The sequence below is a fragment of the Yersinia massiliensis CCUG 53443 genome (assembly GCF_000312485.1).
Classification (GTDB): Bacteria; Pseudomonadota; Gammaproteobacteria; order Enterobacterales; family Enterobacteriaceae; genus Yersinia; species Yersinia massiliensis.
In genome coordinates this window covers 1,355,905-1,471,247 of sequence record NZ_HE997643.1, presented here as the reverse complement: position 1 = coordinate 1,471,247, position 115,343 = coordinate 1,355,905, and the positions used below count along the sequence as shown (strand labels likewise).

The window sequence follows — 115,343 nt, the reverse complement described above, 5'->3', positions numbered from 1 at the left end:
CTCGCTCGGCATCCATGCCTCGCGTCCTACCTTCTCTCTTCATTCGGCAGCTCAAATGTGCTTTAAACATCAAGGTCAAAACCAAGGGTCTTGACGTTGAGCGCAATCAGGAATATTGCCGACAAAGATTGCAGGCCGAATGAGCCGCATGGACGCGGCGAAAGGGGCTGTCGAGCTGGGAGCGAGTCAGCGCCGGTTCGATAAGCCGGCAAGCTGTAGGAGGTTTACCCGCAGGGCAATATTTCGCGCAAAGGCGCGGGTGTTGGGCCGCCGCCCTGCGGCCCGACTCGGTTGAGGCTACAAGGGTAAAGTAGCCACAGAACGCCTATCAACCGAAACCAGATCCGATTCTCAACCGAAACCAGACCCAATCCTCATCCGTGCGAAAAAAAATAATCCCCCCTCTCCAGTAAAGTTCCCCCCCTTAATGCCGATAACACATTTAATTAGGCGTCTTGTGATTTGGCGTACCCGTATTTTGACATACCTATGTTTTGACGTACTTATGAAGGGACAACATGTTTAAGCGTATGAAAGTGGTCACCAGCCTGCTGCTGGTGTTAGTGCTATTTGGTGCCTTACAGCTGGTTTCCAGCGGGCTTTTCTTCAACTCCCTGAAAAATGACAAAGAAAACTTCGAAGTTTTGCAAGTTATCCGTCAGCAACAATCAGTGTTGAACGAGAGCTGGGTAAATCTGCTGCAAACACGTAATACACTGAACCGCGCCGGCATCCGCTACATGATGGATGTTAACCACACCGGCAGTGGTCCAACGGTCAATGATCTGTTGGCTTCCGCAAAAGGGACTCTGGGTGTGGCAGCCGACCGTTTTAAAAACTATGAGCAAATTCCGCAAGATAGCCAACAAAGTGCAGAATCGGCGAAAAAATTAAAACAAACCTATGACCAATATTTTGGTGCGTTGACTGAGCTTATCCAATTGATGGAAGCCGGCAAAATCAATGAATTCTTCGATCAGCCGACCTCAAGCTTCCAAAATGCGTTCGAGCAAGATTACAACACCTACCTGACACAGAATGACCGTTTGTATGCCTCCGCAGTGGAAGATAGCAACCAGTCCTTCAGTTTTGCGATGGGTGTGATTGTGACGGTGCTGATTGCCGTGTTAGCCGTCATTATCATTGTGTGGCTGGGGATGCAGCACATCTTAATTAACCCGCTGAAACATTTGATTGAGCACATCAAACATATCGCCAACGGGGATTTAACTCAGACCATTGAGGTGCATAGCCGCAATGAAATGGGCACCTTGGCCGCCAGTTTGAAACACATGCAAACTGAGTTGGCGACGACCGTCAATGACGTCCGTTTAGGGGCTGATGCCATTTACAGCGGCGCTTCTGAAATCGCTGCGGGTAACAATGATCTGTCTGCTCGTACCGAAGAGCAAGCGGCATCGCTGGAAGAGACCGCAGCTAGCATGGAACAGCTAACGGCGACCGTGAAACAGAATGCGGAAAATGCCCGTCAGGCTAGCCAATTGGCATTGAGTGCCTCAGAAACTGCACAAAAAGGCGGGAAAGTCGTCGCGAATGTGGTGCAAACCATGCATGAGATCGCCGGTAGTTCGCAGAAAATTGCAGACATTACCAGTGTTATCGACGGCATTGCCTTCCAAACCAATATTCTGGCATTGAATGCTGCTGTTGAAGCAGCCCGTGCGGGTGAGCAAGGTCGCGGTTTTGCCGTAGTCGCCGGTGAAGTGCGTAACTTGGCACAACGCAGTGCGCAAGCCGCAAAAGAAATTAAAGGCTTAATTGAAGACTCCGTTAGCCGTGTCGATATGGGTTCAGTACTGGTCGAAAGCGCCGGTGAAACCATGGGCGATATCGTTAATGCGGTCACTCGCGTCACCGACATCATGGGCGAAATCGCTTCCGCCTCGGATGAACAAAGTCGCGGCATTGATCAAGTGGGTCAGGCGGTTACTGAAATGGACCGTGTGACGCAACAAAACGCCTCTTTGGTGGAAGAGTCAGCCTCTGCCGCCGCCGCACTGGAAGAGCAAGCCAGCATGTTAACCCAATCCATGTCGGTATTTGTTCTCCGTATGGAGAGTGCAAGTAACACCAAAAATGTCAAAAAAACCAAGCAACCGACGCAGGAATTGAGCGGCTCTGCGAAAAAAACACTGGGAAGTGACCTGCAAGATAACTGGGAAACTTTCTAGATAAAACCCTACAACCCTTCATCGCTGAAATGGACGGGCTGTGACCTGCTAATTCAATGATGCTGGGTAGATAAAATAAATAAAGCCGGCCAACGAGCCGGCTGAGAAGAGGTTACGATGTTTAGCCGAATCCGGATTTCTACCAGCTTTTTCCTGTTATTGATCTTAATTTGCACGATCCAATTAATTTCGAGTGGTCTGTCATTCACGGCTTTTCGCTCAGATTACCAAAACTTAAATCGTGTGGATCTCAGTAGTCAGCAACGGGATGCGTTAAGCCTCAGTTGGGTATCCTTACTTCAAGCGCGTAATACCTTAAACCGAGCGGGGACTCGTTCGGCTCTCAAAGTTCCTCAGGAGCAAGTTAATGCATTAATGGGCAATGCACGTAGCTCATTGCAGAAAGCGGATCTTTATTTCAATCAATTTTTGGCAGTACCACGGCTGGATGAAAGTGATACCGGCGGTGAATTACTGGAAGCGACCAAAAACAGTTATCAGAATCTACGCGTCTCGCTACGGCAGTTAATCGATTTTCTGGAGGCCGGTAATTTACAAGCGTTTATGGACCAGCCAACACAGAAAACACAAGATTTATTCGAAGCGGATTTCTTGCAGTACTTGCAATACGCCAATGAAGTGATTGCAGAAGCGGGCACGGAGAATCAGCAGGCTTATCATCTCTCGATGTGGATATTTGGTGGCGCAATTTTGATGGTGATCGCGATGGCGATTTCGTCACTTATCTGGCTGCGAACCATGTTTGTTAACCCACTGAAGATCATGCGCTCTCACTTTGACCGCATCGCACAGGGCGATTTATCGGGTCAAATTGATGTGTCTGGCCGCAACGAAATTAGTCAGATGTTTGCCAGTTTACGCACCATGCAGCACTCACTTATCACCACGGTGAGCCACGTTCGTGACGGTACGCAATCCATGTTGACGGGCATTCAAGAAATTTCGGCTGGCAACAATGATTTGTCGGCGAGAACTGAACAGCAAGCCGCTTCATTGGAGCAAACGGCCGCCAGTATGGAGCAACTGACCGCGACGGTGAAACAGAACGCGGATAACGCGCGTCAAGCCACGCAACTGGCGCAAAATGCCTCGGGTACGGCGGCAAAAGGGGGCGAGTTAGCGGGCAGTGTTGTCACCACCATGCATGCTATCGAAACCAGTTCGAAGAAGATTGGTGCCATCATCAGTGTGATTGATGGTATTGCCTTCCAGACCAACATACTGGCACTAAATGCCGCGGTTGAAGCGGCACGAGCGGGCGAACAGGGGCGTGGTTTTGCCGTTGTTGCGGGTGAAGTTCGCAATTTAGCCCAGCGCAGTGCGCAAGCAGCAAAAGAAATTAAAGTGTTGATCGAAGAATCGGTCAGCCGTGTGAGCCAGGGGTCCACTCTGGTCGAAAATGCGGGGACTACCATGGAAGAGATCGTTCGCTCAGTGACTCGGGTTACCGACATTATGGGTGAAATCGCTTCCGCTTCGGATGAACAGAGCCGAGGAATTGAGCAGGTTTCACTCGCGGTAACACAAATGGATCAGGTCACTCAGCAAAACGCCGCATTAGTGGAAGAGGCTGCGGCTGCGGCTAACGCATTGGAAGAGCAGGCAAGTTTGCTCTCCCATGCAGTGTCTGTTTTTCGTTTGGAGCAGGATAGCGACGACGGGGAGGGGCACGCAGCAGTGAGCAGTGGTAAGCAACCAGTTGTGAAGGAAATCCCAGATTGTCAAACGGCGTAACGAAGACGGTATTGTGGGGTGAAACTGGATGAAACCTTCACCCCAAGAATCTGGATCGATTCTGACCCAGATGATTCAGCGGCTCCCGCTGTCGGATGTCCACTTCCGGCGCATTTGCCAACTTATTTATCAACGGGCCGGTATTGTACTGGCCGATCATAAACGAGAAATGGTCTATAACCGCTTAGTTAGGCGGTTGAGATTGCTGGATATTAACGATTTTGGTCAATATTTAGCGTTGTTAGAAAGTGATCCGAACAGTGCAGAGTGGCAGGCGTTTGTTAATGCGCTGACCACTAACCTGACGGCCTTTTTCCGTGAGGCGCACCATTTTCCGATTCTGGCTGAACATGCACGCCAGCGGTCGGGAACTTATTCGGTCTGGAGCACGGCGGCATCGACGGGTGAAGAACCTTATTCTATTGCCATGACATTAAGTGATGCACTAGGAAATCGTTCGGGCGCTTGCCAAGTCATTGCCAGTGACATCGATACGCAAGTTTTAGATAAAGCAGTGAGCGGCGTCTATCGGCAAGATGAGTTGCGTTCATTGTCGGCGCAACAGATGCAACGCTACTTCTTGCGTGGCACTGGCCCGCATCAGGGCATGGTGCGGGTGCGGCCAGATCTGGCCAATATGATTCAGTTCCAGCAGCTAAATCTGTTGGCACCGGATTGGGCATTGCCAGGCCAGTTTGATGCAATCTTTTGTCGTAACGTGATGATTTATTTTGATAAAGAAACGCAGGAGCGCATTCTGCGTCGCTTTGTCCCTTTGCTAAAACCCGGCGGCCTGATGTTTGCAGGTCATTCGGAGAATTTCAGTCAAATTAGTCGGGAATTCTATTTGCGCGGGCAGACCGTTTATGGGCTGACCAAGGAGAGGTGATGAGTAAAATCAGAGTATTGTGCGTTGATGATTCTGCATTGATGCGTCAGTTGATGACAGAGATTATTAACAGTCACCCAGATATGGAAATGGTTGCTGCTGCACCCGATCCTTTGGTCGCCCGCGATTTGATCAAAAAATTCAATCCACAGGTTTTGACGCTCGACGTTGAAATGCCACGTATGGATGGGTTGGATTTCCTTGAGAAACTGATGCGTTTGCGGCCAATGCCGGTGGTGATGGTGTCATCATTAACCGGTAAAAATTCTGAGATAACCATGCGAGCGCTGGAATTGGGGGCCATCGATTTTGTCACCAAACCGCAATTGGGGATCAGAGAGGGGATGCTGGCATACAGCGAGTTGATTGCGGAGAAAATCCGCACAGCAGCGAAAGCCCGTTTACCACAGCGAGGCCCAGAACACGCGCCAGTGATGCTAACGCATACCCCGCTGCTCAGTAGCGAAAAGTTGATCGCTATCGGGGCTTCGACTGGGGGAACCGAAGCCATTCGTACCGTGTTACAGCCATTACCGCCGACCAGCCCAGCACTGTTGATCACTCAGCATATGCCACCGGGTTTTACCCGTTCATTTGCCGAGCGGCTCAATAAGTTATGCCAGATTACGGTGAAAGAAGCAGAAGACGGTGAACGGGTATTGCCCGGACACGCCTATATTGCACCCGGTGATCGGCACATGGAACTGGCACGTAGTGGGGCAAACTATCAAGTACGCATCCATGACGGGCCTGCTGTGAATCGCCATCGTCCTTCGGTCGATGTGCTATTTCGATCCGTGGCGCAGTATGCGGGGCGAAATGCGGTTGGCGTGATCCTGACGGGGATGGGAAATGACGGTGCCGCCGGTTTATTGGAAATGCATCGGGCAGGGGCTTATACCATCGCGCAAAACGAAGCCAGTTGTGTGGTCTTCGGCATGCCGCGTGAAGCCATCGGCATGGGCGGTGTCAATGAAATACTGGATTTGAACCAAATAAGCCAACGTATGTTGGCGCAGATTAGTAGTGGTCAAGCCCTACGTATATAAAGCGACTTTGGGCATTCATTTTCTTCCGATGAAAATCGGGTGTAGATATTAATCGCTCAGCGTTGGGCAACAAACTTTAGGAGTCGGTATGGCGGATAAGAATCTCAGATTTTTGGTGGTAGACGATTTTTCGACCATGCGTCGTATTGTCCGAAACCTGCTAAAAGAGTTGGGTTTTAATAATGTGGAAGAAGCGGAAGATGGCGTCGACGCATTGAATAAATTACGCGCGGGTGGTTTTGATTTTGTGGTTTCTGACTGGAACATGCCGAACATGGACGGCTTGGATCTGCTGAAAACGATTCGTGCTGATGGTGCTCTGGGCGCTTTGCCGGTTTTGATGGTCACCGCTGAAGCGAAAAAAGAGAACATCATTGCAGCAGCACAAGCGGGTGCCAGTGGTTATGTAGTGAAACCTTTCACTGCCGCGACCTTGGAAGAGAAGCTCAATAAGATTTTTGAAAAGTTGGGTATGTAAGGAGGCGGAATGAATAACCATCAAATGCCTGCATCAGATGCGGCATCAGCCAGTGATATTATTAGCCGTATCGGTAGCCTCACACGGATGCTACGGGACAGCTTACGTGAATTAGGTCTGGATCAAGCCATTGCTCAGGCGGCGGAAGCAATTCCTGACGCGCGTGATCGCTTGGACTACGTGGTCCATATGACGGCGCAAGCCGCTGAAAGAGCGCTGAACTGCGTTGAAGCAGCGCAGCCACGCCAGAATGAATTGGAGTCATCAGCGAAAGCGCTTAAAGTTCGTTGGGATGAATGGTTTGCTAATCCAATCGAGCTTTCTGATGCACGTTCTTTGGTCACGGATACCCGTGATTATCTGGATGTCGTGCCACAACATACTGCTTTTACCAACGCACAATTGTTGGAAATCATGATGGCGCAGGATTTCCAAGACCTCACCGGTCAGGTCATTAAGCGCATGATGGATGTGGTGCAAGAAATTGAGAAGCAACTGTTGATGGTGCTGATGGAAAATATTCCCGATATGCCGTCAAAACCGCAGAAATCCACTGATAGCCTACTCAATGGGCCGCAGATGGATAAAAACGGTGCCGGTGTCATTGCCAGCCAAGATCAAGTTGACGATCTGTTGGACAGCTTAGGTTTCTAAGTCGACTAAAGATAATAGAGGCATACAGATGAGAGGAGACTCTCATCTGTATGCTTTCTTATTTCATCAATCGCCCGCCAAATGTCTCACACCAGCCCATGACCTGCTAATGAACGCGGGTAAGTATTGCTCATCCACGAAATAACCCACTAATTACAGCGTTGTTCCATCCATAGGCTTATGGAATGTTTGGCATGCTTAGCATCAATTTTTGTCTCTTATCCATTTCCCTGATACGGAACGCTCACAGAACAGGACCCATTATGCTGAATAGGAATAGTGGCGGTGTCTGAAGATAGCGATCTGGAAAAAAGCGAGGAACCCACAGCCCACAAGCTGGAGAAGGCTCGCGAAAAAGGCCAGATCCCGCGCTCGCGCGAACTGACCTCGATGCTGATGCTCGGGGCCGGTTTGGCGATCCTGTGGGTTTCAGGGGAATCCATGGCGCGACAACTGGCGGCCATGATTGCCCAAGGCCTGCATTTTGATCATGGCGTGGTCACGAATGACAAACAGATGTTGCGGCAAATTGGCATGTTGCTGCGCCAAACGTTAATCGCACTGCTACCGATATTTGCTGGTTTGGTGATAGTGGCCATTTCGGTGCCGATGCTGTTGGGCGGCGTGCTGTTTAGCGGTGAATCAATCAAGTTTGACCTGAAACGGATGAGCCTTATTTCAGGCTTAAAAAGGATGTTTTCAAGCCAAGCGTTGGCTGAGTTACTCAAAGCAATATTGAAGGCGACGTTAGTCGGCTGGGTGACCGGTATTTTCCTCTGGCACAACTGGCCAGACATTATGCGTTTGATGGCGGCGCCACCGGTGGCGGCATTAGGGGATGCCCTGCACCTGATTATTCTCTGCGGGCTGGTGGTGGTACTCGGCCTGACGCCGATGGTCGGCTTTGACGTGTTTTACCAAATCACCAGCAATATCAAAAAATTGCGTATGACCAAGCAAGAGATACGTGATGAGTTTAAAGATCAAGAAGGTGACCCCCATGTGAAAGGGCGCATTCGTCAGCAACAACGGGCGATGGCCCGTCGGCGCATGATGGCGGATGTCCCGAAAGCCGATGTGATTGTCACCAACCCGACGCATTACGCCGTGGCGCTGCAATACAACGAGGCAAAAATGAGTGCGCCGAAAGTGTTGGCGAAAGGGGCGGGCGCGGTGGCACTGCGTATTCGTGAGTTAGGCGCAGAAAACCGCATTCCTTTATTAGAAGCGCCACCGTTGGCGAGGGCATTATTCCGCCACAGCGAAGTCGGTCAACATATTCCCGCCACCCTTTATGCGGCGGTCGCGGAAGTGCTTGCTTGGGTCTATCAACTGAAACGTTGGAAGCGAGAAGGTGGGCTAATCCCGAAAAAACCTGAACATCTGCCAGTGCCGGAAGCACTGGATTTTGCAACAGAGAGTGAGACTGACTAATGGCAAATTTGGCCGCCCTGCTTCGTTTACCGAGCAATTTTAAAGATACGCAGTGGCAAATCCTTGCGGGCCCGATACTGATCTTACTGATCTTGTCGATGATGGTATTGCCGCTGCCTCCCTTCGTGCTTGATTTGCTGTTTACCTTCAATATTGCGCTGTCCATCATGGTATTGCTGGTGGCGATGTTTACCCAGCGCACGCTTGATTTTGCCGCATTCCCGACCATTTTGCTGTTCTCAACTTTACTCCGTTTATCCCTGAACGTGGCCTCGACGCGTATCATTCTGATGGATGGTCATACGGGGGCCGGCGCAGCAGGTCGTGTGGTTGAGGCCTTTGGTCACTTCTTGGTTGGCGGTAATTTTGCCATCGGTATTGTCGTTTTCATCATCTTGGTCATCATCAACTTTATGGTTATTACCAAGGGGGCGGGGCGTATTGCCGAAGTGGGCGCACGCTTTGTCCTTGATGGAATGCCCGGCAAGCAGATGGCAATCGATGCGGACTTAAATGCTGGCTTGATTGGTGAAGATGAAGCGAAAAAGCGCCGTTCTGATGTGACGCAAGAGGCCGATTTCTACGGCTCGATGGACGGGGCCAGTAAATTTGTCCGCGGGGATGCGATTGCGGGCTTAATGATCATGGTCATTAACGTGGTCGGTGGCCTATTGGTGGGGGTGCTTCAGCACAACATGGCTGTCGGTCACGCCGCAGAAACCTATACGTTATTGACCATCGGTGATGGTCTGGTGGCGCAAATTCCGGCCTTGGTTATTTCAACCGCAGCCGGTGTTATCGTCACCCGCGTGAGTACCGATCAGGACGTTGGCCAGCAAATGGTCACCCAGCTATTCAATAACCCACGGGTGATGGTATTGAGTGCCAGCGTATTGGGTTTACTGGGCTTAGTCCCCGGAATGCCAAACTTTGTCTTCCTGCTGTTCACCGCGGCATTGCTGGCATTAGCTTGGCGGCTGCGTGGCAATCAAGAAAAACCGGCCGCGACGGCAGACTCGCCGGTGGTACAGGATCAGCAACAAGCGACGGAAGCCACTTGGTCAGATGTTCAGTTGGAAGACCCACTGGGGATGGAAGTGGGCTATCGCCTGATCCCGATGGTGGATTTCCAGCAAAATGGCGAACTCTTGGGGCGCATCCGCAGTATCCGTAAAAAGTTTGCCCAAGAGATGGGGTATCTGCCTCCGGTGGTGCATATCCGCGATAATCTGGAACTGCCACCCGCCAGCTATCGGATATTAATGAAAGGGGTGGAGATTGGCAGCGGCGAAGCCCATCCTGGCCGTTGGCTGGCGATCAACCCAGGCAATGCGGTGGGGACGTTACCGGGTGAGGCCACCCATGATCCCGCTTTCGGTTTGGCTGCGGTATGGATCGAGAGTGCATTGCGTGAACAGGCGCAAATTCAAGGCTTTACGGTGGTGGAAGCCAGTACAGTGGTGGCAACACACCTGAATCATTTGATTAGCCAATATGCCAGCGAATTGTTTGGCCGTCAGGAAACGCAGCAATTGCTGGATCGCGTCGCCCAAGATATGCCGAAACTGACGGAAGATTTCATTCCCGGTGTTGTGACACTCACCACGTTGCACAAAGTGCTGCAAAACCTGCTGATGGAGCGAGTGTCCATTCGCGATATGCGCACCATTATTGAGACATTGGCAGAGCATGCGCCAAATCAAACAGACCCTTACGAATTAACGGCGGTGGTCCGTGTGGCTTTAGGCCGTTCTATCGCGCAGCAGTGGTTCCCAGGGACTGGCGAAATTCAGGTTATTGGCTTGGACGCGGCATTAGAGCGTTTGTTGTTACAAGCACTGCAAGGTGGCAGCGGTTTAGAACCGGGTTTGGCTGATCGATTGCTCGAACAATCTAAACAAGCCCTGCAACGCCAAGAAATGCTGGGTGCGCCGCCGGTGCTGCTGGTGAACCACGCACTGCGTGCATTATTGGCCCGTTTCCTGCGTCGTAGCCTGCCGCAAATGGTGGTGCTGTCTAATCTGGAAATTGGCGATAATCGCCAAATTCGTATGACTTCAACCATAGGAGCGGCTTAATGCTAATTCGCCTCTCGCGCATTATCGTCGGCGGGGTATTGACGGTTTGCTTATTACCGCTCAATGCCGCGGCTTCAGGAACATGGGTGGCAGATGATATCGGGGTGACGCAAAGTTCGCGCGGTGTGGCGACCTCGGCTAAACCGCTACACTCACCCGTGGCGCTGGCTCAAGAGAATGCGCGTATCGTCTCGGTGGGCTGGCGCTACCAATTGATGTCAGCAGCGCCAGATGGCTTGCAGGTTAAATTATGCACCCCAACCCGTTGTATGCCACTCGAGGGGGGGAGTGGGCAAAGCCGAGGGCTTGCCGGTGAACCCGCGGCGACGCAACTGACTTTTGTCTACTTTATCGCGGGCAAAGGTCGGGTTAATCCGCCGCTGCAAGTGATCAGTAACCAAGTTCTGGTTAATTATCGATAAAACCATAAAGGGTGAAAGCAAGTCATACAATAGTTGTAGGGATAATGATCCCATCCCATTTCAGCGGCTCGTACGGTCTGCGTCATGGACAGCGCGAGTGCGCCACCGACCAGCAACCCCCACAATACATTCATTTTCCGGTTTTTCATCTGAGTTTTCTCCGTCTGGATACTGAGCACAGTTGCTCAGTCACAGCAGAGTAACGCGCTGTCCATCAAGAGAAAAAACTCATTTTTGAGACGAGGGGGAGTTAACGTGATAAAGGCGTGTAGCGAAAGAGGTGGTTTAGCCGACACAGAGACTAATCCCGCGATGCGGCAATCAATCTCAGTGAGCAATAACTCTATTTTATAAATCAAAATCTTACGGCAGGGAATTAAACGCCGATTTTACGACCCAGTAGACTGGCGCCTTTCGCCTGGCCATCAGGGCCATACAATGACTGGCCATGACGCGTATTGAGGATAGCCAGCGCCTGCGTATTATGCTCAATGTGTTGCTGTAGTAATAACCCGTTGTGCAGATTGCTGTACTGCAGACCCTCCGCTAACTGCAACATACGCTGCCATCTTTCAGCGAGCGCCGGATGACGAGGGTAGGGTGCATGCACCTTAACGTCAGTTTCAGTCGTGAGACGGGTTTGATCCAGATAAGCGAGTGTGGCTAAGATTGAACTTTTTTGTTCAGTCACCCCTTGCAGCACGATACCCTGAATCCGACCGGCGCACAGTAATTGTTGCTCTTGCGCGACAACAGCCGTCAGTGATTCTAGCAGTTCCAATTGCTGGTCTAGGTTGATCTGTAATCTTTCCACCACCACGTATCCTTTTACGATTAAGACGGTTTTTGACGACTAGCTATTTTTAAGGTCATCGGCGACATTTTTTAGCAGGGCATCAGCAATTTTACCGGTATCCATGGTCAGTTGGCCGGTACGGATGGCCTCTTTCAATGTTTCTACACGTTCAACATTGATATCCTGACCCGCCGGTTGCATCAGTTTTGCCTGCGCATCACTCAATTTAACCTCTGTACCACTCACTGCTGTTTTTGTCTGGGCAGAAGGCTTACGCGTTTGCTGCGCAATGTCACTGATTTCCCGTGCTTGCACTTTAGTTGCTGGTGATAGCGGTTGAGTGCGTTCAATACTCATTTTATGTTGCTCCCTTTCGAGCGGGATTGGCGTTTGTTGGCCCGCGAAACTTTTATTTTTCAGCCACTATTTTCAGCCGTTATCTTTCAGCGAAAAATGGCGGGATTATCACGGTTTACGGTGCCTGTAATAGGGTCTGGCATAGCCGTAAATAGCTGCATACTAGGGTTATCGGCAAAGGTTAAAAAAACTTTAATCACGATAGCTAAACAGGTTCACATTGAGCGTCTTCAACGTGCGGTTAAACTCAGCAAGCTTACCTGAGTCAATGATTCAGGTGACTATACGCGGCAAAAACGACGCCGCAAACAAGGCTACAAGTTTTAATTCGAACCGTCATAAGATAATGCGAACCGTCATAACATAATACGAATAGTGCCATCCTCGCCCACCACGCCATTCACGATCTGGCCTGATGGCATGCGCACGCGAACATTATCTTTAATGGCCGCATTATTCATCGCCTTACCATTACTGTTGACGTTGAAACCATCACCTTGCGCAAGCACCTGCACGTCTTGCCCCGATTTGATGATCCATAAACGGCGCAGCATATTACGGGTGATGGGTTGGCCCGCATTAACATGCCGCAAGCTCACCGCACCTTGTGCAAACTGCGGCTCCAGTAAGGCACCGGGCGGCAAGGTATCTAATCGACCTTGTTTCATTTCAATATCTTGCGGGGTAATTTTAGCCCCTGCCGCCAATGGGCGGCTTGCCACCGCATAGCGCCCACTGACTTGCACTTGTGTTTGGATAAAGCGCCGTACGCCATCGCAACGGACCGACAGACTGATATTGCCCCATGGCCGAGCATTGGTTGGCAGCGTGATTTCAGGCATTTCACACTGTGGCCATTGGCTCTGCGGCGTTTTGATGATGACTTTCACCTGGCTGTCTTTGTCAGGGTATTGCTGCTGGAAGAACTGATTGACCTGCACAGATAGGTCAGCCGCCATCGCGACCTGCGCGAATGCCGGACTCACCAGCAGTAGCCCCCACATAAATGTTTTGGCGTACTTGCTTGTTATCACCATCACTTTCTTCCCCGCCATTGCCATCGAGTCAAATCACGCTCTGCCTTTTTCCACGTAATCGTTCTTTTGATCGCCTGTTCGTACTTTTGATCACTAGTGTACCCGTACCTTCATCAGGTTAAGGGGATAAATAGCGACGCATTTTGCTCTTATTCTGGCGATAGGCTTCCCTGTACGGCGTTTATGCTGTCGACTCCAAATTTTAACCTTGCGGGGGGACTATGCTCGACAAACTGGACGGTGCTCTACGTTTTCAACAAGAGGCGCTGAACTTGCGCGCTCAACGGCAGGAGATCCTGTCGTCCAACATTGCGAACGCGGATACACCCGGCTTTCAGGCACGTGATATCGATTTCTCCAGCCAACTGAAAAAGGTGATGGAGCAAGGACGTGTTAGCGGAACAGGGGTGTCGCTCAGTTTAACGTCAGCCCGTCATATCCCAGCAAGTACGGTCCAACCGCCCGACTTGGATCTGCTATTCCGTGTGCCGGATCAACCATCAATGGATGGCAACACCGTCGATATGGACCGCGAACGTACTAATTTTGCCGATAACAGCCTGAAATATCAGACTGATTTGACTGTCATTAGCAGCCAAATCAAAGGGATGTTGTCAGTGTTACAACAAGGATAAGACGGATGTCTTTACTGAATATTTTTGATATTGCCGGTTCAGCATTATCCGCGCAATCGCAACGATTGAACGTTAGCGCCAGCAACATGGCAAACGCCGACAGTGTGACTGGCCCAGATGGTCAGCCTTACCGCGCTAAGCAAGTGGTGTTTCAGGTCGCCGCGCAACCGGGGCAAGAAACCGGTGGTGTGCGCGTGTCGCAAGTCATTGATGACCCCGCACCGGATCGTTTGGTGTTTCAACCCGGTAACCCATTGGCTGATGCCAAGGGTTATGTGCGTATGCCAAACGTGGATGTGACTGGCGAGATGGTCAACACCATTTCCGCTTCACGCAGCTATCAGGCCAACGTTGAAGTCCTGAATACCACCAAATCTCTGATGCTAAAGACGCTGACACTGGGTCAATAACAGGAGCCTATATAGATGGCCATTACCAATTCTTTGACCGAAAGCGATTACGGTGTTAACAGCGCCAATAGTGCTAATGCCAACTCGCCGAGTGGCAGCACCAGTCAGGATCTGCAAAACAGTTTCCTTACGCTGTTGGTGGCACAGTTAAAAAATCAGGACCCGACCAACCCAATGCAAAACAACGAGTTGACGACGCAGCTTGCGCAGATCAACACCGTCAGTGGCATTGAAAAGTTGAATACCACTCTGGGCTCTATTTCCGGCCAAATTGACAACAGCCAGTCCTTGCAGGCCAGCAGCCTGATTGGTCACGGCGTCATGATCCCGGGCAACACCATTTTAACGGGGAGTAAAGATGACGTGGTGACCACGACGCCATTTGGTGTCGAGCTGGATCGTGCGGCCGACAAAGTGACGGCGACCATCAGCGACAAAAATGGTCAGGTGGTTCGTACCATTGAGATCGGCAAGCTAACAGCGGGTGTCCATGCCTTTACTTGGGATGGCTCATTGGATGCGGGTGGTAATGCACCCGATGGTGCCTACACCGTGGCGATTACCGCCAGCAATGGCAATGAATCACTGGTGACGACACCCCTGAGTTATGCCGTGGTCAATGGCGTCACTCGTGGTAGTGACGGTGCCAAGTTGGACCTCGGTATGGCAGGCACCATCACCATGGATAAAGTCCGGCAGATTCTGTAAGTCAGTTATTCATCTTTAGCAGCAGTAAAACCAACACGATGGTGAGACAAGGATTTGTACCGACTTGCCCTCAATTTTAAAAGCAGCATTTGATATGTCATCAATGCTCAAGGTCTTTAACGGACCCCAAATCTAACGGAGAAGAAAATGGGCTTTTCTCAAGCAGTCAGCGGTTTGAACGCAGCATCCAGTAACTTGGATGTGATCGGTAACAATATCGCCAACTCGGCAACGGCAGGTTTTAAAGCCGGCTCAGTTTCTTTTGCCGATATGTTTGCCGGTTCTCAGACGGGGATGGGCGTAAAAGTGGCGGGGATCACCCAAGACTTTAACGACGGTACTGCCACCACCACTAACCGTCGTTTGGACTTGGCCATCAGCCAAAACGGTTTCTTCCGGATGCAAGACAGCAGCGGCGGTGTGTTCTTTGCCCGTAACGGTCAGTTTAAACTGGATGCGAATCGCAACATCATCAATATGCAAGGTCTGAGCCTGACCGGCTACCCAGCAACCGGTACACCGCCAACGATACAACAGGGCGCGAACCCAGTTCCGCTGTCTATCCCGCAGGACATGATCCCAGCGAAAGCCACCACTTCCGGCAATATGGTGGCGAACCTAACGTCAACCCACGATATTGTGCCAACCACCCCAGCATTTGATCCCGATAAGCCGGATACCTATAGCTTTGTGAACAACATGACCACCTACGATACCTTGGGTAACCGCCATGAGATCAATGTGTTCTATGTGAAGCGTACGGAAAGCTCCACCACCGGTAACTCTTGGGATGTTTATACCCGTGATAGCAGCGCAAATCCGGCGCAAGTGGCAGCACTACGTGGCTCCATGCAGTTTGACACCAATGGCGCGCTGCAAAGTGTGACCAACGGGGCGAACCCACCGAGCACCACGGACTTCACTTTCACAATCCCTATCGGCGTGGTCAATGGCGCAACAGCCCCAGCGTTTACACTGAGCGTGGCGGGGACTAAGCAGCAAAATACCGGTACCGATAGCATTGTGACGCAAAACCAGACCGGCTATGCGGCGGGTGAATTCACGGGCTTCCAAATCAACAATGATGGTTCGGTGGTCGGCACCTATTCAAACCAGCAGACCCAATTGTTGGGCCAAATCGTGATGGCTAACTTTGCTAACCCTGAAGGGCTGTCATCAGAAGGCGACAACGTGTGGCGCGAAACGCTGGCTTCCGGTAACCCCATGCTGGGCACCGCGGGCGGCGGCGGTTTCGGTACCTTGACCAGTGGCGCACTGGAATCCTCTAACGTGGATTTGAGTAAAGAACTGGTGAATATGATTGTGGCGCAACGTAACTATCAGTCCAACGCGCAGACCATCAAAACCCAAGATCAGATCTTACAAACTCTGGTTAACCTGCGTTAATCGTACTGACGGGATAAGTTCATGGATCACGCAATCTATACCGCGATGGGCGCGGCGCGGCAGTCGCTGGATCAGCAGGCGGTGACGGCAAACAATTTGGCTAACGCCGCTACGCCGGGTTTCCGTGCGCAGTTGTCCGCCATGCGCGCTGTGCCTATCGACGGGCCGAGTATGGCGACCCGCACCATGGTGGTGGCATCCACCCCCGGCGTGGATATCAGCCAAGGGACGATTAATTTTAGTGGTCGCCCGCTAGATGTGGCGTTGCAGCAAGATGGCTATCTGGCGGTGCAACTGCCGGATGGCACGGAAGCCTATACCCGCAACGGGAACATTCAAATTTCGCCTGAAGGGCAGATGACGGTGCAGGGTTACCCGCTGATGGGCGACAACGGCCCGATCGACGTGCCACCGCAAGCGGCGGTCACCATTGCGGCAGATGGCACCATCTCAGCACTGAACGCCGGTGATTCACCCAATACCATTGCGCAATTGGGGCAGATCAAACGGGTTCGGGCATCGGCGGGTGAAGTGATGCATGGCGATGATGGCTTATTTCATCTGACACCCGAAACACAGCAGGCGCGTGGTGCACAGTTAGCGAATGACCCGCTGATTAAAATCATGCCGGGTGTGCTAGAAGGCAGCAACGTGAAAGCGGTTGAAGCCATGGCAGACATGATTGCCAATGCCCGCAGTTTCGAAATGCAGATGAAAGTGATCCACAGCGTGGATGAAAACGAACAGCGCGCTAATCAACTGTTAGCAATGGGCTAAGCGCGCAGGCGCAGAGGAATAAACTGATGATCCGATCATTATGGATTGCCAAAACCGGCTTGGATGCACAGCAAACCAACATGGATGTTATCGCCAACAACTTGGCAAACGTCAGCACCAATGGTTTTAAACGCCAGCGTGCGGTATTTGAAGATTTGCTGTACCAAACGATGCGCCAACCGGGAGCACAATCCTCCGAACAGACCACCTTGCCATCGGGTTTACAGATTGGTACGGGGGTTCGTCCGGTGGCGACAGAGCGTTTGCACAGCCAAGGCAACCTGTCCAAGACCGATAACACCAAAGATATTGCTATCAAAGGTGAGGGGTTCTTTCAGGTGCAGATGCCTGATGGCACCAATGCTTATACCCGCGACGGCTCATTCCAAGTTGACCAAAATGGTCAGTTGGTAACCGCCGGCGGCTTCCAAGTGCAACCCGCCATTACCATTCCGGCGAATGCCTTGAGCATGACGGTAGGCCGTGACGGGATAGTGAGTGTCACCTTGCAAGGGCAGACTGCCACGCAGCAAGTGGGGCAACTGACCCTGACCACGTTCATCAACAACAGTGGTCTGGAAAGCATCGGTGAAAACCTGTACCAAGAAACCGCCAGTTCCGGTGCACCAAATGAAACTACGCCGGGCTTGAATGGCGGCGGGTTGCTGTATCAGGGCTATGTTGAAACCTCTAACGTCAATGTGGCGGAAGAGTTGGTCAATATGATCCAGACCCAACGTGCCTATGAAATCAACAGTAAGGCGGTTTCAACTTCCGACCAGATGTTGCAAAAACTGACCCAGTTGTAAATCCGCTTTCGGGGGGCCAGCACGCCCCCTGATTGCTGTAGAACAATGAGTATTCGAGGCTAAGCTCGTTCGCCTCCAACCGGTTACAGGACTGAAAATCAGAGATGGACAGAAAGCCGCTGCGCAAATCAGGTGGATTGAAATGGGTCTGCATGCCATTAACGGCCATGCTACTCAATGGCTGCGCGTATATTCCGCATAAACCACTGGTGGATGGCACAACGTCTGCACAGCCGGCACCGGCCAGTGCGCCATTACCCAATGGCTCTATTTTTCAGGCTGCTCAGCCGATGAACTATGGCTATCAGCCGCTGTTCGAAGACCGCCGACCACGTAATGTCGGTGACACGCTGACCATTACCTTGCAAGAAAATGTCAGTGCCAGTAAGAGTTCGTCGGCCAATGCGAGCCGCAATGGCTCCAGTTCATTTGCGGTCGCCACCGCCCCGCGTTATTTGCAGGGCTTATTGGGTAATGCCCGCGCCGACATGGATATTGCCGGTGATAACACCTTTGGCGGCAAAGGTGGCGCAAACGCCAATAACACCTTCAATGGCACCATCACCGTCACCGTCAATCAAGTGCTGGCGAACGGCAACTTGCATGTCGTCGGTGAAAAACAGATCGCGATTAATCAGGGCACCGAATTTATCCGCTTCTCTGGGGTCGTTAACCCACGCACCATCAGCGGTAGCAATACAGTGACCTCCACACAGGTCGCTGATGCACGCATCGAGTATGTGGGCAATGGTTATATCAATGAAGCGCAAACCATGGGCTGGTTGCAGCGGTTCTTCCTTAATATCTCGCCGTACTAAGAGGTCCATCCATGCGTAAACCGTCACTTGTCACATTCTTTATTACGCTGCTCTCGCTGGTGTGGATGCCCGCGCAAGCCGAGCGTATTCGCGATTTGGTGACCGTTCAGGGAGTGCGTGATAACGCGTTGATCGGTTATGGCTTGGTGGTGGGTTTAGATGGCTCCGGTGACCAAACCATGCAGACGCCATTTACCACGCAAAGCCTCAGCAATATGTTGTCGCAACTGGGGATTACCGTGCCGCCTGGCACCAACATGCAGCTTAAAAACGTGGCTGCGGTGATGGTCACGGCGAAGTTACCGGCCTTTTCTCGGGCAGGGCAAACCATCGATGTGGTGGTGTCCTCCATGGGGAACGCCAAAAGCATCCGTGGCGGCACATTGCTGATGACGCCATTGAAAGGGGTGGATAATCAGGTTTATGCCTTGGCGCAAGGTAACGTCTTGGTCGGTGGTGCTGGCGCATCATCGGGCGGCAGCAGCGTGCAAGTCAACCAATTGACCGGCGGGCGCATCAGTAACGGTGCCACTATCGAGCGAGAACTGCCGACGACCTTTGGCACTGATGGCGTGATTAATCTTCAACTGAACACCGAAGATTTCACCATGGCGCAGCAGGTGAGTGATGCCATCAACCGCCAACGTGGTTTCGGCTCTGCCACGGCGATTGATGCGCGTACCATTCAGGTACTCGTGCCGCGTGGCAACAGTTCGCAAGTGCGCTTCTTGGCTGATATCCAAAATATACCGGTGAATGTGGATGCCGGAGACGCCAAAGTGATCATCAACTCCCGTACCGGTTCTGTCGTCATGAACCGCAATGTGGTGTTGGACTCCTGCGCGGTGGCGCAAGGGAACTTGTCGGTGGTGGTGGATAAACAAAATATCGTCAGCCAGCCGGATACACCTTTCGGCGGCGGCCAGACCGTAGTAACGCCGAACACCCAAATTTCTGTTCAGCAGCAAGGTGGCGTGTTGCAGCGTGTGAATGCCAGCCCGAATCTGAATAACGTGGTTCGTGCCTTGAATTCACTTGGGGCGACACCTATCGATTTAATGTCCATCTTGCAGGCGATGCAAAGCGCTGGCTGCTTACGGGCTAAATTGGAAATTATCTGATGAGCGATTTGATGGCGATGTCTGGGGCGGCTTATGACGCCCAATCACTGAATGCGTTGAAGCGTGATGCGGCCAAAGATCCCGAGGGCAACCTGAAAAAGGTGGCTCAGCAGGTGGAGGGGATGTTTGTGCAGATGATGCTGAAAAGCATGCGCGCCGCTTTGCCGCAAGATGGCGTGATGAACAGTGATCAGACTCGGCTTTATACCTCCCTTTATGACCAGCAGATAGCACAACAAATGTCGGTTAAGGGGTTAGGGTTAGCCGACATGATGGTGGAGCAGCTTTCAGGTACCACGTCGCCAAGTGAAACCGCAGGCACCGTGCCAATGGTGCTGGATAACGAAGTCTTGCAAACCTTACCGGCGCAGGCGTTGGAACAAATGGTCAGGCGGGCCATACCGACTCCGCCGGCCAGCGGTGGGATGTCCTTACCGCAAGGCCCCGGTAATTTCGTGGCACGGTTGTCGATTCCCGCCCAAATTGCCAGTCAGCAAAGTGGCATACCTCATCAACTGATTATGGCGCAGGCGGCACTCGAATCCGGTTGGGGCCAACGTGAAATCCCGACCGCTGATGGCAAATCCAGCTACAACGTCTTTGGCATCAAAGCAGGTAGTAACTGGGATGGGCCAGTGAGTGAAATTACCACCACTGAATATGAGCAAGGCGTGGCGACAAAAACCAAGGCGCGTTTCCGTGTTTATGGTTCTTACGTCGAGGCGGTCAGCGATTATGTCAAATTGCTGACCCAGAACCCGCGCTACGCCCATGTGGCAGCAGCACAAAGCCCTGAGCAGGGCGCACATGCACTGCAAAAAGCGGGCTATGCGACCGATCCACAATATGCGCAAAAATTGGTCAGCGTGATTCAGCAGATGAAGAATGCGGGCGATCAAGCAGTGAAAGCCTACAGCAGCGATTTAACCAATCTCTTCTAATGGGCTAGGTGACGGGCCATTTTGGATTGGGCCGTGCTCGGCCCCCATCATAACGGCGGCGAGTACGACTTTACTCATTGGATTGATTGACAATAACACCCATATTTTTATTCAAGTTTCTCTCTAACCGGTCGATAACTAATACAGGCTGTGCGGGGGCTTAGGTTTCCTCAGGCAGTATCCCAATATTAATCATTGCAGGTACGCGACATCAATCGCCTGCGGTAAAAGGATTTCTTCATGTCCAATAGTTTAATGAATACTGCGATGAGTGGTCTGAGCGCAGCGCAATATGCCCTGAGCACCGTCAGTAATAACATTACCAATTTCCAAGTGGCGGGCTATAACCGCCAAAACGCCATTTTTGCGCAAAATGGTGGGACGCTCAGCGCCGCCGGTTTTGTCGGCAACGGCGTCACCGTAACCGGTGTGAACCGCGAATATAATGCCTTCATTACCAACCAATTACGTTCTTCTCAGACGCAAAGCAGTGGGTTAACGACTTATTATCAGCAAATTTCGCAAATCGATAACTTGCTGTCGAACTCCTCCAATAACCTCTCTGTCACCATGCAGGACTTCTTTAGTAATCTGCAAAATCTGGTGAGTAACGCGGGCGACGATGCGGCGCGTAAAACGGTATTGGGTAAGGCTGAAGGGTTGGTGAACCAGTTCCAGAATGCGGATAAATATCTGCGCGATATGGACACTGGCGTGAATCAAAAAATCACCGAAAGTGTCACCAAAATTAATAACTACGCCGAGCAAATTGCGAAGTTAAATGACCAAATTACTCGTTTGCGCGGTAGCAGTGGCAGTGAGCCGAATGCTTTGCTTGACCAACGTGACCAATTGGTGACTGAGTTAAACCAGATTGTCGGTGTCACCGTGACCCAACAAGACGGCGATGCTTACAACGTCTCCTTTGCCAACGGTTTGCCTTTGGTGCAAGGCCAGACTTCGCACAAAATTGAAGCGATTCCCTCTAGCAGTGATGCTACGCGGCTAACGATTGGCTATAAGTACGGCAGCGGTGAACTGATGGAAGTAGATGAAAGCCGCTTGGCAACAGGGAGCCTTGGCGGGACGTTGAAATTCCGTAGTGAAGCGCTGGATAGCGCGCGCAATCAGTTAGGTCAATTGGCTTTGGCCATGGCCGATAGCTTCAACACGCAACATAAAGCCGGTTTTGATATCAATGGCGATCCCGGTGAAAACTTCTTCAGTTTTGCCGAGCCAAACGTGTTGAAAAACACGAAAAATCAGGGTGATGCCAACCTGACCGTGGCCTATACCGATACCTCGAAAGTCAAAGCCAGTGATTACAGTGTTGAGTTTGACGGCACCAACTGGCAGGTGACTCGCTTGTCTGATAACACCAAAGTGCCGGCTAATCCCGTGGTGGATGGCAGTGGTAACACCACCGGTTTGAGTTTCGATGGTCTAAACGTCAGCATTGATAACGGTGTTAATGGCCCACAAGCCAAAGATAAGTTTTTGGTGAAAACCGTGTCGAATGTCGCAGCTAACTTGCAGGTTGATATTACCGATTCCAGCAAGATAGCGGCAGCAGGCACGGCCGATGGCGGTGAAAGTGACAACGTGAATGCGAAAGCGTTATTGAATCTGCAAACGTTGAAGCTGGTTGATGGCAAAGCCACGCTATCGGGCGCGTATGCAGGTCTTGTCAGTAATGTGGGTAACCAAACGAATACGGCGAAAACCAACAGTGCGGCGCAAGCCAATATTGTGACCCAGTTGACGGCTGAACAGCAGTCTATCTCGGGCGTGAACTTGGATGAAGAGTACGGCGATCTTCAGCGTTTCCAACAATATTATTTGGCGAATGCGCAAGTGATTCAAACGGCGTCAACGCTGTTTAATGCCTTACTGGATCTACGTTAAGTTTTTGCCTGCGGTGCATTCATTGTGCCGCGACTTATTTTATTTTAGTTGAGTCAGCATGAGTCTTGGGGCCATTCAATTGATGAGGCAGCCCCATGAACTGACTGAACGGTGACGACAAGGAACTGACATTGTGCGCTTAAGTACTAGCATGATTTATCAGCAAAATATGCAGGGCGTCACGAATGCCCAATCACTCTGGATGCAATCCGGCCAGCAGCTTTCCACCGGTAAGCGTGTGGTTAACCCATCAGATGATCCGATGGCAGCTTCACAAGCGGTGATGGTGTCGCAAGCGCAATCGGAAAATAACCAATACACGTTGGCGCGTAGTTTTGCTCGTAATGAACTGTCACAGGAAACCAAAACGCTGGAGCAGGTGACCAGTACCATTCAGTCAATCCAAAGCATCATTATCAGCGCGAAAACCGATATCTTGAGTGATGATGACCGAGCCTCTTATGCCACTCAGTTACAGGGTTTAAAAGACCAGTTGCTGAATCAGGCTAACTCCACTAATGGCAACGGTCGCTACACTTTCGCTGCCTTTAAAAGTGACAAGCCGCCATTCGTGGTTAGCGCCACAGGTGAGGTCACTTATCAAGGCGGAGACGTCACGATTGAGCAAAAGGTTGATGCGAGCCGTTCGATGACAGTTGGGCATACAGGCACCAGTGTGTTTATGGCGCTGACCAGCAATGCTAAACCCGAACCTGATGATGCTGGTGGTAATCCGGTTGCGTCTGAAGCCAATATTTTCAATACCATTGATACCGTCTTAAAATCACTGAAAGTGCCTCTCGAGGGCGCAACCGACGCCGTGAAAGAGCAGGCGCAAGCGGATATGGACAAAGGTATTCGCGGCATGGCTAACTCGTTGAACAATGTGTTGTCTGTTCAGGCTGAAGTGGGGACTCAACTGCAAGAGTTGGACAATCTTGATAGCTTGGGCAATGACCGTACTTTGAGCAACAAACAGCGGTTAAGTGACTTGGTGGATGTGGATTGGACGTCAGCCATTTCTTCTTACGTGATGCAGCAGGCGGCATTGCAGGCGTCTTACACCACCTTTACCAATATGCAGGGTATGTCGTTGTTCCAACTGAATAAATAACCTGTCTTTCACCTGTGGCCCGGTCTTTCACCTGTGGGCCACAGGTGCTCTCCTCGCCGTTCTCATCTTAATCAAACGTCAATAGGCAGTCATAATCGATTCGTCGATGGGAATTCGTTGACGGGATTTAGTGCGCCATTCCGCTTAATACCCCTGCCAGCCGGTCAAAGAATTGAGCAAAGAGGTTCTCGGAAAATGGCGCGAGTAGCGGCATGGTTAACCCTAATGTCAGAATGCCGACGGTGAGGGTCAACGGGAAACCGATCACGAACACCGACAGTTGTGGCGTCATGCGGTTGAGCATCCCTAAGGCTAAGTTCAGGGTTAACAGCAGGGTAATGAGCGGCAAAGCCAGCATCATGCCACTCATAAAGATTAACGATCCCGCTTGGGTTAAGGCCAGGAAACCGTTGCCGTTGAGCGGTTCGAATTGAATCGGCAAGGTATGGAAGCTGTCAGCCAGTAATGAAATCAGCCACAAGTGACCATCGAAGGTCAGAAATAGCAGCATCGCTAAGAGGTTAAGTAGCCGAGCCAAAACTGGCATATTTGGCCCGCCAGAGGGGTCGAAGAAGGTGGCGAATGATAGCCCCATCTGTAAACCAATCACTTCGCCCGCCAGACGAATGGCCGCAAAGGCAAATTGCATGGTCAACCCAATCGCGACACCAATCAGGACTTGCTGAATGGCGACCCAAACTGCGCCACTGGACACCAACGGGATATTCACCGGCGGCAGGGCGGGTGCAATGAGAAAGGTGATTAATACCGCCAAGCCAACTTTCACTTTGCGGTTGATCTGCTTTTCGCTGAGCACGGGCGCGGTGGTGATCAGCGCCAGCACGCGAATCAGAGGCCAGAAATACTGACTGACTAAAACACTGAGCTGGGTGGTGTCGAGGGAGAGCATCTTGAAAATGCTAGCCTATCAACGTGGGCAGGCTGGTGAACAGGTTACGCATATAGTCCAGTATCAAGCTCAGCATCCACGGGCCCGCGATCACCATTGTGGTGAAAACCGCCAAGATTTTCGGGATGAAAGACAGTGTCATCTCGTTAATCTGTGTTGCCGCCTGCAATAGACTGACAATCAAACCGCTTATCAGGGCAGCGAGCAATAATGGCGCGGCCAATGCTAGGGCTATCTTCATTGCCTCGACGCCGAGGGCCATTACCGATTCAGGTGTCATAGTGTTTCTGCCTTTCGCCTAACAAGATGAATAAAAAGTCAAAATAGCGTCAATACTTCGCGTGGCAGGAAGGCAGTCCACGCAGCGGTCATGTGAAATCTAGCGGCTCATTTCCGGCTGGAAGCCGTTTAGCGCTTAGGTATAGAAACTTTGCGCCAGTGACCCCAGTAACAGTTGCCAGCCATCGACCAAGACAAAGAGCATGAGCTTGAACGGCAATGAAATACTGGCCGGTGGCACCATCATCATCCCCAGTGCCATCAGCACACTGGCGACCACGAGGTCGATAATGAGGAAAGGGATAAAAACGGTAAAACCGATCTGGAAGGCGGTTTTCAACTCACTGGTGACATAGGCGGGCAGTAAAATGCGCATCGGCACCACTTCTGGCCCTTCCAACGGCGGCAAATTGGCTAAACGGGCATACAGCGCCAAGTCTGACTCGCGGGTTTGGCGCAACATAAATTCACGCAGCGGTTGCGAGCCTTTATCCATCGCCACTTCCATACTGATCTTGTCCTGACTGAAGGGCAGATAAGCATCCTGATACACCTTATCGAACACCGGCGACATAATAAAAAAGGTCAGAAACAGCGCCAGCCCGAGCATCACCTGATTGGGTGGCGCGGAAGGGGTGCCTAATGCGTTACGCAACAAACCCAGCACAATGATGATGCGGGTGAAACTGGTCATCATCAGTAAGGCAGCTGGCAGGAAACTTAACGTGGTAATAAAAACCAGTGTCTGGACGGGCAACGACCAGCTTTGCCCACCATTGGCCAATGGCTGGCTGATGATCCCAGGAAGCTGCGCAAAGACGGCTGGAGAGCAGAGTAAGGTTAGCAGCAGCAGGGGGAGTTTATTGATGAGCAGGCGGAGTAACGTCATGCCGATTTTTCCGGATGTTTCAATTTCTTGCCAAAGAGATGGCTGTTCAGGAGCTGGCGAAAGTCCGCAGGTTTGGTGCTGTGAGTGGACGATGGATCGCTGGCAGACGTTATCTGTGATTCGTCCACCGGTGGGCGAGCCAATGTATGCAATGGTGTGACTTGTTGCGCGGTAACGCCCAAGACCAGCCACGTGTTATCCACTTCGACGATCACCACCCGTTCCCGTTGTCCAACCTGACAACTGGCTTTCACATTTAATAACTTATTATTGCGCGCTTGCGGCGCAAAACCGAGACGCCGCACCAGCCAAGCGGCGCACAAGATCAGCAACAAAATGCCGCCTAACACACTGCCGACTTGCGTCAATATCGAGCCGGGGGGCAGTGCGGGGGCAGTTTGCTGCACCGCAACACCTGGATGGCTGGCCGCAAAACCGGTTGCTGGCACTTGTGGTGACGTGACCGGCGCATCGGCCGTCTGCGCGGCAGTCATTAGCGGCTCAGGCGACGCATACGCTCAGATGGCGTAATGATATCGGTAATACGGACGCCGTATTTATCCTGCACCACCACGACTTCACCCTGAGCAATCAGATAGCCGTTAATTAAGATATCCAGCGGTTCACCGGCCAAACCATCGAGCGATACCACTGAGCCTTGTGACAAGCGCAGCAGTTCTTTGATGGTCATTTTGGTGCGGCCCAGCTCAACCGTCAGCTTAACGGGGATATCCAAAATCAAATCGATATCTTGCAGGTTGCCCAAGGCGTCCGGCGCGTCCAGTGATTTAAATACGCCTTCGGTGGTGGCGGCGGGTTTCTCCATCGCCTGCTGCTCATTAAACGCATCAGCCCACAGATCGTCCACGGATTCCTTTCCATCGTCAGACGGAAGCTTAGGGTCACTCATTGGGCTGTTCCTCATCTAGAGCATTCAAAATAGGGTTAATCAAATGTTCAACACGCAGGGCATATTGCCCGTTTAATGTCCCGTACTGACTGGTCAGTACCGGTACGCCGTCGACATGGCCAATCAGTCTGTCTGGTTTATCGATGGGTAATACATCGCCGGGCTGTAGCTTGAGTATCTGCGACAGTCTCAGCGGGATATCAACAAAATTAGCCACCAATTCCAGCTCAGAATGTTGCACTTGCTTGACCAGCGTTTCACGCCAATGGGAGTCTTCCTGACGGGAGTTTTCCAGTGGCGGATTGGTCAGCAGTTCACGCAACGGTTCGATCATGGCAAAGGGGATACAGATATTAAATTCACCGCTCAACGCACCAATCTCGACATGGAAAGGGGTCGAAACCACAATGTCGTTCGGGGAGGTGGTGATATTGGTAAATTTGACCTGAATTTCTGAACGGACGTATTCCACATCGATCTTGTAGATAGGTGCCCAAGCATCACGGTAAGCATCCAGCGCCAGCCGTAACATGCGATTAATCACCCGTTGCTCGGTATGGGTGAATTCACGACCTTCCACTTTCGTCGGGAAACGGCCATCACCACCAAATAAGTTATCCACCGCAATAAACACCAAACTCGGGGCGAACACGAATAACGCCGTACCGCGCAAAGGTTTGAGGTGGATCAAGTTGAGATTGGTGGGCACCGGCAGGTTACGGGCAAAATCATGGTAGGGCTGAATTTTAATCGGGCCGACCGTGATATCTGGGCTGCGGCGTAACAGGTTAAATAACCCCATCCGGAACTGGCGAGCAAATCGCTCATTGATGATCTCCAGCGCATGCAGTCGCTCACGCACCACACGTCGCTGGGTTGTCGGATCATAAGGTTTGACGTCGGTGTCATTACCGGTCACTGCCGTCGGTTCTTCACCGCCGCTGTCACCGTTTAACAGTGCGTCAATCTCTGCTTGTGAAAGAATGCTATCGCCCATAATGATTATCGCAGTATAAATGCGGTAAACAGCACATCGCTGACTACCTGATTAGGTTGGCCTTTAACCATTGGCGGGCTAAGTACGTTTTTGATTTCACCGACTAAACGCTGTTTACCTTCTTCATTAGACAGGCTGTCAGCAGACTGGCGAGAGAGCAACAACAGCAAGCGGCTGCGCACTTCCGGCAGATAGTCATTGAGTTTGGCGCGAGTGGTATCGTCGGGCAGTCTTAGCGTCAATCCGATATACAGCACACGATCCAGATTGTTATCTGGCGTGATGAGATTGACCGTAAAAGTCTCTAGCGGCATGAATACCGGGATAACAGGCGCCGCTTTAGCGGTGGTAGGTTTGCTTTTATTGAGCAACCACCAGCTATAACCGCCGCCCGCAGAGGCTGCCACAGCAATCAGCACCAGCAGGATGACCCAGATCGAACTCTTACGCTTAGCCGGGAAAGTATTTTCAGACATGGAGAAGACAAATTCCTGTTTCGGTATCAAACCGGTGGATCACGATAATAGCGAGGCGCAAATCACGCCTCGCTATCCGAATTATTACTGATGATTATCCCGCGTATCCTTTCTGCCAATAGGCTGAATAGGTGGCGAAAAACGGCCTAACTTGCCCGTTTGTCACTATTTGGCGAAACTCCCATCCCTTTTAGGCGAAAATATCAACACCGCCCGAGCCGTTAGCCAACGCTTGCAAGGATGCAGGGGTGACTAATGGTGTGCTGGCAAGGGCATCGGTCGAGGCGGTCTCACCGTATGCAGGTTGATTGCGTGAAGCGAAACTTTGCTGATTTTGTTGGCTCTGCTGCTGAGCCTGTTGCCACTGTCCTTCACTGCCGACACTGCTCTGGCCCAGTTGAATACCGCTTTCAGCCAAAGCACTGCGTAAGCTCGGCATGGCGGCTTCAAGGGCGGCGCGAACTTGGCTATGAGCAGAGGCAAAGTGGAGCTGAGCTTGGTTATCTTCCATTTTCAAACTGATCTGCAATGCACCCAACTCCTGCGGATTTAAGCGCAGCTCGGCGCTCTGTTGGCCATTACGGCTAAACATTACCACCTGTTGCCCCAGCGATTGTTGCCACTCTTGGCTACCCAGTTGAGCACTTAAATGGCCGCTAACTGGCGCATTCACTAACGTGCTGGTGGGGGTCGCAATCACTGGGCTGGAGACGGGCGGTAACACTGCTGTGGTCGCGGAGGCGCTGACAAAGGTTTTCTCCAGCGTAGAGGTGGCGGTGACGGCGGTGTCAACCTGCGCGGCGAGCGGCGCGACTTTAGCGGTTTGCGCGCTATCGCCATTTTGCGCGGTCAAACGTGCCAACTTATCTTGTGCCGTTTTGGTTTTTGCCGTGCTGGCTAACAGCGGATCGCTGCTGGCTGTTTTATCACTTTTCACATTACCGGCCGTGGCGATGGTACTGCCGATCAGTGCGGCTAAGCCTTTATCTTGTGATGTCAAACTGGTGAGCGCAGCCAACTCTTGTTTAGTGCTGGTTTTACTGCCGCTCAGGCCGTTGCCCTCAGTGAGTGCTGCTTTTTGCCCCTGATTGGCAGAACCTAGCGTGGTGGCGACCTGATGGGGCAGCATCGCGAGCAAGGTTTGCAGTGCGCTCAGATCGCCTTTATCCGCGGTTTTATCCTGCGCGCTATCATCGGCAAGCGTGGTCGCTTTGGTATTTGCCGCGTCACCAGTTTGCCCTGCATGGGTTAATCCTGCTGGCAGAGTGGCGCTAATGTCGCCCAAGGCAGCTAACAATTGATTCAGTTTGCTGTTACCGGTGCTGGATTTTCCACCGTCAACATCTGCGATGAGATCGGTCTTGGCGGCCAGAGATGATTTCAAGGCTGAGGCATCAAGGGCGGTCAGTTCTTTACCCAGTTGATCGCCTAACAGTTTGGCAAAATCAGCCGGCAGCCCGGCGTCAGTAAAGAGCGCCGCAATTGAGGAAGACGCTGCGGCACCTTCCGTTTCACTGGTTGTCGCAGCGGCAGGCAGTAGGGACAGATTCATGAATTAAGACTCCTTTGTGAGGCGCGCTGGGCGAACTCATCCATCAGTTTTTGATCTAAACGGTTTTCCTGTAGGCGCTGAGTGGTTTCAGCACGCTCTTGCAAGGTTTCAAACGCGTTTAGCCGTTGCTGCTTTTCTTGCCAATGTTTCACTGCCTGTTCCACTTTGACGTTCCACTGGGCTAACTGGTGGCGATGCTGCTCAATGGCCTGTTCAAGTGTCTGAATAAATTGCTGATAATTTTGCCAACTGGAGGAGGCCATCCCGTTACACAGCGTGTCATTCAATTTCACGCGATACTCATCCTGATAAGACAGCAACATCGTGAGTTGCTGCTCAGCATTATGGTAAGACAAGCGAACCTGCCCTAGCTGAGTGGTGGCCTGCTCGACGGCCTTTTGAGCCAGATCGCGCAGGGTAACGAGAGGTGATTGACTTTTCATCGTGTTCCTCATTTATCCCCATCGTATTTGACACCACGGGGCTGTTGACGATATTCACTGCCCCCCTGCCTGCGCCGCTAATATCTTGGGGCATACAGCAGGGGGCTACGGCTCGAATCACGAGCGATTAGCCGGGAAACAAGCTCTTAAGGTGCTGGCAGGCATCTTCGTAACTGCTACGTTCATACATCCCTTGCTGCAAGAAGATTTCCATTTGCGGATAGAGCGCAATGGCTTTATCCAGTAATGGATCACTCCCGGCGGCATAAGCGCCAACACTGACTAAATCACGGTTACGCTGATAACTGGCGAGTAACTGTTTGAACTGGCGAACTTGGCTGTAGTGGTTCTCATCGATCAGAGCGGTCATGGCACGGCTGATTGAGGCTTCAATGTCGATGGCCGGATAATGGCCGGACTCAGCCAAACGGCGTGATAACACCACGTGCCCATCAAGAATGGCGCGCGCGGAATCAGCAATCGGATCTTGTTGGTCATCGCCTTCGGTTAACACGGTATAAAATGCGGTGATAGAACCGCCGCCACTGACACCGTTACCGGCTCGTTCTACCAGCGCGGGTAATTTGGCGAAGACAGACGGTGGATACCCTTTGGTGGCCGGCGGTTCACCGATAGCCAGCGCGATTTCACGTTGCGCCATGGCGTAGCGGGTCAAGGAATCCATAATCAGCAAAACATGCTGGCCGCGATCGCGGAAATCTTCGGCGATGCGGGTGGCATAGGCGGCACCTTGCATCCGTAGCAAGGGCGAAACATCGGCAGGGGCGGCAATCACCACTGAACGAGCGCGGCCTTCTGTGCCTAAGATGTTCTCGATAAAATCTTTAACTTCGCGGCCACGTTCACCAATCAAGCCCACCACAATCACATCGGCTTGGGTATAGCGAGCCATCATGCCTAACAACACACTTTTACCGACGCCAGAACCGGCGAACAAACCCATGCGCTGCCCACGACCCACGGTCAATAACGCATTAATGGTGCGCACGCCGACATCCAAAACTTGCTCAATGGCGGTACGTTGCAAAGGGTTAATTGGTGGGGTGATCAGCGGGGCGCGATAGCCGGTTTCCGGTGCGGGCAAACCATCGAGGGGTTTTGCGCTACCATCCAGCACCCGACCGAGCAATTCAGGGCCAAGGGGTAATTGTTTACTGGCAGAGGCTCCGCTGGTGGTGATGCGCGCATAGACTCTGGCGCCGGGCACAATGCCCTCGACCTCTTCCAGTGGCATCAAAAACAGGTGTTGGCCGTTAAAGCCGACGACTTCGCTCTCCACTTCCTGCACTTCACCGTTATCGTGGCGTTCAATCAGACAGGTTGCCCCCAAGGGCAGTTGCAATCCCGTGGCCTCAAGCACCAAACCGGTTGCACGCGTTAACCGCCCGTAGCGGCGAATCGTGGTTGATTGACCGATGCGCTCTTCAAATTTATCCAAAGAGGCTAACCAACGACCTAAACGGGCGGTCATCATAATTCTCCCGGCGCAGCCAGACGGCACAATTCATGCCAGCGGGTGGCGAGGCTAGCATCCAAATCACCTTCTTCGGCGCTGACTTTACAGCCGCCCGGATGAATTTGGCTGTCACCGAGTAAACGCCAGCCGTTAAGGCTCAGAGTGGAGCCTAAACGTTGCTCCACCACGGCCAAATCTTGCGGATTGACCCGCAGTTGCGGTTTACCGGCAAACATCGGTTCTTGCTGAATCAATTGCTGGATTTGAGCCAGTAACGCCGTGCCATCACAAATGGCCGGTTGCCCCAAGATTTGTTTCGCGGCAGCCAACGCCATCTGCATTAACCGTGAGGCGATAACACTGTCCAGTGCATCAAGGGTGCTTTGGAAGTCGTTCACCAGCATTTGCCAATGTTCGGTCATCGGGGCCAGTTCTTTCTGCGCATCGGCCAGCGCCTGCTGACGACCTTCCTCCAGACCGGTTTGATAGCCTTTATCCAGCCCCTCTTGCAACCCTTTAGCAAACCCTTGTTGCCGACCTTGTTTCTCGGCTTCGAGTTGCAGATTCATCAGCTTCTGTTGCTCATCCACCTCGGAAGAGGCGGGGACATCGGTACTTGGCTCATCGGTAAAGAGCATGCTGATATCCGGCGCTTGAACCGCCGGAGGGGTTTCTGATTGGCTAGCAAAGTCGTTGAGCGACCAAGGTTGCCAAGGCAGGGAATTAATCCGATCAGACATAGATATCCTCGCCACCGCCAATGACTATCTCGCCGCTCTCCGCAAGACGACGGACGATAAGCAAGATGGCTTTTTGTTCGTTCTCGACCAGCGACATCCGGACTGGCCCACGGGTGGCCAAATCGTCGCGCAGGATTTCGGCCGCACGTAGTGACATGTTGCTGAGGAAACGTTCGCGCAGCGCCTGATCGGCCCCTTTCAATGCGACCAACAGCGATTCGTTGTCGATTTCTTGCAGCAAACGCTGAATGCTGCGGTCGTCGACACTGACCAAGTTCTCGAACAGGAACATTTCGTCGATAATCTTCTGTGCCAGCTCGCCGTCGTATTCGCGCACGGCTTCCATAACCGTTTCTTCCTGCTGCGTTTTCATCAGGTTGATAATCTCTGCCGCGGTGCGGATACCGCCCATTTTGCTGCGTTTGAGATTTTGACCATCCAGCAGGTTGTTCAGCACTTCCGTCAACTCAGCCAAGGCGGTAGGTTGAACACCACCAAAGGTAGCGATACGGAGCATGACATCGTTGCGCAGACGTTCGTCAAACAGGGCCAAGATATCGGCGGCCTGAGCACGTTTTAGATGAACCAAGATGGTGGCGATGATCTGCGGATGTTCGTCGCGGATCAGGTCGGCGGCCATCTGTGGTTCCATAAAGTTGAGCGTTTCCATGCCGCTGGTGGTTTCGCGCGACTCCAGAATATCTTCCAACAAGCTGGAAGCCCGTTCTTCGCCCAAGGCTTTGATCAGCACGGTGCGTAGGTAGTCGCTGGCGTTAACACTCAATGCCGCATATTGTTCGGCGTCATCCTCAAACTCAGCCAAGACATCAACCAATTGCTGATGAGAAACCTGACGCATACTGGCCATGGTGGTACTGAGTTGCTGTACTTCGCGCGAGGAAAGATGCTTAAACACCTCGGCGGCATGGTCTTCACCCAGTGTCATCAGCATGATGGCGCTTTTTTCAGTTCCGGTCAGGCTCATTGGTCATTACTCATCCATTGACGGATAACCAACGCGACAATACGTGGGTCTTTATCCGCAAGTTCGCGTATACGCTGGGCCTGAACCTCAGCACTGACTCGCTGTTGATTCTTCTTACGTAGGGCCAGCTCTTCTTTGGTTTGTTTCACATTTTCCGCAGTCTGAGCGGTTTGAACGATGTTATTGACCGACGCCGCTGCTTTATCCGCCAGTTGTTTCTTGGTGAGCATTGGGCGCACCAATTTGCGCCACAGGATCCATGCCACCAGTAAAATCAGCAGATAGCGACCGGCATTGAGTAATTGATCAAAGAATGACTGCTGCTGCCAGAAGGGCAGTGAACTGCCGCTCATATCGTCGGTGGCGTTAAATGGTGTGTTGACCACATTGAGCGTGTCACCACGGTCAGTGGAGTAACCCATCGCCTCACGCGTCAGTGATTCCACCTGCGCCAATTGATCTTTTGTCAATGGAACGGGTTTGCCCGCTTTATCACTGCCGTAATTGACGACAACCGCGACAGATAAACGCTGCACCATGCCCGCTTGCTGTTGGGTATGGCGGATGGTACGGTCAACTTCGAAGTTAGTCGTTTGGTCGTGACGGCTATTGCTCGAGGTCGCGGTCGAACGTGCTGCGGTGGTCGCAGGGCGATTTGCTGCATTGTTCGCTGCGGCACCTGCGCCAGCAGCACCGGCGGCAGGGGCGGCTTGAGGCACTTCAATCGGTGCCACTGGCGTCGCCGAGGGTTGATTCGATAAGGCACCCGGCACACCACCGACATTGGTACCGCCGAGTTGCTCGCTGCTGCTCACTTGCTGCGAACGCACTGCCCCTTGGTTAGCGGCCTGATTCGGTTTGTACTCTTCGTCGGTCTGTTCGCGGCTAGCAAAATCAACTTGGGCAGTGACCTGCGCATGGACATTGCCATTGCCAACCATCGGCGCAAGGATAGTTTCGATGCGGCGTTGGAAACGGTTTTCGACTTCATTGGTAAATTTGAGCTGAGCGGCATTTAAATCACGCCCAGCACTGTCGGATTGCGTGAGCAAACGACCTGTTTGGTCCACAACCGTCACATTCGCGGGAGGTAAACCGGCCACACTGCTCGACACCATATAAACGATAGCGTTGATCTGGCCATCATCGAGTGCTCGGCCTGGCTGTAATGCAAGGGTGACGGACGCCGTCGGGGATTTTTGTTCACGGACAAACAGTGATGGTTTTGGCATCGCCAAATGAACGCGTACATTCATCACTGGCCCAAGCGTGCCGATGGTGCGGCTAAGTTCACCTTCCAATGCCCGTTGGTAGTTAACCTGCTCACTGAATTGGCTAATGCCGAATTTTTCTTGGTCCAGCAATTCAAATCCGACCGCACCACCTTTCGGTAGACCTTGCTGCGCGAGACGCAGACGAGTTTCATGGACCTTTTCTGCGGGGATCAGTAATGCTCCGCCATTATCAGCGAAGCGATAAGGGATATTTAATTGCGTGAGTTGCGTAACGATATCGCCACCGTCACGATCACTGAGATTACTATAAAGGACGCGGTAATCAGGGCTTTTCGCCCATAACATCAGCGCGACAATAATCGCGACAGCCGCCGCTGCTGCAATCAGCAGTGGAATTTTTGGATTCGCGCGTAGGCGTGCCAGCGTTGTCGTAAAAGCATTATCACGATTTTCACCGCCAGTTATTGAGGCATTCATACACGTCCTTGGCCAAGCTGAACAACGTTTGAGTTAGTATTTTTTATATAATCAGTGTGTTGGAACAAAACAGACTCCCAATTGCTGTGAGCAATAAAGCATCAATAGCTGTTCTCCCCCTTTTATGGGCATGCCATTATTTGCTGTAAGCCATCAATTCGATGGGCCAATAAGCCGATACTTTTGGGTCTATTTAGCCGCTTTAGCGCAAAAATGATGTGTTAGGGTGTCATCCTGAAAATAGTGATATGCAACAGGTCGTGCGTAGCGGCACTTGCTCACTCACTTGCCACGTTTTCATTTGTCTTATCGGGATATCTGCCTGATCAGGCGATTGACCAGCTATCTATCGGGGATGAACATGTCTGTTCAAGGTATTGAAGGGGTGTTACAGCAGTTGCAGGTCACGGCATTACAGGCTTCAGGTTCGGCAAAAACATTGCCAGCAGAAGCGGGATTTGCCAGTGAATTAAAAGCAGCCATCGGTAAAATCAGTGAAACCCAGCAGCATGCCCGCACGCAGGCCCAGAATTTTGAATTGGGTGTACCGGGTGTGGGTTTGAATGATGTGATGGTGGATATGCAAAAGTCATCGGTCTCTTTGCAACTGGGTATTCAGGTGCGCAATAAGCTGGTTGCCGCTTATCAAGATGTGATGAATATGGGCGTGTAAGACAGCACTTTTCCCTGAGATTATTCGGTTTCGTTTGATAACGCCCATAAATAGAGCGATGCGGTTGTGCCATAGGGCGCATAGCGGCGGCGGTATCTTTCGAAACGTTCCCGTGGCAGCGTTTTATGGCGATATAAGTTCATCATGCCACGGCGGATGGCTAGGTCGCCCCAACTGAGTACGTCCGGGCGGCAAAGCGAGGATATCAATAGCATTTCTGCGGTCCAAACACCCACGCCATTGAGGCTCGATAACTGGGCAATCACGTCATTATCGGGTAACTGCGCAATGGCGGATAAATCCAGCGACCCATTCAGTGCCGCTTCCGCTGCGCCCTTAATGTATCCGGCCTTCCTCATCGTCATACCACACCCTTGAATGGCTTCTGCGGATGCTGCTGCCACTGTCATCGGGGTCACGGTTCCCAGTAATGCCACCAAACGCGCATTGACAGTGAGCGCCGCTTTAACCGAGATCTGTTGGTCAACGATATTGCGGATCAATGCCGCAAATAAATCAGGGGACAGCGGGCGGGCTAGCATACCCAAACGGTCAATCGCGGCGGCCATCTTTTTATCGCGCCGCTTGAGATGATTAATTTCTGTTTCACCGTAGCTGTAGAACACGTATTCACTCCAGTCAGTGCCTGCGGAAAACTCAATGCGATCCAAAAAATAAAGAGGGCGCTATCAAATATAGCGCCACTTTATCACACTAACTCTCCGTTTCTTGCTTTCTAGGCTGTCGCGGCCAGTTTGATATCCTGATGACCTATTCTTTGCAGTAAAACTGAGACATCAATATTATCTATTTTATCCGCTTGGAGATGGGCAAGGGCATATTCGTGCCAAATGCCCGATTGCAGGAACAAAATAAACAGCTCACGATCGAGATGATTTTCATTCACCATGTTAACCATGATATTCAATGCTTCAGATAATAGCTTCCCTGGCTTATAAGGCCGATCGGCTGCCGTGAGTGCTTCAAATACATCAGCGATGGCCATCATCCGAACGGGAATACTCATTTGTTTATACGTGAGCTGGTAAGGGTAACCTTTTCCATCCATACGTTCATGATGCCCACCCGCGATAATGGGCACATTGGACATGGTACGCGGGAACGGTAATTTGTTTAGCATCACTATGGTCTGCATGATGTGTTCGTTAATTTTATAACGATCTTCATCCGTCAGTGTTCCACGGCGAATGCTGAGGTTATATATCTCCCCACGGTTATAAAGGAACGTCGGTTCCTGAACTTTGAAACCATCATATTCTGGACGCTTATTTTTATCGTCGCGGTAAATAATATGCTCTTCTTTATCGGCCAACATCGGTTCTTGTACCGGTAAGGGAGAGGTGCTCTGCCGTGCTTTACGAACACGTTCTTCATGGGCGATGCCAGCGTTATCATCTAATGTGCGCGTCCAATGGTAACCCGCAATTTGCTGAATGCGTGCAATGGCCTCATCAGACATAAATTCGCCGCCAATATTACAATGGGCGATAAAGTAAAAATCGTCATCCAACTGGCGTAATTCGTCAGCCAGTCTTTGTTGCTCAGTTTCACTGGCCTCTGCGGTGGTATGACTGCGCAAGAAGGCGATTTCTTTCTCGCGTTTTAAGACTTCAAAGCGCATCCGTACCTCATGGATGCGATCATAAATTAACTCCAGTTTTGTGGATTTATCGACCACAAATTCAGGCGTCGTTATCTTGCCGCAATCATGTAACCAGCAAGCGGTATGCAGTTCTTCCCACTCATCTTCTGAGAGATTAAATTGGGCGAATGGCCCTTCTTTGATATTAATTGCGGCGCGAGCCAGCATTTTGGTGATTTCAGGTACACGCTGGCAATGCCCGCCGGTATAAGCACTCTTGGCGTCTATTGCACCCGCAATCAGTTCAATGAACGCGTTAAGTAAGTTTTTCTGTTCCTGCAACAGACGCTGAGTTTCTACTGATACCGACAAACTACCGACGAGTGCATTAACCAATTGAATTTTTGAACGCTCACGATCCGCATTTAAGACATAAGGATTAAATAATAGTAAGAAGCCTAATAGTTGGTCATCATGCGTTTTCATCGGCACAGCGACAAAGCGTAACGGTAAATAGGGTTGCAGGAAATCTTGTAGCTGGTTAAAAATATTATCTTTGTTGAGGGTGCCAGTGATGGTCTTTCCATCCAATACTGGCTTGAAAGCGGCGAAGTTATCTTTTTCGACTTGTAATGAAGACATTTCAGCAACCGGAATATTATCACCATTCCAGCGAAATGCTGTCGGCGTAAAGGTATCGGCTTTTTTATCCGCGAGGAAAATAATCCCGCCGGTCATACCTGCTATTTCGGTTGTTTCACTTAATAATCCCTGCATTTGACGATAGAAATTGCTTTCTGATGTCAGCATGTTGCCCATAGAAATAAACTGTTTCAGGGTCGACTTCATTTTTGACATGGATTTGTGTAATTCATCGACTTCTTCAATGGCCGATTGCTCACGTTCATGCTCTTCGAAATATAAGTTACTGATGGCATCGGCATCTTGACGCAACCGAATAAGAGGTTTGGATATTTTCCTTGAGAAATACCAAACGATCGGCAAACTGAGCAGTAATAGTATAAAAGCGATAAAAGTGGCATGGTTACGAATTGAATTCGCATCGGCCGTCAAATAGCTGGCGGGGGTGGCAATCACTAGCTGGTAAGCATTGCCGTTGTTATTAATGTCGACAATAGAACCAAACCATTGCTGATTTTTCGCTTCAAACATAATACTGCCGGTATTGCTATTCTTTGGCGTACTCGTGCCTGTTTGTGTGTCTAGCAATACTTGTAATACTGGGGGTTGATTATCTGCATGGGCCGTTTCAGCGGGATTCCCCTTGGGTTTTGGCAAGCTAGCAATGACTTCGCCGCGGGAGTTAATAATAATCGCTTGGCTGCTCGGCGGCAGATTTTGTTTGATTAAAAACTGAGACAATGACGCGAGAGAAACATCTAATCCAATAATCGATTGCTTATTTTCAGCTTGGCGACTATAGGTAAAACCGGCCTCGCCTGTACCTTTAAAAATATAAATAGGGGAGGTGATGAGCGTGGGACTTTCGGAGGCCATAATAAACCAATCACGCCGCCGAGGGTCATAGTTATCATTATCTCTTGGCATAACGGCAATAACTTGCTGTTGTTTATTCAGATAAATAAATCGTTTTTCCGGCATGCTATCCAGAAAACGATTACTTTGAATCATCCATTCGGCTTCTTCAGGGGCGTGAAATAATAAGCGGTTGGCTTCAGTCAAGCGCCTAAGCATAAACAGATCGCCATTAGGATAAGCACTGTAAACGGCGCTGGCATAATCATTCTGTTGCAGCACTTCGATAAACTTACTGACAAAAGCCATTCTCTGTTCCAGTGTGGATAATTCTGTAATCTGCATACTGGCGAGAAGGTTAACTGACATCATCATGGGACGAGTAACCGCATCTAATTCAGCCGCAATGGCTGTTCCCGTTTTTTGATACTGACGGTTAGTGCTGACCTCAGTTAACTTAGTCAACTGACTATGGTTAAAGGCAATAATCACAGTACCAATTGAAACAATCAATAGTGTAAATAGCGCCGCAATTTGGATGTGCAAAGGATAGCGATTTTTTATTCCAGACAGTTTGGTTAGCATCATAGCCATCCCGACGTTTATTTTTTCATCAATAGTAATCATAGAATGAGCGGACATAATCATCATTTTGTTGATGTATTCAGTATAATTAATCTAATTGTATGATTTAAAAGTCTTTGTTAAAGGCTAAGACTAAATTTCTGGATGAAAATACTAACCATACTCTGAAAAAAGAATGATTTAACGTGCGGAATATCTAAAAGCAGTATTTAGCAGTACAGATAGGAAGGTGAAAGGGATTCTAAACAGCTCAGTTGAGGGGGATATAGCGATATTATTGAGTAGGTTAAATATTTTTATAAGGTGTTAAATGCTTGAGTGTCGTGACTCATGCCGACCCTAAGTTAGGCGCGTGTAAATTTAGATATTCATGATAATCATCTGAGGGAGAATCATTATCTGCCGTCAGTATGCGGTGATGCCCGCGAATCGCTGTTGGTGCAAAACCAAAACGTTTGCGAAAACGCTCGGCAAAGCGTGATGCACTTTCATATCCCACTTGGCTGGCAATTAAAGAAATTGGCCAATCTGTGCCTTGTAACAAACGCAGGGCGCTAGTCATACGGACATCAATCATTAAATCACGTAACAGTATATTTTCCGCCGCGAGCTTTCGCCGTAACACCACCTCACTCATTGCCATATGATTTGCCACTTCAGATGCAGACCATATTTTGTGCGGATCAATCGCCAAACAACGGCGCACCTTTTCACTGAGTGTATTGCCATCATTCAGTTTAAATTTCACGCCACGTTCGGCTAACCACAGCAGTAATTCAAGCATCCTGTGCCTGACAATAGTGGGGGGGATATCTCCAATATCTGAGATAGCCTTAAAGGTATTACTGAAAGTATTGACAAATTCGGGGGCTAAATTTCGCATAGCTAACACCCCTGGAACGCGCTTAAGCCCAGCAGAAAGGGGGTGATTAGCAAAGGTGGCTATCAAACGTGGGTCACAACGAAGTTGGTGACTGAAAAATAGACCGTCATCAGATAAACCATTAATTACATCAATCGTTTGTCCGCTACTGACTGCGACAACTTCACCCGCTTGGACAATACACTCCTGATTATCCCAGCGGATTATCTTATGCCCACGGTTAACCATAATGAGAAGTGGCATCTCAATATAGACTGAAGTAAGTAGTAGTTCCGTGTGTTGAATAACATGTGCTGAGCTACCCACACCCGGACAAAAATTAATCGTACGTTCCATCGATATTCATTTCACAATATTGTCCTGAGAATATCTTTACGCTTTGAATGGCAGACTGGCAACTCATTTTAATAGAAAATTTATAGTAACTGACTACTTAGCGAAAAGATTTAAGGCTAATGATAATAGCCAGTTCGACATGATGAGTACGATTATCAATACGCTGTCATGCTAAATTAATCCTATACTAAAAACAGCTCTATACTAAAAGCAATCTCATACTAAAGACAGTATTATGCTCAAATCAGCACATGTTAATAGAATGACAAAGAAAATTAATTGCCATGTTAATAATTGCAATTGCATATGGTGTTAAGCAAAGAATCAATATTTAAGATTCAGTGACCCACCGATTACTGTGTTTCACCCAATAGCAAAGCATGGTCAGGGAACTGGCCATAAGTATTATTAACCACTTGTTGTCGGGTAGATTGCCCCACTAATTCACTCAACGCATCAAGCCGTTGTTGTAATAAACGCTTAATCTCGACTTCATTATCTAAAATAGCCTTTAACTTATCTCGCAATAAATCTTGTAATACCTGAGATGTGCATGAGGATATGGTGATATTAGCGGTACTTTCAACCGCTTTAAGATAAGTCATTTCCAGATCAACCAGCGCATCCCAGTTACCCTCGGTCGCCAGCATTAACATTTGCTCACTGAGGGTTAGGATTTGTTGATATTCGGACAAAAGATGCTGGTGACGTTCCATTCAATGGGGTCCTAGTTGGGTTGATAATTGGGGCCAATCTGCCGCCAAGCATCCGCAATATTCTCGAGTAAGGCAGCGACTTCATTAATTGCCTGTTCGTCATTATGCAAATTAGCGTACAGTAAACGGCGTGACATATAGTCGTATAGGGCGGATAAATTCTGCGCTAGTTCACCCCCTTTCTCCATATCTAGCCCTGCACTTAGTCCATTATCAATGATGTTAATTGCTTTAGAAAGGGCAGCTCCTTTGGCCGGAATATCGCCTTGATTCATCAAGATACGCGCTCGAACCAGGGCGCTTTGCGCCCCGTCGAAGAGCATCACGATCAGTTGATGAGGACTGGCGCTCATGACACCACTTTCCATTCCTACCTGGGCATAAGCTTGAACCCCTGAGCGACTGTACATGCTCTATCCTTTATGAAGAAAATTGCTGCGTTAAGAAGTTACCGGTATTGGTTAATGAACTGACCAATTTATCTAATTGGGTAAATTGCGCTTTATAGCGTTCAATCGTGGCATTAATGCTGTCAGTGGTTGATTCAACCTGTTTTTCTAATGATTTTAATGACTTATTAATGCCGTCTGTGGCTGTTTTCAATGTGCCTTTGGTGCTATCTAACGCCGTATTTAGCAGGTTATCCATCTGAGTGGCGAAACCCGTGGTTTTACCGTCGCCGACAAAAAAGGCTGTTACGTTGTTAGGCTGGTCAGTTAACGCCTTATCCAGTTTTTTCGAGTCGATAACTAATTTGCCATCAAGATCTTGAGTAATACCCATTGCAGCTAAGGTTTTCACATCACCTGATTGGGCTGAAGCTAATTGGCTTTTTAATTGCGTTTGAATGTTGCGCAATGTGCCATCACCCACCAATGCACCGTTACTGGTGGATTGATCTTTGCCCGCCTCTACAGCCGTATATTTAGTTAAAGAGGCAAATGTTGTCTGCAATGAGTTATAAGCATCGACAAATGTTTGAATGGCTGCTTTGGTTGCGGTGGAGTCACGCGTCACCGTCAGCTGTTCTGGTTCATCTTTTTTAGTGAGCGCTTTGAGTGTCAGGGTCACACCTTGTGGCGCATCGGTAATCGTATTGCTTTGGCGAGTGATGGCGACCCCATTAACGGTCAGTGTTGCATCTTCCGCTTTGACTTTTTGGGTTAACGCACCGCTGCCGCCGCTTGTACTTGGCGTGTAATTTAGGAAATTATTTAAGGTATCGTCACCCGAAACACTGACGGTCATTTCAGATTTCGTCCCTGTCTCCTTGGATGTCAACGCCAGATAATAGGTATTATCATCTGCTTTCATGATACTGGCAGTGACGCTACCTTCTTGCTTATTGATCGCATCGCGAATACCGGTCAATGAGGTCTGTTCGCTGGTCAATTTAACTTCCAGCGGTTCTTTCTGACCCGGTTGAGTAATAGTGATCGTCCGGTTGTCATTACTATTACCCAACTTATCTGTTGTGTTTGGCACATCAGAAGAGAGTAAGGATTGTGCTTTAGCCAGATTGGTCACTTCAATCGTGTAATTGCCTGCTGTTGCGCCACTGGTGGTGGTTGCAGCAAAAGCAGTATTAGTGCTGCTGATCGAGGTCGTGGCCAGAGTATCGGCTTTTCTTAGTGCTGCAGAGGCAGTTTCGACTTTAGCTAACGCGCTTTGTAACACACCATAGGCTGTGAGCTTACCTTTATAACTGGTCTGCTGGTTAGTTAATGGTGTCAAACGAGTCTGCTCTGAGGCACTTAATTGATCGAGTAACGTGCCCAAGTTCATGTTTGAACCGATACCCACCGAACTAATACTTGCCATGTCTAATCCTTAATATTCAAGTGTCGTTACAGGGGTTATCGGCCAAGAAGTGGAAAAGTTTACACATAAAATAGAATTTATGATGGCTGGAATAACGGGGGATAACAGGGGGCTATTTAGGCTATTGAATAGAGCAATAATTAAAGAAGAGATAAAGAATAATTTGAGCGAAATTTAAAATTATTTCAAAGAATGGCTAAAGGTTCCTTAAAGAGCGCCGATACAAGTTGTGACGGTGATGAAGCCGTGGGCAGTAAGCCCAAACCATAACCCAACAGCATTTAAGGAATAATATTATGGCGGTAATTAACACTAATATTCTGTCTCTGACGACTCAGAACAATATGAACAAATCTCAGTCTGCCTTAGGCTCCGCCATTGAGCGTTTGTCTTCAGGTCAGCGTATTAACAGTGCGAAAGATGATGCAGCGGGTCAAGCCATCGCTAACCGTTTCACTTCTAACATCAAGGGCCTGACTCAGGCTTCTCGTAACGCTAACGACGGCATCTCTCTGGCACAAACCACTGAAGGTGCGTTGGGTGAAATAAACAACAACTTGCAACGTGTACGTGAACTGAGCGTTCAGGCTGCAACTGGCTCTAACTCATCTTCTGACCTGAAATCAATCCAAGACGAAATCCAACAACGTCTGGACGAAATCGACCGTGTATCTGACCAAACTCAGTTCAACGGCGTGAAAGTTCTGGCTGGCAACAGCAGCATGAAAGTTCAAGTTGGTGCTAACGATGGCGAAACTATCAGCATCAATCTGGAAAAAATTGACTCAAAAAGCTTGGGCATGCAAGGCTTCAACGTTGATGGCGCTAAACAAGCCTCTGTTGATGATCTGACTTCTCAGTTTAAAGCGACCGGTACTAACAACTTTGATGTTGGCGGTGTAGCTTATGCTACCGATATCAACAGCGGCGCAGTAACCAAAGCGGGTGCAGCACAATATATTGATGCAGGTACCGGTGCATTCTCTGGCACAGCGACTGCAGCTAACACAGCTTCAACAGTCTACACCACTACCGCCACTGCGGGTGCTGAAGCAACTTCTATTGCTGCCGCTTCTGTCGGTAAAGCTGTTGGTGATAAATTCACTGCACAAGGCATGGAATTTACTGTTAAAACTGCTGCTGATGCTAATGGTAACGGTGTTTTCAGTGCGACTGTCGATGGTAAAAGCGTTGACTTCACAACGACTGCAAGTACTGCACCTGGCGGTACTGCTGCCGAAGTGAAAACTTCAAGTGCATTGTTCACTTCAGTTGTTGGTGGCGGTTTAACCACTAAAGCAGCTGAAAGCAACCGTGCTGCAACCTTAGCGGACTTGGATTTACAAGGCGCGACCAAAACAGGCAGTACTTTGACTGTTAACGGTACCGTGTATACCGCTAACGCTAAAGGTGATGAAATCACCAATGCTGCTGGCAAAGTAATGTACATGTCTCGTACTGCTAATGGCAACACAACGCTGATCAACGAAGATGCTGCTGCATCTCAGAAATCAACTGAAAACCAACTGGCGACCGTTGATAAAGCGTTGGCACAAGTTGATGCTCTGCGTAGTGGTCTGGGTGCGGTACAAAACCGCTTTGATTCAGCGATTACCAACCTGGGTAATACCATCAACAACCTGACTTCAGCACGTAGCCGCATCCAAGATGCTGATTACTCAACTGAAGTGTCTAACATGAGCCGTGCACAGATTCTGCAACAAGCAGGTACTTCTGTATTGGCACAGGCTAATCAGGTTCCACAGACTGTACTATCTCTGCTGCGTTAATTAGTTTATCGCGCTATATCAATGAGGCGGCATCTACTGCCGCCTCATTATTCTAAATAAATTATTGTGACAGATTAATTTATTTAGCATAAAAGCATTCGATCTAGGGTTAATACTGAGGCTTGCTGGTGAAAGAACTTAGCGTAGTACGACCTGTCTATGTCGAAAATTTCAGCTGCATAGGTGCATCTTGTCGTGATCACTGTTGTAAACGCTGGATAATCACGCTGGATAAAAATACGTACCGTAAGTACGCTAAAAGCCAAAATCCGGATATTAAAAGAATTGCTGTTACTAATATTGCGGTCAACAGAACGAGTGTTGCTAATTGGGCCACAATAAAACTCAATGATCAAGGGAACTGCCCTTATTTGGATGTAGACCAACTCTGCGGTATTTATAAACGCTTAGGTAAAGATGCACTCAGTGATACTTGTACTGTATATCCTAGAACGGAAAATATTTATAAACAGGAAAAACGGCAAAGTTTGAACATCTCTTGCCCTGAAGCTGCATCTCAGGTGTTACTGAATCCAAATAGTTTAAAGATGGATGTTCTGATTGAGGAAAATAAAGCTTTTTTTCAAGCATCGGAACTTAATGCAGAAGGCAATTTGATTAACCTTTTCTGCGCTAATCTATTCATGCAAGATCAGGTTTGTATAGAAGAAAGTTTATACAGCATGGCCTCTTTTCTGCTTTTTTATCAAAAGTTAGAGGGCGATATCAATCATAAGCTGCCTTATATGGAATCAGGTTATGAAGGGTTACTGCAAAAACTTGAATCCGGTGAGATTATCGGGTGTTTAGAACATCTGCCTTTTAATGGGGAGCTGCAGTGGCAGCTTTTAATCAGGTTACAAAATTTCATCACCAAAACGCCGGGTTATCGAGGTCGGGAAACGATGTCGCGGTATTTAAATAATCTGATTGCTTACCTTGTTGTTGATTTCAACGCTGAGGGGGCTAGCGATAAAATGAAAGAGTTAAGTCGCATTTGGCAAGATGATGCGAGCCTGTTTTTTGCTGAACATCCGCATATTCTGCGTAACTACTTTCTCTATGTATTACATCATGACCAATTTGCAATAAATGATAATATTCCTTTATTGAAGCATTTTTATTTAATTATGGTTGATTTTTTCTTTATTCGTTCATTGATCAGTATCTATGTGAAAGAGAATAAAATGTTAACCGAAGATGTCATTGTGGATATCTTCTATTCTTACCATGCATTTAGCCAGCATAGTACCGGTGTTAAGAATCAATTTATTGAAGAAATTGATAAAGTGAAAGTGAATGACGACCTTTCTTCGTTGCAATTATTGATATAGCGCGTAAAGCAAGAAACGCAAAATTTATACGAATAAAGGCAGAATTAAGTCGATAAAAAAGAGGTTCCAAAGCCGATTACGCGGGGCATAAGCCAAATAGCCGCCTTTTTATAGGTCTATTCAGCCGATTGCCCGACAGACCTGACAGGATAATGGTACGACTCTCTTACCCTTAGGTGCCTGTCTAGTGAGCGATTTGTATACCGCCGAAGGCGTGATCGACAAAAATTCCCTCTGGCAACGCTATGTTCCGCTGGTTCGCCATGAAGCATTGCGTTTGCAGGTACGCCTGCCAGCCAGTGTGGAATTGGATGACTTGTTGCAGGCTGGGGGTATTGGTCTGCTAAATGCTGTCGAGCGTTATGACGCTTTGCAAGGAACTGCGTTTACCACATATGCGGTGCAGCGTATCCGTGGCGCGATGTTGGATGAATTGCGTAGCCGAGATTGGGCACCGCGCAGTGTACGGCGTAATGCCCGCGAAGTTGCCAGCGCGATGCAACAAGTTGAACAGCGTGTTGGGCGCCCAGCCACAGAGCAAGAAGTGGCAAAAACGCTTGATATTGATTTGGCGGAGTATCGTCAGATCTTGTTGGACACCAATAATAGCCAGCTTTTTTCCTACGATGAATGGCGAGAAGAGCATGGTGAAAGTGTCGAGCCGATGTTGGAAGGGCATGAAGATGCCAATCCGTTACAACATTTATTGGAAGGAAATCTGCGCCAGCGCGTTATTGAAGCGATCGAGGCCTTGCCGGAACGTGAAAAAATGGTGTTGACGCTGTATTACCAAGAAGAGCTGAACCTGAAAGAAATAGGAGCAGTGCTTGAAGTTGGGGAATCCCGCGTCAGCCAACTGCATAGTCAGGCGATAAAACGTTTACGCGCCCGCCTGAATAACGATTCTTAATTCACTTTGGTTCAGCGATATCACAGTGATTAACTTTATTAATGCAGGTCTTCTCATGCCAGGACTTCAGCTTAAAAAGCGGCCACTGAGCCGTTATTTAAAAGATTATAAGCACGGCCAAACTCATTGCTCACATTGCAACAAACAACTAGACCGTATGGCACTGGTTTTTCGCGGACAAATTATTAATAAAGAAGCGATTGCCGGCATGGACCAACCGATCGATGATCAAGTGTGGTCAAAACTTCAGCATGAATTAACTGCATTGTGCCGTTTTTGCAGTGAAATATATTGCAATAGCACACCTGGCTATTTTGATATTATGGCGTTCAAGCAGTACTTATTTGAGCAAACAGAGATGAGTCATAGCACTGTTCGCGAATATGTTGTGCGTTTACGACGTTTAGATGAAATGTTGGTTGCAACTAACTATCCAGCAGAAAAATTTGCTGCAGAAACCATGCACCAGCGTATTATTGATGAGTTGCCGAATGCCGCACATAATAATTATCGTATTGCTTTGCGTAAATATGATCAGTATTTAGCATGGCAAAAAAATTACTAATTTCTGGCATAACAGCACATTGTGAGTTGAGAAAACTCTGTATTTTAACGAGTGAAACTCATGATATAAAAAGTCATTGTTGATTTATTGATTTTAATGATACGGCGCTCAGTAAAGTCCATCTTTACTGGGCATTTTAATGCCCAATTTTTGTTGCCCCCCAAACCGCAAGCGCAGTGATTATCGTTATTCCCGCCTATATCCTGTCAGTGTTCGTTTGCTGAAAATGACTTCTTGTTGCTTTATGACACCTTGAATTTTATTGAGTATCGGTTATTTATCCTACGATTTATCTCATCTCCCTGTGTTATTTGCGACTAACATCTATAATAAAATCAGTGATTATTGGAGTGACATCTGATAAATCTATGTGATTACAATTGTTCATTAATTCTCAGGGGGGCTCGTGACGCTTCAACATAAACTGGCGCAATTTCCGCGACTGGATCTGGTCGGCAATGTTACGCCATTAGAAAAACTCTCCCGTTTGTCCGATTACCTTGGCCGTGAGATTTATATCAAGCGTGATGATGTGACGCCGCTCGCTTTAGGCGGTAACAAACTGCGGAAGTTGGAGTTTTTGGCCGCAGATGCATTGAGTCAGGGGGCAGACACACTGGTGACGGCGGGAGCGATTCAGTCTAATCATGTGCGGCAAACAGCAGCAGTGGCGGCTAAACTCGGGCTACATTGTGTCGCATTACTTGAGAATCCGATTGGCACCTCAGCGGAAAATTATCTCACCAACGGCAATCGATTGCTGTTGGACTTGTTCAATGTTGAGGTGGTGATGTGTGATGCATTGCATTCACCTAACCAACAATTAGCCGAAGTGGCAACACGACTAGAAGCTCAAGGTTTCCGCCCTTACGTGGTACCGGTTGGCGGTTCTAATGCCTTAGGTGCGCTGGGGTATGTGCAGTGTGCGCTCGAGATAGCAGACCAATCTGCCGGAAATGTTGCTTTTAGCACCGTTGTTGTGGCCTCGGGTAGTGCAGGTACTCATGCTGGGCTAGCGGTCGGTTTACAACAGCTTTTACCCGATGCTGAATTAATTGGTGTTACGGTTTCGCGCAAAGCTGATGAGCAACGACCGAAGGTGACGCAAATCCAGCAAGAATTGGCGACATCTTTAGGATTAACAGGTCCGCAAGCAAAGATAACTTTGTGGGATGATTATTTTGGCCCGAAATATGGCATGCCAAATGAAGAAGGATTGGCAGCAATTGCACTATTAGCTCGCTTAGAAGGAATATTGTTGGATCCGGTTTATACCGGTAAAGCGATGGCGGGATTACTGGATGGCCTGACACTGAATAAGTTTCGTGGTAATGGCCCGATTCTGTTTATTCACACCGGTGGGGCGCCGGCACTCTTTGCTTATCACCCGCAAGTGTAGCCATTCGCTATGGCTTATTCCATTTGTGGCTATGCATATTAGTTTATAATTCTTTATTTCATTAATAGCACTGTTAAAGTGCTGATTATCAAAAATAAACGTGACAGTCGGGGTATTTATGGGTTTTTCAATTGTACGTCGTCGAGTGGTTCTGGGGATGGTGGCGGTTGCACTCGCAACAGGCCTGAATGTGCAGTCTTATGCAGCGGAAAATCTGTTGAATCAGGTTAAAGAACGAGGCACGTTGGTTGTTGGGCTTGAGGGGACTTACCCGCCATTCAGCTTCCAAGGGGAAGATGGCAAACTCACCGGTTTTGAAGTGGATTTTGCTAATGCATTGGCAGAACACATGGGCGTTAAAGCCAAGATCACCCCAACAAAATGGGATGGGATGCTAGCGTCACTGGAGTCAAAACGCATTGATGTGGCCATCAACCAGGTCACTATTTCAGATGAACGTAAGAAAAAATACGATTTCTCAACCCCTTATACCATTTCGGGTATTCAGGTGTTGACCAAAAAAGGGAACGAAGGCCGTTTCAATAAGCCTGAAGATCTGGAAGGTAAAAAAGTCGGTGTCGGTTTGGGCAGTAACTACGAACAGTGGTTACGCGACAACCTGAAAGGCGTTGATATTCGCACTTATGATGATGACCCAACTAAGTATCAAGATCTGCGTGTAGGCCGTACGGATGCAATTTTGGTTGACCGTTTGGCCGCATTGGATTTGGTGAAGAAAACCAACGATACATTGGCCGTTGCTGGCCCAGCATTTGCTCGTCAGGAATCAGGGGTTGCTTTGCGTAAAGATAATCCTGAATTGTTAGCGGCAATCAACAAGGCCATCGCTGAGATGCAAACCGACGGGACATTGGCCAAGATTTCTGAGAAGTATTTTGGTGCGGATGTAACTAAATAATGTCTGACAGTATTCAATTGGTGCTGGATTCAGCACCATTTTTATTGAAAGGTGCGTGGCTCACCCTCCAGCTTAGTCTGGGGGGGATGTTTTTTGGCCTGGCACTGGGTTTTATGTTGGCAATGATGCGGCTGTCGAGTTTCTTGCCGTTCTCACTGTTATCCCGCTTTTATGTTTCGATCTTTCGCGGCACCCCCTTAATTGCTCAGTTGTTCATGATTTATTATGGGTTGCCGCAGTTTGGTATTGAATTAGACCCGATGCCGGCGGCCTTGATCGGTCTATCACTGAATACCGCAGCCTATACGTCAGAAACATTAAGGGCCGCGATTTCATCAATTGAAAAAGGGCAATGGGAAGCGGCTGCAAGTATCGGGATGACACGCTGGCAAACACTTTATCGTGTGATATTGCCGCAAGCAGGGCGCACTGCGTTACCGCCATTGGGAAACAGTTTTATTGGTTTGGTCAAAGACACGTCTTTGGCGGCCACCATTCAAGTTCCCGAACTTTTCCGCCAAGCGCAGTTAGTTACTTCCCGCACACTGGAAGTTTTCACCATGTATTTGGCAGCATCATTGATTTACTGGATTATGGCGACGTTGCTGTCAGCATTACAAAACCGGCTGGAAGCCCATGTTAATCGTCAGGATCAGGAGTAGCCATGAGTACCATCGACGTTAAAAAACTGACCAAACAGTTTAAAGGTCAACAGGTGCTGCACGGTATCGATCTTGAAGTGAATAGCGGTGAAGTGGTTGCCATCATCGGGCCGAGTGGTTCGGGCAAAACCACCTTATTGCGCAGTATTAATCTGCTGGAGATCCCTGATTCAGGGATTATTCGGGTCGGTGATATTGAGATTGATGGCAGCATTCCTATCAGCAAACAACAACGCCAAGTGCGTGCGCTGCGTCAGCAGGTTGGGTTTGTATTCCAGAGCTTCAATTTGTTTCCACACCGTTCGGTGCTGGAGAACATTATTGAAGGGCCAGTCATTGTGAAAGGCGAAAAACGAGAGTCGGCTGAAAAGCGTGCTCGTGAGTTATTGGCCAAGGTGGGATTAAGTGGTAAGGAAGAGGCTTATCCGCGCCGTTTATCCGGTGGGCAGCAGCAACGAGTCGCGATAGCGCGGGCGTTGGCAATGCAGCCTCAGGTGATTTTGTTTGATGAGCCAACATCTGCGTTGGATCCTGAGTTAGTGGGGGAGGTATTAAATACTATCCGCGCACTGGCAGAGGAAAAACGCACCATGGTTATTGTGACCCATGAAATGAGTTTTGCCCGCGATGTGGCTGATAGGGCAATTTTTATGGATCATGGGCGTATCGTTGAACAAGGCCCGGCGAAAACGTTGTTTGCCCATCCGCAACACGAACGAACTCGTCAATTTCTTGATAAATTCTTGAATAATCACTAGTTAATCGTGTTTTCATCGAACGAATCTTAGTGATAAAAGGGGGCATTTTTGCCCCCTTTTTACCCTCTTAACGAAGCCCGTTAGTGCTTATATGAAGGCTTCGAGTTTCAGACGATGAGCAGTGGTTTTAACTTCTTTCATGCGCCCATGACCGGGTAAAACTTTTTGTTCAACAGTCACTAATCCGGCTTTTTTTAGTATAGCCACATCGCGGGTGACGGCACTGCGATCTCTCTTTAAACGTGTTGAGAGGGAGGTAATAGAGCCTGGGTACATTTTTACCATCCGCAGCAGGACGATACGTGCGGCGCTTAACACTCGCACCATCTCTAAGGGATCTTCGAAGGTAATCGTGTGTTCTGCCGGTAGTGCTTTTCCTGCATCTGCCAAGGCGGCGAGTTGTTTACCTCGCGTGAAAAAATCAGCTTCCGTTGCCGTTTTGATGACGAGCTTATCCATTAACTTCTCCTTAATGAAGTCCAATCCTTTTGAAAGCAATCCTCTATCTGGTCAAAGCTAATAAAATCAACTGGTTCAATGCCACCCAAGTAGTGGCGGTGATGAAAACCATGAGCATTGTCATAGCCGATGACACGGCCATTATCACCCTGTGATAAACGATGATTGATATACGCTAAATTATAACGAGTGATCTCACCGTATTGATCCGCCCATATCTCACGACGCAATTGACCGTTGCCACGTCGATTCGCAATTTTATGGATTTCATCGATAATTTTCTTATCAGCCATGAGTATAATAATCACCTCTGTGGGTTGTTGTACACAATATCTTCACTCAGAAGAAAGCTAGGGTCGTTAACATTTCGGATTTTTTCTTGAATTAATAATGGGTTAATTGCATCAGCATACGCAAGAGGGCCTGATGAACGATGCGCAGCGTTCCCAAAAGAAAAAGACTGCGTTGCGGTGTTACAAGGACGTCATGCGATCTATCTCGGGGAATAAATTGCAAAGAGGGGAGCATTGCTGGGAATCATGGCAGAAACAAAAGGCCCTAATGGGCCTTCATACTACTGAAAAACACCGATGACTCGATCTGGTACGGTGAGGACAGGTAGAGGAGTAAAGCGTCCGCGCCAAGGATGGCGCGGCTCGAGCCATCAGGGATGATTTTACGGCGTCTTTACGAACTGCTTGTCCTCTCCGCAATAGGCACTCTGTTAGCTATCTCAAGGCCCTGACGGGCCTTTTATTTATAAATGCGGGCAAAGAAGAACGTTAACCGATAGTCATTAGGCTGGCATTCCCCCCAGCCGCAGCGGTATTCACGCTCAATGAGTGTTCAATTAGCAGGCGTTCCAGCATGATGTTTGTTTCGCCACGAGCAAAGCCTTGTACCGAGACAATCGGCCCATCGATTTGTGCAATCTGCTCACACAGAATGCGTAACTGATCAGCATCACCATGGTAAATAACAGCGTCGAAGGCGATATTCGCGGTTTGCCAGTTTTGGGTGAGCGTAATACGTGATTGCACCACCGCGGGTAATTGGCGTAACAGATCTTTTTGTACACCATCCCCTGACCACAAAACCTCACTCCCGACAGCCAATACGGCGGCCAATTGTACCAAGGTATCCGCTTCGTTATCTGCCAGACACAAAACACGCTCACGGGGCAGCAGTGCATAGGTGTTGCGTTCACCGGTTGGTCCCGGTAGCAGCCGAACAGTGCCCCCTTGCGCCAATTCGCCAAGTCGCTGTATCAACAGGGCTGACTCATGCTTCTGCTCACTCATCCATTGTTGCAGTGCATGATGGGCGGTTTGCAGTGTCTCGCGACCGGTGACATTCGCCGTCTGTTCAATGTCCTGACGTGCCAATGTATTCGTCACCGCATCGTCTGGGCGATGAGACAGTAAGCGATACAGATAGAGTGGGCCACCGGCTTTCGGCCCTGTCCCTGATAAGCCTTCGCCACCGAAAGGTTGCACGCCAACCACGGCCCCCACCATATTTCGGTTAACGTAGAGGTTACCCACCTTGGCTTTTTCAGTCACATGGGCAATGGTTTCATCAATACGGGTGTGAATACCTAAGGTCAAACCATAACCTGACGCATTGATTTGATCGACCAACGCGCCGAGATTCTGACGTTGGAAACGCACGACATGCAGCACCGGCCCGAAGATCTCTTTTTGCAGCTCATCAAAGCTGTCCAATTCAATCAATGTCGGCTTGATGAAGGTCCCACGTTGCCATTCTTGCTCATCTTGCGTATCTGGTCTGGCAGCCTGATAAACTGTGCGCCCCTTGGCACGCATCGCTTGAATATGGCGCTCAATACCTGTTTTCGCTTCGGCATCGATCACTGGCCCGATATCGGTCGACAGACGCTCTGGATTACCCATCCGGCATTCCGCCATCGCGCCGCGTAACATCTTTAAGGTGTGATCGGCGACATCATCTTGTAGGCAGAGAATACGTAGAGCGGAGCAACGTTGGCCCGCGCTGTCGAAGGCCGATGCAACAACATCGGTCACCACTTGTTCGGTCAGTGCTGATGAGTCGACGATCATGGCATTTAAACCACCGGTTTCAGCAATGAGTGGCGTCGGTCGGCCTTGTGGATCAAGTCTGCCTGCGATACTACGTTGCAAAATGGCGGCGACTTCAGTCGAGCCCGTGAACATCACGCCACGAACACGATTATCGTTGACTAGTGTTGCCCCGACGCTATCACCTTGGCCTGGTAGCAGTTGCAAGACGCCTTGTGGAATACCGGCTTCCAGCAAGATACGCACCGCTTGAGCCGCTATCAGCGGAGTCTGTTCTGCCGGTTTTGCTAGCACACTATTGCCGGCGGCCAGTGCGGCGGCGATTTGACCGGTAAAGATAGCCAGCGGGAAGTTCCATGGGCTGATACAAACCACAGGACCCAGTGGGCGGTGGCTGTCGTTAGCGAAATTGTCGCGCACTAAGCCAGCGTAGTAATGAAGGAAATCGACCGCCTCACGAACTTCGGCAATGGCATTACTGAAGGTTTTGCCTGCTTCGCGCACCAATATCCCCATCAGGGTTTGCATCTGCGTTTCCATCAACTCAGCGGCACGGACCAAAATGGCGGCGCGCTCAGCCGGTGGAGTTGCAAACCAAATTGCCCCGGCACTGGCGGCAGCATCTAAGGCGCGGCTAGCCTCAGCTTCCGTTGCTTCGCGAACATAGCCGACAATATCTTTCGGTTCTGCTGGGTTGATGACCGGCTGTTCCGGTGAGTTTTCAAGTTCAGAGCCGCCATCAAGCTCAGCATCAATGATGGGTTCTGCTCGCCACACTTGGCTGGCACTGGTCAACAACGCGCTGGAGAGTGAGGCTAGACGGTGCTCGTTAGCCAAATCTAAGCCGCTGGAGTTGGCCCTTTCTTGACCATATAGCTCACGCGGCAAAGGAATACGTGGATGAGGTAAACCGAGCTGCCCCTCATTTGCTGCAATGCTTTCTACGGCGCCGACAGGGTCCGCGACAAGTTCATCCAGTGGCAATGTGGCATCTGCAATACGATTGACAAATGAGGTATTCGCGCCGTTTTCCAGCAGGCGACGAACCAAATAGGCCAGCAAGGTTTCGTGGGTACCTACTGGCGCATAAATACGGCATGGACGGTTAAGTTTGCCCTCGGCAACTTTCCCGACAACTTGCTCATATAAGGGCTCACCCATCCCATGTAGGCATTGGAACTCATACTGACCAGGATAGTAATTTTGCCCAGCAAGATGGTAGATGGCCGATAAGGTATGCGCGTTATGTGTCGCAAATTGTGGATAAATTAGGCTAGGGACGGCGAGCAGTTTGCGGGCACAGGCCAGATAGGAGATATCGGTATACACTTTGCGGGTATACACCGGATAACCTTCTAAACCGTCCACTTGAGCGCGTTTAATTTCACTGTCCCAATAAGCACCTTTAACCAAACGGATCATCAGGCGACGGCGGCTACGCTGAGCCATATCAATCACGGCATCAATGGTTGCCGGACAACGCTTTTGGTAGGCTTGAATCACGAAACCAATGCCATTCCAACCGGCCAGTTTCGGCTCAAAGCAGAGTTTTTCCAGCAGGTCGAGTGAAATTTCCAGACGATCGGCTTCTTCCGCATCAATATTAATCCCAATGTCATACTGACGCGCTTGCAAGGTGAGTGACAGTAATCGAGGATAAAGCTCGTCCATCACCCGTTGATATTGGGCGCGGCTATAGCGAGGGTGAAGGGCGGAGAGTTTGATTGAGATCCCCGGCCCTTCATAGATTCCTCGGCCATTTGAGGCTTTACCAATGGCATGGATGGCTTGCTGATACGAGAGTAAATACGCCTGTGCATCCGCTTCAGTGAGCGCAGCCTCACCCAACATATCGTAGGAGTAGCGGAACCCTTTATCTTCCAGCTTTCGGGCATTTGCCAATGCTTCCGCGATAGTTTCACCGGTGACGAATTGTTCGCCCATCAGGCGCATTGCCATATCCACGCCTTTGCGGATCAGCGGTTCGCCCCCTTTCCCAATAATGCGGTTCAATGAACTGGATAGTTTCACCTCATTGTGGGTAGAAACCAGACGGCCGGTGAACAGTAAACCCCATGTGGCGGCATTGACGAACATTGATGGGCTACGACCCAGATGAGAGTGCCAGTTGCCGTTGCTAATTTTATCGCGGATCAAGGCGTCACGAGTTGGTTTGTCGGGGATACGCAGCAAGGCTTCAGCAAGGCACATCAGCGCCACGCCTTCTTGTGAAGAGAGCGAAAATTCTTGCAGCAAGCCTTGCACGATACCGGCGCGGCCATTGGCACTTTTTTGGTTACGCAGCTTTTCAGCAATGGAATAGGCGAGTGAATGGGTTGCCTGTGCTAAATCGGCCGGTAAACGTGCTTGCTCCAACAACATGGGGATCGCTTCAGTTTCTGGGCGACGATAGGCTGCTGTGATCGCGGCGCGGGTGACCGATTGCGGTAAAACTTGTTCGGCAAAATCTAAAAATGGCTGGTGGGCGCTATCAACGACTTGCGGCATAATGTCGTCCGTTTCAAGTAACGCAGTCACCTGTGTTGAGGGAAGCTCCGGTAATTCACTGCCACTCTCCAGCCGTTCTAAATAGTTAAAAATGGCTTGCTTGATCAGCCAGTGCGGTGTGCGGTCAATATGCTGTGCTGCCGCCTTAATTCGGTCGCGTGTGGCTTCATCCAGTTTCACGCCCATTGTGGTGCTCGCCATGCTGTCTGGCTCCTTATATAAGGGATTATGATTTTATTGCAGACAATATCAGGCATGTTGCAACTTTGTGCAACCGTGTTAAATCGGTTGTGTGAATGAACTGTGAATTTAGTCTTGTTTTTAACAATTAGTATGAAGGGGAAATAATTAAAATATTACGCATCAGGCTTACGGATGCTCATAATAATAGGCTTTGTAGGGGATTAACCTTGGGTATCACTCATTTTTATCGGATGAGTGTAACTTCCGACATCGCTTAATGTGATGTGGAGTGAATTTATTGTAAAAAAAATGTTTATTTTGTTGTGGGCGAAGAAAGTCCTCCACTAGGATAGCAACCCTAAGATAGCCATTCGCTTGCAAATAGTTGTGCTGATAGCTTATCTGAGAATCAACGCTTGTCCTTGGTGCAACTTAGTGTCACGTTCCGACCGCCAGAGATAAACAAGACGCCGCACTCAGAAAGCAGAACGAAAAACTGCGGGACATATTAAAACGATAATACGCACTATGGAGACGTTGCATGACCATGAATACACCGATGTTGGTGACTTTTTTAGTTTACATTTTTGGGATGATATTGATTGGCTTAATTGCTTACCGGGCGACCAATAACTTTGATGATTATATTTTAGGTGGACGAAGTTTAGGCAGTGTCGTCACGGCATTATCTGCTGGCGCATCTGATATGAGTGGCTGGTTATTGATGGGATTACCAGGCGCGATTTTCCTGTCAGGTATTTCGGAGAGTTGGATAGCCATTGGTCTGACGATCGGCGCTTATCTTAACTGGAAGCTGGTCGCAGGGCGGTTACGGGTACATACCGAAGTCAATAACAATGCACTGACATTGCCGGATTACTTCACTAGCCGCTTTGAAGATAAGAGTAAATTACTGCGGGTGATATCCGCCGTGGTTATCTTGGTCTTCTTCACGATTTATTGTGCTTCAGGGATTGTGGCCGGCGCGCGCTTATTTGAAAGCACCTTCGATATGAGCTACGGCACGGCATTGTGGGCAGGCGCTGCGGCAACCATCATTTACACCTTCATCGGCGGGTTCTTGGCGGTCAGTTGGACGGATACGGTCCAAGCGACGTTGATGATTTTCGCACTGATACTCACCCCCGTTATTGTGATTCTGGCGGTAGGGGGCATTGATACCTCGGTTATGGTGATTGCGGCGAAAAATCCAGCCAATATCGATATGTTTAAAGGGCTGAATCTGGTGGCCATTCTCTCATTGCTCGGTTGGGGCTTGGGTTATTTTGGTCAGCCACATATTTTAGCGCGCTTTATGGCGGCAGACTCACATCGCACCATTCGTAGTGCACGCCGCATCAGTATGACTTGGATGGTTCTGTGTTTGGCAGGGACTATTGCCGTGGGTTTCTTTGGTATCGCTTATTTTGAAAACAATCCGCAACAAGCGGGGAATGTGACGCAAAATAGTGAGCGTGTCTTCATTGAATTAGCCAAACTGCTGTTCAACCCATGGATTGCCGGTATTTTGCTATCAGCCATTCTGGCGGCGGTGATGAGTACGTTAAGTTGCCAACTGTTGGTGTGTTCAAGCGCATTAACTGAGGATTTGTATAAGCCATTCCTGCGTAAAAAAGCCAGCCAGAAAGAATTGGTCTGGGTAGGCCGTGCCATGGTGCTGTTGGTGGCATTAATTGCGATTGCGTTAGCCGCAAATCCTGAAAACCGAGTGTTGGGATTGGTTAGCTATGCATGGGCAGGCTTTGGCGCGGCATTTGGTCCAGTGGTGCTCATCTCCGTAACCTGGTCACGCATGACCCGTAATGGCGCGTTGGCTGGCATGCTGGTCGGGGCTATCACGGTGATTGTCTGGAAACAGTACGCTTGGTTGGGCCTGTACGAAATTATCCCTGGTTTCATCTTGGCGTGTATCGCGATTGTGGTGGTGAGTTTGATGGGCAAAACACCGAACAATACGATCACTGACCGTTTCAACAGTGCAGAGGCAGAGTTTAAGACCGTTTAATTATTGGCCTTCACGTTGACTTAATCAGCCCTCTGCTTAGTTAGCAGAGGGCTTTTTTTTGCAAAAAATCTCACCTTAATCGATGACAAGGCAAATGGGTATCTTGATGAATTTACGTGGTAACTACCGCGATGAAACAATTTGCCACACTTTGATTAACAATATTCTTACTCGTTCTATTGAATTTCTTTTTGACAGAATGATAATCACTATCGTTTTCAGTTTTACTTTTCTTTACGTTAATTGACATTCATTGTCATCGCTGATTGATCTCCATACCTATCGCAGGGGTTTCTGGCATGTTCGTCCCATTTCTTATTATGTTTCGCGAAGGGCTAGAGGCGGCACTGATTGTTAGCCTGATCGCCAGCTACCTTAAACGTACTCAGCGTGGCCAATGGATGGGGGCCGTTTGGATTGGCGTCATCACCGCTGCGGCACTCTGTCTTGCTATCGGTATTTTTATTAATGAAACCACGGGCGAGTTCCCACAAAAACAGCAAGAACTGTTTGAAGGGATTATCGCGGTGGTGGCAGTTTGCATATTAACCTATATGGTTTTTTGGATGCGTAAGGTCTCCAAATCGGTAAAGACGCATTTAGAAGGTGCCATCGACAGTGCGCTCAACTCTGGCCGTCGTCAGGGATGGGCCTTGGTGGCAATGGTGTTCTTTGCCGTCGCCCGTGAAGGACTTGAATCGGTGTTCTTCTTACTGGCGGCTTTCCAGCAAGATGTCGGAATAGGTGCACCTATCGGCGCCATTCTAGGATTGGCCTGCGCCATTTTGGTGGGTATGGCTATCTACTGGGGCGGGATTAAGTTGCATCTGGCCAGTTTCTTCAAATGGACCAGCCTATTTATTCTGTTTGTCGCCGCAGGGCTTGCAGCCGGTGCCATTAGAGCCTTCCATGAAGCGGGTTTGTGGAACCACTTCCAAGATATCGCTTTTGATCTGACTAATGTGCTCTCTACGCACACATTACTCGGCACCTTCCTCGAAGGTATGTTCGGCTATCAAGAAGCCCCAACAGTCAGTGAAGTCGCCGTTTACTTTATCTATCTGATTCCGGCATTGATCTTATTTTTCCTTCCACCACGCGCCACGACGGCTTCAGCCGCATCTGCTGCGCGGAAAATTAACCAATAATTCAGGGATTCATCACATGTCTAACCGGTTCTTCCGTCGCACCGCCATGCAAGCTGCGTTACTGGCACTGCCTGTTTTTGCTATCAGCGCACAGGCTGCTGATATCCCACAAGTTAAAATCACGGTCAATGATAAGCAGTGTGAGCCAATGGCACTGACTATCCCTGCCGGTAAAACGCAATTTATTGTTCATAATGTTAGCCAGAAAGGGTTGGAGTGGGAGATCCTTAAAGGGGTGATGGTGGTTGAAGAGCGTGAAAATATCGCCCCTGGTTTCACGCAAAAAATGACGGCTAACTTGGAGCCGGGCGAATATGACATGACCTGCGGTTTGCTGAGCAATCCGAAAGGCAAATTAACTGTGACCGCCGCCGCGGGTGCTGACACAGCGGTAAAACCGGATGCAATGGCATTAGTCGGGCCAATTGCAGAGTACAAAGTGTATGTCACTCAAGAAGTGGCCCAATTAGTTACTCAAACTAAAGCCTTCACCGATGCAGTGAAAAAAGGTGATCTGGCGTTGGCCCGTCAACTGTATGCGCCAACGCGCCAACATTACGAGCGTATCGAACCCATTGCTGAACTGTTCTCTGATTTAGATGGCAGCATTGATGCCCGTGAAGATGATTTTGAGCAAAAAGCAGCTGACCCGAAATTTACCGGTTTCCATCGTTTAGAAAAAATCTTGTTTGGCGACAACACCACCAAGGGCGCGGATAAATTTGCTGATCAGCTCTATCAAGACACCTTAGAACTGCAAAAACGCATTACCGGTCTGACGTTCGCACCGAATAAAGTGGTGGGCGGGGCTGCGGGGCTAATCGAAGAGGTTGCGGCCAGTAAAATCAGTGGTGAAGAAGACCGTTACAGCCGGACGGATTTGTGGGATTTCCAAGCTAACGTTGATGGCGCACAGAAGATTGTCAATCTGCTGCGGCCGCTGCTAGAAAAAGCGGATAAGCCTTTGCTGGAAAAAATTGATGCCAATTTCAAAACCGTTGATAGCGTGTTGGCAAAATATCGCACCAAAGAGGGCTATGAGTCCTACGAGAAGTTAACGGATGCCGATCGCAACGCAATGAAAGGGCCGATTACCGCACTGGCGGAAGACCTTGCTCAACTGCGCGGCGTATTAGGTTTGGATTGAGGCGTCAACGATGAGTAAGAAAACCGGCCCAGAACAGGGGCCGTATCCACAGGATAGCGGGGCGGCGCTTCCGTCCCGTCGGCGTTTATTGTTGGGTATGGGCGTGATGAGTGGCGCGTTGGCGCTCGGTGGCGCTAAAGTGGCGCGGGCCGCTGATTGCCCTGCGCCTGAGGCACAGCCTGCTCAAGATGAACGTTGGCAGAAACAACCTTTCTACGGTCAGCATCAATCCGGTGTGTTAACCCCTCAGCAGGCAGCAATGATGCTGGTGGCCTTTGATGTCTTAGCGACAGACAAAGCCGGGCTGACTCGCTTATTCAAGCTGCTAACAGAACGCATCGCCTTTTTAACCGCAGGCGGACATGCGCCATCGGTGAATGCCAAGTTGCCGCCGTTAGACTCGGGCATTATGGGGCCAGAAATTTATCCCGATAACCTGACGATGACGGTGTCAGTGGGTGACTCACTGTTTGATGAGCGCTTTGGCTTGCAAGGGCAGAAACCGCAGCGTTTGCAGCGAATGACGCGTTTTCCAAATGATTCACTGGATGCCGCCTTGTGCCATGGTGATGTCCTGCTGCAAATTTGCGCCAACACCAATGAAACGGTGATTCATGCGCTGCGCGATATCATTAAGCACACGCCAGATCTGCTCAGTGTCCGCTGGAAGCGTGAAGGCTTTATTTCTGCTCATGCGGCGCGCAGTAAAGGAAAAGAAACACCCATCAATTTATTAGGCTTTAAAGATGGGACTGCAAACCCGAAAACCAGTGATAAGCCGTTAATCAATCAGGTGGTTTGGGTGCAGGATAATGCGGGTGAACCGGCTTGGGCGATCGGGGGAAGCTATCAGGCGGCACGTATTATCCGCTTCAAAGTCGAGTTTTGGGATCGCACACCATTACAGGAACAACAAACCATTTTTGGTCGCGATAAGCACAGTGGTGCGCCGTTGGGAATGGTACATGAGCATGATGAGCCCGATTACACTCAAGACCCTAATGGCGAGACCATCAAACTGGATGCGCATATTCGTCTGGCAAATCCTCGAACCGCAGAAACCCAGAATAACCTGATGTTACGCCGTGGCTACAGCTATTCTTTGGGCGTGTCCAATTCGGGGCAACTGGACATGGGGCTATTGTTTGTTTGCTACCAGTCTGATTTGGAAAAAGCGTTCCTGACGGTACAAAAACGGCTGAATGGAGAGGCGCTGGAAGAGTATGTGAAACCGATTGGTGGGGGGTATTTCTTCGTCTTACCCGGTGTAGTAGATGCCAATCACTATCTGGCCCAAGGCTTGCTCAGCGCTTAAACCTGCTCCGCGACTAGTATATTGCCATCACATCAGCACCGCACTCACGCGGTGCTTTTTCATCAAATCAACAGATTAACTCTTCAGTTTGGCCGTAATTTTTGCCACATGCTCACCTTGGAAACGGGCGATAGCCAACTCTTCCGCGCTAGGATGACGAGAGCCATCTCCACCCGCAATCGTGGTTGCCCCATAAGGTGTACCACCCCGGGTCTGTGAAACATCAAATAACTCTTTAGCACCGTAACCGATAGGCACAATGATAAAACCGTGATGGGCCAGCGTCGTCCACGTAGACGTAATCGTATGTTCTTGACCGCCACCGGTACCGGTTGAGGAGAATACACTCGCGACTTTACCGTACAGTGCGCCGGACGCCCACAAGCCGCCGGTTTGATCGAGGAATGTGCGCATTTGCCCTGCCATGTTACCAAAGCGAGTTGGCGTACCAAAAATGATGCCATCGTAGTCAGCTAATTCTTGCGGGGTCGCAACCGGAGCTTGCTGGTTGGTTTTACCGCCAGCATTGGCAAACGCATCGGCAGGCATGGTTTCTGGCACGCGCTTTATCGTTACGTCAACACCACTGACTTTTTTTGCCCCTTCGGCTATCGCACCGGCAAGTGTCTCGATATGTCCATACATGGAATAATAAAGTACTAAAATTTTCGCCATCTCGTTTTACTCCAATCAAATATATTGAATAACGCTGATGATGTAATCATAGTCGCTGCTAATGACACCTAATAACCATACGCCAATATAGGCAGGCTGCAACTTTGCACCCTAAGGATTTTAAATCATGGGGGAATATAGATAGGGCATATTGATATTATTGGGGGAAACATCTTGACTCACGCTATTGCGCTTCAATAGGGGGCATTCATTAAGGGCAGTGTTTGAGCCGCCCTTAATATTGGGTTGCTATCACAGATTACGTAACTTCTTTTGCAGGCGTTTTTGCTGCCAGCGCTCTACCCAATTCCCCAGCAAGAACGTATTTATCGCCCTTAATCCTAATGGGATGCCTAGCCCAAGAACGACCCACCATGCCCACATATAACTCGGAGAGGTGAACCAGTTAATGGTAAATAAAACCGCACACAAAATAACAGCACGCAGTAATTGACGGAAGAAAGCCATTTCATTTTCAACAGCATCACGTGCATCAAGCACGCGCTGGTCAACGGCATCAGCCGGTGACTCTTGCTGCTGGCTAACACCAGGCGTATACAACTCACTCACTTTCAGATCTAACACCGCGGCAATAGCACTTAACGTTTCAAGACTCGCTTGCTCGCCATTTTCAATCCGTTGAATTGTGCGCACACTGAGACTACAAAGTTCAGCTAACTGCTCTTGCGACCAAGCTCGTGCCTGCCGTAACTCACGAATACGATAAAGATTCATATAAAGCTCCCATGGGGGTTATTGGCGTCCCCCAAACCTACGCTCAAGCATTCGACACTACCACGACAGCAACCCGACAATAACGTGACATCTTTCTGACACCAGACGTACTAGGGGTTAACGATGTTTGTACGTCGTTCCTGCGCTAGATTTACCCCACCCGTTATGGCTTTTATCACAGTTGCGAGGGCGAAATATTGACAAAACTCAGAGCGGTCAATATCTTAAATTAAAGTAAAACTCCATTTTTATTATTTATTTGGAGTTTTATTTTCACCTAAAAACCCCATATGCCTTTGTCTGAATGATTGATTAATAGGGAATGCAGAAAATGACCCAGATATACCGTCAATATAAGAAAAAGTGGCGAACAAAAGTAGCTCTGTTTAGCGCACTGACTCTATTGGTGAGTTTATCCTTGCCACATGCGAGTGCACAAAGCTACCCAGATGTTCCAGTTCCCTTTAAAAATGGCACAGGCGCGCGGGTCGATAACAGTCTGTACGTTGGCCTAGGCAGTGCGGGCCAAGCATGGTTTCGCCTTGATACCAACAACATTGGCCAAGGCTGGCAGAAAATAGCTGACTTTCCTGGGCAACCACGTGAACAGGCCGTCACCGTGACGCTTGGGGGGAAATTGTATGTTTTTGGTGGTGTCGGTAAAAGCAGCGCTAATGACACACAGGTGCGTGCGCTGAATGATGTTTACCAATTCGACCCACAGACGAATCATTGGCAGTCATTAGCAACTCGAGCGCCTCGGGGGCTAGTGGGAGCCGCGGCTACCACGCTGGACGGGACGCAGGCGATACTGTTGGGGGGCGTCAATAAAGCGATATTTGACGGTTATTTCGCAGATCTGGCGGGCGCTGGAGATAACGAAGCCCAGAAAAAAGCGGTCATTAATGCGTATTTTGATCAGGCACCGGCTGATTATTTCTACAGCCACGATGTGCTTATTTATGAACCGCAAAAGAATCAGTGGAAAAATGGAGGGCAGGTGCCCTTTTTAGGCACGGCAGGGTCCGCTCTCACTAATAGGGATAACCGTTTGATACTGATTAACGGTGAAATAAAACCGGGATTACGGACATCAGCGGTGTGGCAGGGTGAAAAACAGGGAACAACATTCGCGTGGCGGTCACTCGTAGATTTGGTGGGGCCACAAAAAGGCAGCATACAAGAAGGGTTAGCGGGAGCATTTTCTGGCACCAGTCATGACGCCGTCTTGGTCGCCGGTGGGGCTAACTTCCCTGGCGCTAAAAAACAGTTCGATGCGGGTCAACTCTACGCACACCAAGGATTGAAAAAACAGTGGCAACAAGCCGTGTACGCGCTGGTGGATAACCAGTGGCAGCGGGTTGGCGAATTGCCCCAGCCTCTTGGTTACGGTGTCTCTATTCAGGGAAATGATAAAGTGATCCTTATCGGCGGAGAAACCACGGATGGCGTTGCGACGTCTGCGGTGACTCAAATGACTTGGCAAGGCAACAAACTGCACATGGAGTCACTGCCCTAGGTGGCAGGATCATCGCAAGATATTAGTGATGGCTGAATAGGAAGGGAGCGGCGTCAGAGTGACCTGACGCCGGATACAATTAACGATTATGCGTGTCGTACAGATGGCTTTTACGCTTCTTCAACGTGATATATCCGATGGTCAGAATCACAAACCATAATGGTGTGACTATCAGCGCCTGACGGGTATCGCTTTCCAAGGTTAGCAGCACTAAGACAAAGGCGAAGAACGCCATGCAGATCCAGGACATAACAATACCGGCTGGCATTTTATAGATAGATTTCTTATGCAAGGCTGGACGTCTTTTGCGATAAACCAGATAAGAGCAAAGGATAATGGTCCAAACGAACATAAAGAGAATGGCTGAAACGGTGGTTACTAACGTAAAGACCGTCATGACATTTGGGATCAAATAAATCAGCACTACACCGCCCAATAGGCAGATGCATGAGAAGGTCAGGCCGGAAGCAGGTACGGATCGACGAGATAATTTACCAAATTGTTTTGGCGCATCACCTTCTTTCGCTAACCCAAACAGCATACGGCTGGTGGAGAATACACCGCTGTTGGCTGAAGAGGCTGCAGAGGTTAACACCACAAAGTTGATCACGCTGGCCGCAGCGGGAAGCCCGACGAGGACAAATAACTCAACAAACGGGCTTTTATCGGCGACGACTGAACTCCAAGGGGTCACGGACATAATCATAATCAATGAGAATACGTAGAACATGATTATGCGGATAGGAATGGAGTTGATGGCGCGTGGTAAAACCACTTCAGGATCTTTAGTTTCTGCGGCAGTTGTCCCGACAAGCTCAATACCCACAAAGGCAAAAACAGCTATCTGGAAGCCAGCAAAGAAGCCACTAATCCCTTTCGGGAACATCCCACCATCATTCCATAAATGCGTAAATGACGCTGTCACGCCTGACGGAGATTGATAGCTCATTAACACCATGGTCAAGCCAGCGAAGATTAGCGCCACAATGGCCACAATCTTAATCATGGCGAACCAGAACTCCATCTCACCGAACATTTTTACCGTGGCTAAATTCAGTGATAGCAGCAGTAAAACTACTAATAGAGAGGCGACCCATTGGGAGAAACCAGGGAACCAGAATTGAGCATACGCGGTTATGGCGACGACATCGGCAATACCGGTGATTACCCAGCAAAACCAGTAGGTCCAGCCAGTGAAAAAACCAGCCCACGGCCCGAGCAAGTCTGCGGCAAAGTCACTGAATGACTTATATTTTAGATTCGATAGCAACAGTTCGCCCATTGCTCGCATCACGAAAAACAGCATAAAACCGATTATCATATAAACGAATATGATCGACGGCCCGGCAAGGCTGATGGTTTTACCCGATCCCATAAACAACCCAGTACCTATGGCACCGCCGATAGCAATCAGTTGAATATGGCGGTTGGAGAGATTCCTTTGAAGGTGCTCTTCAGGTTCTGGCAAAGGTTCTGCCACTATCTTGGATTGGTCTACCATCTTTCCCATTCCCTCTTCCTGTATTTGTGAAGTTGTTGAGCTCTATGTTGGCTCTTAGGTTTATTTGTCTGTCTGTCTGTCTGTCTGTCTGTCTGTCTGTCTGTCTGATTTTTTCTTGTTTTACAGTATAATTTGCGAATTATTTAATGTATTCGCAACAATAATTACACAATACTCATCATTTTCCAGTGTTTATATTTTGCACACTGAAATTTGTTAAGTTCATCACAGCGGATGGAATTACAACATGAACTTACTCAACTAACAATAATCGTCAGTAAGAGATGAATAATTAATCTGAAGAAAAGGAAGTCATGTAGGATAAAAAGAAAAATACGACGAAGTGTTTGACAGCTAAGGTTAACAGGAGAATAATTATCGCCGTTGGGTCGTTAGCTCAGTTGGTAGAGCAGTTGACTCTTAATCAATTGGTCGCAGGTTCGAACCCTGCACGACCCACCAACGAAATCAATGAGTTAGATTTGATTTTTGACTTAAAGTAGATTTAGGCGACATATTAGATATCTCTCCCATTTGTTGACTTAAATTCGCCTATAAATATTTACTCTCTCTGAATTCACCTTTCTTTAATTATCTTTTTAATAAATCTCCGGTTCTGGAAAAATAGTTATTGGGATATCTGTCATTATTCTATTTCGGAAAAATCAAATAATGAAAAACTATCGAGATAATACCGTTTATAAAATTGCCACGAATTGAATAGCAAAGGCCCGCATCATCGGGCCTTCTAGTTGGCATTTTGCTATTGAAAAATGAAATGAATGAAACCGATAACCAGCAGTAGAAACGCAGTATATTGTAAGTAGTAAGCAGACATTGTTCTCATATTGACCCCCTTGACGTGATTACATTTAAACAAGCAATATCTGCGCCATTATCTAATCCTCTGATAAATGGTGTTTTTTGTTTTTGTGTCAATGTATCCATGCCCTGAATAAGGGCGAGGGCACCATTAAGGGGCGCTATTGTGAGTAAAGGTCGCATGAGATATCCGGGGAGTTAGCCTCCCCAAGAATGGATATACAAATTGAAATTATGACGTGGAGATAAAGCGAGGTTTATTCTGGTTTTTTAGCGGACAGCAAGAATATCATTGGACGTTCTTTCTCTTCATCTAATGCAGGGCAATCAGCAATTTGTTTTGCTGTCGGTCCCCATTCTTCTAGATGCGTGATAACAAAACCTTGTTTGACCAAAAGATTAATATAAGTCCCTAACGTTCGGTGTTGTTTGATAACACCTTCTGCCAACCAGTTTGTGACTCTTTCACCTTCAGCCTGATAGCTATTAACAGGCCATGATTGTTGTTCATCATCAGTCATTAGCCAATCTGGACGCTTGGGGGCAGTGTAGATAGGATGTTCTGCGGAAAAAACAAAACTGCCGCCTGGTAATAGCGCATCGTAAATCTTAGCGAACAGAGCAGGTAGTGCTTTTATATAGTGCAAAGTCAGGGAGCTATAGGCTAAGTGGTACACTTGTTGCGGTAGATTCACATTTTCCAAATCTTCTTGCCGATAGGTAATGTTTTCATCTGTGGCCATTTCTTTAGCGCGGTTTAACATTTTTTCGGAGACATCTAGCCCTAAAATTTCTGTTGCGCCTTGCGTATGCGCATATCGGCAAAACCAGCCGTAGCCACAACCTAAATCAACGACTTTTCTTCCTGACAGTGGCGGTAGGATTTTACAGATTGCGGGCCATTCAGGTGCGCCTTCTAATCCATCGACTGAACGCCTCAATTTGGCATAGCCTGAAAAAAAAGCCTGATTATCATAAATATTCTGAGTCATATATCTTCCTCGTGACATGAGTCTTTATTTACTTATTAAAAAGCGGAGATAGTTTAGCATTTACCCAACCAGATTAAATGAGCCAAGTTAAACGATAAATGCTATTTCACTTCTAATACTGAGTTGTTAGCGCAAGTTAAAATAGTTGTTAACATTAACGTCTGACTCTTCAAATTCATTAATACGAATTCTGGACAAGATTAATATTAATCCTATTATGTTATTTATCTTGAAATAGGCTAAACTTTGTACAGTGCGATTAGCGTGTTGTTAACCGTTCTGGTTTTTCAAAGACTGATAAAGCATGCATGTTTTGCTAGTGCAAATAGTCATTCCCATAGATGAAGGTGCTTTATCCCTGACTAGATGCTTCTCTTGAAGGAGATAGCGATGACTCCCGTACAAATACTGATTATTCTGGTACTAACAATTTTTGCATTGTACCGTCAGTCGGTCAGCCACGAGGTGTTGTTAGGTCCAGCTCGCTTTAAATGGGCTTGGGTTTATGGGATGGTCGGGTTGGTAGTGGGTGGCACATATATGCCAGCTACCATGACTTCCTGGTTAGTCTTAGGTAGCGGTGTATTATTTAGTATTGTCATTGGTATTTTACAAGGCCGCCTTATTGAGATCTGGCGCGAACCGGATGGACGTATTTTTTGTAAAGGAACACCACTGACGATCACTTTGTTTATGCTGCTTGTTGGATCTAAATGGATTATTGGTACATTGCAATACCTTTATAATCGGCCAACTGAACAAGGTGGTTTTGGCGAAATTTTGATTATGATTGCGGTAATGGCCGCATTTCAGGTTGAAATTATCAGACGCCGCAGCCGAGCTTTATATCCAGATAATCCGATTGACTCATTGCCGGAAGGACGTTAAAAAACGAACTCTTAGCTAACAGTCTAGTGGGGACTGTTAGCTAATCTCAGGAGTGTGTTGATTTTGAAGTGTTAATCGACAATAAAAAGTTTAGCGCCTGATACTGTGGAGGAGCGGTGCGCTTCTGCGTTATCTGCAACCTGATAGCTCATACCCGCTTTTAAAATAAAAGTCCGACCATCATCCAATTCAGTGCTCATTTCGCCGTCAAGACACAATAAAATATGCCCTTTAGAGCACCAATGGTCAGCCACGTATCCTGCGCTGTATTCCACCATGCGTACTCTTATATTGCCAAAGTGCTGTGTTTGCCAGTAGGCAACGCCATGATCCCCGTCATGTTTGGTTTTCGCAATTGTTGACCAATCAGTGATACCAAACGGAATGTCCACTATATTCATTTAAGCCTCATTATCGATACGGATCTATCAGCACCCTATTTGCGCAGCGTTAAAAGTAATACACAGTGTATTAGCTTATTGCCAGCCCAACTTTTTTAAAGTAAGTCATACTATGGGTTGTAAGGTAAAAATGGAGATTACAATAATATGAAAAACCTAACTATTTTCCAGTTTTTTCATTGGTACTATCCTGATGGCGGCAATTTATGGCAGGAGGTCTCTGACCGCGCGGAACATCTTAGTCAGCTTGGCATTAATTTTGTTTGGCTTCCTCCTGCCTATAAAGGTGCTTCAGGAGGTTATTCCGTTGGGTATGATACCTATGATTTGTTTGATTTAGGCGAGTTTGACCAGAAGGGAACTCGGGCGACAAAATATGGCGATAAAGAAGGCCTGCTTCATGCGATTGACCGGCTAAAAGAAATGGAGATAAAAGTCCTTTTTGATGTGGTGTTTAACCATAAAATGGGTGCAGATGAAAAAGAGGATGTCAGTGTTCATAGAGTTAACCCTGAAAACCGCACTGAAATTGACGAAGAAATTATAGATGCACAGGCTTACACGCGTTTTACATTTCCTGGACGCCAACAAACTTACTCATCCTTTATTTGGGATAAACAGTGCTTTACTGGTGTTGATTATATTGAAGAGCCATCAGATGAGGGGATTTTTAAAATCATAAATGATTATAGTGATGAGGGTTGGAATACCGAGGTTGATGATGAATTAGGTAACTTTGATTATCTGATGGGAGCCGATATTGAATTTCGTAATCCTGCGGTAAAGGAGGAACTAAAGTATTGGGGCGAGTGGTTGCTTAACACATTACCTATTGATGGTTTTCGCTTAGATGCCGTAAAACATATTCCCGCATGGTTCTATAAAGAGTGGATTGAGCATGTACGAAATCAATCAGAACGAGACTTAATGGTTATTGCCGAATATTGGTCACCTGATATCGAAAAGTTACAGCAATATATTGCTCAGACCGAGGGTAATGCCATGTTATTTGATGTGGCTTTGCATCACAATTTTCATGATGCGTCTAAACAAAGTGAAGAGTATGACCTGACCCAAATATTCAGTGGAACTTTAATCGAAGTTGATCCATTTCATACCATCACATTAGTCGCGAATCATGATACTCAACCCCTCCAATCACTCGAAGCGCCAGTAGAACCGTGGTTCAAACCACTAGCCTATGCATTGATTCTCATGCGTGAGCAAGGCATTCCCTGCGTTTTCTACCCAGATCTCTTCGGTGCGAGTTATGAGGATAATGGTGATGATGGTGGTACATATCAAATAGAAATGCCGATTGTTGGTGAACTGGAAAAGTTAATTCAAGCTAGGCAACGTTTTGCCCATGGAGCACAAACAGATTATTTTGATGATAAGAACTGTATCGCGTTTGTTCGCACTGGTACGGAGGAAGACCCCGGTTGTGTCGTTATTCTTTCTAATGGTGCGGAAAATGAAAAGGAAATTACTCTTGGAGAAGGGTTCCCTAATAAAGAATTTGCTGATTATTTAGGGCGTCATACCGCTATTATTACGACTGATGAAGCTGGGGTAGCAGTATTTCCAGTCAATGGTGGGAGTGTGAGTCTTTGGGTACTCAAAGAGTATTTGCAATAAATAGTTTCAATCAACTTTTTAGACCCTGTGATAAGATTACACACTCTAAAACTGTAGGTATTCAATCATGGTCTTTGTCATTCTTTGGTTTGCTATTGCAGCGCTCAGCGAATATTTAGTATGGGGATACCCGTTGTTGGCGGTATCTTTAGCACTATTATTTGTGATTGTGGGTGGATATTGGGTCTACAGAATTAGGAAAATTCAGGTCAGTGACGAACCTTCCGATGAACGAAGGTCCAAGGCTATCAGCAATCTCAATCTCACCTTTTCAGTGGTCATGTTAGCGATTCACGCACTCGTATTATTGTTGTTGCGTTGAGCCATCTTGTTTTTATGGCGTAGCTTGCTTGCCATCAACTATGCCATAGATTCCAAGTAGATATGAGTATCCAGGCAGCCACAATCCAACATACAACAGCAGCGCTCAAAGCGAACGATAAGCGCAAATGGTCAATAAAAAAATAAAGTGATATCAAATAGATAAAGTAAGGGATGATGGCCCACAGACCAAAAATGATCGTCATCCGCAATGCTTCAATACTTCGCTCATTCCCAACAATATAGTGTGCGATGAGGGCGAAGGTAGGAAACAACGGAATTAGCCCGGCAATATAGTAATTACGCGTCTTCGATAATATTCCGATCAGTACCACAACACAGGCACCAATCACTGCTTTTAGCAATAATCCCATCGCACTCTCGAACAATGAAAAAGAAACTGCCGATTGAATATACTTCCATGAAATTTATGAAGTTTATTGATTCGGCAGCACAGTGATTTTGGGTGTCACATGATATGTATAAGCTATTGACGATAGCCGTTTTTGATTTGAGCAACTGTATTCGTAAAAACTTCAGCTTGAGCAGCGTCTTCAATACCGGCAATAGAACGTTCGATATTTAAGATGACTTTCCCAGCATCGGCTTGGCCGATTGCTTTTAACAGCAAGGTCAATGTTGCTTTCAAGCAGGCTACTTCGTTCGCTAAAGTTTCTGGATCTGCAGAAGTGGTATAGTCTGGATTACTCATTTTTTTTCCTGAAGTGACAACATGTAATGCACATTTAGCCGCATTATTAAACAATCCTCGGATTATACCATAAACTGATAGTTTGCTTTGATAACAAGTGCGCAATCTTTTATTGATAGCTCAGATTCTGACCGACTCTATGACTTGACAAGGTGATGCTCGCCGGTAGTCGTCTCTTCATCTAAGTTATTATCTTAATAAAGTTAGTTATGTTCATAAAAACCATGTCGTTTTGCACAAATAAAACTAACGAAAGACCCAAAGACTAAAAGTGAATGAGTGATAAACAATAAATAAGTAAAACTAAGACTAATCCCTAGCAGTCATTTCACATGATCACGAGTTGTATCAATATGTTGTGTATTTTAAATGTAAGTTTAACGCTTTCAATGAAAACAATTATTTTTTGCTTGAATAGTTTGTCGCGGCAAGAAAAATCTTAAAAAAACTATTTTTTGAGTCAGGTGGGTAATTGATATGTCTGCAAATTTATGTACATAGTTAAAATGTTGATGAAATTAATATATGTCAAACAATATAGATAGGAATTTGCAATTTTTCTGTATTCATTATTTGTTCGAAAACAAGTAATATCATTCCAGTAAACGAAACTTGATTAGGTTACTCCCTTATTTTGGAGAATTTTCTTTGATTAGCGTTCTTCTTGTTGATGACCACGAACTGGTGCGCGCAGGGATACGACGCATTCTAGAAGATATCAAGGGTATCAAGGTGGCGGGTGAAATGCAGTGTGGTGAAGATGCGGTGAAATGGTGCCGTAGCCATGTTGTTGATATTGTGTTGATGGACATGAACATGCCCGGCATTGGAGGGTTGGAAGCAACACGTAAAATTTTACGTTTCTCTCCGGATACTAAAGTTATCATGCTAACCATTCATACGGAAAATCCGTTGCCAGCGAAAGTGATGCAAGCAGGCGCTGGTGGGTATTTAAGTAAAGGGGCAGCCCCCCAAGATGTTGTTAACGCTATTCGTGCGGTTCATTCAGGACAACGCTATATTGCCTCGGATATCGCCCAGCAGATGGCTTTGAGTCAATTAGAGCCCCCCGCTGAAACACCGTTTAGTTGTTTGTCAGAGCGTGAGTTGCAAATTATGCTAATGATAACGAAAGGCCAGAAGGTTAATGAGATTTCTGAGCAACTTCATCTGAGTCCAAAGACAGTAAATAGCTATCGTTATCGGATGTTTAGTAAGCTAAATATCAGTGGTGATGTTGAATTGACACATTTGGCTATCCGCCATGGTCTTTTTAACGCGGAGATGTTATCTAATAGTGACTGATTGTTTTGATTCTAAAGAGTTTTTAAAAACTGTCACCAGCCAGCCTGGCGTTTATCGTATGTATGATAAAACGGGGACAGTCATTTATGTTGGTAAAGCCAAAGACCTCAAAAAGCGTCTAACGAGTTATTTTCGCGCTCAAGTAGCGAGTCGTAAAACAGAGACTTTGGTCAAGAATATTGCTCAAATAGACGTGACTGTGACTCATACGGAAACAGAAGCGCTCCTGCTTGAGCATAATTACATCAAGCTTTATCAGCCTCGCTACAATGTTTTGTTGCGGGACGATAAGTCGTACCCACTTATTTTTTTGAGTGCAGATACGCACCCACGTCTGGCTATCCATCGCGGAGCGAAGCATGAAAAAGGGGAGTACTTCGGGCCATTTCCGAACTCCTATGCTGTGCGTGAAACATTGGCATTACTACAAAAACTATTTCCTGTCAGGCAATGTGAGAACAGTGTTTATCGAAATCGCTCTCGGCCATGTTTGCAATACCAAATAGGGCGTTGTTCTGGGCCGTGTGTCACTGGGTTGGTAAGTGATGAGGAATATCAGCGTCAGGTCAATTATGTGCGCTTGTTCCTATCAGGCAAAGATCAGCAAGTTTTAACCCAACTGATTTCTCGCATGGAAGAGGCCAGCAAATCACTACAATTTGAAGATGCTGCACGTATTCGTGACCAGATACAAGCTGTACGGCGTGTGACTGAGCAGCAGTTTGTTTCCGGTGATAGTGAGGACCTTGATGTTATTGGGGTTGCGTTTGATGCCGGATTAGCCTGTGTTCACGTACTATTTATTCGACAAGGAAAAGTGCTGGGCAGTCGAAGCTACTTTCCAAAAGTCCCCGCTGGGACAGAACTTAATGAAGTCGTTCAGACATTCGTGGGCCAGTTCTACTTACAAGGAAGCCAAGGACGTACCTTGCCGGGGGAGATCTTGCTGGACTTTACTCTTGCGGATAAGGATTTGTTGGCATCATCTCTTTCTGAGTTGGCCGGTAGAAAGATTCAGATCCAAAATCGTCCCCGAGGGGATCGAGCTCGCTATCTGAAACTTGCTCGCACAAATGCTTCTACGGCATTGATTACCCGTTTGTCACAGCAGTCAACTATTCATCAACGAATGAAAGAGTTAGCCAAAATTCTTAATCTCGATGAAATCAATCGTATGGAGTGTTTTGACATTAGTCATACGATGGGAGAGCAAACGGTCGCATCTTGCGTTGTATTTGATGCAAATGGGCCTGTACGTTCAGAATATAGGCGCTACAATATTAGTGGTATTACGCCTGGTGATGATTATGCAGCAATGTCTCAGGTACTTAAGCGTCGATATGGCAAGGCATTAGATGAGAAAAAAATTCCTGACGTTATTTTTATTGATGGTGGGAAAGGTCAGTTATCTCAGGCTTTTGATGTTTTTGCCGAGCTTAATGTACCGTGGGATAAGCAAAAACCATTATTGGTTGGAGTTGCAAAGGGGAGCGATCGGAAAGCGGGATTGGAAACATTATTTTTGGAAGCAGAGGGGGAGGGTTTTTCATTACCACCAGACTCGCCTGCGTTGCATCTTATCCAACATATCCGCGATGACTCTCACAACCACGCAATAACCGGACACAGGCAGCGTCGTTCTAAAGTAAAAAATACCAGTGCGTTAGAAATGATAGAGGGGATCGGTCCAAAAAGACGGCAAATATTGCTGAAATATATGGGCGGGTTACAGCCTTTACTCAACGCAAGCGTCGAGGAAATTGCAAAAGTGCCGAGTATTTCACAAGCATTGGCAGAAAAAATCTACAATGCATTGAAACACTGAGGCTAATGTTGCACCATACTCATAATGTCCACACCAGCCAGATAGTTATCGTAGCATTATGCAATTGAATATACCGACTTGGCTTACCCTGTTTCGTGTAGTACTCATCCCATTTTTCGTATTGGCGTTTTATCTGCCATTCGTATGGGCTCCGATGGTTTGTGCCATTATTTTTGTTATTGCTGCGGCAACCGATTGGTTTGATGGATTTTTAGCGCGCCGTTGGAAGCAAACAACCCGCTTTGGGGCTTTCCTTGATCCTGTTGCGGATAAGGTTATGGTTGCAATTGCGCTAGTATTAGTCGCTGAGCATTATCATGTTTGGTGGATTACATTACCGGCTGCAACCATGATAGCGCGTGAGATTATCATTTCGTCTCTCCGTGAATGGATGGCTGAACTCGGTAAACGTAGTAGCGTCGCGGTTTCATGGATTGGTAAAGTTAAAACAACGGCTCAAATGGGGTCACTTGTTGGTTTGCTTTGGCGGCCAGACTATAATATTGAGCTCGCCAGTTTTGTGCTTCTTTACATCGCTGCGGTACTGACTTTCTGGTCTATGTTCCAATATTTAAACGCGGCGTGGAAAGATTTGGTCGAACCTTGATCGAAGCGCCGTAAAAAGCAGCAAACGAACGCATTACTCTGATAATTTTATTGACTCAGTGCGTCAGGTAAGTAGAATGCATCGCATCAGACGGCAGCAACAAATTGTCGAAAGATAGCAAAAGAATCAGTAAGTTCTGATGTTGCGGGAATAGCTCAGTTGGTAGAGCACGACCTTGCCAAGGTCGGGGTCGCGAGTTCGAGTCTCGTTTCCCGCTCCAAATTAATAGGTTGGCTTTATGCGAACCTAAGCTGTAAAGGCAAAGAAGAATAAGGCGCGTTGGCAGAGTGGCCATGCTACGGATTGCAAATCCGTCTACCTCGGTTCGACTCCGGGACGCGCCTCCAGTTTTCCAGAGCCCGGGTGGTGAAATCGGTAGACACAAGGGATTTAAAATCCCTCGGCTTATGGCTGTGCGGGTTCAAGTCCCGCCCCGGGCACCATGGAAAATATTCTAAGTAAAACAAAGTAGTATGAGTATGTCGTTAACCGCCGAGAGGCGGTTTTTTTGTGCCTGAAATCACATTCCTAAGATGTTCCTAACATCATTTCCTAACATGATTTTGGCAATCTGAATAAAAACTCATTTTTTCTGACCGCCCACCACTGGCACGATTTCTGTTTTTCTGTCATATCGCGCCGTTTGTCCCATGTTTTTATGCCCTGATATTGCCTATTTCTCACTGAGCGAACCCTCAAGCTCAGAAACACCTTTAGCTTTCAGGTCATGGAATGTGAAATTAAAATCCAATTCCGGATGAGTCTCTTTTGCTGCTTCTCTGGCTTTGCGCATCGGCTATTAAAATCGATGCGTATATATCGCAGTCCTGTTCTTTGGCGAATGAGGTAGACACTGCTGATACCTGTCTGTAAGGGCAGGGACTCTGCCTGCGTGATAGCATCGCGTAATCGTACTCAGGACATTATTGCAACAATAGTTGATGCTCCTCCGAACGCTGTGGAACGTATCTATGTTATTGAGAAAATTCCTACACAAGCCCACCTTGCCTCTGATGTTCATAAATCAAACAAAAGTGAATAATAAGTACATTAGATTTGAGTGACTTTTTCGAAGCAAGTGTTTGAAAAATGAATTTGTCATTAAAGTCCCTAATTCATTATTGGCTTAACTTCGTATCTGCGATACATAGGAATCTTAGATGAAAAAGCAATTAGCCTGGCTAGCTGTATTGTCTTCTTTAATTGTGGGAACTACTGCAGTACAGGCTACAGTCCCAACAGCAGAATTAAAAGTAACCGGCTCACTAAGCGTACCATCTTGCACAATTAATGTGCCAGACAGCGGTGTCTATGATCTTGGTGCTATAGGCCCATCTCAGATTAAGTCAGGCACAGCAACTACTGCCTTGCCAGCAATAAGTAAAAACTGGGTGATAAACTGTGACGGTATGACCTACTTGAATGTAAAACCAGTAGATAATCGGGTAGGAACGGCAAGTGTTGTGGATAGCGCATACTTTGGCTTAGGTAATGTTAATGGTGATGGTAAAATTGGTTATTACAGTTTAGCGATGTCTAATGGCATGGTTGACGGTAAGGCATCCAATTTATTCATTACCGATACTGGTAATTTCACTGCAAGCAACGCTTCAGTAGGCTTGAATAGCGATAACTCTGTTTCTGCTGGTTGGGCTGCGAGCAGCAGCACTCAGGCTGCAGGTAAAGTTTTTAGTGCTGACTTTATGGTTATACCAGTATTAGCTGGCACTGCCCATATGAAAGGCACAATCACTGAAGAGACTAAGATTGACGGTTCTACGACGATGAATTTTGCCTTTGGTATCTAGCATCGCAATATAGTTAGTGATTATCGCTACGCAATACAGTCTTATCTGTATGTACTGAGCCATATTCTTATGTGTTATCAATTTCACTATCCGTTATGAAATCATCACGGATAACCATTTAAAGGCTCATTTTGGTGGGCCTTTTCTGTTTTAGCCCACCAGTCTCCAATCAACGCCACACACATTACTCCGCATGAGTGGCTGCATTGGTGGGCAAAATTCAGTAAACCACTTCACGTCCTTATTGATGCGAACTATCTGCGCATCATTCGTTAGCCCCAGATCTATCGAATCACTAGGGTTACTGCCTTTTAAAATGTGATAAGCGCTTCGACATAAAAATTTTAGATCTTTATCATTATGAAGAATATTTTCGAGTGTTATGTTTTATTACCTCGATACATTTATCGCTTTGAACCATTGTTTCGTTTTAAATTAAGTTAAATTCAATGCTCACATATATCATCTAATTAATATTAAATATCAAGTTAAATAAGATAATTAAATCATACTCATAATTAAAAATGTGTTTTTAATTCAACTCATAAATATTTAATTTACACAAATATTAAGTTAAATCATTAAGTATCCAACCATTCTTTGTAGTTGATGAGTAATAATCAATCTAGAATATGTGTAATGTATATTTTTATAGCTAATATACTAATCCTACGTATTGTTTCTTGCGTAAGATATTTTTCTTCTTTTACACGGTTCCTTAATAATTACTTGCATGGGGTTTAATATGATTTGCAATAATAAGTTTAGTAAAGTATTTAAAATGCCTTTATTCGATTCCGAAATGAAATATCATATATCAAAACGTGGTTATATAGATTTGACTATAAAAAGAATGAGAGTGATTTTTCAGGAGAAATTAATTCACAATGACATGTGGCTTGGCCAGAGAAATGAATATGAATTCAATAGTTTGTGTGAAAATATAGGCTTGATCGGTGCTTTTGATCATTCATTAGCAATATCGATATCTTCCCATATGATTTGTGGGAATGTTATGTTCACGCAGTCTGATAATATTCAGATGGATAAGTATCATGATGAAGTAAATAATTTGAATTGCATATATTCTATGTGCTGTTCAGAAATTGCCAATGGCACTAACGTAAAGAATTTGGAAACTACGGTAACTTATGATCATAAACAAAAAAATTTGTTGCTCCACTCTCCTAGCCCTGGTTCATGTAAGTTTTGGATAGGGAATGCCCTATATACGGCATCTGTGGGAATGGTATTAGCAAGACTTATCGTTAATGGTATCGATCATGGACCTCATTGGTTTCGAGTTCCATTAAGAGATAAGGACGATGGGGTATTATTCCCTGGTATAAATATAATTTCCGTAGGCCCCGAGGGCGGAATGCACGGAATACAGATGGCTGCAATCCGATTTAATCAAGTCAGTATACCTCTCGATGCTATGTTGCAACGCTATTCGAGTATATGTGAGGAAGGGAAATATCATTGTGAAATGGAGGAACCACAGCGCTATATAAATTTATTTGAGACTTTTTTACAAGAAAGGCTTATTCCTTTATATATGTTAATTAAATCGTCAGCAACTGCACTTAATATCACATTTAGATACGCTCAAAATAGGATTATATCCCATGAGCCAATATGTAAAAAATTAATTATGGAGCCACTTTTCTGTCAACGACTTTATCCTGAGTTATTAAAGTCAGCAATGATTATGATCTTAGGTAAAATAATTATCAGAGGGTTTGAAAATTCTTGGGGGAATAAAAGCACGTATAAAGATCTGCAAATTTTAGCTTCAGCCGGGAAATATATTGGTACATCACTAGGTTTAGATGTTCTACGTGAGTGCCGCTTAATGTGCGGAGCATTAGGATTTCATCATTATAATAAAATTATTACATTACAGGTCGATGCAGAAGCTGCATTAACTTATGCGGGTGAAAACTCAGTAATGTCATACCAGATTGCAAAGCATATGGTTAGAAAAAAACGATTTAATAATTCTATGGTTGTTCCTGTCAATCTTGCTCAAGAGGTCGAAAAGAAAGTCGTCGCTGATTGCCAACAAAACCCATTATCACATGCTGCTGCGCAAGTATTATCATACTCTTATGGATTGGATTTGGTTATTCAGGAAGTGCAAAGTTCTGGCGTATTAGAGAATGAGCTATTATTAGACTTAATTGATGTATTATCTCCGTATCTATCTGAGACTTCAAATCCTCCTGTTCCTACAGTAAAGAAAATAACCGATTTAGTTAATCTTATTTCACCGCCATCTGAGCTAGTAACAGCACCAATAGTTAGAGCAGACTACGCAGATACATTTACTTCTGAACTATATATTGAATGATATAACGTCATATTTATTCGACTCGTATTTACTAATTCCTGTAGGAGTTACACTATGAATGTAAATAATTCAAATGCAAATATGCTTGATGATAAAGTTAAATCGCAAAAAGTGAGGAGAGCGATAGCTAACCACTGCAAAAAATTGGAGGAGCGGTACAGTATATTAAAACACCAGAGTGCTCTTGGGGTTGGTATTTTATCTTTTGTTATTGGAGTCCTTGTTGTCAGTTCATTATGTTATCTTAATGGATACATTGCATGGTGGGCTTGTATTATAATTAATGCTCTTTGCCTTTCTGTAGCACATGAACTTGAACATGACTTAATTCATAATCTATATTTTAAAAAGAATCGTGTTATGCAGAATGCAATGATGTTCTTAGTTTGGATAGTTCGTCCTAGTACTGCAAACCCTTGGGTTAGGCGAAAAATTCATTTAAGGCATCACCAAATGCCAGGAACTTATGAAGATTTAGAAGAGCGGTTACTGTCTAATGGTCAGCGCTGGGGGTTGCTAAGATTATGGATGATTAGTGATTTTATTGTTGCAGTCGGTGTGTTGATAATACAGGCTAAATCGTGGAAAGAAAGGAGGGAGTTATTTAAGAAGGCATGCAAAGCCTTTTTCCCCCTCGCGCTTCTACATTCATTAATTGTATATTCATTTATTTTATTTCACTTGATAAACTTCGCATCGTCCTTGTTCGGTGTGACAATTATGTGGTCTGAGTTGACGTTAAAAATATTCAATATTATCGATATAATGATGGTGGTAATTATCGCACCCAATATCCTATGGGCGTTTTGTTTACATTTCGTAAGTTCAAACATGCATTATTATGGTGATAATGAAAGTGGTAATGTTATTCAGGAAACTCAGGTTCTAAACCATTGGTGGTTTTGGCCGTTTAACCTATTTTGTTTTAACTTTGGAAGTACCCATGCAATACATCATTTTGTGGTAAATGAGCCTTTCTATATCCGACAACTATCAGCACCATTTGCACATAAAGTGATGAAAGATAAAGGAGTGAGATTTAATGATGTTAAAACATTTAACCGGTCAAATAGATGGGGCAATAAGCCATTAAGTAATGAACTGGATTCATATTAAGCTAATAGTTTTACTTCAAGTCCGGAGCCCACTCCTCTTATTTAGAAGGGGAGTGGGCATCAGTAATGTTCTGTATTCAGATATCGTAGGTATCTTCACCTTTTTCATTAAAGATAATAACTAATAGAATGTTATTGCGGTAATGAAATTATTCGCGATTAAAATAGCAGGAAATTTGCCAGCATCATAGTGAGGATACCTCCAATAGCCGGAATTAATGTTCGTCTCACTATCATAAACGGCGAACATTCACCTGCTTTGCTGACGGCTATGATGATACCTGCTACCGGAGAAATTGAGCGGCCCATACCTGCCATTAATTGCATAGGAAGAATCATGCTAACAGCTTCTTGACCGAATTTACTCGCGATTGATGGAGCCATTCCCGAGAAGGAGAAAAAGGCAGCGACACCAGAGCCGGTTAATACTGCCGTGACACCAACCAGTAGTGTCATTAGAACGGTCATGCTGGCGAAACCAAAACCTGCGTTTTGCACTGATACCAGTAAATAGTCGATAGCACCAATTTTTTGCATCCCTTGAGCATAGATGTCAGCACAAACCAGTAAGGAGACAATACTGGTAAACATGCTCCCCATACCTTTGAAGAAGACTTGCACCCCTTTACAACATTCTCGGAAATCACGTTTGACTAAAAGATCACAGATAAACGCCGTCAATGTACCGATGATCATCGCGGTGACCACATCTATTTTTATGCTATCAATAAATAGCGGACTGAATATTAATACCAGTGCAACTGGGAATATAGGTAACAACGCGTAGAAAGTCGGTACACGAATTTCGTCTTTACTTTCGTCACTGATCGTCTCTCGAATGACGACGATGTGACCATCCTTTTTATCGTAATATTTAGCGGTAAAGAAAACCAATACGGAAACCACCAACATCACAGCAATTGCAACTGGCATTTGGTAATGGACAAAATAAATTGCGGTTTCCATTCCTGCATGTTTTGCCGCGAGGTTAGCTGTCCCCACAGCAGGGCCAAGATCCATGAATGCACAAAGTCCAATCATTGATGCTGCTGCGGCTTTACTGACACCAAGACGAACTAATACTGGGAAGAAAGTGACCAACAGCAACATCGCTAATCCAGCAGCGCTAGAAATTGCAACATGTAACAACTGAGCACAAATATAACCAATGGCTAAAATAAGATAGGGTGCTTTGATGAGCTGGAGAGGACGAATGCATGCATTAACCATGGCATTTGACGCTTTAATATGGTCCATATAGCTTGCAAAGCCGCCTGCCGCCATAATGATCAAGCCGATGCCTGCCACTTGAGTCGATAGCGAGTTTTTAGCAAAAGCGAAGATATCAACCCAAACTGAACCCGTTGATTTTGCTTTATCATATAAGATGCTGTTCTCTGGATAAAAAATAGCAGTGATAGTCAGTAAAGAAATACCGGCTAACAGCAATACTGTTTGAGGTTGGTAGTTTTTGATAATTAACCATGCAGCAATGATAGTTATCACTATTGCGACTATAAATGCAATCATGAGATTAGCCCTTTTATTTATTTTATTCGGGTGAAAAAACACGGTTAAATAAAATGTTACAGATAGCTCCCAAGTGAATTGATCAATCTGATTGTCCTTATGTAATGCAGTCATAGTAGAAGTAAGGAATCAGTGAAAGAATGAGAAAATAGTTTTCTCACCGTAAATTGTGCGCAGCGTCTCATTCTTTGAAATTTATAGTTACACCAAATAATATTATCATTGAAGCAGTGCATTGCTTGATCGTTAACAAGGCGTCATACCGAGAATATATTTATTATTTTAGTCATAAAATCAGTGTTAAAAGGAGTAACTAATGAAAATTAATAATTTATTGACACTTGAGAAATATATTTTACAAACTACCCAACTAGATTCATTAACAGATTCTGAGTGTCGTTTAGATGCCTATATACAGATTCATTTCAATGAGTTGCCTTTTCATGGCATTATCGACCTTGCACGTAATGCGATGGTAAGCAAAGCCACTGTTGGCCGATTTCTGAATAAATTAGGGTTTACAGGTTATTCGGCTTTTAAACGTGAGCTTGAAAAAACATTGTCACAACAAAAATTAGTACCGCCATTCGAACTAGTATCTCGAGCCAATGAGAGAGCGAAGGTTACTACAGAGGAAATTGTTTCTGATTTTAATAAAAATGTGACAATGTTGTTTGAGAATTTTAAAAATAATATTGATATCGAGAGTTTGGATGAATTTATTAGCCTCATTCTAGATACAGATAGGCATCTCTATGTCATAGGCCCTTCTTCATCTCATGCGATGGCTAAACACTTCACGACTTTGGTTAAATATTTTAGAGACAGTGTGACACTTCTCTCAGTGGATGTTGGCGATTTACCTAAGGATTTACTGAATTTATCCAGTAGAGATGTTCTGATCACTTTTTCATATTATCGTTTTAACCGAGTCGTCATTCGAGTGACAGAATGGTTCCGTAGAAAGGATGCAGTCGTAGTACTGATAACCAATTCTGAATCGAATCCCTATGGCAAATTTTGTAATCTACAATTTGTATTACCAAGTGATGTCCAATCAGTTTTTAAAAGCAGGATAATTAGCTTCTTTTTTATCGAATTAGTCCTGCATTTGGCCTATGAAAAAGGCGAAGGAGAAGGGAATTTTGAGCAATTGGAAGAGCTATTTGTATTTTTCGAACTCTTCTCGCCACTACCGAAATAAAGGGACTAAACACCCCCAAGCGATGCTTAGGGGATACTTATCTTTTCAATCAGATAGATAACGTATTGACTTTAGCTGTGGAATCAAAGAATGCTACAGTTTCATCCACTAATGCGTCGTTACACCCTAGATAAGAAGATGGGTCGCAAGCAGCAATAAGTTCCTCCTCAGTTAGAAACTCACGAATCTGAGTATTATTTAATACTAACTGCTCTAAGTTTTGGGTTCCGTCAGCCGTATTTAATAATTTTTTCATTAAATTATAACCCTGATCTCGACCAATTTTGTCAGCCAGTTTCATTGCTACTGATTCTGACATAATAAAATATTTAGAGGTGCTGAAGTTGTCATTCATTCTTTCTTTATCAACGACTAAATGAGTGATGAGGCGGCAGGCGCGATCGAGACTGGTGGAGAGACTTAACGCTGATTCAGGCAGTAGTGTCCAGTTGAGTACACGCATCGATGCTGCACGTACATCCTGTTGGTCGAGTAGATTGGTTGCACCAGAGGCATACATCCAGCCCATACGGGATAGTGTTTGAATCATATTACTGGCACGAGGATTCGTTTTGTGCGGCATTGTACTGGAACCACCGCCGCCTTCTCCTTCCCTAAGTTCGCCCAAGGATGGTCTTCCCATGGTTTCAACATCATTCGCTATCCGACAAAGAGTACCGTGTACTAAAGCAAAAAACTGGACGACTTGTACGACATTATCCTGACTGGCATTCATCATCCCAATGGGAGCAGATAAGCCTAATGCTTTCATTAGGTTATTTCTAGTTTCTATGCCGTTATGACCAACGGAAGCGAGGTTACCGACTGCGCCACCAAATAAGCCTGTGATAGCTGTGGGATAGAGATTATCAAGACGATGAATATTACGAGTTATCTCATTAAGATAACTGCTGACCTGCAATCCCCAAGTGGTTGCAGAGGCATCTACAGAATTGGTTCTGGCAACCATGACGGTGGCTTTATGAGCAAGAGCCATGGTTTTAAGACTTGCACCCAACTCAATCAATTGGCCTCGCACTAACAGCAACGTCTGTTTTATTCTCATCGCAAGCGCAGAGTCTAATAAGTCCTGAGTAGTACAACCCCAATGTAGATATTTTTTTACCAGAGGTGTACCCGCATCGGTTATTTGGTCGACTAATGGTTTTATCGCCATTCCAACTGAACGTGTTTCTGTTGCTAGACGCTGCCAATCAACATCTAACGATTGACAGGTTGTGACAATATCTTTTGCAGCCTGAGCTGGGATGATATCTAATTCGGCTTGCACGCAGGCTACTGCCATTTCAAACTCCAACCAGCAGCGAATCAAATTTTCATCGGACCATACTTGTTTCATTTCAGGTTGAGTGAACAAGGATGAATACAGTTCTGAATCAAATACCGAACTAAGGCTACCCCGCATTATGGACTCCAAAATTAGTAGATGAACAATATCAGTGAGTTATTTCAACTTATATCCGTTTGATAATGGAAATTCTGGTCTAGTTTTCTAGATATAAAAATGAGAATATGTATTTCCCTTGTGTTAACTCTACCTAATGGTTAAAAATGTGATGAGCTTAACATAAAGCACTTACTTTAATATTTTCAAATGAATGATGAAAGATAATTACTTAATTTTTATTTATTGGTTGCTTTTATAATTTCAAATATTCTGAGGTGAAACTAATTTAGCTTGGTATTTTTGTGTATATTGTCACATTTTAAAATGAGAAATTATTATTCCCATATATCGCTTTTCTTATTGCTATTAACAATGTCCAGGATAAATGTATTTTTATCAACTTATCAGTTTGGAGTTTCTAACTGGGGCGATTTATACGATTTTAATTATAGGTAAATTATGAAAATTAAAACAATACCGATTATTATTTTAACTTGTATGAGCTCATCAGCATTAGCGATGAATGTATATAAAGATGATAAAACGACACTGGATATTTATGGCCGTTTAGAATATCAGTTTGCGCATGGAGATTCTTCATTTGCTGGAGATGATGTTCGAAATCAGTTAGGTGGGCGTTTAGGGATTTATGTCACGAGAGATCTTTCATTACTTGAAGATACTAAAATTATTGGTCGTCTAGAATGGCAACTACGTACTGAGAAAAATGATAATAAGACAAAAGATAGAGATCTAGATGCTCGTTATGCATGGCTCGGTATATCCCATGCTCGCTATGGTGACTTAATTGGTGGTCGTACTCAAAATCCGTTATACCAGGTGATGAGAATGACTGATAAATATAAGAATTTTACGCCAAATGTTTATAACTACGGTATTAGCTCAATTGACACATCATATCAATATAACCGTCAGGATGGCACTCTCCAATGGAATGGCCAATTTGACGGGCATCAGATTCAAATAGCCTATGTTGCCGGTAATGCTAACAGTGATAATGAAGGGCTTGATAATGGTGTGATGCTTAGCTATCGAAAAATGTTCAAGTTAGGTGATCTTAAAATAACCCCAGCCCTTGCTGCCAGCGAGTTTAAACGTAAAGACAACCCGCAAAAAATACCCACCGATGGTCGCAAGAAACATCAGCAGGTGATGGGTGGGGTGCAGCTTGATTATAATGCTATGTCTCTTGCGGTAACCGCGGGAAAAATGTCTATTGAACGTGACAATAAGCCTGACAATGATTATATCAGCTTTGATTCAGTAGTTTCGTATCAGTTTAATCATATTAAAGTTTTAGGCGGATATAGTTTCCTAGATGAAGATGGAAAGGATATATATGAAAAAGAGGGATGGCGGGCTGAAGCCCAATTAGCGGTGGCCAAAAATGCATATCTATCGCTGACCTATGACAAAGTGCTTGCGAACAATAATCTGAAAATTAATGATGATGCGATTGTTCTTGGGCTAAGGTACGACTTCTGAGGATAAAGAAAATGAATAAATTAATCATGTTGTTCGCGTGCAGCTTAATCACAATAGCGAGTGCTCAGGCTGACTCTATTACATCATCTGCGCCTCAAGCCAAATTAGAAGGTGAAAGGAAGACTTTTGCGCTCTATGGCAATTCGTACATGCATTACAACAACCATGTGAATACCCGACTTCGGGACCTAAGCCGTTCGTTGCTACCCGATAAGGCTAAAGGGTATATGTTTCGGGGTGTCACTATTTCTAGCGGCCAATTAGGCTGGCACATTCCCAATCTAAGTTTCCAAAATTCGCTTCAAAAATGGGATGTTGTTATATTGCAGGGCAACTCTATGGAACCCATCTCGGCCAAAACAGAGGTGCGCCAATACTTCGTTGATTCTGCCAGTCTTATGGCGGATACCGCGCACAAAGCGGGCTCTAAAGTTGTGTATTTTATGACTTGGGCGAATAAAGATAAAAAAGAGCAAACTGATAAATTGGCCAAAGCCTATATTGATATAGCCAGTAAAACAGGTGGATATGTTGCGCCTGTTGGTTTAGCTTTTAGCCGTACGGTCGAGACTCATCCAGAAATAGAGTTATATCATAGCGATGGCAGCCATCCTTCTTTAGCAGGGACTTATCTGGCATCTTGTGTGCTGTTTGCGACCATTTATGATCAATCACCCGTTGGTGGCGGATTACCGGTAGATAGCAATATGACAGAAGAAACCGCGCGTGCTTTACAGCAGATTGCTTGGGAGACGGTAACCTCGTTCCGTCAACAAGGAAAATAGTTCTAACAACCCAGCGTCTTCTTAAAAGATATCCTCCTTATCAATATCAGTTAAGGGGGATTTTTTACGTATAAACCTCATGCATATTTTAGTTCAATGTTACGCTCCCTCATATAAGGACTGTTCGTTTTTTTAGATGCCAGTAATAACATCTTCGCTACATTTCTTTCGTTATGGCTTAATACGATTAGAAATTAGGCAAAGACTAATTATTTGAGGTCATGTTGCTGAACAGCACCGATATCGTTGATGTTGCCGCATGCACGACGAGAGTTAGAGTAGAGAGTATGGTCTTTTTTAGTGATAATCTCTACAAAAATTGAGTTATATTGTAATAATATTCTGCTGAAGAGTTAAAGTGGAGATAATTATTTCTTCTTGTCAGCAACGAACCTAAATTGTATAAGAATTATCAATTAGCCGATCCGGTACACTATGTCATATGGATTGTAGAGGCGATGACATCTAACACTAAAATATTATTTGTTTTCTATTTATTCTTCATTAATATTCAACCGGTCAATTAAGAAGTATTTTATACAATATGCATAATTTTTTTATTTCTCTATTAAAGCAGAGGTTTTTCAATGGAGAGGGATCTAGGAATAGTTAAAGCTCGGCATTCTTTAGATAAGCAGCACATCAAGTTAACTTATGTCACTCATTTCTATTGTAATCAAGGGAATATGGGGTCTGTAGAGTCATTGTTGAATGAGTATGAGTCTTATCCAGATGATATTAAAGATGCCGTAGAGTTCGTCATTGTGGATGATTGTTCGCCACTAGACTACGACATCAAAGATTATGACCTCAATTTTACCTGGCTTAGGATAACAAGTGACATTCAATGGAACCAAGCGGGAGCCAGAAATCTGGGTGTTTTGTATGCTAAATCAGACAAAATTATTATCACCGATTTAGATTGCTTACTACCTGAAGATACTATGCGCTATCTGGTTAATGCTCGTAATCCGAGGCGTTCGTTATTCCGCATTTATCGGACAGATGACAAAACGGGTAAAGCTTATCGCGGCCATCCTAATTTGTTCTTTATGTCCAGAGCTCGATTTTTTAGGCTGTATGGATACGATGAGGAATTCGCGGGGCATTATGGATCCGAAGATTATCGATTTGTGAAGTTCCATAAAGACCACGGCACAACGCCGCGATACTTGCCAAAAAAATACCGTTGCATTGAACGTAATGTCGATAGGAAGAATAGCTATCACTCCCTGACACGCGATTTGACGCATAATGCACCGATTGATGATCGTAAAAAAAATGAAATAGCACGATTTGGTGCGGAACATGGTCACAGCAGAATCTTTCTTAACTTTAATTGGGAAATCAAAAAAGTGCATTCCCGCCTTTTGAGCATCCCTGAGCGGAAGATATGGTGGCGACCACTGTGGTGGTTCCGTTATTTGTTCAGATCGCTGGCGGCATAGCTTTAATTGTCGACTATATGGGTAGGATTCTCGATGAGAATATATTGGTTATTCCCCACAGGCTATTAATCTTCAGTGAGTAATTTATGAATTCAGTTGCCTCAAGACCTGGTTTACCCACGATGCATCGTCATGTGGCTGGCTTGTCGTGTGCCACCGCATTTTTGCTCGGTATTGGGTTACCGACGTCGAATTTCCTCATGAATCTCTCTTTGGTGTTGGCACTCATCTGCGTGTTGCTTAATCGCGATACGCGTTATGTGAAAACATTAGCGAAAAACCCGTTGATATGGTTGCCTGCGGTAACCTTCCTACTACTTGCGATATCTCTGCTCTGGCATCACAATTTGTACGGTAATGTGATGGTGAGTAAGTATCTTAAATTATTATATATATTGCCGTTAGCACTGTTCTTTTTACTTTCTCGTTCATTGGTCGGTTATTTTGTAAAAGGATTCTTACTGGCAAATGCCGTTATTCTCGCGGCAAGCCTATGGGTAGGGCTTCTTCATCTACCGCTAGGTGAAATTAACCCACTGAATCCTCATGTGTTTAAGTTGCAAATCACTCATAATTTCTTTATGGCCTTAGCGGCAGTGATGTGGCTTTCTCTTGCATTTAAGCATCAAGGAATCAAGCGCGGCTGTTATGGTCTTCTGGTTGTACTGGCTATCTATAATGTCGTGTTTATGGTGCAAGGTAGAACGGGTTATGTGGCGCTGGCCGCGGCTTTTGGTGTGTGGGGGATATTGTCACTATCAGTCCGTCAGCGTTTAGGGATGGTGGTTTGTGTCCTGATGATCGGTGCCATTATTGTCTTTGTCCCAAACCGAGCTGTTGAGCGGGTGGAACGCGGGATGGCAGAGGTTAAGGTCTGTTTAGCTGCCTCGCAGGGTAATGCCGATCTTTCGTGCGATAGCTCAATGGGGCTACGGACTCAATTTATCATTGAGTCAGTGAAACTCATTAAGGAAGCGCCCTTATTGGGGCATGGAGCGGGGGGCTTTTGGTTCCCGAACCCACAAATTGGCTATAGCATCAATCCGCATAATGAATATCTGATGCAAACTGTTCAATTAGGTGTCGTGGGACTTGCGCTATTCTTGGGATGGATGTGGTGTTATTTCCGTGCTGCTTGGCGTTTACCGCAAGAAACGAGAAGCATATTTATCGCGTTACTTGCCAGTTATATGATCAGCCATCTGTTTAATTCATTTTTACTCGATTCTTCGGAAGGGCATCTATTCGTCATTCTGACGGCAATCTTATGCCGCTACTCCGTGTTATCACTGCAAAGTGATCCAATAAAACAAGAGTAACAAACAATAAAAAGCCCTCAATTCTGAGGGCTAAACATTAGCGGTTGGCTTTATCATCCGCCTCATCGATTAAACCATTGGCTATCTTGCTAGCCTTAAGATAACGAGAAGTGCCTAAAATTTCGTTAAGTGTGTCTCGCACACTGGAGAGAAATTGATCGTTATCGGACTCATTCGCGCATTCAACCATTAGTGCGACAAGCAAAGCTTCATGGGCGATCAGATGATCTTCACCAGGTAAGTTTGCATCGGATTCACCTTGCTGAGCGCGAACAGATGTTTGATTAAGTGATGACATAAAACTCCTTATTTAATAATTGAATAACCACCTATCACTATAGCGATGTTTGCATTTATTGCTATGACAGATGAGATTTCTGCCATAGCAGCCATAACAAATAATGTGATAGTTATGCTTAATCCCTTATTCCATCGATGCTATTTTACCCTCACTTCATCTAAATACGCGTTCACTGCACCGGCCGATAAATACGGACTGCCGCTGTTAGGCGTAAAGTTCGCTGTGCCAACTCTTCCGCCGCGCCTGCATATTGTTCAACCATCGCCGCATTTTGATGCGTCATTTGGTCTAACTGACCAATTGATTGGCTAATTTGGCCAAGTGCTTGTGTCTGTTCATGCGTCGAGGTGCTAATTTCACTGATTAGAGTGGAAACTTGGCCTGCTTGTTTAACGATATTGTCCATCGTAGCACCTGCATTTTGTACCAAGGCACTACCATCGCGAACCCGTTCCACACTGGTTTCAATTAAGTGTTTGATCTCTTTCGCCGCTGTTGACGATCGCTGCGCTAAATGGCGAACTTCACTCGCCACTACGGCAAAGCCTCGGCCTTGCTCACCCGCGCGGGCAGCTTCAACGGCAGCATTAAGTGCCAGAATATTGGTCTGGAAGGCGATACCCTCTATCACACTGATGATATCGACAATACGATGGCTTGAGTCATTGATAGTCCCCATGGTTTCAATCACTTGATGCATCAACTCGCTGCCTTTTTCCGCTGCGTGGCTGCTCATTGCCGCTAATGAGGTTGTTTCATTTGCGCTATTAGCACTGTTTTGTACTGTTACAACGAGTTGCTCTGTCGCACTAACAATATGTTGCAAGTTCGCTGTCGCTTGCTCCGTTCGGACTTTAAGCTCTCGGTTTCCTGCGGCAATTTCACTACTAGCGGTATTGATACCATCGACTTGACCACTGACATCGTCGGTCAATGAGCGAAGATTAAGGCCTAATTGATTCACGCTACGCATCAAATAGCCAATTTCATCGACACGGTTAAGCTGCACATAATCACCAGCCTGCCCGGAAGAGACATCTTGAGCTTGTTGTAAAATTGCGGCGATAGGCTGTGCAACCTGCCGCTCCAACCAAAATGACGTGATGATGCTGCTAGCAACCGTCACTACCCCTAGCGTCAACAAGGGGATCCCTGTTATGCCCATCGCGCCTGCAGTGATTGTGGGAAGGAGGGCTGCGACCAATAATGCTCCGCGCAACCGCCAGCGTAGCGGCAGCGTTTGGAACAGCGACATCCACGAGAGCCAACCCGTGCGAACAATCAATCCACGATATAAACCGATACGGCGCTGTTTTGCCTTGCCAGAGTTAAAATCGGCATATAGCGCATCAGCTTGCTTAACTTCGTCACGGGTTGGTGCAATACGTACTGATATATAACCGTTTAATCGGCCGTTATGGCGCAAAGGGGTGGCATTGGCTCGCACCCAATAATAGTCGCCATTTCGACGACGGTTCTTCACCAGAGATGACCAAGACAGGCCCGCATTCAAAGTCTGCCACATATCAGCAAAAGCGCCGGGCGGCATATCGGGGTGGCGCACGATATTGTGCGGCTGCCCTTGCAAGTCCTGATATTCAAAACCACTTGCACGAACAAACGCGGCGTTCGCATAGACGATATTTCCGCGAGTATCGGTGGTGGATTGCAGGGTGGTATCGCGATCAATGGGATACTCCTGCCGAGTGACAGGTTTGTTTACTCTCATAAAAACCTCAGAATATTGGGGGAGTTCCCGAATAACAGGTGAATACAATAATTGCTTAGGGTAATCGGCCTCGTAAGTTAAAACTTTATACTTAGATTAAATAAATTATTGGTGCGCTATAAATGTGATTAATATTAGTGCTGCTGCACTTTTTTGGGGCATTTTGATTATTCTGTTTATTAATGTCCATATGAATATAATTATTGTTTTTAGTTATTAATTATAGTTGGGTGAAATAAAGTTAATCAATAAATTGCTTAAATAACATGTGGTTAGTTTTTTTCATCTTAGTGTGATACATTGTGGAATGATGAGATTGATGAATGAGTTTTATAACATGGTGAAATTCTCATCTCTAATGAGAAATAGATGAATAGCTTTTGCCAAGAAGTTGCATAACATGAGGTAAGTGGTTTTTTTATTTATCACTTTTGTTAATGATGAATATTGTATTAACTATTTATTACAGCGGTATTGGCGTCAGTCTAATCAGCATAGGAAAAGTAATCCCCATTTTTGTGGGGATTAAAATAATAAAAAATATAAATGTTATTTTTATATGAGTTTGTAACAGTTATTCCTTTCTGTATCCACCCATAAGCCCCTTGTGCTACGACACAACGCTATTATGGTTTTTTTTCAATCCTTCAATTTTCATCAAAAAATCATAGATTGGCGACAAACGTCTAAAATCTTTGCTTAAGATATCAACCAGTTGATTTGAAAATAGCGGCTCCATATCGTGATGATGGCTGATGAGTGCCCATGACTTTTTGTTGTACCACGTCGCCAGTTCTTGAGGTTGATCCTTGATAAGCGGGCGCTTATAGCTTTCACCTTCGATTAAAAAGTTCGGATGGATACATTCAGCAATCTTAAGAAAATCTGCAGGAGCACGTATCAACTGTTGCCTAAACAGGTCCATCGTCGCGCGTGAGGCGCTGTAATAGCCCAGTCCATAGCGCCACCAATCGGGGCCAAATTCAAAAAAATAAGTGGGTGCATCCGTCCAGTTCTTACGCGATCGTTTAAATGTCAGCCAAATGTTGCTGCGATAGAGTGATTTGTCATGAGAGAAGCGAGTATCCCGATTCATACGGGAAATGGTTTTGCCAATCGCTGGCCGAATCTCAAAAAGCTCATCAATCGCCATCATATCGGTACCCAAATCAGTCACCAGTTTTCGCATCGGTAGCAACAGATGTTGCTCATAAATATCACGATGTTCCTCGAACCACTCCTTGGTGTTGTTTTGCGCTATTTGCTGTAAGAACGTCAGCCCCTGCTGAGTAAAACCGGTGAATCCAGCCATGATGTCCCTTCCTGTATATAAATAAATTATGATTTGCTGTATATGCATACAGTTTAGGCTGTAAAAGGGTGACTGAAAAGTACTCTGTTGGTTTTTGGGCTAGTATCTTGTTTACGATGGTGTGAAATGGGACGCCAAGGCGATTGTCTGTGGGGTCAGTATGGGACGATGCCATTTAATTATAATTAATAGCTAAATATTTATATTGAATTATAGGTATTACTTATTAATTCCTCTATTGTTGGTTTTTACGGCGATTTCTCGCTATACGGCCTGCTGCCTGAGTTCAGTCTGCTTCGCGCAGCACTATTTAGGGCCCAACTCGCGTTCATTGGCATCGTCATCAATAAAAAGGATTAAGAATGAAATTAGAAACATTGTCTATTCATGCCGGTTATTCGCCAGATCCCACGACTAAAGCTGTTGCAGTGCCTATCTATCAGACTTCTTCATTCGCCTTTGATGATACCCAGCATGGTGCTGATTTATTTGATTTAAAAGTTGCGGGTAATATTTACTCGCGAATTATGAACCCGACGAATGACGTGTTGGAGCAAAGAGTCGCGGCTCTGGAGGGGGGGATTGCAGCGTTAGCCGTGGCCTCCGGTATGGCCGCGATCACTTATGCGATTCAAACCATTGCAGAGGTCGGCGATAATATCGTCTCGGTGGCAAAATTATATGGTGGCACATACAACCTACTCGCCCATACCTTGCCTCGTTATGGGATTGAAACTCGTTTTGCCGATCATGACGATATTGATGCATTGGAGGCATTGATTGATGACCGAACAAAAGCGGTATTCTGTGAATCGATTGGAAACCCTGCGGGCAACATTGTCGATTTACAAAAATTAGCGGATGCCGCGCATCGTCATGGCGTCCCGCTGATTGTCGATAATACCGTCGCGACCCCCATTTTGTGCCGACCTTTCGAACATGGCGCTGATATTGTCGTTCATTCATTGACCAAATATATTGGCGGCCATGGCTCCAGCATTGGCGGTATTGTGGTGGATTCCGGTAAATTCCCTTGGGCTCAATATCCCGAGCGTTTCGCTCAATTAAATACACCTGATTTGTCTTATCACGGTGTCACCTATACCGAGCAATTTGGTGCGGCTGCCTATATTGGCCGCTGCCGAGTGGTCCCTTTACGAAATACCGGTGCTGCGCTATCACCGTTTAATGCATTTTTGATTTTGCAGGGACTTGAAACGTTGGCATTGCGTATGGCACGTCATACTGAAAATGCGCTTAAAGTTGCCGAGTATTTACGTGCCCATCCACAAGTCAGTTGGGTGAAATATGCAGGGCTACCCGATCATCCTGAGCATGATTTGGCGCAGCGTTATTTCGGCGGGAAGCCCGCGTCCATTTTGTCATTCGGTATCCATGGGGGCCAAGCTGCGGGTAGCAAGTTTATCGATGCGCTGAATTTGATCGTGCGATTGGTGAATATTGGCGATGCTAAATCGTTGGCATGCCATCCTGCCTCAACAACGCATCGTCAGCTCAATGATGAAGAGTTAGTTAAAGCCGGCGTGCCAAGAGATATGGTGCGGTTGTCGATCGGAATCGAGCATATTGACGACATTATTGATGATCTTGCTCAGGCATTAGCAAAAGCAAAATAACGTTATTATCGATAAAAAGGCCGGTAACTTGCGAGATACCGGCCATGTTGAACATGGAAATAGGATTATTGTGCAGCCAAGGTTGCCGCAATCACTTTCGCGTAAGGCGTGGTAGGGCGACCAATGAGTTTGCTCAAGGTATGGCTGTCATCGAATAAGCCACCTTTGGCCGCGCCAGCATCCGAATCTGCCAGCAAGCTGGCGAAAACATCGGGTAATCCAGCACCAATCAATGCTTGTCGGAAGTCAGCTTCTGACAAATCTTGATAGATGACGGGTTTGCCTGATTGACGAGCAATTTCCGCTGAGAACTCAGCTAACGTATAGCTGTCATCCCCGGCTAATTCATAAACTTTGCCGGCCTGGTTATCCTTTGTCAGTACGGCGGCGGCGGCTTGCGCATAGTCTTCACGTGTGGCCGAAGCAATACGTCCATTCCCTACAGCGCCAATAAATGCACCGTGAGCCAAGGCGGGCGCAATACTGGCAGCATAGTTTTCGGTATACCAGCCGTTACGTAACAGCACGACGGGTAGGCCAGAATCTTGAAGCAATGCTTCTGTTGCGCGGTGCTCTTCACCTAACCCTAACGTCGATTTATCGGCATGAAGTAAGCTGGTATAAGCCAATAATTTAACCTTTGCCCGTTTGGCCGCTTCGATTACCGCTGTGTGTTGTGCTACACGCTGACCTACTTCACTGGATGAGATTAGCAGCAGTTTATCCACACCTTGAAACGCGCTATCCAACGTAGACGGTTGGCTATAATCCGCTTTGCGTACTTGAACACCTAACGCGGCTAAATCACGGGCTTTTTCAGGGCTACGGACTGCTGCAATGATTTCACTGGCGGGTACTTTTTGGAGTAATGCATTGATAACAAGGCGACCCAATTGGCCAGTGGCTCCGGTGACTGCGATCATAATAAGACTCCTGATTGATGTTATGGAATAGATGACAGATTTTTTGTGTTGGCAGGTCATTCAGTGCTGACATCGCGCTCACCAAAAAATCGCCCTTAAGATCATCATATGCGATATACTAACTATAAGTAAGTACTCACCTAAAGGTTAGTATAAAATAATGAGACCACAAGATTTGAACAACAATCTTTCATTTCCAGAACAAGTTCGCCGCGGTGAGTTGCTCAATGCTGACTGCCCATCAAGAGAGGTTCTCAAACGCGTCACAAGCCGTTGGGGGGTATTGGTGCTGATTGCTTTGAGCAATGAAACCCTGCGTTTTAGTGCGTTAAGGCGAAAGATTGGGGGCGTCAGTGAGAAAATGTTGGCGCAAACACTGCAAAATCTTGAAGAGGACGGTTTTGTCGAACGTATCGCTTATCCGGTGGTGCCGCCGCATGTGGAATATAAATTGACGCAACTAGGTAAAGAAATCCAAGTGCAAATCGAGGGGTTGACGGTTTGGCTTGAAGATAACCTGCATCGCATTATGGAACAGAGACAGCAGCGGTCAGAAATGCCTTCAACCGCTGCCGGTTCCCGATAGCCATGTGATCACGCATGGCGAGTCTTTGGGATGCGCGCCCTACAAGGTTTTCAATGCTTCGACCGATTCTATCGCCATGGAAGGGATAAACTCAGTAACGCTGTACTCGGCAACGGCGTTAAAGGGATCTTCTGCCAATACCTTATCCAGTTGGTCGTGCTCAATGCTTTTTACTAAAATGATGCCACCGGTGCGGGGCACTTTACGACCCGAGGCGATAAACACACCTTGTGCATAGTATTTTTTTAACCAGTCTTTATGGCTTTCGGCCAGTGCTTCCACCACATCGATGGGTTTATGGTAAGTCAAGCTAACAACAAACATGTGAAACTCCTCAGAGTGAATGTCGCTTTAAGATAGCGCCTTGCCCCTTAGGCAGCATCAATAAAATGCTAAATTCTTAAGCATTATCTCAAGTCATTTTGCGATAGCTAAATTCTGTCTATGGAAAGCAATATTGCTTCGTTCGTTTTTTGTACTATTTATCGTCTACTCTTATATAACCTGCTCTGTCCATTTGATTGAATCGTCGAGGTGACAATGGTTAAGATATTGGCATGGCTTAACGTGCTTCCCCTAGGTCCATTAGGGCGTGTAGAAGAGAGTGACGCTCCAGTGGCTGAGGCCGATGGTGCACATTTACTTGAAACGATAAATGCCATTGGTGGGATATATGGCATTGAATTTATTCATCATTGAGGCTATTCACTGCTCGCTAATGGGGGAACTCCGTGCTGCGGTGGCTACCCTGATGATAATCAAGATCTAAGCAACAGGTTACGGGCAGATAAGCGGCTGGCCGTAACCTGTTATTCGATCGACGTATCGTCCTTAACGATAGGCAGATAGGGCATCCCGTATGCCAATGCGTTGGATAGTCTGTAATTGTTCGGTCATTTGATCCGCCAGTTGCGGAATTTGATTAAGGTCCTGTCCCCAATGATGGTTATCCGCTAAGACCTGTTGCACCAGATCTTGTATGGGCAATAAACCAGCATCGACGTCTCGCCATAGCGAGGCAAAGCAAGTCAGCCAGTATTCATCATCCTGCAATGGGAAATCCTCATTCCCACGTTTACCGCGATAGAACATCAGCAACGCAGCGAAAGCAAATGTTAGCCGTGGTGGTAATGTCCCATTCACCTGCTGGCTGGTCAGTAATTGGGGCAAAATGCGCGTACGGAATTTTGTCATGCTATTGAGGGCAATCGAGAGCAACTGGTGTTGGATAAAGGGATTGCGAAAACGGCTCTGTACCGCTTGGGCAAAGGTCTGTAGTTCATTGCGAGGCAAATCCAATACTGGAATGATTTCTTCACTCATCAGTTGCGCGACAAATTGACTGATTTGCTCATCGGCCATCGCTTCGCCAACTGTGTTTAACCCCGCTAGATAAGCAATAGGCACCAAGGCCGTATGTGCACCATTAAGGATGGCGACCTTGCGTTCCTTGTAAGGCTTTATATCATCGACGATACGAATATTTAACGGGTATTTATCCAGTTTTAATGTTTGTGCTAATGACTGTGGTCCCTGAATGACAAAAAGATAAAAGTGTTCGGCGGTGGCTAAAAATGCGTCGTGATAACCTAATTGCGTTTCCAATGTTTTCGCTTCGTCGCGGGGATAACCGGTGACGATGCGGTCCACTAATGTGGAACAAAAAGTATTGTGCTGTACTAACCATTGGCTGAAAGCATCACCTAACTGCCATTGTTCGGCGTAACGCAGTACCAATTTCTGTAGTGCCTCACCGTTATAATCGATTAACTCACAAGGCAACAGCACCCAACCTTTATCTGCCGCGCCAGAAAAATGCTGGAAACGTTCGTACAGTAATCGGGTCAATTTTGCCGGATAACTGGCAGGTGGCGCATCACTGAAGTTATCCTCGGCCAAATAACTGATGCCGGCTTCAGTGGTATTGGAGAAAACCCAGCGAATGTTTTCATCGTGAGCGAGGGCCAGATAGTGCTCGAAATCCTCATAAAGATTAATTTCGCGGTTAACCGATCGAATGATACGCGCGTCACTGACCTTCTCACCTTGTTCGTCCAAGCCTCGAATAACCGTGGTGTATAAACCATCCTGAGTATCGAGTGATGGCGGAAAGCCACTGTTAATTGGACGGACAATAACAATACCGGCATCGAGGTCGGTATGCTCATTCAAGAGATCAATTTGCCAGTCAACAAAGGCGCGTAGGAAGTTCCCTTCACCAAATTGAATGATTTTATCGGGATGATGGCGGCCCGGAAAGTCATGGCGATTTAACGTTAGCATGGTGCATATCCTCAGGAGTAGGGTGGTCAGAACTGAATGACGCCTTTGATAAGATCTTTGTTTTTCACCACTTGTTGCTCATAAATATCGGCCAGCGTATTGAATTCAAAGCGGTGTGTGAGGATCATATCGGCCGACAATTTGCCTGCTGCCATTAGTTTCCCGACTTTGGCGAAGTCTTCGAAGGTGGCATTGCGACTGCCCATCATGGTGGTTTCTTTTTTGTGGAAATCAGGATCAGGGAAACTGAGATCACCTTTGAACAAACCAACAAAAACGATGCTACCGCCGTGGCGAATAAAGTTGACGGTGTTATTCATGGCACGTTGATTACCGGTGGCATCAATCACTTTTAGTGGCAGCATGCCGGAGAATTGTTGGCGTAAATGTTGTTCAAATTCAGCATCGCTGGGATCTAATGCGCGGATATCCAACAGATTTTCGACATGCTCACGGCGCTGAGCGCTAGTGTCGGCCATCACGACATGTGCGCCATCAGCTTGCGCTATTGCGGCAACACCCAGACCAATTGGCCCTGCACCGACGACCAAAACATGTTCGTCAGGGCGAACATCAGCACGGCGCACTGCATGGGCACTAATGGCGAAAGGCTCAATCAGTGCGGCTGAAATAGGGTCAACATCGTCAACCACTAATAAATTACTGACCGGCACACACAAATATTCGCTAAATCCGCCATCTTGATGGACGCCAATCACAGAGATATTTTCGCAGCAATTTGTCTTCCCACTGAGACATGAATTGCAGTGATGGCAAGCAACGTAAGGAATAACAGCGACCCGTTGTCCAGCGTGCATATTATGAACATTTTCACCCAACCCTATTATTTCGCCACAGATTTCATGACCTAATATGCGAGGGTAACTAAAAAAGGGTTGATTACCTGCCCAGGCATGTATATCTGTGCCACAAATACCCACATTTAAAACTTTAATTAATGCTTCATTAATTTTTGGTAAAGGTCGAGTCCGTGGTTGGTAAATTAACTTAGTTGGTTCAAGGCAAACTAATGTATTCATTGTTGTCATGATTATTCCTCCGAAAGGTGAGGCTTGATATTCAATAAAAATCAGAAATAGATTTAAAGCGGATGTGATAATTGTGAGGGATCACGAATTATTCTGTTTTAAATTGGTTTTAAATGAATAAAAAACAGATGAGGCCACCATGAGCAGAACACAAGATCTTCGCCATAATGTGATTAATCAGATGATAGATGGCATTGCCAAAGGACATATTACATCGCCACTGCCATCACAGGCTTCATTGGCAGAAATGTATAGCATCAGTCGCACGACAGTACGTAATACATTAAGTCATTTACATCAATGTGGCGTGTTGGAAAAAGTGGGTGATTATTACATTATTGTGAGAACACCTCAGATTGAAGATGGTTTCGACTGCGTTAGCCAATCCTCTGATGCGCAGGCTGAAATATTCGAACACGCTTTCTTCCAAATGATAAATCAGCGGCAACTTCGTGCGGGAGATTCTTTTTCAGAGCTACAATTGGCCCGTGCCGCGAATGTCAGCGCTGTCGTTGTCCGGGAATTTTTACTGCGTTTTTGCCGCTATAACCTCATTGTGAATATCCGTCGCGGTCAGTGGAGTATGAATAAGTTTGACCAAAACTATGCTGAAAAACTCTTTGAATTGCGTGAGATGTTAGAGACGCATGCATTAAATCGCTTTTTAAATCTGGCACATAGCGATGAGCGTTGGCTACAAGCCAAAGAGCTCTTGGCGCGCCATAGACAATTGCGCGATACCATCGGTAATAGCTATCGTATGTTTTCACAATTGGATCGAGATTTTCACACACTCATTCTCTCTGCCGCTAACAATCCCTTTTTTAATCAGTCGTTGGAAATTATTTCAGTGATTTTCCACTTCCACTATCAATGGGACGAGAGCGATTTAAAACAACGAAATATTGTGGCGATAGAAGAGCACATGGCTATTTTAAGTGCGCTTATCTTTCGTAATGACTTGGATGCGGTGCGCGAGTTACGGCGTCACTTAGATACAGCCAAACAATCGATGATTCGTTCAATAGCGCAGTACAGTGATTAGCTCATCAGTATGGAAAGATAAAAAACCAAATTAAATACCGGTTAAAAAACCATTAAGGACAGATAAAATCCAGCAAACTATTAGTTGTCTCACGTATTTATTACAAAAATATGCGGTATATAGAATGTCCACACTAACCTAAATTCCAGTTGGCTTATCTTTCTGCACCTTACGCAGTAATAAGCCTCTTTCCTTGCGGTATTTATTTCTTGCTCGATTGAAGGTGACTTAGCTTTCACTATCAATCGCTATGTGAATATATTATAAATTCCAGGAGCTGGGTGTGGATAAAAACAATGTCGTCATCAGTCATGATGCAGGGGTATTAAATCCTGTATCAGATGAAATTCCAGAAATTTCACCAAATACAGAACGTTCTGCCCGCATTAAACGAATTCAAACCGTTGCCATGATTTTATTATTCTTAGCAGCAGTAATTAACTTTCTTGACCGCAGTTCTTTATCTGTCGCGAATCTGACTATTCGCGAGGAATTAGGGCTCAGTGCGACAGAAATTGGATTCCTGCTTTCTGCGTTTTCATTAGCCTACGGCATTGCTCAGCTACCTTGTGGCCCATTGTTGGATCGTAAAGGTCCGCGCATTATGCTTGGGCTGGGGATGTTTATCTGGTCATTTTTCCAAGCGCTATCAGGCGCAGTACATACTTTTACGCAATTTATTCTAGTGCGTATTGGATTAGGTATTGGTGAAGCGCCGATGAACCCCTGTGGCGTAAAGGTCATCAATGATTGGTTTAACATTAAAGAGCGCGGTTTACCGATGGGGATATTTAACTCCGCGTCCACGATCGGTCTTGCCATCAGTCCACCTATTTTAGCGGCAATGATGATGGTGATTGGCTGGCGTGGGATGTTTATTACCATCGGTATTTTAGGGATTGTGCTCTCTATCGGTTGGTACATGCTTTATCGGAATCGGGAAAGTATTAACCTCACTGAAGCAGAGCAGAAATATCTTGATGCAGGCAGTGTCAATGCCAGCCGTAAACCAATGAATTTTAAAGAATGGCGAGGCTTATTTAGAAACCGCACTATGTGGGGGATGATGTTGGGCTTTAGTGGCGTTAACTACACCGCTTGGTTGTACCTAGCCTGGTTACCGGGTTATTTACAGACGACCTATCATTTGAATCTGACCAGTACAGGGATGTTTGCTTCCATTCCCTTTATTTTTGGTGCTGCGGGGATGTTATGTAATGGCTTCGTGACTGACTTCTTGGTGCGTAAAGGGATGGCACCCTTGAAAAGCCGTAAGGTCTGTATTGCTACCGGTATGTTATTGTCAGCGGCGTTCACCTCCGTCGTGGTACGTGCTGATACGACAGGAAGTGCGGTGGTATTAATCGGCATGGCGCTATTTTGTATTCACTTTGCTGGGACTTCATGTTGGGGCCTGATCCATGTGGCGGTATCTTCCCGTATGACGGCTTCGGTCGGGAGTATCCAGAATTTTGCTAGCTTTATATTTGCTTCATTTGCTCCCGTGATCACGGGTTGGATAGTCGATACCACGCATTCATTTAGTTTGGCATTAACCATTTGTGCATGTGTCACTGTTTTGGGGGCGCTGTCTTACATCTTTATTGTGCGTGAGCCAATTTTGGATACTTCGAAATAATAAGCGTTAGGCCGGTAGGGTAATGTTCTACCGGCCAGCGAATTATCGTTGTGATTGCAAATCGTGACGGCGCTTAAACCATGATTGGATCATCCTCGGACGAGAGAACATCACCAAGTTACCTAGTAGGATTAAGAGTAAGCCCATAATGGCATTGAGGTGCCAATGATAACCTTCATAGAAGGTCGAAATGGTCAGCGCAACCAATGGAAATAACAATGTGCTGTACGCTGCACCACTGGCTCCAATACGACCAATCAGGCTGAAATAGGCCGCAAATGCAATGACGGATCCGAATATCGCGAGATACAGTAATGAGCCTAAATAGCGCGATGTGAACTCGAGAGTGAATGAGTGATGCTGAATTAAGCTGAAAACGCCCATCAATATCGCGCCATACGTCATGGCATAAGCGTTAGTGGAAAGAATGTCTAGACCTTGGCGCTGGTGGCGGCTACTGATCATATTCCCTAAAGAAAAGCCATAGGTGCCGAGTAGACTTAAACCAACCCCTTTTAATAATTCTGGCGCTATTTGCGCCGCAGTTAAATCTTGCCAAAACAGTGCCACTATCCCAGTTAAACCAAGAATACTAGCAGGCAGAAAATTAGGGCTGAGGCGTTGGCGAAAGAAGATCACGCCATTGACGGCGTTAAAGAGAACCGCCATCGAGAAAATAACGGATTCCAGACCGCTGCTAATATAGGCCGCAGCATGATAGAAACAGTAAAAATTAAAAGCAAAAACACAAAAGCCTTGTGCCACACAGAAAAGGTGGTCACGCAGATTGAGGTGTCGTAAACGACGGGCTAACAATAAAGCAATGACCATGACTCCTGCCGCTAGGGCAAATCGATAAAATATAGAGACGGTAATGGCTACATTGCCTTGTTGCTGCAGGGTGATAGCAATCCACGTTGTCCCCCAAATGATAACAACCAGAAAATAAAGCAGCACATTCATGTTTTTTCTCATCACTTTTCTAAAACATCAGTATCTGACACCCCGATAAATTCGGCTTTCAGTGGCTTGCTGACAATTGCAAAATCTTGCGCATTTTTGAGATAAATAGTGGGCAAAGATGGTTTGGCGTATAACAAGTCATTAAACTGAAGTCATCGGCGTTATTATGGATGTCAGTGTGATGGTTGAACGATATCAAGCTTTTGAAACCTTACGAGAACATAAAGCTCGGTTGCATGATTGCGTGCAACTTGGCTCGGGTATTCAACTGGCTGCGTGGTCTAATCGCGATGATTGCATCACACAAGAAAGCCCTGATCATCACACCTTGAGCTTGTATGTTGCTGATGGTTATGAGTGTTACCACAAAACCCGAGCAGGGTGGAAAAATGGTGGGGGGCCGGATCGTTTTTGTATTATGCCAAAAGGCAGCCTATCTAGCTGGGATGTCCGCGACGATTTATCCTTCGTGCATTTGTATTGTACCGACCAACATTTGCGCCACTTAGCGGAGCAAATTTGGCAGCGGAGCCCTCAGTCGATTCAAGTTGATGAACGTGTCTTCGCCGAAGATCAGCAAATAACCCTGCTGTATCGCCAATTTTTACTCAATTGCGATTGGCAAGAGCAAGCGAATCATCTAGCACTGAGCAGTGCATCTACCTTACTGATGACACATTTGCTGAAAAACTACACGCAGTTACAATGGGCTTTACCTGCTATTCGCGGTGGGTTAGCACCGGCGGTCTTAAAAAGAGTCAAAGAGTATATCGATGGGTATATCTCAGAGCCGCTGCTCCTGTCAGATCTGGCTGAACAAGCGGGATTAAGTGAGTTTCACTTTGCACGAATGTTTAAGCAAAGTACTGGGCTGGCTCCCCATCAATTTGTGCTAAAAGTGCGTTTGCATCATGCCGAGCAATTATTAAAACACAGCATGATGCCGCTGATTCAAATTGCCTTGGCATGTGGTTTTAGTTCAGCCAGCCACTTTAGTAATTGTTTTAAAGTGGCGTACGGATTCACACCATCGTCAATGCGACAGAGTAAATGACTACAGGTAAATAACTACAGTGGGCAACTTAAATCACCTTCAGGGCAATTGAGGTACGATTTGAGTTGTGCTGTTCGTTCTTCCGTTTTATGCGTCAGGCAAGCAGAGATTATCATGGGGTGGACTGAGCCACCTTCAGTGGCTGATGATTGAAAGGTACAATCGGCGTCGCGGTATTTTATCCAAGTCAATTGCGCGCTTTTTAGTAATGCTCTTTGTTCGATAGATGTTTTAGCAAGCACTTGTTTGTAGGTGCGATTAAGTTCAGTATCGGCTTGCTTATAATCAGAGCTCGCGCACTGATTCATATCCAATTGTGTCACCGCGTTCTTACAGTCATTGGCTAATACTTGGCTGATAGGGAATATCAGTAAAGATATCAGCATCATTTTTTTAAACATAATTACGTCCTACAAATAATGATTTCCAAACAATAATGTTAGCCCCACTAACGCCAGTGTGGGGCCAAGTTTAATATTACATGGCTTTTTTGTTAGTCGCCTCCTCAATTTCTTTTTTTATCTCGGACACTTTTTTATCAGGTGATTTCTTACAAATATCAATCACCTTAGGTGTATAAAGTGTATCTACTTCTTGAAAGTCGACGGTATCTCCTTTTTTATATTGGGTATCTTGATTAATGATCCAGAAGGCAACAGGTGTCATACTTTTTGGATTAAGATCAATGAATTCTTTACACGTCATATCGGCGGGTGTAGTGGGGGATGATGCTGCATGGGCAGTACTAAAGGCGGTAAACGAGAGTGTAGCAATGGTAATACTAATCAGTGATTTATAAAGCATGATTACTTCCTTATCTATCCGTTATATTTCAACTGGTATTATTAACTCGCGGATGAGAATTTATATTCTCACTGTATATCATAGGATATAAAGTTATACTTTCCAGTGTAATATCTGATTTTTCGATTGGATTGTTTTCTTGGTGGTGCATTTACACTAATGAACTGATTTATGCGCTTGATTTATATGCGGGATATACTGTGTTAGGTATTGATGATTAATATATTAAGGTTATTTAGATGAAGTTTAATTTTATTATACGGTGGCTTTTTATTAGTGTAATAATAAAAAGCAGATATAAAGAAAAGTGACTTTCAATTTATCTGCTGCGGTACTCGCATTTGCTATGGGGTAAATTATTGAATTACTTTTTGATTTTTTTCTCTGATGGTGGTGGGCAGTCATGCTTTCCATCATGTGGCGGTTGGCCTTTAGCTAAGTGGCCATCTTTATGATCCTTAGGCGGGGGTAATGGGTGACCATTTTTATCTTTTGGTGGCTCCGGCGGGCGTTTGCAGGTCACTCCTGCTTTCTCTTTTTCATTTTTATTTGCCGTTTGAGCAGCTAAACTTAGGGTTGCATTAAGCAATAAAACAGTGCTCATACACAGTATTAGAATTTGCTTCATTCTGACTCCAATCATTCAACATAAACAGACCCTCAGAATAGCGGATTGTAACTTCAGTTTTCTCGGCAGAATCTGTAATGATTTTATCAAGTTGAATGTCAGTTCTTATCAAATAACCTGTTACACCACCGTGCTCTACACTGAGTCATAACTGTATGTTATAATTTAGTGTGCTACTGCTTGTGTATTAACTTGATTAATTATTTCTGGTTTTTTTTATATTTTTGAAATATAGGTGATTTTTCTCTATGTCTTTATTTTCTTTTTATCATAGCCACTTGAGTGCATTAGCCAAGAAAATTTTTGGCCGGCAGCTAAAAGGTGATCTGTTGAAGAAAGAGAATGGGAATAATGAATTATCTGACCTTCAACTGGATGTCTTACTCAATGCCGAGAAACAGGTTGCAATCATTACAACCAACTTAAGTAACTGCATAACAATATTTAATGTTGGTGCGGAACGAATGTTTGGCTATTCCCGGTATGAAGTATTAGGGAAGCCAATTCAGGATATTTTGCATATTCCTGAAAATGGCGATGCTCAAGCCGAATTGGACTCCTTGTTACTCAATCGGCGTGAAAGCAGTGAATGGCGTTATCAACGTAAAGATGGTAAACGTTTCTGGGGCGCATTAAGTGTCCATGAAATAATGTCCGATAATGGTAGTACGGTCGGTTATATCAGTGTCATTGCCGATGTTTCTGAAAGAAAATCGTTGCTGATGGCATTGGAAGAAAGCAAGCAAATGATGGACCGATTAACAAAAAATCTACCGGCGATGATTTATGCTTACTATTTAAATACTGATGGCGACTCCCATTTTAAATATTGCAGTGAAGGCGTAAGGAAAATATTTGATCTTTCGCCAGCAGAGGTTTTGTTTATCCCTAAAGCAGAAAATCCACTTTTTAGCCGAGTTCACCCTGACGATATGCCGATGATGGTACAAGCTGTTGCTACGTCGCGGCAAAATCTATCCATGTGGTCTTGTGATTTCCGGGTAAACTTGCCGGGGAAAGGGACGCATTGGCTTCATGGCGAGTCTTTTCCAACTCAGCAGGATGATGGCTCGGTAATGTGGTATGGCTCATTTTTTGATATTACCGAGTTTAAACAATCTGAGTCGATCCTCAAGGCGTTATCCCAAACGGATGTGTTGACCGGCGTGGCTAATCGTCGCCATTTTGATGATCTCTACCGGCATATTTGGCAGAAAAACCGAATTGAAGGGGGGGCTCTCTCGGTATTAATGATTGATTTCGATAATTTCAAAAGTTTTAACGATCTCTATGGTCATGCGCTGGGTGATGTTTGTCTGAAATCGATTGTTGAAACCTTGTCTAAATCCATTCGCGGTGGCTCTGATATTTTAGCCCGTTATGGTGGCGAGGAGTTTATTGTCTTACTGGCACCGAGTTCGCCAACAGACGCGAAAGCCATTGCAGAGCGTATGCGTCTTTCTATTGAAGAATTAGATATTCCCCATGGGATGTCACCGCAAGGGCGAGTGACCATCAGTATCGGTGTGGCTTCAGTCTCTGCGCCGAGCGAGTCATTGACAGCGGCGGCGTTGTCGTTGGCGGCTGACAAAGCACTTTATCGCGCAAAAACTGCGGGGAAAAACCGTGTTGAGACAGTCATACTGAACTGATCGGTCACACACGGCTTAATGTTGAATCAATGAGGGTAGGGAGAAAACGTAGTCAGCGGTATTTTACTTACCCTCACTTTATGTTTTGCCAACACTCGCTAAGGCAAAAATTAATACGGATCCTGTGCTTCACGCAGGCGTTCTTGTTCTTCCGCAATCACGGCTTTAATCTCTTCTAACACGCCTTCAACGTCAGCAGCGGCAGTACTTTCTGCAAATTCACCCGTGAGTTGGGTTTCTGGATGCAATTTACCGTCTTCATAGAGCGCCCACATTTCTTTGGCATATTTCCGGCCAAGCAGCTCAGGGGCGTATTGACCATAATAGTGGGTCATATTGGCGACATCACGCTCCAACATTGCTTTCGCGTGGTTGTTTGCTGCCGCATTGACCGCTTGCGGTAAGTCGATAATGACGGGCCCATCTTTATCAATTAAGACATTGAACTCTGATAAGTCGCCATGAACGAGGCCGGCACAGAGCATCCGCACCACATATTGGATCATCACAGCATGGTCAATTAACGCTTGTTCTTTGGTAAATGGCACGTCACTGAGGCGAGGGGCGGCAAGACCGTCTTCATCCGTCACCAGTTCCATGAGCAAAACACCATCAAGGCAGGCATAGGGCTGTGGTACGCGGACACCCGCATTGGCGAGTAGATACAACGCGTCAACTTCGGCAGTTTGCCAAGTATCTTCTTGTTGTTTACGGCCAAATTTAGAACCTTTAGCCATTGCACGGGCATCACGGCTATTACGGACCTTACGGCCCTCTTGATATTGGACCGCTTGTTTAAAGCTGCGATTTTCTGCTTCTTTATAAACCTTCGCGCAGCGAATATCCGATCCACAACGGACAACATAGACATCAGCTTCTTTGCCACTTTTCAAACGACGGATGACTTCGTCAACCAAGCCGTCATCAACCAGCGGTTGGATTCGTTTTGGAATTTTCATGGCGTCCTTGTACCCTATTTATGCCCGCGATGGAATGGCTTAGGTCGAATTTTCCTCCAGTTTACCATTCGCGTTCATCTGCGGGGGGGTTTTTACATGTATTAAACGAAGTTAAACAGATTAAGCGGCGCTAAACTGGGCGTCATGTAACTTAGCATAAACGCCTTTACGGGCGAGGAGTTCGTGATGATCCCCTTGCTCAACAATCCCTTCTTTATCGACCACAATGATGCGGTCGGCATTTTGAATGGTGGCTAAGCGGTGAGCAATAACCAACGTCGTTCGGCCTTGTGACAATGCGGTGAGTGCGAGTTGAATCGCTTGCTCCGTGGCAGTGTCAAGGGCAGATGTCGCCTCATCCAGAATCAAGATTGGCGGATTTTTCAAGAAAATACGGGCTATTGATAGCCGCTGTTTCTGACCGCCGGATAATTTCACGCCACGCTCACCGACAACGGTATCCAAGCCTTCAGGCAGACTATCAATCAATTCATCTAGCCGCGCTTGCCGCGCAGCAATCATGATCTCGTCATCACTGGCATCTAGCTTACCGTAGGCGATATTTTCACGAATAGAACCGCCAAATAAGAAGACATCTTGTTGCACGATCCCAATATTATTACGCAGTGATTGCTGAGTCATATCACGAATATTAATACCGTCGATAGTGATGGCCCCGCTATCGAGTTCATAGAAACGAGGCAGTAAGGAGCAGAGTGTGGTTTTACCAGCGCCTGACGGTCCAACAAATGCGACTGTTTCACCCGCGTGGATTTGCAGATTCAAATGAGTGAAAATTTGATTCTGCGGTGAATAAGCAAAGCAGACATTTTGATAACAAATATCGCCATGCAAATGACCGACAGGGCGCGCATTAGGTTGGTCAACAATATCAGGCAAGGTATCAATGAGCTGAGTGAAGCGCTTAAATCCTGCGATACCTTTAGGATAACTTTCAAGTACTGAGGTTATTTTCGCCACTGGGCGGAAAAAAACCTCAACCAACAGAAGGAAGCCGACAAATCCGCCATAACTGAGTTGGTCATTAACCACGTACCATGTACCGACGACCATGACAATTAATTGCACCAAACGAGTACTTAAATAACTCATGGTCATGCTGGTGGTCATAATGCGATAAGCACGTAGTTTAGTGGTGCGGTAGTTTTCATTATCTTTGGCGAACAGTTTCTTTTCGTGCGATTCGTTGGCAAAGGCTTTTACGACACGAATTCCTCCAATGCTCTCTTCAATTCGGGCATTAAAGTTACCGACTTGGCCAAATAATTTACGCCAAGTTTCTGTCATTTGTGAACCATATCGACTAACCAGATAAGTCATGCAGGGCACAATAATAATGGTGAGCATAGCGAGAGGGAGATGGACTGACGCCATCAGAATAAATGCACCAATAAATGTCATGACAGCAATGAAAAGGTCTTCTGGGCCGTGATGGGCAATTTCACCGACCTCTTCGAGGTCTTTTGTTACATGGGTAATGATATGACCAGTCTTCACATTATCGTAATAACTAAAAGACAGTTTTTGCAGGTGGCTAAATGCCTGACGACGCATATCCGTTTCAATACCGACCCCCAACGCATGGCCCCAATAGTTAACAATCGCCATTAGTGCGGTGTTCAGGAGATAGATCATTAATAAGCCCACTGCAGCCCAGATAATCAGCACCCAATCCTGATTTGGGAGCAATTTATCGATGAACAGCTTAACGGCCATCGGGAAGCTGAGTTCTAACAACCCCGCAAGAATTGCACAGCCAAAATCTAGATAGAAAAGCCCTTTGTACGGGGTGTAATAAGAAAAAAAGCGGCGGAGCATGAAGTCGTCCTTACAATTACAGAGGTAAATTAGTTCAACTGCAAAAAAACAGTTCTGGCATTATAAATGCAAATGCGAATTAATAGCATCCATTTTGCTGATTATTCACTGCCGTTGGTGAAGTGAGTGAGTAAGAGGCTATTGCATTTAATTAGGCACTATTAAAGTCTGCTATAATTTATCTATCATTATTTGTGCTTTGCTAAGGTGGATACGCCATAAATATACGCTCTTTCATTAAAATTACAGAACTATAGTCATCGTTCATCCACAAAAATGATTTGGTACTGTTAATGTCTTAGGAATTTTCTGCTATCCAGCAGAGTGCATTTTGAAATTTATTCGATATTTCAACTATAGGACTTGGCATTCTATTAGGTTATTCTCTTTTGAATTGGATTAACTAATGTCAATGGGAATGAATATGGCAGCCTCATCAAATAAAAAACTTTCACTCTGGTCATTAACGTCACTTGTTGTGGGTTCGATGATCGGTGCTGGCATTTTCTCTTTACCTGCTACATTCGGCCGCGCCACGGGGGGCTTCGGTGCGCTTATCGCCTGGATTATTGCCGGCGGCGGGATGTTGACTTTGGCTTTTGTCTTTCAAACATTGGCACAACGCAAACCTGATTTAGATTCCGGTGTTTATATTTATGCTAAAACAGGATTCGGTGACTATGCTGGGTTTGCTTCAGCTATTGGTTTCTGGTCCGGTGCTTGTATTGGCAGTGTATCTTATTTTGTTTTGATTAAGTCTACACTGGGGGCATTCTTCCCATTATTTGGTGATGGCAATACGCTTCCCGCTGTTTTAATTGCGTCATTAATTCTGTGGAGCTTCCATTTTATGGTTCTGCGCGGCATCAAAGAGGCCGCAGCGATTAATACCATTGCCACTTTCGCGAAAGTTATACCCATATTTATTTTCGTTATCGTACTGGCTTTTGCATTTCATACGGATACTTTCGCCTTAAATTTCTGGGGTACCCAGCCGCTGGGCAGTATTGGTGACCTTTCTCATCTTGATGATTATGGCTATACGGGTCATGCCGCATTAGAAATAACAGCCGGTTCGGCGTCTTTATTTTCTCAAGTGCGAAGCACCATGTTGGTGACAGTATTTGTTTTTGTTGGTATTGAAGGCGCGAGTGTCTACTCTCGTTATGCCAAAGAAAGAAAACATGTTGGTATTGCGACGGTTTTAGGCTTCATTGGTGTGTTATGCCTGCTAGTTTTAGTCACAATGCTTTCCTACGGTGTACTGCTTCGCCCGGATCTTGCCGCGTTGCGCCAGCCGTCGATGGCGGGTGTACTGGAGCATATTGTTGGCCGATGGGGGGCCATTTTTATCAGTATTGGGCTGATTATTTCAGTCATGGGCGCTTATTTGTCTTGGACGCTGCTGGCGGCTGAAGCTCTCTATTCTGCTGCGAAAAGCAATATCATGCCGCAACTCTTCGCAACTGAAAATAAGCGAGGGGTACCCTCAGCAGCGGTCTGGATGTCGAATATTTTTATCCAGTTATTCTTAATTGTTACGCTTTTCACTGAATATGCTTTCCAACTTGCACTTGAATTAACTAGTTCGTTGGTTTTGATTCCGTATCTGCTGGTCGCTGCTTATGCCTTGAAGCTGGCTTGGACCCGAGAAACATACCCAGTTGGCTCAGATGACCATAGGAAAGATATCATCTTCGCATCGATAGCAACGTTGTATGCCATATTGATGGTTTACGCGGGGGGCTTGAAATATATATTGTTATCTGCGGTGATCTACGGTCCTGGCACTGTGTTGTTCATTATCGCGAAACGTGAACAAAATAAGCCCATATTCACTTCAATCGAGAAGTGTCTTTTTGCCGTCGCCATTATTGCTGCAATTGTGGCGCTCTATAGTTTGGCTGTGGGTATAATTTCAGTGTGATAAGTCATGCGGTCTGGTTCAAGTGTTGGGGCATTAATCTATAATGATATCTAATGTTTCTGGTCAATACCCCTATTTTTTACAATGCATGGGCTTGATCTATACTCCAGACTACGACAGGATCGCCTTGTAATGGTTCGCGATTAAGTCAGCGCTGGGTGGGAAGTGGAAACGGCCAATAAAAAGCGCGATTTTAATGCAAGGTCATGTCTGGTGTGAATGACCAGTAGGTATTAATTTGAAAAAACAAAAAAATATCACTCAACAGAGTGATTATTCAGCAGGAATTGGCGACGCGCACTTTGCGCTCGTGGTTTTATTTACAACATCATGTTTGCTGATCGCAACGACATTCATTGCGATCCTATGGTTAATCTGATCTGCCATAGACGTTAGGGAGAAATTATGGACAAGAGCTTGTTCGACGACAATAAAGTCATTGCACTGATTGGGTTGCTACTGGCAGCACTCATTGTGGTGAGTACCATGTTTGTTATGACCTATATGACTGATAGTTCGCGTAACGACGCACAGCCTATTGATGTGCAGAATTGCTACAAAAAATAACGAATATTCGCCGAATGCTATTTTAAGAATTCAGGCGAATAACGAGAGATAAGGGTAGTTACGCCTGCTTTTGATGAACCGCATGCAGTGGCAATGCGATATTAAGGTCAATATCTGTATTTTGCCTGAAATCATAAGGCGTTATGCCGTAACGTTTTCTGAACATATAAGTAAAATGTGACTGCGAGCCAAAACCAAAATCCAATGCAATATCAAAAATCGTACTATTGCTGCTTCTAAGTTGATAAACAGCACCTGCTAAACGTCTTTCTCGGATGTACTTCCCTAACGATGTGCCTGTTACTTCTTTAAAAATTTTTTGCATGTGCCAAAGTGAGTAGCCTGAATATGTGGCCAACTCTTCGAGATAGATGACTCGCCCTAAGTGGGTTTCGACCCATTTACTGAGGGCGCAGACTAACGTGAGATGATTTTCTTGTGACATTATTTAGTCTGTTTTTTCAAGTTAGGAGTAGTGCAGTATACACAACTTGAATCGAACAACACAAAACACCAAATTAGCTACCATGATGGTGGAGCCGTTATAAAGAGTTTTCAACGGGTATTTGCAAAAGCGTTTTCTGGTGCCATAGTAAAAGGGTAGTGTTATTTGGAAGGGCCTTCCCTGAGGTTGAAGGTTAAATTTGGAAAAATAGAAGTTAAAAATGATGAGGTGATCGCATGTTGATAACAGTGATTATGACTCTGATAGCGGTTGTTGGTGTGACCGTTTTTCTAAAGATGCCAGTAATGGTCCTGCATAAAGGTAAAAGCGCAGGAGGTGATAAACTGTGAGATTAGGAATATTGTGACTGGTATATATTCAATAAGTTACCCTTAGAACCAGGTTTTTGATGACAATCATACCTGGTTTTTTTATATCCTATTTTTAGCACCGAAACTATCAACGATAGGCTTCACCGTGACCTTTCTACGTATCGATTAATATTTTTGGCTCACGCATCCTTCGCGGCTTACCTGAACGATTGACTACCCACAAGAACCTCGCCCTCAAACCACAACCTACCGATGGATAACCAGATGAGCATGGCACAGGTGGTTAAAGAGTTGTTGTGGCCAGCGTGATATCCTTACGTGATATTACTTTAAAGGAATTATTCATGTCAGATATGTTTACTAATGACCAAGAAATGGTCTCTGATTTGGTTGCTTGCCAACTAGTGATTAAGCAAATTCTTGATGTGATTGATATTATTGCACCAGCAGAGGTGCGAGATAAAATGTCACATCAACTTAAATCTATTGATTTTAGCGCACATCCAGCGGGTGCTGACCCAGTGACTAAGCGGGCCATAGAGAAGGCCATCGCACTGATCGATATGAAGTTTACGCAAAAATGACAGCTTTATTTTTAAGAGTGACATTCAAAATCGTAGGCATAAACCAACACTGCTACAGATAGTCACTTAGAGAAATAAAAAAATAACCAGCGGGCTTATTGCAAACCCGCTGGTGGGTTATTCAAATATATTGTTACCTATTTTTTTCACTAAAGGACAGTTGCTGACGCCAATGATACCATTTTCACCGTTTATAAATTGAGCGGTTGATATAG

Annotated in this window: 108 protein-coding genes, 4 tRNA genes and 1 pseudogene (1 of these 113 running past the window's edge); 62 read left to right on the top strand and 51 right to left on the bottom strand. The window is 46.3% G+C overall.

What is annotated here, in order from left to right; all coding sequences use genetic code 11:
• Positions 1–518: 518 nt before the first annotated feature.
• The 9 genes from BN68_RS06630 to BN68_RS06590 all read left to right on the top strand — a co-directional run bounded on the left by BN68_RS06630 (position 519) and on the right by BN68_RS06590 (position 10,951).
• On the top strand, positions 519–2,192 hold the full coding sequence (locus BN68_RS06630) for a methyl-accepting chemotaxis protein (protein ID WP_019210380.1): 1,674 nt from the start codon (positions 519–521) through the stop codon (positions 2,190–2,192).
• 117 nt (positions 2,193–2,309) lie between these two features.
• Positions 2,310–3,947 carry a methyl-accepting chemotaxis protein gene (locus BN68_RS06625; RefSeq protein WP_019210379.1) on the top strand — a complete coding sequence of 546 codons (1,638 nt, stop codon included), beginning with the start codon at positions 2,310–2,312 and terminating at the stop codon, positions 3,945–3,947.
• 28 nt (positions 3,948–3,975) lie between these two features.
• On the top strand, positions 3,976–4,836 hold the full coding sequence (gene cheR / locus BN68_RS06620; RefSeq protein ID WP_019210378.1) for a protein-glutamate O-methyltransferase CheR: 861 nt from the start codon (positions 3,976–3,978) through the stop codon (positions 4,834–4,836).
• Positions 4,836–5,885, top strand: a complete 1,050-nt coding sequence (locus BN68_RS06615) for a protein-glutamate methylesterase/protein-glutamine glutaminase (protein WP_005164481.1) — start codon at positions 4,836–4,838, stop codon at positions 5,883–5,885. The genes cheR and BN68_RS06615 overlap by 1 nt, the downstream gene beginning before the upstream one ends.
• Before the next feature lie 88 nt (positions 5,886–5,973).
• Positions 5,974–6,363: a chemotaxis response regulator CheY gene (gene cheY / locus BN68_RS06610; protein WP_019210377.1), complete on the top strand. Its 390-nt coding sequence runs from the start codon at positions 5,974–5,976 to the stop codon at positions 6,361–6,363.
• Between the two features lie 9 nt (positions 6,364–6,372).
• Complete coding sequence (gene cheZ, locus BN68_RS06605; protein WP_019210376.1) at positions 6,373–7,017, top strand: protein phosphatase CheZ; 645 nt, start codon at positions 6,373–6,375, stop codon at positions 7,015–7,017.
• Positions 7,018–7,302: 285 nt separating this feature from the next.
• Positions 7,303–8,451, top strand: coding sequence for a flagellar biosynthesis protein FlhB (flhB, locus tag BN68_RS06600; RefSeq protein ID WP_019210375.1), 1,149 nt, complete (start codon positions 7,303–7,305; stop codon positions 8,449–8,451).
• Entirely contained in the window at positions 8,451–10,529 is a 2,079-nt protein-coding gene (gene flhA, locus BN68_RS06595; protein WP_019210374.1) for a flagellar biosynthesis protein FlhA, read from the top strand. The genes flhB and flhA overlap by 1 nt, the downstream gene beginning before the upstream one ends.
• Positions 10,529–10,951 carry a flagellar protein FlhE gene (locus BN68_RS06590; RefSeq protein WP_019210373.1) on the top strand — a complete coding sequence of 141 codons (423 nt, stop codon included), beginning with the start codon at positions 10,529–10,531 and terminating at the stop codon, positions 10,949–10,951. Before flhA ends, BN68_RS06590 begins: the two co-directional genes overlap by 1 nt.
• On the opposite strand, the gene BN68_RS23865 is transcribed toward BN68_RS06590, so the two are convergent.
• From BN68_RS23865 to flgA, 4 genes are all read right to left on the bottom strand, one after another.
• Positions 10,942–11,100 carry a hypothetical protein gene (locus tag BN68_RS23865; protein ID WP_019210372.1) on the bottom strand — a complete coding sequence of 53 codons (159 nt, stop codon included), beginning with the start codon at positions 11,098–11,100 and terminating at the stop codon, positions 10,942–10,944. The two genes, BN68_RS06590 and BN68_RS23865, sit on opposite strands and share 10 nt — an antisense overlap.
• A 227-nt stretch (positions 11,101–11,327) precedes the next feature.
• On the bottom strand, positions 11,328–11,768 hold the full coding sequence (locus BN68_RS06585) for a flagella synthesis protein FlgN (RefSeq protein WP_019210371.1): 441 nt from the start codon (positions 11,766–11,768) through the stop codon (positions 11,328–11,330).
• Between the two features lie 36 nt (positions 11,769–11,804).
• The gene (gene flgM, locus BN68_RS06580; RefSeq protein WP_019210370.1) at positions 11,805–12,104 is read right to left on the bottom strand and encodes a flagellar biosynthesis anti-sigma factor FlgM; all 300 of its coding nucleotides are present in this window, start codon (positions 12,102–12,104) and stop codon (positions 11,805–11,807) included.
• A gap of 356 nt (positions 12,105–12,460) precedes the next feature.
• Entirely contained in the window at positions 12,461–13,141 is a 681-nt protein-coding gene (flgA, locus tag BN68_RS06570) for a flagellar basal body P-ring formation chaperone FlgA (protein WP_051144539.1), read from the bottom strand.
• 221 nt (positions 13,142–13,362) lie between these two features.
• Between flgA and flgB the strand changes: the two genes are divergently transcribed.
• From flgB to flgL, 11 genes are all read left to right on the top strand, one after another.
• Entirely contained in the window at positions 13,363–13,776 is a 414-nt protein-coding gene (gene flgB, locus BN68_RS06565) for a flagellar basal body rod protein FlgB (RefSeq protein WP_019210367.1), read from the top strand.
• Between the two features lie 5 nt (positions 13,777–13,781).
• On the top strand, positions 13,782–14,186 hold the full coding sequence (gene flgC, locus BN68_RS06560) for a flagellar basal body rod protein FlgC (protein WP_019210366.1): 405 nt from the start codon (positions 13,782–13,784) through the stop codon (positions 14,184–14,186).
• 15 nt (positions 14,187–14,201) lie between these two features.
• Positions 14,202–14,894 carry a flagellar hook assembly protein FlgD gene (gene flgD / locus BN68_RS06555; RefSeq protein WP_019210365.1) on the top strand — a complete coding sequence of 231 codons (693 nt, stop codon included), beginning with the start codon at positions 14,202–14,204 and terminating at the stop codon, positions 14,892–14,894.
• 147 nt (positions 14,895–15,041) lie between these two features.
• Complete coding sequence (gene flgE, locus BN68_RS06550; protein ID WP_019210364.1) at positions 15,042–16,301, top strand: flagellar hook protein FlgE; 1,260 nt, start codon at positions 15,042–15,044, stop codon at positions 16,299–16,301.
• A gap of 21 nt (positions 16,302–16,322) precedes the next feature.
• Positions 16,323–17,078 (top strand): flagellar basal body rod protein FlgF, encoded by a 756-nt coding sequence (locus tag BN68_RS06545; RefSeq protein ID WP_019210363.1) that lies wholly within the window; start codon positions 16,323–16,325, stop codon positions 17,076–17,078.
• Positions 17,079–17,104: 26 nt separating this feature from the next.
• On the top strand, positions 17,105–17,887 hold the full coding sequence (flgG, locus tag BN68_RS06540; protein ID WP_019210362.1) for a flagellar basal-body rod protein FlgG: 783 nt from the start codon (positions 17,105–17,107) through the stop codon (positions 17,885–17,887).
• Between the two features lie 104 nt (positions 17,888–17,991).
• Positions 17,992–18,705, top strand: a complete 714-nt coding sequence (gene flgH, locus BN68_RS06535) for a flagellar basal body L-ring protein FlgH (RefSeq protein ID WP_019210361.1) — start codon at positions 17,992–17,994, stop codon at positions 18,703–18,705.
• 11 nt (positions 18,706–18,716) lie between these two features.
• Complete coding sequence (locus BN68_RS06530) at positions 18,717–19,826, top strand: flagellar basal body P-ring protein FlgI (RefSeq protein ID WP_019210360.1); 1,110 nt, start codon at positions 18,717–18,719, stop codon at positions 19,824–19,826.
• Entirely contained in the window at positions 19,826–20,767 is a 942-nt protein-coding gene (flgJ, locus tag BN68_RS06525) for a flagellar assembly peptidoglycan hydrolase FlgJ (RefSeq protein ID WP_019210359.1), read from the top strand. The genes BN68_RS06530 and flgJ overlap by 1 nt, the downstream gene beginning before the upstream one ends.
• Before the next feature lie 240 nt (positions 20,768–21,007).
• Positions 21,008–22,672, top strand: coding sequence for a flagellar hook-associated protein FlgK (gene flgK / locus BN68_RS06520; protein ID WP_019210358.1), 1,665 nt, complete (start codon positions 21,008–21,010; stop codon positions 22,670–22,672).
• 133 nt (positions 22,673–22,805) lie between these two features.
• Positions 22,806–23,786: a flagellar hook-associated protein FlgL gene (flgL, locus tag BN68_RS06515; RefSeq protein WP_019210357.1), complete on the top strand. Its 981-nt coding sequence runs from the start codon at positions 22,806–22,808 to the stop codon at positions 23,784–23,786.
• A 127-nt stretch (positions 23,787–23,913) separates the two neighbouring features.
• Here the strand turns inward: flgL and fliR are convergent, their stop codons facing one another.
• The 13 genes from fliR to fliF form a co-directional block, all read right to left on the bottom strand.
• The gene (fliR, locus tag BN68_RS06510) at positions 23,914–24,696 is read right to left on the bottom strand and encodes a flagellar biosynthetic protein FliR (protein ID WP_019210356.1); all 783 of its coding nucleotides are present in this window, start codon (positions 24,694–24,696) and stop codon (positions 23,914–23,916) included.
• 10 nt (positions 24,697–24,706) lie between these two features.
• Entirely contained in the window at positions 24,707–24,976 is a 270-nt protein-coding gene (gene fliQ / locus BN68_RS06505) for a flagellar biosynthesis protein FliQ (RefSeq protein ID WP_019210355.1), read from the bottom strand.
• A gap of 135 nt (positions 24,977–25,111) precedes the next feature.
• On the bottom strand, positions 25,112–25,864 hold the full coding sequence (gene fliP / locus BN68_RS06500; protein ID WP_019210354.1) for a flagellar type III secretion system pore protein FliP: 753 nt from the start codon (positions 25,862–25,864) through the stop codon (positions 25,112–25,114).
• Positions 25,861–26,358 (bottom strand): flagellar biosynthetic protein FliO, encoded by a 498-nt coding sequence (gene fliO / locus BN68_RS06495; RefSeq protein ID WP_019210353.1) that lies wholly within the window; start codon positions 26,356–26,358, stop codon positions 25,861–25,863. Before fliO ends, fliP begins: the two co-directional genes overlap by 4 nt.
• Positions 26,358–26,774 carry a flagellar motor switch protein FliN gene (fliN, locus tag BN68_RS06490; protein ID WP_019210352.1) on the bottom strand — a complete coding sequence of 139 codons (417 nt, stop codon included), beginning with the start codon at positions 26,772–26,774 and terminating at the stop codon, positions 26,358–26,360. Before fliN ends, fliO begins: the two co-directional genes overlap by 1 nt.
• A complete protein-coding gene (gene fliM / locus BN68_RS06485; protein ID WP_019210351.1) occupies positions 26,767–27,771 on the bottom strand; it encodes a flagellar motor switch protein FliM in 1,005 nt (334 codons plus the stop codon). The genes fliN and fliM overlap by 8 nt, the downstream gene beginning before the upstream one ends.
• A gap of 5 nt (positions 27,772–27,776) precedes the next feature.
• Positions 27,777–28,247, bottom strand: coding sequence for a flagellar basal body-associated protein FliL (fliL, locus tag BN68_RS06480; protein ID WP_019210350.1), 471 nt, complete (start codon positions 28,245–28,247; stop codon positions 27,777–27,779).
• Positions 28,248–28,437: 190 nt separating this feature from the next.
• Positions 28,438–29,799 (bottom strand): flagellar hook-length control protein FliK, encoded by a 1,362-nt coding sequence (locus BN68_RS06475; RefSeq protein ID WP_019210349.1) that lies wholly within the window; start codon positions 29,797–29,799, stop codon positions 28,438–28,440.
• Complete coding sequence (fliJ, locus tag BN68_RS06470; protein ID WP_019210348.1) at positions 29,796–30,242, bottom strand: flagellar export protein FliJ; 447 nt, start codon at positions 30,240–30,242, stop codon at positions 29,796–29,798. Before fliJ ends, BN68_RS06475 begins: the two co-directional genes overlap by 4 nt.
• Before the next feature lie 127 nt (positions 30,243–30,369).
• Entirely contained in the window at positions 30,370–31,734 is a 1,365-nt protein-coding gene (gene fliI, locus BN68_RS06465; protein WP_042806417.1) for a flagellar protein export ATPase FliI, read from the bottom strand.
• The gene (gene fliH / locus BN68_RS06460; protein ID WP_019210346.1) at positions 31,734–32,459 is read right to left on the bottom strand and encodes a flagellar assembly protein FliH; all 726 of its coding nucleotides are present in this window, start codon (positions 32,457–32,459) and stop codon (positions 31,734–31,736) included. The genes fliI and fliH overlap by 1 nt, the downstream gene beginning before the upstream one ends.
• On the bottom strand, positions 32,452–33,444 hold the full coding sequence (gene fliG / locus BN68_RS06455; protein ID WP_019210345.1) for a flagellar motor switch protein FliG: 993 nt from the start codon (positions 33,442–33,444) through the stop codon (positions 32,452–32,454). Before fliG ends, fliH begins: the two co-directional genes overlap by 8 nt.
• Positions 33,441–35,156 carry a flagellar basal-body MS-ring/collar protein FliF gene (gene fliF, locus BN68_RS06450; RefSeq protein WP_019210344.1) on the bottom strand — a complete coding sequence of 572 codons (1,716 nt, stop codon included), beginning with the start codon at positions 35,154–35,156 and terminating at the stop codon, positions 33,441–33,443. Before fliF ends, fliG begins: the two co-directional genes overlap by 4 nt.
• 361 nt (positions 35,157–35,517) lie before the next feature.
• Here fliF and fliE point away from each other — a divergent pair, with 361 nt between their 5' ends.
• On the top strand, positions 35,518–35,829 hold the full coding sequence (gene fliE, locus BN68_RS06445) for a flagellar hook-basal body complex protein FliE (protein ID WP_042806416.1): 312 nt from the start codon (positions 35,518–35,520) through the stop codon (positions 35,827–35,829).
• Positions 35,830–35,849: 20 nt separating this feature from the next.
• On the opposite strand, the gene BN68_RS06440 is transcribed toward fliE, so the two are convergent.
• The 6 genes from BN68_RS06440 to fliD all read right to left on the bottom strand — a co-directional run bounded on the left by BN68_RS06440 (position 35,850) and on the right by fliD (position 43,270).
• Positions 35,850–36,455 carry a DNA-3-methyladenine glycosylase family protein gene (locus tag BN68_RS06440; protein ID WP_019210342.1) on the bottom strand — a complete coding sequence of 202 codons (606 nt, stop codon included), beginning with the start codon at positions 36,453–36,455 and terminating at the stop codon, positions 35,850–35,852.
• A 110-nt stretch (positions 36,456–36,565) separates the two neighbouring features.
• Positions 36,566–39,514: an HD domain-containing phosphohydrolase gene (locus tag BN68_RS06435; RefSeq protein WP_042806541.1), complete on the bottom strand. Its 2,949-nt coding sequence runs from the start codon at positions 39,512–39,514 to the stop codon at positions 36,566–36,568.
• Between the two features lie 328 nt (positions 39,515–39,842).
• The gene (locus tag BN68_RS06430) at positions 39,843–40,733 is read right to left on the bottom strand and encodes a helix-turn-helix transcriptional regulator (RefSeq protein ID WP_019210340.1); all 891 of its coding nucleotides are present in this window, start codon (positions 40,731–40,733) and stop codon (positions 39,843–39,845) included.
• A 353-nt stretch (positions 40,734–41,086) separates the two neighbouring features.
• Positions 41,087–41,449, bottom strand: coding sequence for a flagella biosynthesis regulatory protein FliT (gene fliT, locus BN68_RS06425; RefSeq protein WP_019210339.1), 363 nt, complete (start codon positions 41,447–41,449; stop codon positions 41,087–41,089).
• A gap of 11 nt (positions 41,450–41,460) precedes the next feature.
• Positions 41,461–41,859, bottom strand: a complete 399-nt coding sequence (gene fliS / locus BN68_RS06420) for a flagellar export chaperone FliS (protein WP_019210338.1) — start codon at positions 41,857–41,859, stop codon at positions 41,461–41,463.
• Between the two features lie 10 nt (positions 41,860–41,869).
• Entirely contained in the window at positions 41,870–43,270 is a 1,401-nt protein-coding gene (fliD, locus tag BN68_RS06415; RefSeq protein WP_019210337.1) for a flagellar filament capping protein FliD, read from the bottom strand.
• A 293-nt stretch (positions 43,271–43,563) separates the two neighbouring features.
• Between fliD and BN68_RS06410 the strand changes: the two genes are divergently transcribed.
• The 8 genes from BN68_RS06410 to tcyN all read left to right on the top strand — a co-directional run bounded on the left by BN68_RS06410 (position 43,564) and on the right by tcyN (position 51,607).
• A complete protein-coding gene (locus BN68_RS06410) occupies positions 43,564–45,060 on the top strand; it encodes a flagellin N-terminal helical domain-containing protein (protein WP_108087610.1) in 1,497 nt (498 codons plus the stop codon).
• A 128-nt stretch (positions 45,061–45,188) separates the two neighbouring features.
• Positions 45,189–46,394, top strand: coding sequence for a flagellin lysine-N-methylase (fliB, locus tag BN68_RS06405; RefSeq protein WP_019210334.1), 1,206 nt, complete (start codon positions 45,189–45,191; stop codon positions 46,392–46,394).
• Between the two features lie 187 nt (positions 46,395–46,581).
• Entirely contained in the window at positions 46,582–47,304 is a 723-nt protein-coding gene (locus tag BN68_RS06400; protein WP_019210333.1) for an RNA polymerase sigma factor FliA, read from the top strand.
• A 55-nt stretch (positions 47,305–47,359) separates the two neighbouring features.
• Complete coding sequence (fliZ, locus tag BN68_RS06395; protein ID WP_019210332.1) at positions 47,360–47,869, top strand: flagella biosynthesis regulatory protein FliZ; 510 nt, start codon at positions 47,360–47,362, stop codon at positions 47,867–47,869.
• A gap of 406 nt (positions 47,870–48,275) precedes the next feature.
• A complete protein-coding gene (locus BN68_RS06390) occupies positions 48,276–49,268 on the top strand; it encodes a D-cysteine desulfhydrase (protein ID WP_019210331.1) in 993 nt (330 codons plus the stop codon).
• 118 nt (positions 49,269–49,386) lie between these two features.
• Positions 49,387–50,187: a cystine ABC transporter substrate-binding protein gene (tcyJ, locus tag BN68_RS06385; RefSeq protein WP_019210330.1), complete on the top strand. Its 801-nt coding sequence runs from the start codon at positions 49,387–49,389 to the stop codon at positions 50,185–50,187.
• On the top strand, positions 50,187–50,849 hold the full coding sequence (gene tcyL / locus BN68_RS06380) for a cystine ABC transporter permease (protein ID WP_019210329.1): 663 nt from the start codon (positions 50,187–50,189) through the stop codon (positions 50,847–50,849). Before tcyJ ends, tcyL begins: the two co-directional genes overlap by 1 nt.
• 2 nt (positions 50,850–50,851) lie before the next feature.
• Entirely contained in the window at positions 50,852–51,607 is a 756-nt protein-coding gene (gene tcyN / locus BN68_RS06375) for an L-cystine ABC transporter ATP-binding protein TcyN (RefSeq protein ID WP_019210328.1), read from the top strand.
• Between the two features lie 87 nt (positions 51,608–51,694).
• Here the strand turns inward: tcyN and BN68_RS06370 are convergent, their stop codons facing one another.
• The 3 genes from BN68_RS06370 to putA all read right to left on the bottom strand — a co-directional run bounded on the left by BN68_RS06370 (position 51,695) and on the right by putA (position 56,835).
• The gene (locus BN68_RS06370) at positions 51,695–52,066 is read right to left on the bottom strand and encodes an HVO_A0114 family putative DNA-binding protein (RefSeq protein ID WP_019210327.1); all 372 of its coding nucleotides are present in this window, start codon (positions 52,064–52,066) and stop codon (positions 51,695–51,697) included.
• Positions 52,066–52,359 (bottom strand): toxin-antitoxin system TumE family protein, encoded by a 294-nt coding sequence (locus BN68_RS06365; RefSeq protein WP_019210326.1) that lies wholly within the window; start codon positions 52,357–52,359, stop codon positions 52,066–52,068. Before BN68_RS06365 ends, BN68_RS06370 begins: the two co-directional genes overlap by 1 nt.
• A gap of 489 nt (positions 52,360–52,848) precedes the next feature.
• Entirely contained in the window at positions 52,849–56,835 is a 3,987-nt protein-coding gene (putA, locus tag BN68_RS06360; protein WP_019210324.1) for a trifunctional transcriptional regulator/proline dehydrogenase/L-glutamate gamma-semialdehyde dehydrogenase, read from the bottom strand.
• Between the two features lie 523 nt (positions 56,836–57,358).
• On the opposite strand from putA, the gene putP reads away from it, so the two are divergent.
• The 4 genes from putP (at position 57,359) to efeB (ending at position 62,453) form a co-directional block, all read left to right on the top strand.
• Entirely contained in the window at positions 57,359–58,843 is a 1,485-nt protein-coding gene (gene putP, locus BN68_RS06355; protein WP_019210323.1) for a sodium/proline symporter PutP, read from the top strand.
• 299 nt (positions 58,844–59,142) lie between these two features.
• Positions 59,143–59,991 (top strand): iron uptake transporter permease EfeU, encoded by an 849-nt coding sequence (gene efeU / locus BN68_RS06350; protein ID WP_019210322.1) that lies wholly within the window; start codon positions 59,143–59,145, stop codon positions 59,989–59,991.
• 16 nt (positions 59,992–60,007) lie between these two features.
• Positions 60,008–61,138, top strand: coding sequence for an iron uptake system protein EfeO (gene efeO / locus BN68_RS06345; RefSeq protein WP_019210321.1), 1,131 nt, complete (start codon positions 60,008–60,010; stop codon positions 61,136–61,138).
• A gap of 10 nt (positions 61,139–61,148) precedes the next feature.
• Positions 61,149–62,453 carry an iron uptake transporter deferrochelatase/peroxidase subunit gene (gene efeB, locus BN68_RS06340; protein WP_019210320.1) on the top strand — a complete coding sequence of 435 codons (1,305 nt, stop codon included), beginning with the start codon at positions 61,149–61,151 and terminating at the stop codon, positions 62,451–62,453.
• Positions 62,454–62,528: 75 nt separating this feature from the next.
• Here efeB and wrbA read toward each other — a convergent pair whose 3' ends face one another.
• Both wrbA and BN68_RS06330 read right to left on the bottom strand, forming a co-directional pair.
• Entirely contained in the window at positions 62,529–63,128 is a 600-nt protein-coding gene (wrbA, locus tag BN68_RS06335) for an NAD(P)H:quinone oxidoreductase (protein ID WP_019210319.1), read from the bottom strand.
• A 252-nt stretch (positions 63,129–63,380) separates the two neighbouring features.
• Positions 63,381–63,863: a helix-turn-helix domain-containing protein gene (locus BN68_RS06330; protein WP_019210318.1), complete on the bottom strand. Its 483-nt coding sequence runs from the start codon at positions 63,861–63,863 to the stop codon at positions 63,381–63,383.
• A gap of 331 nt (positions 63,864–64,194) precedes the next feature.
• Here BN68_RS06330 and BN68_RS06325 point away from each other — a divergent pair, with 331 nt between their 5' ends.
• A complete protein-coding gene (locus tag BN68_RS06325; RefSeq protein WP_019210317.1) occupies positions 64,195–65,382 on the top strand; it encodes an N-acetylneuraminate epimerase in 1,188 nt (395 codons plus the stop codon).
• Between the two features lie 79 nt (positions 65,383–65,461).
• On the opposite strand, the gene cycA is transcribed toward BN68_RS06325, so the two are convergent.
• Complete coding sequence (gene cycA, locus BN68_RS06320; RefSeq protein ID WP_186375668.1) at positions 65,462–66,883, bottom strand: D-serine/D-alanine/glycine transporter; 1,422 nt, start codon at positions 66,881–66,883, stop codon at positions 65,462–65,464.
• 386 nt (positions 66,884–67,269) lie between these two features.
• Between cycA and BN68_RS06315 the strand changes: the two genes are divergently transcribed.
• Positions 67,270–67,345: transfer RNA gene (locus BN68_RS06315), tRNA-Lys, on the top strand.
• 617 nt (positions 67,346–67,962) lie between these two features.
• Here the strand turns inward: BN68_RS06315 and BN68_RS06310 are convergent.
• On the bottom strand, positions 67,963–68,697 hold the full coding sequence (locus tag BN68_RS06310) for a class I SAM-dependent methyltransferase (protein WP_019210315.1): 735 nt from the start codon (positions 68,695–68,697) through the stop codon (positions 67,963–67,965).
• Positions 68,698–69,087: 390 nt separating this feature from the next.
• Between BN68_RS06310 and BN68_RS06305 the strand changes: the two genes are divergently transcribed.
• A complete protein-coding gene (locus tag BN68_RS06305) occupies positions 69,088–69,585 on the top strand; it encodes a hypothetical protein (protein WP_019210314.1) in 498 nt (165 codons plus the stop codon).
• 71 nt (positions 69,586–69,656) lie between these two features.
• Here the strand turns inward: BN68_RS06305 and BN68_RS06300 are convergent, their stop codons facing one another.
• Positions 69,657–69,986, bottom strand: a complete 330-nt coding sequence (locus BN68_RS06300; protein WP_019210313.1) for a DHCW motif cupin fold protein — start codon at positions 69,984–69,986, stop codon at positions 69,657–69,659.
• A gap of 147 nt (positions 69,987–70,133) precedes the next feature.
• Here BN68_RS06300 and amyA point away from each other — a divergent pair, with 147 nt between their 5' ends.
• Positions 70,134–71,624, top strand: coding sequence for an alpha-amylase (gene amyA, locus BN68_RS06295; RefSeq protein ID WP_019210312.1), 1,491 nt, complete (start codon positions 70,134–70,136; stop codon positions 71,622–71,624).
• 67 nt (positions 71,625–71,691) lie between these two features.
• On the top strand, positions 71,692–71,946 hold the full coding sequence (locus tag BN68_RS06290) for a hypothetical protein (RefSeq protein WP_019210311.1): 255 nt from the start codon (positions 71,692–71,694) through the stop codon (positions 71,944–71,946).
• Positions 71,947–71,980: 34 nt separating this feature from the next.
• Here the strand turns inward: BN68_RS06290 and BN68_RS06285 are convergent, their stop codons facing one another.
• Positions 71,981–72,319, bottom strand: a complete 339-nt coding sequence (locus tag BN68_RS06285) for a GlpM family protein (RefSeq protein WP_019210310.1) — start codon at positions 72,317–72,319, stop codon at positions 71,981–71,983.
• Positions 72,320–72,432: 113 nt separating this feature from the next.
• The gene (locus tag BN68_RS06280) at positions 72,433–72,657 is read right to left on the bottom strand and encodes a DUF2594 family protein (protein WP_019210309.1); all 225 of its coding nucleotides are present in this window, start codon (positions 72,655–72,657) and stop codon (positions 72,433–72,435) included.
• Positions 72,658–73,305: 648 nt separating this feature from the next.
• Here BN68_RS06280 and uvrY point away from each other — a divergent pair.
• From uvrY to BN68_RS06250, 6 genes are all read left to right on the top strand, one after another.
• A complete protein-coding gene (uvrY, locus tag BN68_RS06275; protein WP_019210308.1) occupies positions 73,306–73,962 on the top strand; it encodes a UvrY/SirA/GacA family response regulator transcription factor in 657 nt (218 codons plus the stop codon).
• Positions 73,955–75,787: an excinuclease ABC subunit UvrC gene (uvrC, locus tag BN68_RS06270; protein WP_019210307.1), complete on the top strand. Its 1,833-nt coding sequence runs from the start codon at positions 73,955–73,957 to the stop codon at positions 75,785–75,787. The genes uvrY and uvrC overlap by 8 nt, the downstream gene beginning before the upstream one ends.
• 58 nt (positions 75,788–75,845) lie before the next feature.
• Positions 75,846–76,394, top strand: coding sequence for a CDP-diacylglycerol--glycerol-3-phosphate 3-phosphatidyltransferase (gene pgsA / locus BN68_RS06265; RefSeq protein WP_019210306.1), 549 nt, complete (start codon positions 75,846–75,848; stop codon positions 76,392–76,394).
• A 144-nt stretch (positions 76,395–76,538) separates the two neighbouring features.
• Positions 76,539–76,614 (top strand) — tRNA-Gly (locus BN68_RS06260).
• Between the two features lie 53 nt (positions 76,615–76,667).
• A tRNA-Cys gene (locus BN68_RS06255) sits at positions 76,668–76,741 on the top strand.
• A gap of 10 nt (positions 76,742–76,751) precedes the next feature.
• Positions 76,752–76,837, top strand: a tRNA-Leu gene (locus BN68_RS06250).
• 140 nt (positions 76,838–76,977) lie between these two features.
• Here BN68_RS06250 and BN68_RS06245 read toward each other — a convergent pair.
• Positions 76,978–77,306: pseudogene (locus BN68_RS06245) on the bottom strand (integrase); the annotation flags it as partial.
• Between the two features lie 248 nt (positions 77,307–77,554).
• Here BN68_RS06245 and BN68_RS06240 point away from each other — a divergent pair.
• The 3 genes from BN68_RS06240 (at position 77,555) to BN68_RS06230 (ending at position 81,671) form a co-directional block, all read left to right on the top strand.
• Positions 77,555–78,202 carry a DUF1120 domain-containing protein gene (locus BN68_RS06240; protein WP_019210304.1) on the top strand — a complete coding sequence of 216 codons (648 nt, stop codon included), beginning with the start codon at positions 77,555–77,557 and terminating at the stop codon, positions 78,200–78,202.
• 745 nt (positions 78,203–78,947) lie between these two features.
• Positions 78,948–80,555, top strand: a complete 1,608-nt coding sequence (locus BN68_RS06235; protein WP_019210303.1) for an acyl-CoA dehydrogenase family protein — start codon at positions 78,948–78,950, stop codon at positions 80,553–80,555.
• A gap of 54 nt (positions 80,556–80,609) precedes the next feature.
• Positions 80,610–81,671 carry a fatty acid desaturase gene (locus BN68_RS06230; RefSeq protein ID WP_019210302.1) on the top strand — a complete coding sequence of 354 codons (1,062 nt, stop codon included), beginning with the start codon at positions 80,610–80,612 and terminating at the stop codon, positions 81,669–81,671.
• A 158-nt stretch (positions 81,672–81,829) separates the two neighbouring features.
• On the opposite strand, the gene dcuC is transcribed toward BN68_RS06230, so the two are convergent.
• Positions 81,830–83,200, bottom strand: a complete 1,371-nt coding sequence (dcuC, locus tag BN68_RS06225) for a C4-dicarboxylate transporter DcuC (RefSeq protein ID WP_019210301.1) — start codon at positions 83,198–83,200, stop codon at positions 81,830–81,832.
• Positions 83,201–83,516: 316 nt separating this feature from the next.
• On the opposite strand from dcuC, the gene BN68_RS06220 reads away from it, so the two are divergent.
• Positions 83,517–84,404 (top strand): MurR/RpiR family transcriptional regulator, encoded by an 888-nt coding sequence (locus BN68_RS06220; RefSeq protein ID WP_019210300.1) that lies wholly within the window; start codon positions 83,517–83,519, stop codon positions 84,402–84,404.
• A 49-nt stretch (positions 84,405–84,453) separates the two neighbouring features.
• On the opposite strand, the gene BN68_RS06215 is transcribed toward BN68_RS06220, so the two are convergent.
• Positions 84,454–85,830, bottom strand: a complete 1,377-nt coding sequence (locus BN68_RS06215; RefSeq protein ID WP_019210299.1) for a class-II fumarase/aspartase family protein — start codon at positions 85,828–85,830, stop codon at positions 84,454–84,456.
• Positions 85,831–86,271: 441 nt separating this feature from the next.
• Here BN68_RS06215 and BN68_RS06210 point away from each other — a divergent pair, with 441 nt between their 5' ends.
• The 4 genes from BN68_RS06210 to BN68_RS06195 all read left to right on the top strand — a co-directional run bounded on the left by BN68_RS06210 (position 86,272) and on the right by BN68_RS06195 (position 90,870).
• Entirely contained in the window at positions 86,272–87,318 is a 1,047-nt protein-coding gene (locus BN68_RS06210) for a porin (RefSeq protein ID WP_019210298.1), read from the top strand.
• An 11-nt stretch (positions 87,319–87,329) separates the two neighbouring features.
• Entirely contained in the window at positions 87,330–88,103 is a 774-nt protein-coding gene (locus BN68_RS06205; RefSeq protein ID WP_019210297.1) for a DUF4886 domain-containing protein, read from the top strand.
• 587 nt (positions 88,104–88,690) lie between these two features.
• Positions 88,691–89,551: a glycosyltransferase family A protein gene (locus BN68_RS06200; RefSeq protein ID WP_019210296.1), complete on the top strand. Its 861-nt coding sequence runs from the start codon at positions 88,691–88,693 to the stop codon at positions 89,549–89,551.
• Between the two features lie 86 nt (positions 89,552–89,637).
• The gene (locus BN68_RS06195; protein ID WP_042806415.1) at positions 89,638–90,870 is read left to right on the top strand and encodes an O-antigen ligase family protein; all 1,233 of its coding nucleotides are present in this window, start codon (positions 89,638–89,640) and stop codon (positions 90,868–90,870) included.
• Positions 90,871–90,907: 37 nt separating this feature from the next.
• Here the strand turns inward: BN68_RS06195 and BN68_RS06190 are convergent, their stop codons facing one another.
• The 3 genes from BN68_RS06190 to BN68_RS06180 form a co-directional block, all read right to left on the bottom strand.
• Positions 90,908–91,168 carry a hypothetical protein gene (locus tag BN68_RS06190; RefSeq protein WP_019210294.1) on the bottom strand — a complete coding sequence of 87 codons (261 nt, stop codon included), beginning with the start codon at positions 91,166–91,168 and terminating at the stop codon, positions 90,908–90,910.
• A gap of 172 nt (positions 91,169–91,340) precedes the next feature.
• Complete coding sequence (locus BN68_RS06185) at positions 91,341–92,900, bottom strand: methyl-accepting chemotaxis protein (protein ID WP_019210293.1); 1,560 nt, start codon at positions 92,898–92,900, stop codon at positions 91,341–91,343.
• A gap of 610 nt (positions 92,901–93,510) precedes the next feature.
• Complete coding sequence (locus BN68_RS06180; RefSeq protein ID WP_145579362.1) at positions 93,511–94,215, bottom strand: DUF2461 domain-containing protein; 705 nt, start codon at positions 94,213–94,215, stop codon at positions 93,511–93,513.
• A gap of 359 nt (positions 94,216–94,574) precedes the next feature.
• Here BN68_RS06180 and BN68_RS06175 point away from each other — a divergent pair, with 359 nt between their 5' ends.
• Complete coding sequence (locus BN68_RS06175; RefSeq protein WP_019210291.1) at positions 94,575–95,849, top strand: bifunctional O-acetylhomoserine aminocarboxypropyltransferase/cysteine synthase; 1,275 nt, start codon at positions 94,575–94,577, stop codon at positions 95,847–95,849.
• A 65-nt stretch (positions 95,850–95,914) separates the two neighbouring features.
• Here the strand turns inward: BN68_RS06175 and BN68_RS06170 are convergent, their stop codons facing one another.
• Entirely contained in the window at positions 95,915–96,772 is an 858-nt protein-coding gene (locus BN68_RS06170) for an SDR family oxidoreductase (RefSeq protein WP_019210290.1), read from the bottom strand.
• A gap of 160 nt (positions 96,773–96,932) precedes the next feature.
• On the opposite strand from BN68_RS06170, the gene BN68_RS06165 reads away from it, so the two are divergent.
• Complete coding sequence (locus BN68_RS06165) at positions 96,933–97,358, top strand: winged helix-turn-helix transcriptional regulator (RefSeq protein WP_019210289.1); 426 nt, start codon at positions 96,933–96,935, stop codon at positions 97,356–97,358.
• Between the two features lie 39 nt (positions 97,359–97,397).
• Here BN68_RS06165 and BN68_RS06160 read toward each other — a convergent pair whose 3' ends face one another.
• Entirely contained in the window at positions 97,398–97,682 is a 285-nt protein-coding gene (locus tag BN68_RS06160) for a YciI family protein (protein WP_019210288.1), read from the bottom strand.
• Between the two features lie 216 nt (positions 97,683–97,898).
• Here BN68_RS06160 and BN68_RS24110 point away from each other — a divergent pair, with 216 nt between their 5' ends.
• On the top strand, positions 97,899–98,057 hold the full coding sequence (locus tag BN68_RS24110) for a hypothetical protein (RefSeq protein ID WP_019210287.1): 159 nt from the start codon (positions 97,899–97,901) through the stop codon (positions 98,055–98,057).
• Positions 98,058–98,189: 132 nt separating this feature from the next.
• Here the strand turns inward: BN68_RS24110 and BN68_RS06155 are convergent, their stop codons facing one another.
• Together BN68_RS06155 and BN68_RS06150 are read right to left on the bottom strand one after the other, a co-directional pair.
• Positions 98,190–99,641, bottom strand: a complete 1,452-nt coding sequence (locus BN68_RS06155) for a tagaturonate reductase (RefSeq protein ID WP_019210286.1) — start codon at positions 99,639–99,641, stop codon at positions 98,190–98,192.
• A gap of 26 nt (positions 99,642–99,667) precedes the next feature.
• Entirely contained in the window at positions 99,668–100,690 is a 1,023-nt protein-coding gene (locus tag BN68_RS06150) for a zinc-binding alcohol dehydrogenase family protein (protein ID WP_019210285.1), read from the bottom strand.
• Between the two features lie 139 nt (positions 100,691–100,829).
• Here BN68_RS06150 and BN68_RS06145 point away from each other — a divergent pair, with 139 nt between their 5' ends.
• Positions 100,830–101,735 (top strand): GntR family transcriptional regulator, encoded by a 906-nt coding sequence (locus tag BN68_RS06145; RefSeq protein ID WP_019210284.1) that lies wholly within the window; start codon positions 100,830–100,832, stop codon positions 101,733–101,735.
• Positions 101,736–102,144: 409 nt separating this feature from the next.
• A complete protein-coding gene (locus BN68_RS06140) occupies positions 102,145–103,374 on the top strand; it encodes an MFS transporter (protein WP_231294026.1) in 1,230 nt (409 codons plus the stop codon).
• A 42-nt stretch (positions 103,375–103,416) separates the two neighbouring features.
• Here BN68_RS06140 and BN68_RS06135 read toward each other — a convergent pair whose 3' ends face one another.
• Complete coding sequence (locus BN68_RS06135) at positions 103,417–104,337, bottom strand: DMT family transporter (RefSeq protein WP_019210282.1); 921 nt, start codon at positions 104,335–104,337, stop codon at positions 103,417–103,419.
• 181 nt (positions 104,338–104,518) lie between these two features.
• Between BN68_RS06135 and BN68_RS06130 the strand changes: the two genes are divergently transcribed.
• On the top strand, positions 104,519–105,391 hold the full coding sequence (locus BN68_RS06130) for an AraC family transcriptional regulator (protein WP_042806539.1): 873 nt from the start codon (positions 104,519–104,521) through the stop codon (positions 105,389–105,391).
• A 14-nt stretch (positions 105,392–105,405) separates the two neighbouring features.
• On the opposite strand, the gene BN68_RS06125 is transcribed toward BN68_RS06130, so the two are convergent.
• The 3 genes from BN68_RS06125 to BN68_RS06115 form a co-directional block, all read right to left on the bottom strand.
• A complete protein-coding gene (locus BN68_RS06125) occupies positions 105,406–105,792 on the bottom strand; it encodes a lysozyme inhibitor LprI family protein (RefSeq protein ID WP_019210281.1) in 387 nt (128 codons plus the stop codon).
• Between the two features lie 76 nt (positions 105,793–105,868).
• The gene (gene hdeB, locus BN68_RS06120) at positions 105,869–106,195 is read right to left on the bottom strand and encodes an acid-activated periplasmic chaperone HdeB (protein WP_019210280.1); all 327 of its coding nucleotides are present in this window, start codon (positions 106,193–106,195) and stop codon (positions 105,869–105,871) included.
• Between the two features lie 364 nt (positions 106,196–106,559).
• A complete protein-coding gene (locus BN68_RS06115; RefSeq protein ID WP_019210279.1) occupies positions 106,560–106,823 on the bottom strand; it encodes a hypothetical protein in 264 nt (87 codons plus the stop codon).
• 248 nt (positions 106,824–107,071) lie between these two features.
• Between BN68_RS06115 and BN68_RS06110 the strand changes: the two genes are divergently transcribed.
• Positions 107,072–108,475 (top strand): sensor domain-containing diguanylate cyclase, encoded by a 1,404-nt coding sequence (locus tag BN68_RS06110; protein ID WP_019210278.1) that lies wholly within the window; start codon positions 107,072–107,074, stop codon positions 108,473–108,475.
• 110 nt (positions 108,476–108,585) lie between these two features.
• Here the strand turns inward: BN68_RS06110 and BN68_RS06105 are convergent, their stop codons facing one another.
• Both BN68_RS06105 and BN68_RS06100 read right to left on the bottom strand, forming a co-directional pair.
• The gene (locus BN68_RS06105; protein WP_019210277.1) at positions 108,586–109,434 is read right to left on the bottom strand and encodes a PA4780 family RIO1-like protein kinase; all 849 of its coding nucleotides are present in this window, start codon (positions 109,432–109,434) and stop codon (positions 108,586–108,588) included.
• A 120-nt stretch (positions 109,435–109,554) separates the two neighbouring features.
• On the bottom strand, positions 109,555–111,273 hold the full coding sequence (locus tag BN68_RS06100; protein WP_019210276.1) for an ABC transporter ATP-binding protein: 1,719 nt from the start codon (positions 111,271–111,273) through the stop codon (positions 109,555–109,557).
• A 424-nt stretch (positions 111,274–111,697) separates the two neighbouring features.
• Between BN68_RS06100 and BN68_RS06095 the strand changes: the two genes are divergently transcribed.
• Together BN68_RS06095 and BN68_RS06090 are read left to right on the top strand one after the other, a co-directional pair.
• Positions 111,698–113,200, top strand: coding sequence for an amino acid permease (locus tag BN68_RS06095; protein WP_019210275.1), 1,503 nt, complete (start codon positions 111,698–111,700; stop codon positions 113,198–113,200).
• Between the two features lie 405 nt (positions 113,201–113,605).
• On the top strand, positions 113,606–113,767 hold the full coding sequence (locus tag BN68_RS06090) for a hypothetical protein (RefSeq protein ID WP_019210274.1): 162 nt from the start codon (positions 113,606–113,608) through the stop codon (positions 113,765–113,767).
• 58 nt (positions 113,768–113,825) lie between these two features.
• Here BN68_RS06090 and BN68_RS06085 read toward each other — a convergent pair whose 3' ends face one another.
• Positions 113,826–114,212: a helix-turn-helix domain-containing protein gene (locus tag BN68_RS06085; protein ID WP_019210273.1), complete on the bottom strand. Its 387-nt coding sequence runs from the start codon at positions 114,210–114,212 to the stop codon at positions 113,826–113,828.
• A gap of 676 nt (positions 114,213–114,888) precedes the next feature.
• On the opposite strand from BN68_RS06085, the gene BN68_RS06075 reads away from it, so the two are divergent.
• Positions 114,889–115,128, top strand: coding sequence for a DUF2766 family protein (locus tag BN68_RS06075; protein ID WP_019210271.1), 240 nt, complete (start codon positions 114,889–114,891; stop codon positions 115,126–115,128).
• A gap of 117 nt (positions 115,129–115,245) precedes the next feature.
• Here the strand turns inward: BN68_RS06075 and BN68_RS06070 are convergent, their stop codons facing one another.
• Positions 115,246–115,343, bottom strand: the 3' portion of a protein-coding gene (locus BN68_RS06070; RefSeq protein WP_019210270.1) for a YobH family protein. Its footprint extends 136 nt past the window's final position; the window shows 98 of its 234 coding nt (coding positions 137–234); its start codon lies off the right edge, out of view; the stop codon is at positions 115,246–115,248.

What these genes read in the sequence shown, in the direction of transcription:
- BN68_RS06200 (WP_019210296.1), top strand. Translation starts at nt 88,691, where the DNA reads ATGGAGAGGGATCTAGGAATAGTTAAAGCTCGGCATTCTTTAGATAAG.
- BN68_RS23865 (WP_019210372.1), bottom strand. Translation starts at nt 11,100, where the DNA reads ATGAAAAACCGGAAAATGAATGTATTGTGGGGGTTGCTGGTCGGTGGC.
- BN68_RS06330 (WP_019210318.1), bottom strand. Translation starts at nt 63,863, where the DNA reads ATGAATCTTTATCGTATTCGTGAGTTACGGCAGGCACGAGCTTGGTCG.
- BN68_RS06300 (WP_019210313.1), bottom strand. Translation starts at nt 69,986, where the DNA reads ATGAATATAGTGGACATTCCGTTTGGTATCACTGATTGGTCAACAATT.
- BN68_RS06095 (WP_019210275.1), top strand. Translation starts at nt 111,698, where the DNA reads ATGGCAGCCTCATCAAATAAAAAACTTTCACTCTGGTCATTAACGTCA.
- pgsA (WP_019210306.1), top strand. Translation starts at nt 75,846, where the DNA reads ATGCAATTGAATATACCGACTTGGCTTACCCTGTTTCGTGTAGTACTC.
- flgE (WP_019210364.1), top strand. Translation starts at nt 15,042, where the DNA reads ATGGGCTTTTCTCAAGCAGTCAGCGGTTTGAACGCAGCATCCAGTAAC.
- fliP (WP_019210354.1), bottom strand. Translation starts at nt 25,864, where the DNA reads ATGACGTTACTCCGCCTGCTCATCAATAAACTCCCCCTGCTGCTGCTA.
- fliF (WP_019210344.1), bottom strand. Translation starts at nt 35,156, where the DNA reads ATGAATGCCTCAATAACTGGCGGTGAAAATCGTGATAATGCTTTTACG.
- BN68_RS06165 (WP_019210289.1), top strand. Translation starts at nt 96,933, where the DNA reads ATGAGACCACAAGATTTGAACAACAATCTTTCATTTCCAGAACAAGTT.
- BN68_RS06235 (WP_019210303.1), top strand. Translation starts at nt 78,948, where the DNA reads ATGATTTGCAATAATAAGTTTAGTAAAGTATTTAAAATGCCTTTATTC.
- BN68_RS06160 (WP_019210288.1), bottom strand. Translation starts at nt 97,682, where the DNA reads ATGTTTGTTGTTAGCTTGACTTACCATAAACCCATCGATGTGGTGGAA.
- flgA (WP_051144539.1), bottom strand. Translation starts at nt 13,141, where the DNA reads ATGGTGATAACAAGCAAGTACGCCAAAACATTTATGTGGGGGCTACTG.
- BN68_RS06530 (WP_019210360.1), top strand. Translation starts at nt 18,717, where the DNA reads ATGCGTAAACCGTCACTTGTCACATTCTTTATTACGCTGCTCTCGCTG.
- fliJ (WP_019210348.1), bottom strand. Translation starts at nt 30,242, where the DNA reads ATGAAAAGTCAATCACCTCTCGTTACCCTGCGCGATCTGGCTCAAAAG.
- BN68_RS06135 (WP_019210282.1), bottom strand. Translation starts at nt 104,337, where the DNA reads ATGAATGTGCTGCTTTATTTTCTGGTTGTTATCATTTGGGGGACAACG.
- BN68_RS06110 (WP_019210278.1), top strand. Translation starts at nt 107,072, where the DNA reads ATGTCTTTATTTTCTTTTTATCATAGCCACTTGAGTGCATTAGCCAAG.
- flgC (WP_019210366.1), top strand. Translation starts at nt 13,782, where the DNA reads ATGTCTTTACTGAATATTTTTGATATTGCCGGTTCAGCATTATCCGCG.
- BN68_RS06475 (WP_019210349.1), bottom strand. Translation starts at nt 29,799, where the DNA reads ATGAATCTGTCCCTACTGCCTGCCGCTGCGACAACCAGTGAAACGGAA.
- fliO (WP_019210353.1), bottom strand. Translation starts at nt 26,358, where the DNA reads ATGACTGCCGCGCAGACGGCCGATGCGCCGGTCACGTCACCACAAGTG.
- efeU (WP_019210322.1), top strand. Translation starts at nt 59,143, where the DNA reads ATGTTCGTCCCATTTCTTATTATGTTTCGCGAAGGGCTAGAGGCGGCA.
- BN68_RS06075 (WP_019210271.1), top strand. Translation starts at nt 114,889, where the DNA reads ATGTCAGATATGTTTACTAATGACCAAGAAATGGTCTCTGATTTGGTT.
- flgJ (WP_019210359.1), top strand. Translation starts at nt 19,826, where the DNA reads ATGAGCGATTTGATGGCGATGTCTGGGGCGGCTTATGACGCCCAATCA.
- BN68_RS06630 (WP_019210380.1), top strand. Translation starts at nt 519, where the DNA reads ATGTTTAAGCGTATGAAAGTGGTCACCAGCCTGCTGCTGGTGTTAGTG.
- BN68_RS06590 (WP_019210373.1), top strand. Translation starts at nt 10,529, where the DNA reads ATGCTAATTCGCCTCTCGCGCATTATCGTCGGCGGGGTATTGACGGTT.
- BN68_RS06185 (WP_019210293.1), bottom strand. Translation starts at nt 92,900, where the DNA reads ATGAGAGTAAACAAACCTGTCACTCGGCAGGAGTATCCCATTGATCGC.
- fliM (WP_019210351.1), bottom strand. Translation starts at nt 27,771, where the DNA reads ATGGGCGATAGCATTCTTTCACAAGCAGAGATTGACGCACTGTTAAAC.
- amyA (WP_019210312.1), top strand. Translation starts at nt 70,134, where the DNA reads ATGAAAAACCTAACTATTTTCCAGTTTTTTCATTGGTACTATCCTGAT.
- BN68_RS06545 (WP_019210363.1), top strand. Translation starts at nt 16,323, where the DNA reads ATGGATCACGCAATCTATACCGCGATGGGCGCGGCGCGGCAGTCGCTG.
- dcuC (WP_019210301.1), bottom strand. Translation starts at nt 83,200, where the DNA reads ATGATTGCATTTATAGTCGCAATAGTGATAACTATCATTGCTGCATGG.
- BN68_RS06105 (WP_019210277.1), bottom strand. Translation starts at nt 109,434, where the DNA reads ATGAAAATTCCAAAACGAATCCAACCGCTGGTTGATGACGGCTTGGTT.
- BN68_RS06155 (WP_019210286.1), bottom strand. Translation starts at nt 99,641, where the DNA reads ATGCTAACGTTAAATCGCCATGACTTTCCGGGCCGCCATCATCCCGAT.
- flhA (WP_019210374.1), top strand. Translation starts at nt 8,451, where the DNA reads ATGGCAAATTTGGCCGCCCTGCTTCGTTTACCGAGCAATTTTAAAGAT.
- BN68_RS06365 (WP_019210326.1), bottom strand. Translation starts at nt 52,359, where the DNA reads ATGGCTGATAAGAAAATTATCGATGAAATCCATAAAATTGCGAATCGA.
- putP (WP_019210323.1), top strand. Translation starts at nt 57,359, where the DNA reads ATGACCATGAATACACCGATGTTGGTGACTTTTTTAGTTTACATTTTT.
- fliQ (WP_019210355.1), bottom strand. Translation starts at nt 24,976, where the DNA reads ATGACACCTGAATCGGTAATGGCCCTCGGCGTCGAGGCAATGAAGATA.
- BN68_RS06125 (WP_019210281.1), bottom strand. Translation starts at nt 105,792, where the DNA reads ATGTTTAAAAAAATGATGCTGATATCTTTACTGATATTCCCTATCAGC.
- flgH (WP_019210361.1), top strand. Translation starts at nt 17,992, where the DNA reads ATGGACAGAAAGCCGCTGCGCAAATCAGGTGGATTGAAATGGGTCTGC.
- BN68_RS06115 (WP_019210279.1), bottom strand. Translation starts at nt 106,823, where the DNA reads ATGAAGCAAATTCTAATACTGTGTATGAGCACTGTTTTATTGCTTAAT.
- BN68_RS06435 (WP_042806541.1), bottom strand. Translation starts at nt 39,514, where the DNA reads ATGCTAACCAAACTGTCTGGAATAAAAAATCGCTATCCTTTGCACATC.
- flgB (WP_019210367.1), top strand. Translation starts at nt 13,363, where the DNA reads ATGCTCGACAAACTGGACGGTGCTCTACGTTTTCAACAAGAGGCGCTG.
- BN68_RS06140 (WP_231294026.1), top strand. Translation starts at nt 102,145, where the DNA reads ATGATTTTATTATTCTTAGCAGCAGTAATTAACTTTCTTGACCGCAGT.
- BN68_RS06285 (WP_019210310.1), bottom strand. Translation starts at nt 72,319, where the DNA reads ATGGGATTATTGCTAAAAGCAGTGATTGGTGCCTGTGTTGTGGTACTG.
- fliN (WP_019210352.1), bottom strand. Translation starts at nt 26,774, where the DNA reads ATGAGTGACCCTAAGCTTCCGTCTGACGATGGAAAGGAATCCGTGGAC.
- tcyL (WP_019210329.1), top strand. Translation starts at nt 50,187, where the DNA reads ATGTCTGACAGTATTCAATTGGTGCTGGATTCAGCACCATTTTTATTG.
- hdeB (WP_019210280.1), bottom strand. Translation starts at nt 106,195, where the DNA reads ATGCTTTATAAATCACTGATTAGTATTACCATTGCTACACTCTCGTTT.
- tcyJ (WP_019210330.1), top strand. Translation starts at nt 49,387, where the DNA reads ATGGGTTTTTCAATTGTACGTCGTCGAGTGGTTCTGGGGATGGTGGCG.
- BN68_RS06215 (WP_019210299.1), bottom strand. Translation starts at nt 85,830, where the DNA reads ATGCGGGGTAGCCTTAGTTCGGTATTTGATTCAGAACTGTATTCATCC.
- BN68_RS06290 (WP_019210311.1), top strand. Translation starts at nt 71,692, where the DNA reads ATGGTCTTTGTCATTCTTTGGTTTGCTATTGCAGCGCTCAGCGAATAT.
- BN68_RS06130 (WP_042806539.1), top strand. Translation starts at nt 104,519, where the DNA reads ATGGTTGAACGATATCAAGCTTTTGAAACCTTACGAGAACATAAAGCT.
- fliH (WP_019210346.1), bottom strand. Translation starts at nt 32,459, where the DNA reads ATGTCTGATCGGATTAATTCCCTGCCTTGGCAACCTTGGTCGCTCAAC.
- BN68_RS06230 (WP_019210302.1), top strand. Translation starts at nt 80,610, where the DNA reads ATGAATGTAAATAATTCAAATGCAAATATGCTTGATGATAAAGTTAAA.
- BN68_RS06220 (WP_019210300.1), top strand. Translation starts at nt 83,517, where the DNA reads ATGAAAATTAATAATTTATTGACACTTGAGAAATATATTTTACAAACT.
- wrbA (WP_019210319.1), bottom strand. Translation starts at nt 63,128, where the DNA reads ATGGCGAAAATTTTAGTACTTTATTATTCCATGTATGGACATATCGAG.
- fliE (WP_042806416.1), top strand. Translation starts at nt 35,518, where the DNA reads ATGTCTGTTCAAGGTATTGAAGGGGTGTTACAGCAGTTGCAGGTCACG.
- BN68_RS06150 (WP_019210285.1), bottom strand. Translation starts at nt 100,690, where the DNA reads ATGACAACAATGAATACATTAGTTTGCCTTGAACCAACTAAGTTAATT.
- fliD (WP_019210337.1), bottom strand. Translation starts at nt 43,270, where the DNA reads ATGGCAAGTATTAGTTCGGTGGGTATCGGTTCAAACATGAACTTGGGC.
- BN68_RS06305 (WP_019210314.1), top strand. Translation starts at nt 69,088, where the DNA reads ATGACTCCCGTACAAATACTGATTATTCTGGTACTAACAATTTTTGCA.
- fliS (WP_019210338.1), bottom strand. Translation starts at nt 41,859, where the DNA reads ATGTACAGTCGCTCAGGGGTTCAAGCTTATGCCCAGGTAGGAATGGAA.
- fliG (WP_019210345.1), bottom strand. Translation starts at nt 33,444, where the DNA reads ATGAGCCTGACCGGAACTGAAAAAAGCGCCATCATGCTGATGACACTG.
- fliR (WP_019210356.1), bottom strand. Translation starts at nt 24,696, where the DNA reads ATGCTCTCCCTCGACACCACCCAGCTCAGTGTTTTAGTCAGTCAGTAT.
- BN68_RS06280 (WP_019210309.1), bottom strand. Translation starts at nt 72,657, where the DNA reads ATGAGTAATCCAGACTATACCACTTCTGCAGATCCAGAAACTTTAGCG.
- flgK (WP_019210358.1), top strand. Translation starts at nt 21,008, where the DNA reads ATGTCCAATAGTTTAATGAATACTGCGATGAGTGGTCTGAGCGCAGCG.
- cheY (WP_019210377.1), top strand. Translation starts at nt 5,974, where the DNA reads ATGGCGGATAAGAATCTCAGATTTTTGGTGGTAGACGATTTTTCGACC.
- cycA (WP_186375668.1), bottom strand. Translation starts at nt 66,883, where the DNA reads ATGGTAGACCAATCCAAGATAGTGGCAGAACCTTTGCCAGAACCTGAA.
- BN68_RS06210 (WP_019210298.1), top strand. Translation starts at nt 86,272, where the DNA reads ATGAAAATTAAAACAATACCGATTATTATTTTAACTTGTATGAGCTCA.
- BN68_RS06145 (WP_019210284.1), top strand. Translation starts at nt 100,830, where the DNA reads ATGAGCAGAACACAAGATCTTCGCCATAATGTGATTAATCAGATGATA.
- BN68_RS06190 (WP_019210294.1), bottom strand. Translation starts at nt 91,168, where the DNA reads ATGTCATCACTTAATCAAACATCTGTTCGCGCTCAGCAAGGTGAATCC.
- putA (WP_019210324.1), bottom strand. Translation starts at nt 56,835, where the DNA reads ATGGCGAGCACCACAATGGGCGTGAAACTGGATGAAGCCACACGCGAC.
- BN68_RS06430 (WP_019210340.1), bottom strand. Translation starts at nt 40,733, where the DNA reads ATGGAACGTACGATTAATTTTTGTCCGGGTGTGGGTAGCTCAGCACAT.
- flgD (WP_019210365.1), top strand. Translation starts at nt 14,202, where the DNA reads ATGGCCATTACCAATTCTTTGACCGAAAGCGATTACGGTGTTAACAGC.
- fliZ (WP_019210332.1), top strand. Translation starts at nt 47,360, where the DNA reads ATGCCAGGACTTCAGCTTAAAAAGCGGCCACTGAGCCGTTATTTAAAA.
- BN68_RS06615 (WP_005164481.1), top strand. Translation starts at nt 4,836, where the DNA reads ATGAGTAAAATCAGAGTATTGTGCGTTGATGATTCTGCATTGATGCGT.
- BN68_RS06170 (WP_019210290.1), bottom strand. Translation starts at nt 96,772, where the DNA reads ATGATCGCAGTCACCGGAGCCACTGGCCAATTGGGTCGCCTTGTTATC.
- BN68_RS06175 (WP_019210291.1), top strand. Translation starts at nt 94,575, where the DNA reads ATGAAATTAGAAACATTGTCTATTCATGCCGGTTATTCGCCAGATCCC.
- BN68_RS06085 (WP_019210273.1), bottom strand. Translation starts at nt 114,212, where the DNA reads ATGTCACAAGAAAATCATCTCACGTTAGTCTGCGCCCTCAGTAAATGG.
- fliL (WP_019210350.1), bottom strand. Translation starts at nt 28,247, where the DNA reads ATGTCTGAAAATACTTTCCCGGCTAAGCGTAAGAGTTCGATCTGGGTC.
- flgM (WP_019210370.1), bottom strand. Translation starts at nt 12,104, where the DNA reads ATGAGTATTGAACGCACTCAACCGCTATCACCAGCAACTAAAGTGCAA.
- fliT (WP_019210339.1), bottom strand. Translation starts at nt 41,449, where the DNA reads ATGGAACGTCACCAGCATCTTTTGTCCGAATATCAACAAATCCTAACC.
- BN68_RS06625 (WP_019210379.1), top strand. Translation starts at nt 2,310, where the DNA reads ATGTTTAGCCGAATCCGGATTTCTACCAGCTTTTTCCTGTTATTGATC.
- BN68_RS06325 (WP_019210317.1), top strand. Translation starts at nt 64,195, where the DNA reads ATGACCCAGATATACCGTCAATATAAGAAAAAGTGGCGAACAAAAGTA.
- BN68_RS06370 (WP_019210327.1), bottom strand. Translation starts at nt 52,066, where the DNA reads ATGGATAAGCTCGTCATCAAAACGGCAACGGAAGCTGATTTTTTCACG.
- efeO (WP_019210321.1), top strand. Translation starts at nt 60,008, where the DNA reads ATGTCTAACCGGTTCTTCCGTCGCACCGCCATGCAAGCTGCGTTACTG.
- BN68_RS06240 (WP_019210304.1), top strand. Translation starts at nt 77,555, where the DNA reads ATGAAAAAGCAATTAGCCTGGCTAGCTGTATTGTCTTCTTTAATTGTG.
- cheR (WP_019210378.1), top strand. Translation starts at nt 3,976, where the DNA reads ATGAAACCTTCACCCCAAGAATCTGGATCGATTCTGACCCAGATGATT.
- fliI (WP_042806417.1), bottom strand. Translation starts at nt 31,734, where the DNA reads ATGACCGCCCGTTTAGGTCGTTGGTTAGCCTCTTTGGATAAATTTGAA.
- flgG (WP_019210362.1), top strand. Translation starts at nt 17,105, where the DNA reads ATGATCCGATCATTATGGATTGCCAAAACCGGCTTGGATGCACAGCAA.
- BN68_RS06100 (WP_019210276.1), bottom strand. Translation starts at nt 111,273, where the DNA reads ATGCTCCGCCGCTTTTTTTCTTATTACACCCCGTACAAAGGGCTTTTC.
- tcyN (WP_019210328.1), top strand. Translation starts at nt 50,852, where the DNA reads ATGAGTACCATCGACGTTAAAAAACTGACCAAACAGTTTAAAGGTCAA.
- BN68_RS24110 (WP_019210287.1), top strand. Translation starts at nt 97,899, where the DNA reads ATGGTTAAGATATTGGCATGGCTTAACGTGCTTCCCCTAGGTCCATTA.
- cheZ (WP_019210376.1), top strand. Translation starts at nt 6,373, where the DNA reads ATGAATAACCATCAAATGCCTGCATCAGATGCGGCATCAGCCAGTGAT.
- BN68_RS06090 (WP_019210274.1), top strand. Translation starts at nt 113,606, where the DNA reads ATGGACAAGAGCTTGTTCGACGACAATAAAGTCATTGCACTGATTGGG.
- efeB (WP_019210320.1), top strand. Translation starts at nt 61,149, where the DNA reads ATGAGTAAGAAAACCGGCCCAGAACAGGGGCCGTATCCACAGGATAGC.
- BN68_RS06310 (WP_019210315.1), bottom strand. Translation starts at nt 68,697, where the DNA reads ATGACTCAGAATATTTATGATAATCAGGCTTTTTTTTCAGGCTATGCC.
- BN68_RS06205 (WP_019210297.1), top strand. Translation starts at nt 87,330, where the DNA reads ATGAATAAATTAATCATGTTGTTCGCGTGCAGCTTAATCACAATAGCG.
- BN68_RS06195 (WP_042806415.1), top strand. Translation starts at nt 89,638, where the DNA reads ATGAATTCAGTTGCCTCAAGACCTGGTTTACCCACGATGCATCGTCAT.